Origin of the sequence: Streptomyces sp. NPDC050264 (assembly GCF_040655895.1) — a bacterium.
Classification (GTDB): domain Bacteria; phylum Actinomycetota; class Actinomycetes; order Streptomycetales; family Streptomycetaceae; genus Streptomyces.
In genome coordinates, this window is record NZ_JBFAKV010000006.1 from 186,243 (window position 1) to 298,716 (window position 112,474).

The 112,474-nt window shown below is 71.9% G+C and carries 107 protein-coding genes (1 of these 107 running past the window's edge); 57 read left to right on the plus strand and 50 right to left on the minus strand.

All coding sequences use genetic code 11. The annotated features are described in order from the left end of the window. The first annotated feature begins 179 nt into the window (after positions 1-179). The 5 genes from AB0J02_RS12790 to AB0J02_RS12810 all read left to right on the plus strand — a co-directional run bounded on the left by AB0J02_RS12790 (position 180) and on the right by AB0J02_RS12810 (position 4,851). Entirely contained in the window at positions 180-1,145 is a 966-nt protein-coding gene (locus tag AB0J02_RS12790) for an OB-fold domain-containing protein (RefSeq protein ID WP_363193639.1), read from the plus strand. Further along, positions 1,146-2,219, plus strand: coding sequence for a thiolase domain-containing protein (locus AB0J02_RS12795; protein ID WP_363193640.1), 1,074 nt, complete (start codon positions 1,146-1,148; stop codon positions 2,217-2,219). After that, a complete protein-coding gene (locus AB0J02_RS12800) occupies positions 2,216-3,391 on the plus strand; it encodes a thiolase domain-containing protein (RefSeq protein WP_363193641.1) in 1,176 nt (391 codons plus the stop codon). Before AB0J02_RS12795 ends, AB0J02_RS12800 begins: the two co-directional genes overlap by 4 nt. Positions 3,392-3,496: 105 nt before the next feature. Beyond that, the gene (locus tag AB0J02_RS12805) at positions 3,497-3,739 is read left to right on the plus strand and encodes a DUF397 domain-containing protein (RefSeq protein ID WP_363193642.1); all 243 of its coding nucleotides are present in this window, start codon (positions 3,497-3,499) and stop codon (positions 3,737-3,739) included. Between the two features lie 197 nt (positions 3,740-3,936). Further along, positions 3,937-4,851, plus strand: coding sequence for a universal stress protein (locus tag AB0J02_RS12810; protein WP_363193643.1), 915 nt, complete (start codon positions 3,937-3,939; stop codon positions 4,849-4,851). 23 nt (positions 4,852-4,874) lie between these two features. Here AB0J02_RS12810 and AB0J02_RS12815 read toward each other — a convergent pair whose 3' ends face one another. Beyond that, positions 4,875-5,615 carry a leucine-rich repeat domain-containing protein gene (locus AB0J02_RS12815; RefSeq protein WP_363193644.1) on the minus strand — a complete coding sequence of 247 codons (741 nt, stop codon included), beginning with the start codon at positions 5,613-5,615 and terminating at the stop codon, positions 4,875-4,877. 46 nt (positions 5,616-5,661) lie between these two features. Here AB0J02_RS12815 and AB0J02_RS12820 point away from each other — a divergent pair, with 46 nt between their 5' ends. From AB0J02_RS12820 to AB0J02_RS12830, 3 genes are all read left to right on the plus strand, one after another. Continuing rightward, positions 5,662-6,294: a CGNR zinc finger domain-containing protein gene (locus tag AB0J02_RS12820; RefSeq protein ID WP_363193645.1), complete on the plus strand. Its 633-nt coding sequence runs from the start codon at positions 5,662-5,664 to the stop codon at positions 6,292-6,294. A 100-nt stretch (positions 6,295-6,394) separates the two neighbouring features. Next, positions 6,395-9,277, plus strand: coding sequence for an AAA family ATPase (locus tag AB0J02_RS12825; protein ID WP_363193646.1), 2,883 nt, complete (start codon positions 6,395-6,397; stop codon positions 9,275-9,277). Between the two features lie 57 nt (positions 9,278-9,334). Beyond that, positions 9,335-9,832: a hypothetical protein gene (locus AB0J02_RS12830; protein ID WP_363193647.1), complete on the plus strand. Its 498-nt coding sequence runs from the start codon at positions 9,335-9,337 to the stop codon at positions 9,830-9,832. A gap of 75 nt (positions 9,833-9,907) precedes the next feature. Here the strand turns inward: AB0J02_RS12830 and AB0J02_RS12835 are convergent, their stop codons facing one another. Further along, positions 9,908-11,887 (minus strand): N-acetylmuramoyl-L-alanine amidase, encoded by a 1,980-nt coding sequence (locus AB0J02_RS12835; RefSeq protein WP_363193648.1) that lies wholly within the window; start codon positions 11,885-11,887, stop codon positions 9,908-9,910. 308 nt (positions 11,888-12,195) lie between these two features. Beyond that, on the minus strand, positions 12,196-13,347 hold the full coding sequence (locus AB0J02_RS12840) for an aminoglycoside phosphotransferase family protein (protein ID WP_363193649.1): 1,152 nt from the start codon (positions 13,345-13,347) through the stop codon (positions 12,196-12,198). Positions 13,348-13,579: 232 nt separating this feature from the next. On the opposite strand from AB0J02_RS12840, the gene AB0J02_RS12845 reads away from it, so the two are divergent. Then, positions 13,580-15,070 carry a hypothetical protein gene (locus AB0J02_RS12845; RefSeq protein ID WP_363193650.1) on the plus strand — a complete coding sequence of 497 codons (1,491 nt, stop codon included), beginning with the start codon at positions 13,580-13,582 and terminating at the stop codon, positions 15,068-15,070. 81 nt (positions 15,071-15,151) lie between these two features. Here AB0J02_RS12845 and AB0J02_RS12850 read toward each other — a convergent pair whose 3' ends face one another. The 9 genes from AB0J02_RS12850 to AB0J02_RS12890 form a co-directional block, all read right to left on the minus strand. Beyond that, on the minus strand, positions 15,152-16,594 hold the full coding sequence (locus tag AB0J02_RS12850; RefSeq protein WP_363193651.1) for a SpoIIE family protein phosphatase: 1,443 nt from the start codon (positions 16,592-16,594) through the stop codon (positions 15,152-15,154). Positions 16,595-16,833: 239 nt separating this feature from the next. After that, the gene (locus AB0J02_RS12855) at positions 16,834-18,432 is read right to left on the minus strand and encodes a glycoside hydrolase family 13 protein (RefSeq protein WP_363193652.1); all 1,599 of its coding nucleotides are present in this window, start codon (positions 18,430-18,432) and stop codon (positions 16,834-16,836) included. A gap of 89 nt (positions 18,433-18,521) precedes the next feature. After that, on the minus strand, positions 18,522-19,397 hold the full coding sequence (locus AB0J02_RS12860; protein ID WP_363193861.1) for a carbohydrate ABC transporter permease: 876 nt from the start codon (positions 19,395-19,397) through the stop codon (positions 18,522-18,524). Positions 19,398-19,439: 42 nt separating this feature from the next. Further along, complete coding sequence (locus tag AB0J02_RS12865; RefSeq protein ID WP_363193653.1) at positions 19,440-20,390, minus strand: sugar ABC transporter permease; 951 nt, start codon at positions 20,388-20,390, stop codon at positions 19,440-19,442. A 38-nt stretch (positions 20,391-20,428) separates the two neighbouring features. Further along, positions 20,429-21,847, minus strand: coding sequence for an extracellular solute-binding protein (locus AB0J02_RS12870; protein WP_363193654.1), 1,419 nt, complete (start codon positions 21,845-21,847; stop codon positions 20,429-20,431). Positions 21,848-22,090: 243 nt separating this feature from the next. Next, the gene (locus tag AB0J02_RS12875; protein WP_363193655.1) at positions 22,091-23,104 is read right to left on the minus strand and encodes a LacI family DNA-binding transcriptional regulator; all 1,014 of its coding nucleotides are present in this window, start codon (positions 23,102-23,104) and stop codon (positions 22,091-22,093) included. Positions 23,105-23,214: 110 nt separating this feature from the next. Continuing rightward, a complete protein-coding gene (locus AB0J02_RS12880; RefSeq protein ID WP_363193656.1) occupies positions 23,215-23,427 on the minus strand; it encodes a DUF5999 family protein in 213 nt (70 codons plus the stop codon). Positions 23,428-23,507: 80 nt separating this feature from the next. Next, positions 23,508-25,115, minus strand: a complete 1,608-nt coding sequence (locus tag AB0J02_RS12885) for an alpha-amylase family glycosyl hydrolase (protein WP_363193657.1) — start codon at positions 25,113-25,115, stop codon at positions 23,508-23,510. A gap of 7 nt (positions 25,116-25,122) precedes the next feature. Then, positions 25,123-25,986: a universal stress protein gene (locus AB0J02_RS12890; RefSeq protein ID WP_363193658.1), complete on the minus strand. Its 864-nt coding sequence runs from the start codon at positions 25,984-25,986 to the stop codon at positions 25,123-25,125. A 263-nt stretch (positions 25,987-26,249) separates the two neighbouring features. Between AB0J02_RS12890 and AB0J02_RS12895 the strand changes: the two genes are divergently transcribed. After that, a complete protein-coding gene (locus AB0J02_RS12895) occupies positions 26,250-26,837 on the plus strand; it encodes a hypothetical protein (RefSeq protein ID WP_363193659.1) in 588 nt (195 codons plus the stop codon). Here the strand turns inward: AB0J02_RS12895 and AB0J02_RS12900 are convergent. Beyond that, complete coding sequence (locus tag AB0J02_RS12900; RefSeq protein ID WP_363193660.1) at positions 26,834-27,718, minus strand: helix-turn-helix domain-containing protein; 885 nt, start codon at positions 27,716-27,718, stop codon at positions 26,834-26,836. The two genes, AB0J02_RS12895 and AB0J02_RS12900, sit on opposite strands and share 4 nt — an antisense overlap. Before the next feature lie 9 nt (positions 27,719-27,727). Beyond that, entirely contained in the window at positions 27,728-28,558 is an 831-nt protein-coding gene (locus tag AB0J02_RS12905) for an alpha/beta hydrolase (RefSeq protein WP_363193661.1), read from the minus strand. Positions 28,559-28,761: 203 nt separating this feature from the next. Here AB0J02_RS12905 and AB0J02_RS12910 point away from each other — a divergent pair, with 203 nt between their 5' ends. Both AB0J02_RS12910 and AB0J02_RS12915 read left to right on the plus strand, forming a co-directional pair. Continuing rightward, on the plus strand, positions 28,762-29,220 hold the full coding sequence (locus tag AB0J02_RS12910) for a cyclic nucleotide-binding domain-containing protein (protein WP_363193662.1): 459 nt from the start codon (positions 28,762-28,764) through the stop codon (positions 29,218-29,220). A 96-nt stretch (positions 29,221-29,316) separates the two neighbouring features. Then, on the plus strand, positions 29,317-30,021 hold the full coding sequence (locus AB0J02_RS12915; RefSeq protein ID WP_363193663.1) for a response regulator transcription factor: 705 nt from the start codon (positions 29,317-29,319) through the stop codon (positions 30,019-30,021). 50 nt (positions 30,022-30,071) lie between these two features. Here the strand turns inward: AB0J02_RS12915 and AB0J02_RS12920 are convergent, their stop codons facing one another. Both AB0J02_RS12920 and AB0J02_RS12925 read right to left on the minus strand, forming a co-directional pair. Continuing rightward, on the minus strand, positions 30,072-31,808 hold the full coding sequence (locus AB0J02_RS12920) for a GAF domain-containing protein (protein ID WP_363193664.1): 1,737 nt from the start codon (positions 31,806-31,808) through the stop codon (positions 30,072-30,074). 76 nt (positions 31,809-31,884) lie between these two features. Continuing rightward, the gene (locus tag AB0J02_RS12925) at positions 31,885-34,284 is read right to left on the minus strand and encodes a LuxR C-terminal-related transcriptional regulator (RefSeq protein ID WP_363193665.1); all 2,400 of its coding nucleotides are present in this window, start codon (positions 34,282-34,284) and stop codon (positions 31,885-31,887) included. Positions 34,285-34,590: 306 nt separating this feature from the next. Here AB0J02_RS12925 and AB0J02_RS12930 point away from each other — a divergent pair, with 306 nt between their 5' ends. Then, on the plus strand, positions 34,591-35,310 hold the full coding sequence (locus AB0J02_RS12930; RefSeq protein WP_363193666.1) for a PP2C family protein-serine/threonine phosphatase: 720 nt from the start codon (positions 34,591-34,593) through the stop codon (positions 35,308-35,310). Here the strand turns inward: AB0J02_RS12930 and AB0J02_RS12935 are convergent. Next, complete coding sequence (locus AB0J02_RS12935; protein WP_363193667.1) at positions 35,266-36,186, minus strand: LysR family transcriptional regulator; 921 nt, start codon at positions 36,184-36,186, stop codon at positions 35,266-35,268. The genes AB0J02_RS12930 and AB0J02_RS12935 overlap by 45 nt on opposite strands. Positions 36,187-36,266: 80 nt before the next feature. Between AB0J02_RS12935 and AB0J02_RS12940 the strand changes: the two genes are divergently transcribed. From AB0J02_RS12940 to AB0J02_RS12950, 3 genes are all read left to right on the plus strand, one after another. Continuing rightward, complete coding sequence (locus tag AB0J02_RS12940; RefSeq protein ID WP_363193668.1) at positions 36,267-37,475, plus strand: MFS transporter; 1,209 nt, start codon at positions 36,267-36,269, stop codon at positions 37,473-37,475. Positions 37,476-37,512: 37 nt separating this feature from the next. Continuing rightward, on the plus strand, positions 37,513-38,154 hold the full coding sequence (locus AB0J02_RS12945; protein ID WP_363193669.1) for an NAD(P)H-binding protein: 642 nt from the start codon (positions 37,513-37,515) through the stop codon (positions 38,152-38,154). A 75-nt stretch (positions 38,155-38,229) separates the two neighbouring features. Beyond that, a complete protein-coding gene (locus AB0J02_RS12950) occupies positions 38,230-38,490 on the plus strand; it encodes a DUF5133 domain-containing protein (protein WP_363193670.1) in 261 nt (86 codons plus the stop codon). Here the strand turns inward: AB0J02_RS12950 and AB0J02_RS12955 are convergent. Further along, entirely contained in the window at positions 38,479-40,248 is a 1,770-nt protein-coding gene (locus AB0J02_RS12955; protein ID WP_363193671.1) for a coagulation factor 5/8 type domain-containing protein, read from the minus strand. The two genes, AB0J02_RS12950 and AB0J02_RS12955, sit on opposite strands and share 12 nt — an antisense overlap. A 361-nt stretch (positions 40,249-40,609) precedes the next feature. Between AB0J02_RS12955 and AB0J02_RS12960 the strand changes: the two genes are divergently transcribed. Beyond that, complete coding sequence (locus AB0J02_RS12960; protein ID WP_363193672.1) at positions 40,610-42,496, plus strand: discoidin domain-containing protein; 1,887 nt, start codon at positions 40,610-40,612, stop codon at positions 42,494-42,496. Positions 42,497-42,503: 7 nt separating this feature from the next. On the opposite strand, the gene AB0J02_RS12965 is transcribed toward AB0J02_RS12960, so the two are convergent. Next, the gene (locus AB0J02_RS12965; protein WP_363193673.1) at positions 42,504-43,064 is read right to left on the minus strand and encodes a DUF4232 domain-containing protein; all 561 of its coding nucleotides are present in this window, start codon (positions 43,062-43,064) and stop codon (positions 42,504-42,506) included. Between the two features lie 153 nt (positions 43,065-43,217). Here AB0J02_RS12965 and AB0J02_RS12970 point away from each other — a divergent pair, with 153 nt between their 5' ends. Continuing rightward, positions 43,218-43,883: a TetR family transcriptional regulator gene (locus tag AB0J02_RS12970; RefSeq protein WP_363193674.1), complete on the plus strand. Its 666-nt coding sequence runs from the start codon at positions 43,218-43,220 to the stop codon at positions 43,881-43,883. Between the two features lie 155 nt (positions 43,884-44,038). Then, complete coding sequence (locus AB0J02_RS12975; protein WP_363193675.1) at positions 44,039-45,670, plus strand: MDR family MFS transporter; 1,632 nt, start codon at positions 44,039-44,041, stop codon at positions 45,668-45,670. Between the two features lie 57 nt (positions 45,671-45,727). On the opposite strand, the gene AB0J02_RS12980 is transcribed toward AB0J02_RS12975, so the two are convergent. The 3 genes from AB0J02_RS12980 to AB0J02_RS12990 all read right to left on the minus strand — a co-directional run bounded on the left by AB0J02_RS12980 (position 45,728) and on the right by AB0J02_RS12990 (position 48,180). Continuing rightward, entirely contained in the window at positions 45,728-46,195 is a 468-nt protein-coding gene (locus AB0J02_RS12980) for a pyridoxamine 5'-phosphate oxidase family protein (RefSeq protein WP_363193676.1), read from the minus strand. Next, on the minus strand, positions 46,192-46,779 hold the full coding sequence (locus AB0J02_RS12985) for a GNAT family N-acetyltransferase (protein WP_363193677.1): 588 nt from the start codon (positions 46,777-46,779) through the stop codon (positions 46,192-46,194). Before AB0J02_RS12985 ends, AB0J02_RS12980 begins: the two co-directional genes overlap by 4 nt. A gap of 63 nt (positions 46,780-46,842) precedes the next feature. Further along, positions 46,843-48,180 (minus strand): ROK family transcriptional regulator, encoded by a 1,338-nt coding sequence (locus AB0J02_RS12990; protein ID WP_363193678.1) that lies wholly within the window; start codon positions 48,178-48,180, stop codon positions 46,843-46,845. Positions 48,181-48,403: 223 nt separating this feature from the next. Between AB0J02_RS12990 and AB0J02_RS12995 the strand changes: the two genes are divergently transcribed. The 4 genes from AB0J02_RS12995 to AB0J02_RS13010 are packed head-to-tail and all read left to right on the plus strand — an operon-like array spanning position 48,404 to position 53,005. Further along, positions 48,404-49,720, plus strand: coding sequence for a sugar ABC transporter substrate-binding protein (locus AB0J02_RS12995; RefSeq protein WP_363193679.1), 1,317 nt, complete (start codon positions 48,404-48,406; stop codon positions 49,718-49,720). A gap of 14 nt (positions 49,721-49,734) precedes the next feature. Beyond that, positions 49,735-50,742: a sugar ABC transporter permease gene (locus AB0J02_RS13000; protein ID WP_363193680.1), complete on the plus strand. Its 1,008-nt coding sequence runs from the start codon at positions 49,735-49,737 to the stop codon at positions 50,740-50,742. Then, positions 50,735-51,616 (plus strand): carbohydrate ABC transporter permease, encoded by an 882-nt coding sequence (locus AB0J02_RS13005; protein WP_363193681.1) that lies wholly within the window; start codon positions 50,735-50,737, stop codon positions 51,614-51,616. The genes AB0J02_RS13000 and AB0J02_RS13005 overlap by 8 nt, the downstream gene beginning before the upstream one ends. Before the next feature lie 24 nt (positions 51,617-51,640). Beyond that, the gene (locus AB0J02_RS13010) at positions 51,641-53,005 is read left to right on the plus strand and encodes a GH1 family beta-glucosidase (protein ID WP_363193682.1); all 1,365 of its coding nucleotides are present in this window, start codon (positions 51,641-51,643) and stop codon (positions 53,003-53,005) included. Between the two features lie 20 nt (positions 53,006-53,025). On the opposite strand, the gene AB0J02_RS13015 is transcribed toward AB0J02_RS13010, so the two are convergent. Further along, positions 53,026-53,292: a metal-sensitive transcriptional regulator gene (locus AB0J02_RS13015; RefSeq protein WP_363193683.1), complete on the minus strand. Its 267-nt coding sequence runs from the start codon at positions 53,290-53,292 to the stop codon at positions 53,026-53,028. After that, complete coding sequence (locus AB0J02_RS13020) at positions 53,289-53,855, minus strand: rhodanese-like domain-containing protein (protein WP_363193684.1); 567 nt, start codon at positions 53,853-53,855, stop codon at positions 53,289-53,291. Before AB0J02_RS13020 ends, AB0J02_RS13015 begins: the two co-directional genes overlap by 4 nt. Positions 53,856-54,095: 240 nt before the next feature. On the opposite strand from AB0J02_RS13020, the gene AB0J02_RS13025 reads away from it, so the two are divergent. Next, on the plus strand, positions 54,096-55,055 hold the full coding sequence (locus AB0J02_RS13025) for an SDR family oxidoreductase (protein WP_363193685.1): 960 nt from the start codon (positions 54,096-54,098) through the stop codon (positions 55,053-55,055). A gap of 192 nt (positions 55,056-55,247) precedes the next feature. Here the strand turns inward: AB0J02_RS13025 and AB0J02_RS13030 are convergent, their stop codons facing one another. Continuing rightward, entirely contained in the window at positions 55,248-55,478 is a 231-nt protein-coding gene (locus AB0J02_RS13030; protein WP_363193862.1) for a hypothetical protein, read from the minus strand. 47 nt (positions 55,479-55,525) lie between these two features. Continuing rightward, on the minus strand, positions 55,526-55,675 hold the full coding sequence (locus tag AB0J02_RS13035; protein ID WP_363193686.1) for a hypothetical protein: 150 nt from the start codon (positions 55,673-55,675) through the stop codon (positions 55,526-55,528). 290 nt (positions 55,676-55,965) lie between these two features. Here AB0J02_RS13035 and AB0J02_RS13040 point away from each other — a divergent pair, with 290 nt between their 5' ends. Together AB0J02_RS13040 and AB0J02_RS13045 are read left to right on the plus strand one after the other, a co-directional pair. Further along, positions 55,966-56,358, plus strand: a complete 393-nt coding sequence (locus AB0J02_RS13040; protein WP_363193687.1) for a hypothetical protein — start codon at positions 55,966-55,968, stop codon at positions 56,356-56,358. A 76-nt stretch (positions 56,359-56,434) separates the two neighbouring features. Next, positions 56,435-57,640 (plus strand): hypothetical protein, encoded by a 1,206-nt coding sequence (locus AB0J02_RS13045; protein ID WP_363193688.1) that lies wholly within the window; start codon positions 56,435-56,437, stop codon positions 57,638-57,640. A gap of 12 nt (positions 57,641-57,652) precedes the next feature. Here the strand turns inward: AB0J02_RS13045 and AB0J02_RS13050 are convergent, their stop codons facing one another. Together AB0J02_RS13050 and AB0J02_RS13055 are read right to left on the minus strand one after the other, a co-directional pair. Next, a complete protein-coding gene (locus AB0J02_RS13050) occupies positions 57,653-58,432 on the minus strand; it encodes an endo alpha-1,4 polygalactosaminidase (protein ID WP_363193863.1) in 780 nt (259 codons plus the stop codon). A 345-nt stretch (positions 58,433-58,777) separates the two neighbouring features. Beyond that, entirely contained in the window at positions 58,778-60,148 is a 1,371-nt protein-coding gene (locus AB0J02_RS13055; RefSeq protein WP_363193689.1) for a S41 family peptidase, read from the minus strand. Between the two features lie 147 nt (positions 60,149-60,295). On the opposite strand from AB0J02_RS13055, the gene AB0J02_RS13060 reads away from it, so the two are divergent. From AB0J02_RS13060 to AB0J02_RS13075, 4 genes are all read left to right on the plus strand, one after another. Continuing rightward, on the plus strand, positions 60,296-60,691 hold the full coding sequence (locus AB0J02_RS13060; RefSeq protein ID WP_363193690.1) for a nitroreductase/quinone reductase family protein: 396 nt from the start codon (positions 60,296-60,298) through the stop codon (positions 60,689-60,691). Between the two features lie 73 nt (positions 60,692-60,764). Further along, the gene (locus AB0J02_RS13065; protein WP_363193691.1) at positions 60,765-61,388 is read left to right on the plus strand and encodes a TetR/AcrR family transcriptional regulator; all 624 of its coding nucleotides are present in this window, start codon (positions 60,765-60,767) and stop codon (positions 61,386-61,388) included. Further along, complete coding sequence (locus tag AB0J02_RS13070; protein ID WP_363193692.1) at positions 61,372-63,018, plus strand: acyl-CoA dehydrogenase family protein; 1,647 nt, start codon at positions 61,372-61,374, stop codon at positions 63,016-63,018. The genes AB0J02_RS13065 and AB0J02_RS13070 overlap by 17 nt, the downstream gene beginning before the upstream one ends. A gap of 7 nt (positions 63,019-63,025) precedes the next feature. Beyond that, entirely contained in the window at positions 63,026-63,748 is a 723-nt protein-coding gene (locus AB0J02_RS13075) for a ribonuclease H (RefSeq protein ID WP_363193693.1), read from the plus strand. 80 nt (positions 63,749-63,828) lie between these two features. Here the strand turns inward: AB0J02_RS13075 and AB0J02_RS13080 are convergent, their stop codons facing one another. After that, positions 63,829-64,686, minus strand: a complete 858-nt coding sequence (locus AB0J02_RS13080) for a glycoside hydrolase family 16 protein (protein ID WP_363193694.1) — start codon at positions 64,684-64,686, stop codon at positions 63,829-63,831. A gap of 260 nt (positions 64,687-64,946) precedes the next feature. Between AB0J02_RS13080 and AB0J02_RS13085 the strand changes: the two genes are divergently transcribed. After that, the gene (locus AB0J02_RS13085; RefSeq protein WP_363193695.1) at positions 64,947-65,909 is read left to right on the plus strand and encodes a D-2-hydroxyacid dehydrogenase family protein; all 963 of its coding nucleotides are present in this window, start codon (positions 64,947-64,949) and stop codon (positions 65,907-65,909) included. Between the two features lie 13 nt (positions 65,910-65,922). Here the strand turns inward: AB0J02_RS13085 and AB0J02_RS13090 are convergent, their stop codons facing one another. Both AB0J02_RS13090 and AB0J02_RS13095 read right to left on the minus strand, forming a co-directional pair. Continuing rightward, complete coding sequence (locus AB0J02_RS13090; RefSeq protein WP_363193696.1) at positions 65,923-66,387, minus strand: cupin domain-containing protein; 465 nt, start codon at positions 66,385-66,387, stop codon at positions 65,923-65,925. 53 nt (positions 66,388-66,440) lie between these two features. Beyond that, the gene (locus AB0J02_RS13095) at positions 66,441-67,253 is read right to left on the minus strand and encodes a nitroreductase/quinone reductase family protein (protein ID WP_363193697.1); all 813 of its coding nucleotides are present in this window, start codon (positions 67,251-67,253) and stop codon (positions 66,441-66,443) included. A 363-nt stretch (positions 67,254-67,616) separates the two neighbouring features. Between AB0J02_RS13095 and AB0J02_RS13100 the strand changes: the two genes are divergently transcribed. Both AB0J02_RS13100 and AB0J02_RS13105 read left to right on the plus strand, forming a co-directional pair. Next, entirely contained in the window at positions 67,617-68,402 is a 786-nt protein-coding gene (locus tag AB0J02_RS13100; RefSeq protein ID WP_363193698.1) for an SAM-dependent methyltransferase, read from the plus strand. A 204-nt stretch (positions 68,403-68,606) separates the two neighbouring features. Next, entirely contained in the window at positions 68,607-70,241 is a 1,635-nt protein-coding gene (locus tag AB0J02_RS13105) for a GMC oxidoreductase (protein WP_363193699.1), read from the plus strand. Positions 70,242-70,280: 39 nt separating this feature from the next. On the opposite strand, the gene AB0J02_RS13110 is transcribed toward AB0J02_RS13105, so the two are convergent. From AB0J02_RS13110 to AB0J02_RS13120, 3 genes are read right to left on the minus strand one after another with little or no spacing between them, the layout of a single operon-like run. Next, on the minus strand, positions 70,281-70,760 hold the full coding sequence (locus AB0J02_RS13110) for a carboxymuconolactone decarboxylase family protein (RefSeq protein WP_363193700.1): 480 nt from the start codon (positions 70,758-70,760) through the stop codon (positions 70,281-70,283). Then, positions 70,757-71,839 (minus strand): dihydrodipicolinate reductase, encoded by a 1,083-nt coding sequence (locus AB0J02_RS13115; protein WP_363193701.1) that lies wholly within the window; start codon positions 71,837-71,839, stop codon positions 70,757-70,759. Before AB0J02_RS13115 ends, AB0J02_RS13110 begins: the two co-directional genes overlap by 4 nt. A 39-nt stretch (positions 71,840-71,878) precedes the next feature. Next, positions 71,879-72,733 carry a fructosamine kinase family protein gene (locus AB0J02_RS13120; RefSeq protein ID WP_363193702.1) on the minus strand — a complete coding sequence of 285 codons (855 nt, stop codon included), beginning with the start codon at positions 72,731-72,733 and terminating at the stop codon, positions 71,879-71,881. A 118-nt stretch (positions 72,734-72,851) separates the two neighbouring features. On the opposite strand from AB0J02_RS13120, the gene AB0J02_RS13125 reads away from it, so the two are divergent. Further along, positions 72,852-73,577, plus strand: a complete 726-nt coding sequence (locus AB0J02_RS13125; RefSeq protein ID WP_363193703.1) for a type 1 glutamine amidotransferase — start codon at positions 72,852-72,854, stop codon at positions 73,575-73,577. 66 nt (positions 73,578-73,643) lie between these two features. Here the strand turns inward: AB0J02_RS13125 and AB0J02_RS13130 are convergent, their stop codons facing one another. Continuing rightward, positions 73,644-74,885 (minus strand): benzoate/H(+) symporter BenE family transporter, encoded by a 1,242-nt coding sequence (locus tag AB0J02_RS13130; RefSeq protein ID WP_363193704.1) that lies wholly within the window; start codon positions 74,883-74,885, stop codon positions 73,644-73,646. A 119-nt stretch (positions 74,886-75,004) separates the two neighbouring features. On the opposite strand from AB0J02_RS13130, the gene AB0J02_RS13135 reads away from it, so the two are divergent. Further along, on the plus strand, positions 75,005-75,547 hold the full coding sequence (locus AB0J02_RS13135) for an XRE family transcriptional regulator (protein ID WP_363193705.1): 543 nt from the start codon (positions 75,005-75,007) through the stop codon (positions 75,545-75,547). Positions 75,548-75,559: 12 nt separating this feature from the next. Here AB0J02_RS13135 and AB0J02_RS13140 read toward each other — a convergent pair whose 3' ends face one another. From AB0J02_RS13140 to AB0J02_RS13160, 5 genes are all read right to left on the minus strand, one after another. After that, on the minus strand, positions 75,560-77,107 hold the full coding sequence (locus AB0J02_RS13140) for a substrate-binding domain-containing protein (RefSeq protein WP_363193706.1): 1,548 nt from the start codon (positions 77,105-77,107) through the stop codon (positions 75,560-75,562). 91 nt (positions 77,108-77,198) lie between these two features. Further along, complete coding sequence (locus AB0J02_RS13145; RefSeq protein ID WP_363193707.1) at positions 77,199-77,471, minus strand: DUF3817 domain-containing protein; 273 nt, start codon at positions 77,469-77,471, stop codon at positions 77,199-77,201. Positions 77,472-77,473: 2 nt separating this feature from the next. Continuing rightward, positions 77,474-77,941, minus strand: a complete 468-nt coding sequence (locus AB0J02_RS13150) for a hypothetical protein (protein WP_363193708.1) — start codon at positions 77,939-77,941, stop codon at positions 77,474-77,476. A gap of 2 nt (positions 77,942-77,943) precedes the next feature. After that, positions 77,944-78,264, minus strand: coding sequence for a hypothetical protein (locus AB0J02_RS13155; RefSeq protein WP_363193709.1), 321 nt, complete (start codon positions 78,262-78,264; stop codon positions 77,944-77,946). A gap of 70 nt (positions 78,265-78,334) precedes the next feature. Next, positions 78,335-79,006, minus strand: coding sequence for a DJ-1/PfpI family protein (locus tag AB0J02_RS13160; protein ID WP_363193710.1), 672 nt, complete (start codon positions 79,004-79,006; stop codon positions 78,335-78,337). Positions 79,007-79,236: 230 nt separating this feature from the next. Here AB0J02_RS13160 and AB0J02_RS13165 point away from each other — a divergent pair, with 230 nt between their 5' ends. After that, complete coding sequence (locus AB0J02_RS13165) at positions 79,237-80,181, plus strand: helix-turn-helix domain-containing protein (RefSeq protein WP_363193711.1); 945 nt, start codon at positions 79,237-79,239, stop codon at positions 80,179-80,181. Between the two features lie 36 nt (positions 80,182-80,217). On the opposite strand, the gene AB0J02_RS13170 is transcribed toward AB0J02_RS13165, so the two are convergent. Beyond that, a complete protein-coding gene (locus tag AB0J02_RS13170; protein WP_363193712.1) occupies positions 80,218-80,991 on the minus strand; it encodes a FadR/GntR family transcriptional regulator in 774 nt (257 codons plus the stop codon). Positions 80,992-81,253: 262 nt separating this feature from the next. Here AB0J02_RS13170 and AB0J02_RS13175 point away from each other — a divergent pair, with 262 nt between their 5' ends. The 7 genes from AB0J02_RS13175 (at position 81,254) to AB0J02_RS13205 (ending at position 87,776) form a co-directional block, all read left to right on the plus strand. After that, positions 81,254-82,630, plus strand: a complete 1,377-nt coding sequence (locus AB0J02_RS13175) for an MFS transporter (protein WP_363193713.1) — start codon at positions 81,254-81,256, stop codon at positions 82,628-82,630. Continuing rightward, positions 82,627-84,357, plus strand: a complete 1,731-nt coding sequence (locus AB0J02_RS13180) for a dihydroxyacetone kinase family protein (protein ID WP_363193714.1) — start codon at positions 82,627-82,629, stop codon at positions 84,355-84,357. The genes AB0J02_RS13175 and AB0J02_RS13180 overlap by 4 nt, the downstream gene beginning before the upstream one ends. Before the next feature lie 21 nt (positions 84,358-84,378). Next, on the plus strand, positions 84,379-84,840 hold the full coding sequence (locus AB0J02_RS13185) for a ribose-5-phosphate isomerase (protein WP_363193715.1): 462 nt from the start codon (positions 84,379-84,381) through the stop codon (positions 84,838-84,840). Continuing rightward, a complete protein-coding gene (locus AB0J02_RS13190) occupies positions 84,840-85,610 on the plus strand; it encodes a triose-phosphate isomerase family protein (RefSeq protein WP_363193716.1) in 771 nt (256 codons plus the stop codon). The genes AB0J02_RS13185 and AB0J02_RS13190 overlap by 1 nt, the downstream gene beginning before the upstream one ends. After that, entirely contained in the window at positions 85,610-86,410 is an 801-nt protein-coding gene (locus AB0J02_RS13195) for a TIM barrel protein (protein WP_363193717.1), read from the plus strand. The genes AB0J02_RS13190 and AB0J02_RS13195 overlap by 1 nt, the downstream gene beginning before the upstream one ends. Further along, on the plus strand, positions 86,368-87,270 hold the full coding sequence (locus AB0J02_RS13200) for a phosphogluconate dehydrogenase C-terminal domain-containing protein (RefSeq protein WP_363193718.1): 903 nt from the start codon (positions 86,368-86,370) through the stop codon (positions 87,268-87,270). Before AB0J02_RS13195 ends, AB0J02_RS13200 begins: the two co-directional genes overlap by 43 nt. 119 nt (positions 87,271-87,389) lie before the next feature. Further along, positions 87,390-87,776 (plus strand): hypothetical protein, encoded by a 387-nt coding sequence (locus AB0J02_RS13205; protein ID WP_363193719.1) that lies wholly within the window; start codon positions 87,390-87,392, stop codon positions 87,774-87,776. 13 nt (positions 87,777-87,789) lie between these two features. Here the strand turns inward: AB0J02_RS13205 and AB0J02_RS13210 are convergent, their stop codons facing one another. From AB0J02_RS13210 to AB0J02_RS13230, 5 genes are all read right to left on the minus strand, one after another. Next, positions 87,790-88,749: an NAD-dependent epimerase/dehydratase family protein gene (locus tag AB0J02_RS13210; RefSeq protein ID WP_363193720.1), complete on the minus strand. Its 960-nt coding sequence runs from the start codon at positions 88,747-88,749 to the stop codon at positions 87,790-87,792. A gap of 125 nt (positions 88,750-88,874) precedes the next feature. After that, entirely contained in the window at positions 88,875-89,507 is a 633-nt protein-coding gene (locus AB0J02_RS13215) for a DUF6629 family protein (RefSeq protein ID WP_363193721.1), read from the minus strand. A 57-nt stretch (positions 89,508-89,564) separates the two neighbouring features. Continuing rightward, positions 89,565-90,980, minus strand: coding sequence for an FAD-binding oxidoreductase (locus AB0J02_RS13220; RefSeq protein WP_363193722.1), 1,416 nt, complete (start codon positions 90,978-90,980; stop codon positions 89,565-89,567). 100 nt (positions 90,981-91,080) lie between these two features. Further along, positions 91,081-93,699, minus strand: a complete 2,619-nt coding sequence (locus AB0J02_RS13225) for an AAA family ATPase (protein WP_363193723.1) — start codon at positions 93,697-93,699, stop codon at positions 91,081-91,083. A gap of 101 nt (positions 93,700-93,800) precedes the next feature. Then, the gene (locus tag AB0J02_RS13230) at positions 93,801-94,538 is read right to left on the minus strand and encodes an SDR family oxidoreductase (RefSeq protein ID WP_363193724.1); all 738 of its coding nucleotides are present in this window, start codon (positions 94,536-94,538) and stop codon (positions 93,801-93,803) included. Positions 94,539-94,649: 111 nt separating this feature from the next. On the opposite strand from AB0J02_RS13230, the gene AB0J02_RS13235 reads away from it, so the two are divergent. The 3 genes from AB0J02_RS13235 to AB0J02_RS13245 are packed head-to-tail and all read left to right on the plus strand — an operon-like array spanning position 94,650 to position 98,621. Then, complete coding sequence (locus AB0J02_RS13235) at positions 94,650-95,450, plus strand: helix-turn-helix transcriptional regulator (protein WP_363193725.1); 801 nt, start codon at positions 94,650-94,652, stop codon at positions 95,448-95,450. Positions 95,451-95,505: 55 nt separating this feature from the next. Next, positions 95,506-95,985: a MarR family transcriptional regulator gene (locus AB0J02_RS13240; protein WP_363193726.1), complete on the plus strand. Its 480-nt coding sequence runs from the start codon at positions 95,506-95,508 to the stop codon at positions 95,983-95,985. Then, positions 95,982-98,621, plus strand: coding sequence for an FUSC family protein (locus AB0J02_RS13245; RefSeq protein ID WP_363193727.1), 2,640 nt, complete (start codon positions 95,982-95,984; stop codon positions 98,619-98,621). The genes AB0J02_RS13240 and AB0J02_RS13245 overlap by 4 nt, the downstream gene beginning before the upstream one ends. Here the strand turns inward: AB0J02_RS13245 and AB0J02_RS13250 are convergent. Both AB0J02_RS13250 and AB0J02_RS13255 read right to left on the minus strand, forming a co-directional pair. Then, positions 98,618-99,022, minus strand: coding sequence for a Ser-Thr-rich GPI-anchored membrane family protein (locus AB0J02_RS13250; RefSeq protein WP_363193728.1), 405 nt, complete (start codon positions 99,020-99,022; stop codon positions 98,618-98,620). The genes AB0J02_RS13245 and AB0J02_RS13250 overlap by 4 nt on opposite strands. Before the next feature lie 240 nt (positions 99,023-99,262). Next, positions 99,263-100,594, minus strand: coding sequence for an SLC13 family permease (locus AB0J02_RS13255; protein ID WP_363193729.1), 1,332 nt, complete (start codon positions 100,592-100,594; stop codon positions 99,263-99,265). Between the two features lie 197 nt (positions 100,595-100,791). Between AB0J02_RS13255 and AB0J02_RS13260 the strand changes: the two genes are divergently transcribed. The 6 genes from AB0J02_RS13260 (at position 100,792) to AB0J02_RS13285 (ending at position 108,581) form a co-directional block, all read left to right on the plus strand. Continuing rightward, positions 100,792-101,799 (plus strand): LacI family DNA-binding transcriptional regulator, encoded by a 1,008-nt coding sequence (locus AB0J02_RS13260; RefSeq protein WP_363193730.1) that lies wholly within the window; start codon positions 100,792-100,794, stop codon positions 101,797-101,799. A gap of 160 nt (positions 101,800-101,959) precedes the next feature. After that, positions 101,960-103,315, plus strand: coding sequence for an extracellular solute-binding protein (locus tag AB0J02_RS13265; protein ID WP_363193731.1), 1,356 nt, complete (start codon positions 101,960-101,962; stop codon positions 103,313-103,315). Between the two features lies 1 nt (position 103,316). Further along, positions 103,317-104,264: a sugar ABC transporter permease gene (locus tag AB0J02_RS13270; protein ID WP_363193732.1), complete on the plus strand. Its 948-nt coding sequence runs from the start codon at positions 103,317-103,319 to the stop codon at positions 104,262-104,264. A 15-nt stretch (positions 104,265-104,279) separates the two neighbouring features. Then, a complete protein-coding gene (locus tag AB0J02_RS13275; RefSeq protein WP_363193733.1) occupies positions 104,280-105,164 on the plus strand; it encodes a carbohydrate ABC transporter permease in 885 nt (294 codons plus the stop codon). A gap of 44 nt (positions 105,165-105,208) precedes the next feature. Beyond that, positions 105,209-106,906 carry a glycosyl hydrolase family 28-related protein gene (locus AB0J02_RS13280; protein ID WP_363193734.1) on the plus strand — a complete coding sequence of 566 codons (1,698 nt, stop codon included), beginning with the start codon at positions 105,209-105,211 and terminating at the stop codon, positions 106,904-106,906. Between the two features lie 58 nt (positions 106,907-106,964). Further along, entirely contained in the window at positions 106,965-108,581 is a 1,617-nt protein-coding gene (locus tag AB0J02_RS13285; RefSeq protein ID WP_363193735.1) for a glycoside hydrolase family 13 protein, read from the plus strand. A gap of 12 nt (positions 108,582-108,593) precedes the next feature. Here the strand turns inward: AB0J02_RS13285 and AB0J02_RS13290 are convergent, their stop codons facing one another. Continuing rightward, complete coding sequence (locus tag AB0J02_RS13290) at positions 108,594-108,971, minus strand: MerR family transcriptional regulator (protein WP_363193736.1); 378 nt, start codon at positions 108,969-108,971, stop codon at positions 108,594-108,596. Positions 108,972-109,085: 114 nt separating this feature from the next. Between AB0J02_RS13290 and AB0J02_RS13295 the strand changes: the two genes are divergently transcribed. From AB0J02_RS13295 to AB0J02_RS13305, 3 genes are all read left to right on the plus strand, one after another. Next, complete coding sequence (locus AB0J02_RS13295; protein ID WP_363193737.1) at positions 109,086-110,159, plus strand: alkene reductase; 1,074 nt, start codon at positions 109,086-109,088, stop codon at positions 110,157-110,159. A 32-nt stretch (positions 110,160-110,191) separates the two neighbouring features. Continuing rightward, the gene (locus AB0J02_RS13300) at positions 110,192-110,611 is read left to right on the plus strand and encodes a hypothetical protein (protein WP_363193738.1); all 420 of its coding nucleotides are present in this window, start codon (positions 110,192-110,194) and stop codon (positions 110,609-110,611) included. A gap of 74 nt (positions 110,612-110,685) precedes the next feature. Further along, positions 110,686-111,192 (plus strand): DUF5709 domain-containing protein, encoded by a 507-nt coding sequence (locus AB0J02_RS13305; protein WP_363193739.1) that lies wholly within the window; start codon positions 110,686-110,688, stop codon positions 111,190-111,192. A gap of 15 nt (positions 111,193-111,207) precedes the next feature. On the opposite strand, the gene AB0J02_RS13310 is transcribed toward AB0J02_RS13305, so the two are convergent. Next, a complete protein-coding gene (locus tag AB0J02_RS13310; RefSeq protein WP_363193740.1) occupies positions 111,208-111,378 on the minus strand; it encodes a hypothetical protein in 171 nt (56 codons plus the stop codon). A gap of 172 nt (positions 111,379-111,550) precedes the next feature. On the opposite strand from AB0J02_RS13310, the gene AB0J02_RS13315 reads away from it, so the two are divergent. Both AB0J02_RS13315 and AB0J02_RS13320 read left to right on the plus strand, forming a co-directional pair. Then, positions 111,551-112,345, plus strand: a complete 795-nt coding sequence (locus AB0J02_RS13315) for an SDR family oxidoreductase (protein WP_363193741.1) — start codon at positions 111,551-111,553, stop codon at positions 112,343-112,345. Positions 112,346-112,387: 42 nt separating this feature from the next. Further along, positions 112,388-112,474 carry the 5' portion of a YkvA family protein gene (locus tag AB0J02_RS13320; protein WP_363193742.1) on the plus strand. It continues 270 nt past the right edge of the window, so 87 of the gene's 357 nt are visible here — the first part of the coding sequence; the start codon lies at positions 112,388-112,390; its stop codon lies beyond the right edge, outside the window.

Genomic DNA, 112,474 nt, shown 5'->3' on the forward strand with positions numbered 1-112,474 from the left:
ACGCATACCAGCCGCGTAGACCCAGCCCCCAGACCACGACGAACCCCGCACCCCGGCAACCCGCATCGGCGATGCAGGCCGGCGGGGCGGATGCCGCCCCGGCCCACTCTGATCCCCGCATCCGGCAACGCACCCCCCACAACGTGCCCCCAACACCCCCGCATCCCAAAGGAGCCCCGATGACACCCCCGCCCCAACCGGAGGTTCTCCGCGCGCCGTTGGTCGTGGAGTTTCCCTTCACCCGGTCCCTGGGACCCGTCCAGAGCGCCTTCCTGACCGGGCTGCGCGAGCGCACGGTTCTCGGTGTGCGCACCAGCGGCGGCAGCGTTCTCGTTCCGCCGGTCGAGTACGACCCCGTCACCGCCGACGAGATCCGTGACCTGGTCGAGGTGGGCGCCGGCGGCACCGTCACCACGTGGGCCTGGAACCCCGGACCCCGCCGGGGGCAGCCCCTCGACACCCCCTTCGCCTGGGTCCTGGTCAAGCTCGACGGCGCCGACACCGCCCTGCTGCACGCCCTCGACGCCCCAGGGCCGGAAGCCGTCCGCACCGGTCAGCGCGTCCGCATCCGCTGGGCCGCGGAACGGGTCGGCGCCATCACGGACATCGCCTGCTTCGAACCGGACGACGACACCGGGAGGGGGGAGGCCCAAGTCGCCCCACATACAGGGAAGTTCGCGGACCCCGTCACCGGCATCGTCGCGCCCGCCCGTCTCGACTACACCTACGGCCCCGGCGCCGCCCAGAGCCGCTACATCAACGCCCTCGCGGACAACCGCACCGTCGGCGAACGCTGCCCCTCCTGCCGCAAGGTGTACGTCCCGCCCCGCGGCGCCTGCCCCACCTGCGGCGTCGCCACCACCGACCAGGTCGAGGTCGGCCCGGCCGGCACCGTCACCACGTACTGCATCGTCAACATCAAGGCGAAGAACCTCGACATCGAAGTCCCGTACGTCTACGGCCACATCGCCCTCGACGGTGCCGATCTCGCCCTGCACGGCCGGATCGCCGGGATCCCCTACGACGAGGTGCGGATGGGCCTGCGGGTGGAGCCCGTGTGGAGCGAGGGCGGCCGCTACCCCGACCACTACCGGCCGACCGGCGAACCGGACGCCGACTACGACACGTACAAGGAGCTGATCTGAATGCGGCCGCCGATCCGGGACATCGCCGTCGTCGCCTTCGGGCAGACCGACCACCGGCGCACCACCGACGAGCAGTCGGAGGTCGAGATGCTGATGCCCGTGCTGCACGACGTGCTCGACGCGACGGGCCTGAAGACCAGCGACATCGGGTTCACCTGCTCGGGGTCCAGCGACTACCTCGCCGGGCGCGCCTTCTCGTTCACCATGGCGCTCGACGGCGTCGGCGCGTGGCCGCCGATCTCCGAGTCGCACGTCGAGATGGACGGCGCGTGGGCGCTGTACGAGGCGTGGACCAAACTGCTGACGGGCGAAGCCGACACCGCGCTCGTCTACGCGTACGGGAAGTCGTCGCCGGGTTCGGTGCGCGACGTGCTGACCCGGCAGCTCGACCCGTACTACGTCGCTCCGCTGTGGCCCGACTCCGTCGCGCTCGCCGCGCTGCAGGCACAAGCCCTGATCGACGCGGGCGACACCGACGAGCCCGCCCTGGCCGGCGTCGCCGCGCGCAGCCGCCGGGCCGCCGAGGGCAACCCGCACGCCCAGCTGCGCGGCGCGGGAGTGGCACACGGCGAGTACGTCGTCCATCCGCTGCGGACCGGGGACTGCCCGCCGATCGGGGACGGCGCCGCCGCCGTGATCCTCGCCGCCGGGGACCGGGCCCGGGACCTGTGCGAGCGGCCCGCCTGGATCCGCGGTATCGACCATCGCATCGAGGCGCACAGCCTCGGCGTCCGCGACCTGACCGACTCGCCCTCCGCGCGGCTCGCCGCGGAGAACGCCGGGGCCTTCGAACGGCCGGTGGACACGGCCGAGTTGCACGCCCCGTTCACCTCGCAGGAAGTCGTTCTGCGCAAGGCGCTGCGGCTCGGCGAGGACGTCGCCGTCAACCCGTCCGGCGGCGCCCTCGCCGCCAACCCGGTCATGGCCGCCGGCTTGATCCGCGTGGGCGAGGCCGCCGCCCGTATCCACCGTGGCGACTCCCACCGGGCGCTCGCGCACGCCACCTCCGGGCCCTGCCTCCAGCAGAACCTGGTCGCCGTACTCGAAGGACAACAAGGAGGGGACCAGCGATGAGCGGTACAGCCAAGGAGCCCGTGGCCGTCGTCGGGATCGGGCAGACCAAGCACGTCGCCGCCCGCCGTGACGTGTCCATCGCGGGGCTGGTGCGAGAGGCCGCCCGACAGGCGCTGGACGACGCCGAGTTGACCTGGGCCGACATCGACGCCGTCGTCATCGGCAAGGCGCCCGACTTCTTCGAGGGCGTCATGATGCCGGAGCTGTATCTCGCCGACGCGCTCGGTGCCGTGGGAAAGCCGATGCTGCGCGTCCACACCGCCGGGTCCGTGGGCGGCTCGACCGCGCTCGTCGCCTCCAACCTCGTCGCGGGCCGCGTCCACGGCACGGTCCTGACCCTCGCCTTCGAAAAGCAGTCGGAATCCAACGCCATGTGGGGGCTCTCGCTGCCCGTCCCGTTCCAGCAGCCGCTGCTGGCCGGGGCCGGCGGCTTCTTCGCGCCGCACGTACGGGCCTACATGCGGCGGACGGGCGCGCCCGACACCGTCGGCTCGCTCGTCGCGTACAAGGACCGGCGCAACGCGCTGAAGAACCCGTACGCGCACCTGCACGAGCACGACATCACCCTGGAGAAGGTCCAGGCCTCGCCCATGCTGTGGGACCCCATCCGCTACTCCGAGACCTGCCCCTCGTCCGACGGCGCCTGCGCGATGATCCTCACCGACCGTGCGGGAGCGGCCCGTTCACCGCGGCCGCCGGCCTGGATGCTCGGCGGCGCCATGCGCAGCGAGCCCACGCTCTTCGCCGGCAAGGACTTCGTGTCGCCGCAGGCCGGCAAGGACTGCGCCGCCGACGTGTACGGGCAGGCGGGCATCGCCGATCCGCGCCGCGAGATCGACGCCGTCGAGATGTACGTGCCGTTCTCCTGGTACGAGCCGATGTGGCTGGAGAACCTCGGCTTCGCCGACGAGGGCGAGGGCTGGAAACTCACCGAGGCGGGCGTGACGGAACTCGACGGCGACCTGCCCGTGAACATGTCCGGCGGCGTCCTGTCCACCAACCCCATCGGCGCCTCCGGCATGATCCGCTTCGCCGAAGCCGCCCTGCAAGTACGCGGCCGGGCCGGGGAGCATCAGGTCGACGGCGCCCGCAAAGTGCTCGGGCACGCCTACGGAGGCGGCTCGCAGTTCTTCTCCATGTGGCTCGTCGGCGCCGAACCGCCGACGCGGTGATCACCCGATGAGCGCCCGCCGGAGATCGCCGCCGTCGCGGCCTGTGCGGGGTACGAACCGATCGCTAGGCTGGCGCACGGACGACGAACCGGGAGGAGCACGGACGTGGGCGAAAGCACCATCGACCAGCACCCGCTCATGGGGTGGGACAAGCCGGACCTGGATCTGAGCAAGGCGGACTGGCACTCCAGCAGCAGGGGGGTGGGCGACGTCCAGATCGCCTTCGTGGAGGGATTCATCGCGATGCGCAACAGCGGCAGCCCCGAGAGCCCGTCCCTGATCTTCACGCCGGACGAGTGGGGGGCCTTCGTCCTCGGCGCACGCGAGGGCGAGTTCGATCTGACGTAGAGGTAGAGGTGGGCGCAGAGGTGGACCTGGACCCGTACCGGTACCTGGACGCGTTTGCGTAGACCGATTTGCCGCTCAGTTTCCGACACGTGACCTTCGGCCCTGTCCTGTGGCTCTTGCGTGCGCGAGCCTGGCCACAGGAACAGCCGGTCAATGAGGGCACCGTCAGCGTGCCCGGTGTCGGAGGCGAAGAAATCATGAGCACGCCGCACCCCCTGCCCGTCGTCGCCGCGGTCGACGGGTCCGACGACAGCAAGCGTGCCCTGGCCTGGGCGCTCACCGAGGCGGCCCGGCGCGGCACCGACCTCCGCGTCGTGCACGTACGGCAGTACGCGCCCCAGCTGCAGCCCGCCGTGCTCGTCGCCGGGCCCGACGAACCCGCCGACGACCCGGTGATCGGGGACGTACGCACGGCACTGGAGGGACGTGAGGGGCCGCCGCCGCTGGAGTTCATCAGCCGCACCGGGATGCCCGCCGCCGTGCTGCCCGAGATGAGCGCCGAGGCGCAGCTCCTGGTCCTCGGCTCGCGGGGGCGCGGCGGCTTCGCCAGCCTGCTGCTCGGCTCGAACGGGGTGGCCGCCGCCCGCGACGCCGTCAGCCCCGTCGTCGTGGTGCCGCCGCCGGGCCGCGAGGTGCACGGTGACGCACCCGTGCCGACCGGGCCGCGCGTCGTCGTCGGCCTGCAGACCGACGACCCGGACGAGACCGTGCTCGGCTTCGCCTTCGAGCATGCCGAGCGGACCGGCGCACGGCTGCAGGTCGTCGCCGCCTTCCCCTGGCCGGCGCTCGCCTGGACCGCGTTCGGCGACTTCACGCCGACCACGGTCGACCAGGAGGCCGCCGAGCGCGAGACGCTGAATCTGGCCAACGACGCCGTCGCCGCACAGCGGAAGTCTCACCCTAAAGTCGAGGTTGACCTTTACGTCGCGCCCGGCGACGCGGCGGGCCATCTCGTCGAGAACTCCCGCGCGGCCGACCTGGTCGTCGTGGGCCGGCACCGCCGCCGCTTCACCCGCCCCGCTCCGATGCTCGGCTCGGTCACCCAGGCCGTGCTGCTGCACGCGGCGAGCCCGGTCGCGGTCGTACCGCCCGCCGGGCAGGACGAGAGCTGAGGGCCCGCCCGCCGCTGGAGAGCTCAGCGCAGGACGACGCAGCCGCGCCCGGTCAGCTCGTCGAGCAGGCCGGGCGCGACGCGTACGTCGTTCCAGCGCAGATCGAGCTTCTCCAGAGCGGGCAACTCCGCGATCCAGGAGGGCAGTTCACGCAGCCGGTTGCCGCGCAGATCGAGCCGGCGCAGCAGGGGCAGTTCGCGCAGCGCCTCCGGGACGGCGGCGAGGGCGTTCTCGCGCAGCTCCAGTTCCCGCAGCTCGCGCAGGTTCCGTACGGATGCGGGCAGAGCCGTCAGCCGGTTGCCGCGCAGCCACAGTTCCCGCAGTGAGGTGAGCGCGCCGAGGGTGTCGGGCAGGGCGGTCAGCCGATTGTGCTGGGCGCGCAGTTCGACGAGGCCGGTCATCGAGCCCAGGGCCGAGGGCAGCGACGTCAGCCGGTTCTCGCCGACGTTGAGATAGGCGAGCCGGTCGAGCGCGCCGAGGGTGCCGGGCAGTTCGGTGAGCCGGTTGTCGTGCAGATAGAGGAACCGGGTCAGGCCGGTGAGGTCGCCGAGGCTCGACGGCACCGCGGACAGCCGGTTGTGACCCAGATCCAGGGTGTGCAGGCGGGCCAGAGTGCCGATGCGGTCGGGCAGATGCGTGAGGCGGTTGTCGGGCAGCAGCAGTACTTCCAGGGCGGGGTGCCGCCACACCTCGTCCGGTACCGAGTCCAGACCCGCACGCCAGTACGTGAGCGTGCCGTCGCCCATGATCCCCCCTGCGGACATGCCCCGACGACGGTTAATGGTTGACGAGGAACCTATCATTAGAGCCATGCGCGACATCAGCACGGCGGGACCCGACGGCACCCGGCTCGTCCTCGACCTCGCCCTCACCCTTCGCCACGACGGCAGCGGCGGCGTCGCCGACGACCTCCTCGCGCCCGAGGATCTCACCGCGTGGGTGCGCGAACACGCCACCGAGCTGCCCCTGGACGCCGGCTTCACCGGCGACGCGGAGAACCTGCGACAGGTCCGGGAGGTGCGGGCCGCCGTGCGCGCGCTGTTCGCGCGCGCCGTGCGCCCGGGGGAGCCCAGCCCCGCGGACGCGCGCCGCCTGCTGCCCGCCGCCGACGCCCTGGTCCGGCTGAACACCGCGGCCGCACGCGTGCCCACCGTCCCCGTCCTGCACTGGCCGGAGGGCGACGACGCCCCGGCCCTGCGGGAGACCAACACCCAGGACGCGCCCGAGACCGACCTGCTCACCGCGGCGCTGGCCCGCGCCGCGCTCGCCTTCCTCACGGGCGCCGACCGGCAGCGGCTGCGGGCCTGCCACGCGCCGCGCTGCGTGCGGTACTTCCTCAAGGAGCACCCGCGCCAGGAGTGGTGCAAGCCCTCCTGCGGGAACAGGGCCCGCGTGGCCCGTCACCACGAGCGGCACAACTCCCTTACCCAAAAGGCCACATGACGCTCCGGGCCGACCCGATCGGCGTAGGCTGAAGAACCTGGAACCCGCGGTGTGCACCGGCTCCCCGCGCCGGGCGCGCCGCCGCGGCTGGGGGTACGTCATGGTGCAGCGCGGAGGCCGGGGCAGGCGGACACTGCTCGAACGCGAGAGTGAACTCGCCGTCGTCGACGAGGCCCTCGGCGAGCTGACCGGACTGCGCCCCGTCGGCGTCGAACCGCCCGAACGGCCGCACGGCGCGCTGCTCGCCGTCGCCGCACCCGCCGGACTCGGCAAGACATCGATGCTCGCCGAGGTGCGCAGGCGGGCCGCCGCCAAGGGGTGCACCGTCCTGTACGCCCGCGGCGGCGACCAGGAGCAGGGCGTCGCCTTCCACGTCGCACGCCAGCTTGTCCAGCCCCAGCTCGCCGGGGTGCCCGAGGCCGAACTCCGTGCCAGGCTGGGCAGTTGGTACGCCATCGTCGGCCCCGCCCTCGGCCTGTGCGCCGCCACCGACGGGGCGCCGCCCGATCCGCAGGGCCTGCGCGACGGCCTCGACTGGGTGCTCACCCACCTCGCCGTGCAGCGCGCCCCCGTGGTCCTCGTCCTCGACGACGCTCATTGGGCCGACCCGGAGTCCCTGAGCTGGCTCGCCGCGTTCGCGCCGCGCGCCGAGGAACTCCCGCTGCTGCTCGTCGTCGCCTACCGGCCCGACGAACTCCCCGATCACGCCGAGTCGTTGCGCGGTCTGCCCGGCCGGTCGGGCCGCCGGCCCCTCGGCCTCGAACCGCTCAGCGCGTCCGCCATCGCCCTGATGGTCCGCGACTCCCTCGGCTCGTACGCCGACGACGCGTTCTGCCGCGAGTGCTGGGCCGTCACCGCCGGAAACCCCTTCGAGGCGGTCGAGTTGACCGCCAAGGTGCACGACCGGGGCCTCGTCCCGACCGAGAACGGCGCCCATCTGCTGCGCGATCTCGCCGCCGCCGTCAAGGGCAGCGGACTCATCGCCCGCCTCGAACGACTCGGCACCTCGACCGTCCGCTTCGCCTGGGCCTGCGCCGTACTCGGCACCGAGATCTCTCCCGAACTCGCCGCGGGTGTCGCCGGGGTGGGGGCCGAGGAGGCCGCGGACGCTGCCGACCGGCTGTGCACGGCCCGCATCCTCACCGGCGTGGACACCCTGGAGTTCGTCCACCCGCTGATCGCCACCGCCGTCTACCGCGCCATCCCGAGCGGGGTCCGCGTCGCCCTGCACGGCCAGGCCGCCTGGACCGTCGTCAACGCCGGACTCGGCGCGTCCGCCGCCGCCCGCCACCTCCTGGAGACCCACCCAGAGGGAGACCCCTGGGTCGTCCAGCAGCTGCGCTCCGCGGCCCGCGAGACCGTCCGCGCGGGCGCCCCCGACGCCGCCCGCCGCTATCTGGCCCGCGCGCTGCGCGAGCCCCCGCCCTTCGACGACCGCGCCGTCGTCCTCTACGAACTCGGCAGCGCCTCGCTGCTCACCGAACCCGCCACCACCGTCAACCATCTGCGCGCCGCGCTGGAGGAGCCCATCACGGACCCGGCGCTGCGCCAGGGCATCGTCTACCGGCTCTCCCAAGTCCTCGCGCACAGCGACCGGTTGGCCGAGGCGTCCGAGATCCTCAGCCGCGAGATGCGCCTCACCACGGACCCCCGCATCCGGCTGCGCATGCAGGCGGAACAGTTCATGTGGGACGCGTTCCGTGCCGATGAACCCGAGTCGCCGGCCCGCTCCCGGCGGCTCGCCAAACTCGCCGACCGGCTCACCGGCCGCGACCTCACCGAGCGGTACGTCATCGGGCTGCGCGCCTGGGACGCCACCCTGCGCGGCGAACCGGCGGCCACCGTGATCGGGCACGCCGACCGCGCCCTGGCCGGCGGGCTGCGCTGGGCCGCCGACGAGGACCGCGGCTTCGAGGTCCCCGCCCTCGTCGCCCTGTCCTTCCTCTACGCCGACCGCCCCGGCCGCACCGAGGAACTCTTCATCGAGGGCATCGCCGACTTCGAGCACGCGGGCTGGCGCGGCGGCCACCTCTCCTTCGCGTACACCCTGCTCGGTTACGTCCGCTACCGGCGTGGGCGCCTGGCGGATGCCGAGGACTTCGCGCGCGCGGGCCTGCGCCTCGCCGAGCGGGTCGGCCCCGGCACCCCCGCCCACTGGTACGCCGTCGGCACCCTCGTCGAGGTGCTCCTCGCCCGCGGCCGGGTCGCCGAGGCCGAGACCGTGGCGGGGACGTACGCCTTCGGGGCGCCCTTCCCCGCAGCCGTCGTCTTCCCCGACGCGCAGACCGTGTACGGAGAGCTGCTGCTCGCCCTCGGCCGGACCAAGGACGCCGCCGTCGAGCTCGCGGCGGCCGGGCGCCGCATCGACCCGCGCGGTATGCGCAACCCCTCCTGGTGTCCCTGGCAGCTGCACCTCGCCCGCGCCGAGGCCCACGACGCCCCCGAACGCGCGCTCGCCACCGCCCACGACGCCGTCGAACGCGCCCGCCTCTTCGGGGCACCGTCCGCGATCGGCCAGGCACTGCGCGCCGCCGCCGAGGTCTCCGACGGCGCGGCCCGCGGCAAACTCCTGGAGGAGTCCGTCGCCCACCTGGAACGCTCCCCTGCGGGGTACGAGCTGGCCTGCTCGCTCGTCGCCCTCGGCGCGGAGCTGCGCCGCACGGGCCGCGCCCAGGAAGCCGCCGACCAGCTGTACCGCGGCCTGGACGCGGCGGTCGCCTGCGGCGCGGACGGCCTCGTGGAGCGGGCCCGCGACGAGCTCGCCGCCGCGGGGCTGCGGCCCCGGCCGCTGCGCAGCGCGGTGACGGACACCCTGACCGCGCGGGAACGCGCGGCCGCCGGGTGCGCGGCGCGCGGCCTGTGCCCGACAGAGGTCGCGGCGGAGCTGCACCTCGACGAGCAGACGGCGGTCCGGCTCCTGTCGGCCGTCTACCGCAAGGTCGGCACGGACCAGACGGGCCTGGCGGCAGCCCTGGGGGAGTAGCCGCGTCAGCCAAACCCCGGAGCGGGCCGCCCCCGCCGGCGACGTACGATGGACGGCATGTCCTTCCTCCGCCGCCGCGCAGCGACCCCCGCGGGCCCCGACTTCGACGTCCTGGCCATGGACCCGGGCGACTGGCCGGGCAATCTCGGCGCGGGCCTGCTGCCCGCCCCCGACGGCAGCTGCCAGGGCGTGTTCCTGCGCTACGACCTGTTCGGCGGCCGCGGCCCCGCGATGATCATCGGCAATCTGCCGGAGGGCTCACCGGCCCGTGACATCGCCGAGGGCGAGATCCCCTTCGAGGTCGCCCAGCTGCTCATCGCGCTGGAGAACGACGAGGAGGTCACGGTCACCGGCGTCGAGGACGTCCCGGTGATGCAGGGCGACAACCTCCTCATCGTGCGCCGCCTGAAGCTCTCCGAGACACGCATCTCCTGCGTCCAGTTCGACCGCAGTGACAACGTGCTCGTGACCATCGCGTCCTGGGACCGCCCCATCACCGACGACCTGTACGCGCTGCTCAAGCCGCTCCCCGCGGAGCTGTTCCAGCAGGGCTGAGCCCGCTGGACGGACATCGGGCCCGGATCCGCTCCCGCGCGAACCCGGGCCCGACGGCTGAACCGGGAAGACCGGTCACGACACCGTGGACGGCACCACCCGGACGTCCGCGGCCCGCACGTAGGCGACCCGGTGCGCGAACTGGATCTCGTAGTACACGTCCTTGCCCTTGACCACCCGGTGCGTCGACGTGTCGAACGTGGGCGAGTAGAAGTACTCGCCCGTCGTCCGCCCGCCGATCACATAGCGCTGGCCGGCCAGGAGCTTGTACGGCAGCGGTGAGATCGCCTGCGGTGTCATGCCCGCCGGATAGGCCGAGGCCTCCGGGTAGGCCCGCCCGTACACCGGGACCTCGGTCGCGCCCGCCTTCGGCGTGACCACGACACCCTTGGCGCCGACGGCGGTCGGCTGCTTCTTCGGGTTCTTGAACCAGGCCTTCTGGCCGAGGTACCAGATCGCCGTCCAGTCGCCCTTGCGCTCGGCGACCGCGTACTGCTGGCCCGTCGAGACACGCGACGCCATGTCGTTCACGTCGATCGTGGAGTCCTGGCCGCCCGGCCGCAGACCGACGTCCTTGACGAGCGGGGCGTCCTCACTCGGCGCCGTGTACACGCGGACCGCGCTCGACCCGTGCGGCGCACACGCCTCGCCCGCCTTGGCGCACCCCGTGAACTCCGGCCGGTTCTCGGCGAATTCGGGGCTGATGGTGACGACACCGGCGCGCGCTCCCGCCGTGGGGTGGAACGGCCGGCCCATCAGAGAGAAGTAGTGCGACCAGTCCCAGTACGGGCCCGGGTCCGTGTGCATGGACGGGATCGTCGACGTCGTCGGCCCCGGCACCGTGTCATGGCCCAGGATGTGCTGCCGGTCGAGCGGGATGTCGTACTTCTTCGCGAGGTACGTCACCAGCCGCGCGGAGGACCGGTACATCTCCTCCGTGTACCAGGAGTCGGGCTGCGCGAGGAAGCCCTCGTGCTCCAGGCCGATCGACTTGGCGTTCGTGTACCAGTTGCCCGCGTGCCAGCCGACGTCCTTCGCCTTGATGGACTGCACGATGTGCCCGTCGGTCGAGCGCAGCGAGTAGTGCCAGGCCAGATACGTCTTGTCCTGGACCAGCTTCAGCGTCTGCTCCCACGTCGCCTCCGTGTCATGGACGACGATGTAGTCGATGCTCTGGTCCTTGGGGCGGTCCGCCAGGTCGTGGTTGCCGTAGTCCCCGTCGCCGAACTCCTCGTAGGGCGCCGGGATCCACTCGCACGACACCGTCTTCGGGCACTCCGTCTCGGACGCGTCCACCGTGCGCAGACCCATCTTCGTCAACTGCGCCGCCCGCGGCCTCGCGTCCGGCTCGGCCGCGAGGCTCACCTGCTGGCCGGCGTCCGTGGTCCGCTGTTCGCCGTCGCGGATCACCGCGAAGACATCATTGGCGTACGTCGCCGCGGTCGCCGTGTCGTCCGCACCGGAGAACGTCGCGACCGCGCCGTACCAGTCGGCCGGCGCGTCGCCGAGCGGCTTGCCGAGGCGCTTCTGCGCGGCCGCGAGCAGGGCCGCTCCGCCGCGCACATTGGCCGCGGGATCGCTGCGCAACTGCTCGGCGGGAATGCCGGTCAGGTCCGCCGCACGCGTCAACGTCCTGAGACGGGCCGGGAGTTGATTGTCGGCCGGCACGGATTCGGCGGCCCTGAGCGGGGCGCGTGAGTCGTCGCCGCGGGCGTCGCCCTCCGCGTGGCTGTGCGCCACGGTGTTCGCGATCGCCGTCCGCGCGTCGGTGAGGTGCATGGGGCCGTAGCCGCCGGTGACGCTCGGCGCGCCGTCGTGCGCGTCCCACCGCGACTGCAGGTACGAGACGCCGAGCAGCACACTCTGCGGCACCCGGTACTCGGTGGCGGCGGCGGCGAACGCGTCCTGCAGCCGCGCCGAGGGCGCCGCTCCCGCGTCCTGGGGCGGGGCCGCGCCGAGCAGCGGCAGCAGGAGAGCCGCTGTGGCGAGCGTGCCCGCCGCCCGCACTCCCGCACGGGCTCGTCTGCCGGGGATGGAACGGGTGGACCGATGCAACGGTGCCTCCTGGGAGCGCTGATGGCCGAAATGCTGATCGGGCGTGCGGGCCTGTTGTGCGTCAGTGGTATCGGCTCGCCGACCATCCGTCAATCATCCTGCGGGCAACGGACTTCCCCAGGATTTCCCATGTCAGCGGGCGTGTATATGAGTTTCCTGTGCGGTGGTGCGGCCGCCTGCGGCGCGTCAGTGGCGTAGACCAATGGGCCGCCGTGGAACGGGAGATGCCTCAACCGTGTCCGGCCGCGAACGACAGAGATCCGCGGCGCGCCGTGTCCCTCCCGGCGCACCGCGGATCGTCGTCCCCGTCAGCGAGTGCCGACCGCCGCCCGGACCGCCTTGCGGGCCATGTTGCAGTCGTCGTGCAAGCGGCGCAGCAACAACCGCTGCTCCTCGCCGGACGGCGCGGCACCGGGATGGGCCGGACCCGGTGCCGCCGGGGTCTGCTCGTGCAGCGAACGCTGCGCGGCCGTCTCGTACGTACGGATCTCCCTGGTCAGTACGAGCATCAGATTGACCAGGAACGCGTCACGCGAGGCCGGACCACCGGACTGCGCGAGCTGGCTGATCTGCCGGCGCACCACCGGGGCGTCGCCCAGGACGGCCCAGAGCGTCGCCAGGTCGTAGCCCGGCAGGTACCAGCCGGCGTGCTCCCAGTCCACGAGCACCGGGCCCGCGGGCGACAGCAGGATGTTCGACAGCAGCGCGTCGCCGTGACAGAACTGGCCCATGCCGCCGCGCCCCGAGGTGTGGGCGATGCCGCGCAGCAGCTTCTGCAGGTCACCCATGTCGCGGTCGGTCAACAGGCCCAGGTCGTGGAACCGGTTGATCCGCTCCGCGTAGTCCAGTGGCGCGTCGAAGGTGCCCGCCGGGGGCCGCCACTGGTTGAGCCGGCAGATCGCGCCGAGTGCGGCGCGTACGTCCGCCCGCGGCGGAGCCTCGGCCGGGTGGCGCTGCAGGGCCGCCACTCGGCCGGGCATCCGCTCGACCACCAGCGTGCCGTTGTCCGGGTCCGCCGCGATGAGACGCGGCACCCGCACCGGCGGCCGGTGTCGGACGAACGATCGGTATGCGGCTATCTCGTGCCGGATCCGCTCCATCCACACGGGGGAGTGGTCCAGCAAACACTTCGCGACGGCGGTGCTGCGCCCGGTCGTTCCGACGAGCAGCACGGAGCGCGGGCTGCGGCGCAGTACCTGCACCGGATGGAACTCCGGGCAGATCCGGTGCACCGACGCGATCGCCGTGCGCAGCTGGGCGCCCTGGGGGCCGGACAAGTCGAGTCTCCCGCTGAGCGGTTGAGTGCCGAGCCCCGGCGCACGACGCGGCCGGCCGGTGGCCCCGAGCGCCGTGGCAGCGGGTCGCGCGGGGTCGAGGTACGGGCCGCCGCCGGGGACCGCCGGGCGGGCGGAACGGGGCGGCCGGGGCGGTGCGGACACGGAGGACGATGCTGTGTACATGGGCGAACAGATCCCTTCGCGTGCCGACGAGTTGCCTGCGCCGCCCGGCCCGGCCGATTCGGTACACCCTGGGGAATGTCCTGCGGCGACCGGGTCGGGGTGGCGCATTCCTACCTGACACCCGAGGGGCAGAAGCACAACAGCTGGCGCACCCTGGCGAACCCTGGCGAATAGTCGCTCAGCAACTGACAGAGGGCTACTGTCGATTTCAGCCGAGAACCTGGGGGCTCACGTGAACGGACAACCCAACACCCGTCTGAACGACCTGTTCGGCCTGGCCGGATGGTCCAAGGGCGAACTCGCGCGACTCGTCAACCGGCAGGCGGCGGCCATGGGCCACCCCCAGCTGGCGACGGACACCTCGCGGGTGCGGCGGTGGATCGACATGGGAGAGATCCCGCGCGATCCCGTGCCGCGGGTGCTGGCGGCGCTGTTCACCGAGCGACTCGGCCGTGTCGTGACCATTGAGGATCTCGGTCTTGTCCGGCACGGGCGCGCGGGGAAACGGCAGGGCGGCGGGGGCCTGGAACAGCAGGGGCCCGACGGAGTGCCGTGGGCGCCCGAGCGGACAGCTGCGGTCCTCACCGAATTCACGGGAATGGACCTCATGCTCAACCGACGCGGCTTGGTGGGCGCGGGTGCCGCGCTCGCCGCAGGATCCGCACTCAGCAGCGCCATGCACGACTGGCTGCACACCGACCCGGCCCTCGCGGCCGACGCCCCCAGGACCGACGATCCCCTGCATGCCGACCTTGCTGGGTCCGACCGCTACGAGGCCGCCCCCATCGGGTCGCAGGAGATCGAGGAACTGGAGCGCTCGGTCGAGGTGTTCCGGGCCTGGGACGCCTCCCGCGGCGGCGGGTTGCAGCGCAAGGCAGTCGTCGGCCAACTCAACGAAGTCGGCGGAATGCTCTCCTACCGCCACCCCGACCATCTGCAGCGGCGCCTCTGGGGTGTCGCCGCCAACCTCGCCGTCCTCGCGGGCTGGATGTCCCACGACGTCGGCCTCGAACCCACGGCCCAGAAGTACTTCATCATCGCCGCGCACGCCGCGCGTGAGGGCGGCGACCGGCCGCGCGCCGGCGAAGCCCTCTCACGGGCCGCCCGCCAGAAGATCCACCTGGGTGCGCCCGACGAGGCGCTCGACCTGATGAAGCTCGCCAAGTCCGGTTCGGGCGACGAGGTGTTGCCCCGGACCAAGGCCATGCTCTACACCATCGAGGCCTGGGCACAGGCGTCGATGGGCAAGGGACAGGCGATGCGGCGCACCCTCGGTGAGGCGGAGGATCTCTTCGTCTCCGACCGGGGCGACGTGGCACCGCCGAGCTGGATGCAGATGTTCGACGAGGCGGATCTGCACGGCATGCAGGCCCTCGCCTACCGCACCCTCGCCGAGCACGAGCCGGGCGCCGCGGTCATCGCGCAGCGCCATGCCAAGGAGGCCCTTGCGCTGCGCGCGGGCGGCAGAGACCGTTCGAAGATCTTCGACCACCTGTCGATGGCGTCGGCCTGCTTCATCGCCGACGACCCCGAACAGGCGGACCGGTACGCGCGGTTGGCCCTGTCGTCGATGGGGTCGAACTCGTCCCATCGCACCTGGGACCGGCTGCGCGAGATGTACCGGCTCACCGGCCAGTTCGCCGGCTACCCGAAGATCGAGGACCTGCGCCGGGAGATCAAGCTCGCCCTGCCCAGGCCGACGGTGAAGCGCGTCAAGGTGTAGAGCCGGCCGGGGCCCGGACCCAGCCGCCGGTCGCACCATCCACCAACACACAACACACCAGTACGCAGTACCAGTACGTCGTCAGGTACCGATCCGGGCGACGAGCACACAGGCGTCGTCCTCGCGCTCTCCCGCGCCGATCTCGTCCACGACCACGCGCACGCACTCCTGTGCGTCACAGGCCGCGGCCAGCCGCGGGGCCAGAGCGAGCAGTCCGTCGGCGGTGGCACCCTTCGCGTGCCGTGGCACCAGGCCGTCGGTGTGCAGCAGCACGACGTCGCCGACGCGCAGGGTCTCTTCCGCCTGCCCATAGACGGCACCGGTGGCCGCTCCGAGGAGCACGCCTTCGGGCGGCGTGAGCGCACGCCCGGCCCCGTCGCGGAAGAGCAGCGGGGCGGGGTGTCCCGCCTGCGCCCACGCCAGTGTGCGGGCCGCCGGGTCGTACCGGCAGCACAGGGCGCTGGCGAGGGACGGTCCGGTGGAGGCGTCGAGGAGGTGGTTCAGCCGGGTGAGGAGTTCGTCCGGGGCGGTGTCGCAGAAGGCCATGCCGCGGACGGCGCCGAGCAGCGTCGCCATGCCCGCGGTGACGGTGACTCCGTGCCCGGTGAGGTCCCCGGCCGACAACATGAACTGGCCGTCGGGGAGTTCGAGCACGTCGTGCCAGGCGGCGCCGATCAGGCCGGCGGCCGAGGAAGGGAGGTGGCGGGCGGCGACATCGAGGCCGCTGGGGCCGCCCCGGCCGTCGGGTCCGCCGCGCGGGAGCCGCAGGGAGCCACGCCACGGCGGCAGCACGGCTTCCTGCAGCTCGACCGCGAGCCGGTGCTCTGTCTGCGCGATGTGCCGCTGGCGCTGGAGCGAGTCACGGGTCTCACTCACCGCGCGCTGGCTGCGGCGCAGTTCGCTGACGTCGCGTACGACCGCCCACATGGAGGCGGTTGCGCCGTCGGCGTCGAGCACGGGTTCGCCCATCATGTGCACCGTGCGCACGGACTCGTCCGGGCGTACGACGCGGAACTCCCCGTCGATCGGTTTGCCGTCGATCAGGCAGTCCGTGACCATCGCGGTCAGCTTCGGCTGGTCCTCGCAGTGCACCAGGGCCGGCAGTTCATCCAGGGTCAGGGCGGGCGCGGCCGGGTCGCGGCCCAGGATCCGGTACAGCTCCTCCGACCAGGTGGCCTCGTCGGTCAGCAGATTCCACTCGGCGCTGCCGACCCGGCTCAGCAGCGATCCCCGCGGCGGTTCGGTGGCGGCCCGCCGGGGTGCGGCCCCGGCGGGTGTCGCGGGGCCGTCCCGCAGCTGGGCCAAGTGCTTGTCCAGGTCGCTGAGCTGATGCACCGCCAGCTCGTACAGCGCGTGCTGCCACCGCGTCTCGGGGTCCGCCTCGTCACCCGTGGGTCCCGTGGTCTCCCGGCGCACCGCGTCGACGTCGCCCAGCAGCCGGCGCGTCTGCGAGATCAGTGCGTCGACCGTGCCGGACTCCGGCGGCTGACCGGCGGGGCGGTCCGCTGAGAGAGGGGAGGGCATGACGAACTCCGATGCTGGCGCAGGAGGCCACGGCGGATGGGAGGACCGGTTACGACTGTGGCACAGGCCGCCTGGCCTCGTAAGGGATTTCGCCATACACGCTGCGATGGTGCCTATGGCATATGCCCCAGTCCTCGGGAACGCGCTTACCGGCCGCCGCGGTCGAACGCACGGCCGAGTATGGCGTATGCCCGGCTCATCCCACCACCGTCACGGCCGGGCGTACGCCGTAGTTCTCTCTACGCCGCGGGGGCCGTCCGCAGCCACGCCGCCGTGTCGCGCGGCAGCCTGCCGTCGTCGTCGAGGGCGGCACTGGTGAGCAACACCAGTTCGTGCGGCGGTAGTTGAACGGCCTCGGCGGCGCCGAGGTTCACGACACAGACGAGGCCGTCCGCGCGAGCGAAGGCCAGCGCGCCTTCGGGTGCGGAGAGCCAGCTCAACTCCGCCCCCTCGAAACCCGGTTGGGAGCCGCGCTCCTGCAAGGCGCTGCGATAGAGCGACAGCATCGAGGCCGGGTCGGCCTCCTGCTCCTCGGCGGCGTACGTGCCCCAGTCCGCCGGCTGCGGCAGCCACGGCTCGCCCGAGTTTCCGAAGCCGTACGACACTCCGTGCGCGGACCACGGCAGCGGCACCCGGCAGCCGTCGCGGCCCGGGTCGACGCCGCCCGAGCGGAAGTGCATGGGGTCCTCGATGCGGTCGCGCGCCACCTCGACCTCGGGCAGCCCCAACTCCTCGCCCTGGTAGAGATATACGGCTCCGGGCAGGGCGAGCGACAGCAGGGCCGCGGCCCGGGCCCGGCGCAGGCCGAGCGGCAGGTCCGTCGGTGTGCCGAACCGCTTGGCCGCGAAGTCGAAGCGGGTGTCGGCGCGACCGTACCGGGTCACGGTGCGGGTCACGTCGTGATTGCAGAGCACCCAGGTCGCGGGCGCGCCCACCGGCGCGTGGTAGGCGAGGGTACGGTCGATCGACGCGCGCAGTTCGGCCGCGTCCCAGGGGCGGGTGAGGAAGTCGAAGTTGAAGGCGGTGTGCAGTTCGTCGGGGCGCAGATAGCGGGCGAAGCGCTCCGGGTCCGGCACCCACAGCTCGCCGATCAGGACGCCGTCGTACTCATCGGCGATGGCGCGCCAGGCACGGTAGATGTCGTGCAGTTCGTCGCGGTCGACGTAGCCGCTCTCATCACCGTCGACGGCGTCGGCGAGCCGCGGGTCCTTCGCGAGCAGCGCGGCGGAATCGATCCGGACGCCGGCCGCGCCCCGCTGGAACCAGAACCTCAGCACGTCCTCGTGCTCCTGACGCACCGCCGGATGCGCCCAGTTGAGGTCCGGCTGCTGCGCGGTGAACAGGTGCAGGTACCACTCGCCGTCGGGCACCCGCGTCCAGGTCGAGCCGGAGAACTGCGAGGGCCAGTTGTTCGGCGGCAGCGCGCCGTCGGGGCCGCGGCCGGGCCTGAAGTGGAACAGCTCCCGTTCGGGGCTGCCCGGGCCGGCCGCCAACGCGGCCTGGAACCAAGGGTGTTGATCGGACACGTGGTTCGGGACGACGTCGACGATCGTGCGGATGCCGAGGTCCCGGGCCTCCGCGATGAGCTTCTCGGCCTCGGCGAGCGTGCCGAACGCCGGATCGATCGCGCGGTAGTCGGCGACGTCGTAGCCGCCGTCCGCGAGCGGTGAGCGGTACCAGGGCGTGAACCAGATCGCGTCGACGCCGAGCTCCGCCAGATAGGACAGGCGCGCTCTGACCCCGGCGAGGTCTCCCGTCCCGTCGCCGTCGCCGTCGGCGAAGCTGCGGACGTACACCTGATAGATGGCTGCGGAACGCCACCAGTCGTCGGCCACCACGAAGGGTCCTTTCGGGCAGGGCGGGGCGCGCCGCGGCGGACCGCGGCGGCACACACAGAAGAAGAGCGGAGAGGGGAGGGGCCGGGGCGTCAGCCTTTGAGGCCGCCCGCGGTCAGGCCGCTCATGATGTTGCGCTGGAAGAGCAGGAAGAGCAGGAGCGTCGGCACCGACGCTATGGTGAGCGCGGCGATCAGCTGGTTCTGCGGGACGCCGTTGGACAGCGAGTAGATCCCGACGTTCAGGGTCTGCTTCGCCGGGTCCGGCAGGGTCAGCATCGGCCAGAGGAAGTCCTTCCAGACGCCGATGACCGCGAAGATGGAGACCACACCGAGGATGGGCCGGGAGATCGGCAGGACCACGGAGCGCAGGGTGCGCAGGGCCGAGGCGCCGTCGATGGAGGCCGCGTCGAGCAGTTCCTGCGGTATCGAGTCGAAGAACCGCTTGAGCAGGAAGATGTTGAACGCGTTCGTGACGGACGGCAGCCAGATCGCCCAGGGACTGTTGAGCAGGTTGCGTTCGAAGATCGGCACGTCGAGGACGGTCAGGTACTGCGGGACGACGAGGACGGTCGCGGGGATCATCAGCGTCGCCAGCATCATGCCGAGGATGACGTTGCCGAACAGTGGTCGCAGCTTGGACAGGGAGTACGCGGCGGCCACGTCGAGGACGAGCTGGAAGGCGAGCGCGCCGAACGCGTAGTAGAGCGTGTTGAACAGGAGCTTGGCGAGGTCCATCACGCGCCAGGCGTCCTGGTAGTTCTCGGGGTGTGTGCTGTGCGGCACGAGGGTCGGCGGGGACTGGACGATCTCCGCGGTGGTCTTGAGCCCGCCGGTGACCATCCAGTACAGCGGGCCGAGGAAGACCAGCGTGAACAGGGCCATGGTCACGCCGAAGACGGTCCAGTAGATGATTTTCCCGCGGCGCCGGCCGAGCTGGGCCGGGGAGATCAGGGTGCGGGGGCGCATCGTGTCGGTAGCCATGTCGGTGAATCCCAACTCCCTTGGCGGTCAGTCGTCCTGAGACCGGCTGAGGCGTACGTAGACCGCGGAGAAGGCCGCGAGCAGGACGAGCAGGACGAGACCGAGGGCCGCCGCGCCGCCGTAGTTGTTGAAGTTGAAGGCGTATTGGTAGATGAGGTAGACGACGGTCGTGGTGGAGCCCTCGGGGCCCGCTCCGTTCGTCAGCAGGAACGGCTCAGTGAAGACCTGCATCGTCGCGATGATCTGCATGAGGAACATCAGGGAGAGGATCAGCCGCGTCTGCGGGATCGTCACGTGCCAGATCTTGCGCCACAGGCCCGCGCCGTCCAGGTCGGCGGCCTCGTACAGCTCGCCGGGGATGCCCTGGAGCGACGCCAGGTAGATGAGGGTCGCCCCGCCCATGTTCATCCACGTCGCAGCGATGACGACGGACAGCATCGCGGTGTCGGTGGACTGCAACCACTGTTGTTCCGGGATGCCGAAGACGCCGAGGACCCGGTTGAACAGGCCGTACCCGGGGTCGTAGAAGTACTTGAACAGCAGGACGGAGGCGACCGGCGGGAGCATCACCGGAAGGTAGACGAGCATCCTCAAGTAGCCCTGGCCGTGCCGGAATTCGTTGAGCAGGACCGCCACGAGGAACGGGACGGCGAAACCGAGCACCAGGGCCAGGACGGTGAACAGGAGGGTGTTGCGCCAGGCCTGCCAGAAGGCCGGGTCGTTGAAGACGTAGGTGAGGTTGGACCAGCCGGCCCAGGTGGTACGGCCGTCCTTCGTCTTCTGGAAGGCCAGGATGAACTCCCTGACCATCGGATACCAGGAGAAGAAGGAGAAGCAGAGCACCGCGCCGATCAGAAAGCCGTGAGCGGAGAGGTTGCGTCTCACGACCCGCGCCAACGAGCCGTCGGATGTGCTGAGTTGGCGCTTGGCGGGCGGTGCGGCCTGCTGGGACTTCGCGGGCAGCGTCGGGGCCGACATGGTCACTCCTCGGATCACAGGTACCGGTGGGGCGCGTCCTACTGGTTGGCCAGCACCTGGTTGACCTGCTGCTCGGCGGTGGACAGGAGCTTGTCGACGTCGGCGTCCTTGTTGGTCAGGACACCCGACATGACGTTGTCGAGAACCTTGTAGATCTCCTGCGCCTTCGGCGGCTCCGCCTTGCCGGGCACCGGGTTGTCCATGAACGGCTTGAAGTTCGCGACGGGCATCGTGGCGTTGTCCGTACGGGACTTGAGGTCCTGCGCCTTGGTCTCACCGGTGAAGAAGTTCGGCTGCGGCAGTCCGACGGGCAGCTTGTCGGCCTTGGTGCGCTCCCACTGGAACTGGCCCTTGCCGGGCGTGAGCGTCTTGAAGTTCAGCCAGGCGATGGCCGCCTTGATCTTGTCGGGCGACGAGCCCTTCTTGATCATGTAGTCGTTGCCGCCGAACAGCGTCGCCTTGCCGCCGGGGATCGGCCCCATCCCGAAGTTGTCGTACTTCGCGCCCAGTTGCTGGACCATGTACGTCACGTCGTCGGGCGCGGCGAGGAACATGCCGAGCTTGTCGGACGAGATCTGCTTCTGCAGGTCGCCCCATTTCAGCAGCTGCGTCTTGCCCATGCTGTTGTCGGTCCAGCGCATGTCGTGCAGCTGCTGGACGACCTGCCTGCCGGTCGCGTCGTTGAACGCGGCCTTCTTGCCGTCGGCGGTGACCATGTCGCCGCCCAGGCCGTACAACGTGGCCGCGAAGTGCCAGCCGCCGGTGTTCTCCGCGCTGTACTCGCCGTACCCGGAGACGCCGTTGCCGAGCCCGGCGATCTTCTTCGCGGCGGTGCGCACCTCGTCCCAGGTGGCCGGCGGCTTGTCCGGGTCGAGCCCCGCCTGCTTGAACAGCTTGCGGTTGATGAGCAGGCCCATCGTGTAATTGCTGGTCGGCAGGCCGTAGAGCTTGCCGTCCTTCTTCAGGGCGTTCATCACGTTCGGGTCGATCGAGTCGATCGCCGGGACGGTCTTGGGCGTCACGTACGCCGATATGTCCTCGGCGCCGTTGTTGTCGAGGACCTGCTGGAGGTCGGTGAAGTACGTGTAGAAGACGTCGGGCTGCGACTTCGCCTTGAGCGCCGCGGTGAACCGGGCCGGCTCCTCGCACTGGCCCGCGGTCGACTTCCCGTCGATCGTGACGTTCGGGTACTTCTTGTTGAACTCCTTGACGTCCTCCTGCCACTCCTTCAGCTCGGCTGCCTTCGCCTTCGGCGGCATGCAGTCGATAGTCAGCGTGACCTTGGTCTTCGGGTCGAGCGGAGCGTTGATGTCGGCCTTCGACCCGGCGCCGCCCGATCCGCCGTCGTCGGAGCTGCTGCTGGTGCCGCAGGCCGCGAGCGAGCCCAGGGCGAGGGCGGTGGCGATGGCCACCGCGGACGTTCTGCGGGCAGTCCGTGACCAGGTGCTGCTTCTCATCGGTGGGTCCCCTTCGGGCCTGAGCCTGTGCAGGCAGGAGCGTGGAGGCCCGCGGCACTGGTTGCACGGGGAGGTGCGTGCCGGGGCGTGCCACACTCAAGCACCGTCGACGGATGTCCGCAAGATGTCGCGCGTACTCCGCAAAAAACGAACAGGTAAAGGTCGTGGGGGAGTCGGTGCCACGGGCCCGCCGGCGTTCGGCGGACCCGTGGCGTCCGTTTCCTGCTGTCCTGGCCGGGGTGCTTACGCGGCGGGCGGGGGCGGCGCCGTCGAGCCCCGCACCACCAGCTCCGGCTCGAAGAGCAGCTCGCCCGGCGGCACCGCGTTGCCCTGGATCTTCGCGACGAGCAGCTCGACCGCGGCCCGGCCCATCGCCTCGATCGGCTGGCGCACCGTGGTCAGGGGCGGCTCCGTGCAGTTCATGAACGCCGAGTCGTCGTAGCCGATCACCGAGACGTCGCGGGGCACCGAGAGCCCGGCCCGGCGGGCGGCGCGCACGGCGCCGAGCGCGAGCGGGTCGCTGGCGCAGATGATGCCGGTGATGCCGCGCTCCAGGAGCCGGGCCGCGGCCGCGTGCCCGCCCTCCAGCGAGAACATCGCGCGCTCGATCGCCTCGTCGGGCAGCTTCCCGCCTGCGGCCCGGGCGGCGGCGCGCGCCGCCGTGAGCTTGCGGCGCGAGGGCATGTGGTCGTCCGGGCCGAGGACCAGGCCGATGCGCTCGTGCCCGAGGGAGGCCAGGTGCCGCCACGCCTGCTCGACCGCCACCGCGTCGTCGCACGCCACACACGGGAAACCGAGCCGCTCGATCGACGCGTTGACGAGCACGACCGGTACTTTGCGTTCGGCGAGGAGCTGATAGTGCCCGTGCTCGGCGTCCGCCTGCGCGAAGAGGCCGCCGGCGAACACCACGCCGGACACCTGCTGCTGGAGCAGCAGCTCCACGTAGTCCGCCTCGGAGACGCCGCCCTTGGTCTGGGTGCACAGCACGGGCGTGAGGCCCTGCTGGGCGAGCGCGCCGCCGATCACTTCCGCGAACGCGGGGAAGATCGGATTCTGCAGCTCCGGCAGGACCAGGCCGACCAGGCGGGCCCGCTCGCCGCGCAACTGCGTCGGCCGCTCGTAGCCGAGCACGTCGAGCGCGGTGAGAACCGACTGTCGCGTGGCCTCCGAGACGCCGGGCTTGTTGTTGAGCACCCGGCTGACCGTGGCCTCGCTGACTCCGACCTTTTTCGCCACCTGAGCAAGTCTGCGCGTCATGGAACGCAAGAATAGCGCAAAGCTTGCGGTTCGTTTGCGTGACGGTGGCATCCGTAGGGGCGGCCCGCCCCGCGGTGCGCGGTCGCCCGGAGCGTGATCACTTTCAGGCGTCAGGCCGCGAGCGTCACCTTGGCCGAGCCGGTCCACAGCTGTCGGACCGGGGCACGGACATCGCCGCCCGGCAGCAGTTCGCCGGTGTCGTCGAAGACGATCGTGCCGTTGCACAGCAGATTCCAGCCCTGCTCGGGGTGGGCGGCGACGATCCGGGCGGCGTCGTGGTCGGGGCGGTCGGCGGTCGGGCACGGCGGCTGGTGGGAGCACATGGGGACCTCCTGGGCGGGCGGGTCGTTCCTTACCCCATAAGACTCCCGCCCGGGTGTGTACTCATCGTCGCGAAGATGTCTCAGTCTCTCGTCAGTGCGAAGACGCCGTACGCGAATCCGTCCGCCTCGACGGCCGTGCCGTCCGCCGCCACGCGCACCCCGCTCACCTGCACGGGGTGGGCCCCCGCGAGCCGCGGCGCGTCGGGTACCGCGCAACTCCGTGACCCTGAACCAGGGTTGATGACGACGAGAAACCGGTCTCCACGGATGTACACGAAAGGATGACCCTCGTGCAGCACCTCGACGGGGGAGCGGTGGCCCAGCGCCGGGGTGGACGTGCGCAGTGCGACGAGAGCGCGCACGACATGCAGCAGGGAGCGTTCGTCGGCGCGCTGCGCGGCGACCGAGGGGCGCCGCGGGTCGGGGTCGAGGGGCAGATAGAAGTGCTCCTCGGGCGCGGTCGAGAAGCCCGCGCCGGGGCCGTCGTCCCACTGCATCGGCGTACGGGAGCCCGCCCGGTTGTACCGCGGACCCAGGACGCTGCCCTCGGTGTCGGGCAGCCCCGGCACGTACCGCATGCCGATCTCGTCGCCGTAGTAGATCGCCGGGAGCGTCGGCCAGGTGAGCTGGAAGGCGAACGCGGCCGGGAGCTGATCGGCCGTGCGGGGGCCGCAGTTGAGGCGGGAGAAGTCGTGGTTGGAGGTGGGCAGCGACACGAATCCGGTGGAGCCGAGGGCGGTCGTCGCCGCGCGCCAGGCCTCGACGAACGGTCCGGGCGAGCCGAGGCCGGAGGCGTCGAAGAAGCAGTCGAGCGGGGCCCACGCCTCGTTCGTCGTGCCCGATCCGTTGTTCCACAGCGAGCGCATCGCCAGGCCGTCCGTGGGGCCGCCGAACTGGAGGAAGAAGTCGGCGTGGAAACCGGCCGGCACGGACACCTGCGGATCGCCCCACTCCGACAGCAGCACGGCCTCGGGGCGGGCACGGTCGAGCCAGTGCCGCAGCTCGGTCCAGAGCTCCGAGGTCGCCCGCTTGTCCGGGTCGTCCTTCACCAGCGACGCCGCCATGTCGACGCGGAACCCGGCCACGCCGAGCCGCAGCCAGTGGTCCATGACCTCGCGCAGTGCCGCCCGGTTGGCGCGCGGCCCCTCGGCGTCGACCGGCTGCCGCCACGGCTCGGCCGGACTCTCGCGCCCGTAACCGAAGTTGAGGGCGGGCTGCGAGTCGAAGAAGTTCGGCAGGTACGCGCCCGGGCGGCTGCCGGGTGAGCGCACGAAGCCGTCGGGGACGCCGTCCGCACTCCAGATGTAGCGGTGGTCGGCGGGGTCGTGCGCGGCCGCCCGGAACCACGGGTGCTGATCGGAGGTGTGCCCGGCGACCAGATCGAGAAGCACGCGGATGCCGCGCCGCCCGGCGAGGTCCACCAGCTCGCCGAGATCGTCGGCGGTGCCGTAGCGCGGTGCCACTGAGAGGTAGTCCGCGACGTCGTACCCCGCGTCGCGGAACGGCGACTCGAAGCAGGGGTTGATCCACACCGCGTTGACCCCGAGCCACGCCAGATGGTCGAGCCGCTCGGCGATGCCGCCCAGGTCCCCGATGCCGTCCCCGTTCGAATCGGCGAACGACTGCGGATAGATCTGGTAGAACACGGCGTCCGCGAGCCAGGACGGTGCGGGCCGGAACGCGGTCATGGAACCCTCACGTGTGCGGGACGACGGCCAGCGGGCTGGTCACATGATGCACCACCGAGTGCGCCGTGCAGCCCAGCCGCGTCGCGTCGACATCGCGCCCGATCACCGTCAGGCTCGCCGCCGTCGACGCCTTCAGGAGATGGTGCCCCGGCTGCCCGTACACCAGCCGCTCCACCACGGGAACCTCCGGGAACTTCGCCCGCCACACCTGCAGCGCGCCCGCCAGGGCCCGGCGGCGCAGCGTCTCGCGGTGCGCCGCGTCACCCGGCGGCGTCGCGCCGGGCGCGTCACCGCGCAGCGGCGGCACCGTCCAGGCGTGCAGGGCGTGCAGATCGGTGCCGCGCAGGGCCGCCGCCTCGAAGGCGTACGACAGTACTTCGTCGGCCGGGGCCGTCACGTCGAGGCCGACGACCACCGGCAGGAACCCGAGCCCGCCGTGCGCCAGTTCGTCCTGCGGAAGCCCGCCCGCCCGCACCAGGACGACCGGCCGGTCGGCCCGCGCCGTCACGGCGAGCGCCACCGAGCCGACGAGGAACCCGGAGTACCCGGTGAAGCCGCGCGAACCCAGGACCAGCGTCTCGGACTCGGTGGCCGCTTCCAGGAGCGCGGTGACCGGCGGCGCGGGCCGGCGGCGCACCAGGATCTTCAACGTGGGGTGTGCGTACGAGAGTTGGAGCGCGACCCGGTCGAGGACATCGCGCCCCGGCAGGTCGACGTCGGGCGGCGCCGGCGCGAGCCGCTCACCGCTGTCGGCGTGCAGCAGGCGCAGGGGAAGGCCGCGCCGCAGAGCCTCGCGAGCCGCCCAGTCGGCGGCGTCCATGCTCTCGCGTGAACCGTCCGTCCCGACAGTCAGGACACGCATGCTGGTCATGAAGGAACCTTTCGGTGACGTGGGATGTGTGCCCCATCGCGGGTTCCACGCAAGAGAGCGCTCACGCGTGTCCGTCCCAGGAACCGGGTGCACGGTGCGGGCCTGTGCGCCGGGCACGCCGTCACCTGCGGGGGCAGGCGTACTTCGGACCCTCCCACCCGGGACGCGCACGCCGGGAGAGGCGAACCGGCCCTGGGCCGAGGGTCGTTCGGCCCCTGTGCCGTGCCGGGCGGGCCGCGCGAGCGTGGGACGAGGAGGCCGCCATGGCGATGTGCAGGCCGAACCGGGCAGCGCGGGGCAACCCGCTGCGACGCAGGTCGGACGTGATCGAGGCCTGGGCGGCGCTGCTGCTCGGCGTACTCGCCTTCCTGGTGGCGCCTGCCGCGGGCGCGGTGAGCGGCTGGGCGGCCCACGAGGACGCCCGTGGCCGGGCCCACGCCCAGCAGGCGTCCCGGCACGCGGTGCGGGCCCGACTTCTCGACGACGCACCGGAGTTCGTCTCCTCGGAGGGCACCGTCCACGACAACCTGACCTATCCGGTGACGGTGCGCTGGACCGACCGGGCGGGCCGCACGATCACCGCGCTCGCTCCCGTCGAGGCCGGTCTCGACCGCGGCGACACCACCATCGTCTGGCTCGACGCCGACAGTGACGTCGCCGCGGCGCCCTGGAGCGACGGCGACATCTGGTCACATACCCTCGCCGCGGGCTGCCTCGTCACCGCGACCACGGCCGGCCTCGCCGTCACCAGCCTCCTCGTCCTGCGCCGCGTCCTGGACCGCCGCCGCCTCGCCGCCTGGGAACGCGAATGGAGCCGCGTCGGCCCCGACTGGGGCCACCGCCCGGCCTAGGGCCTTTCTGGTGGACCTCCGTGCGCGGAGCCGCGACCTCCCGGCCGGGTCGTGGCAGGCCACGCGACGTCGTCGATCGCGAGCCACGGCGCGACGGCCACGGCCGCGGGCGTGAGCCCGGCGAACGCCTTGACCTCGCGGTGGAGATGGGACTGGTCGACATAGCCGCTCTCGGCGGCGACGCCCGCCACCGGGTGACCCGCCGCGAGGAGGTGGGCGGCGTGGTCGAACCGCACCAGCCGGGCGGCACGTTTGGGGGTGATGCCGAGTTGGGAGCGGAAGCGGGCCGAGAGGCGCTTGCGGCTCCAGCCGACCTCGTGCGCCAGACCGTCGACCCGTACCCGCCCCTGGCTGGTGAGAGTCCGCCGCCAGCTGTGCGCGATCTCCGGGTCGACCGGTGGGCGGGAGCCCGGCCGGCGGTGCAGGAGGTCCACCGCGATCGTGAACCGTTCGTCCCACGACCCGGCGGAGCGCAGCCTGTCCTCGGCCCGTCCGGCGTCACGGCCCCACACATCCTCCAGCTCCACCACCGTCCCGCTGAGTTCGGTCGACACGCCGAGCATCGCGGCCGCCACGGCCGGTTCGAGGCGGATCTGGAGGCACTCGCCGACCCGGCCGCCGGTCCGCAGCTCGCCGGGGAGGAGCCCGACGACGACGCTGCCGCTCCCGTGCCACCCCGGGCCGTCGTGGACGAGACCGTCGTCCTCGCTCAGATCGAGGAGCAGGGTGACGGAAGGGTGCGCCACCATGGCGATGTCCGTGGGCACGGGGGCCTGTTGACGGAACCCGGCCATGCTGATGCCCGGCAGCCGGAGCGAGGGGCGCGGGACCGCGACGTCCACCGACGCCCAGTCCAGTGACGTCGCCCCGATCGGCAGCATGCGCGCAGCCTAGGCGTCGGGGGACGGGGTGTCAGCGCCCACCGCCGTGAAGTCCAGCAGCAGTTCACCGGCCGCGCCGGGTGCTTCGATCAGGGGCACGTGCCCGACGTCGGGCAGCAGTTCGATCCGCGCGTTCGGCACCGTGCCGTACCGGTGTGCCGACGCCGGGTCCCAGCGGGGGTCCGCGGCGCCGAAGAGCACCAGGAGCGGGGTGTCGAGGGCGGCGAGACGGTCGGGCACGTCCCGCTCGGCGACGTACGCCGTGTTCGCGCGCATCACCTTCCGGAAGGCGCGGTACGTGATGCCCCGCACCCCGGCCACCATCTCGTCCGGGGCATCGACCGGGCGGGCTGTCGTCGCGCCGATCCCGCGGCGGATCCACGCGTCCGAACGCAACGACCACAGGAGCCGGCCGAACGGCGGGCCCAGCAGGAACCGCAGGAGGAGCGGCTGCGGAAGAAGCGCGTCGAGGTCCGGTCCCGTACTGATCAGCACGAGCGATCTCACCAGGCCGGGACGGTGCTCGGCGAGCGCGGTGGCGACGTAGCCGCCACTGGAGTGCCCGACCACCGCGACGCGCCGCAGGCCGAGGTCGTCGAGGAGCGCCGCGAGCCGGCCCGCCACCACACGCACGTCGTACGAGGCCGCGGGCGGGGACTGGCCGCACCCCGGCAGGTCGACCCGGATGACATGGTGGCGGGCGGCGAGGGCCGGGACCATCGGGCTCCAGGAGCCGCCCGCGGCCCCCGATCCGTGGATGAGCAACAGAGGCGGCGCCTGCGAAGGGCCGTCGTGGACCACGTGCATGCCATGCGCGAGTTCAACGTCGTACGGACTCATGGCAGACAGGGTGCGAGGGCGGCGGCCCATCGGTCTTGTACAAATGTCGGGCCCCGGCCCGGATCCGACAGGCCCCCTGGCCAGAGCCGTTCGGCCCCTGGTCGCGGCGGCTCCGGAAGGCGATCGTCGAGGTGTCGCACGACGGCGGCCCGTACTCGGAGCCCGTCCTTGAACCCCGTATGTGCCCCCGAAGGAGGCCGCTCATGACCACCACGGCACCGCGCATGAGCCAGACCCTGCCCGAGGAGTACCGCGGCCGGCTGATGCGCATCGCCCGAGAGGTGGCCTTCCCGCAGGACAGCCGGCTTTTCGAGGAGGGCTCGCGCGCGGACCGCTTCTGGATCGTGCGCAGCGGCAGCGTCGCCCTGGACATACGGGTGCCGGGACGGCGGGCGCCCATCATCGAGTCGCTCGGGCGCGGTGAGCTGATCGGCTGGTCCTGGCTGTTCCCGCCCTATGTGTGGCAGCTCGGCGCGCAGGCCGAAACCCCGGTACGTGCCTACGAGTTCGACGCCTTCACCGTGCGCCTGATGTGTGCCTCCGACCCCGGCCTCGGCTCGTTCGTCGCGCAGTGGGTCGGCGGGGTCCTCGCCCACCGGCTGAGCGTCACCCGCTCCCGGCTCCTCAGTCTCTACGCCCCCTACGGGTACGACGCGGCCTGAGGGTCCCGCCCGCCCCGCCGATCGGTACCGTTCGGCCCTGGCGGATCACCTCCCACGGCCCCCAGGATGCAGGAACACCACATCCGAGGGGGACGTATGCGTCAGCCACCCAGCTTCTCCGCGGACCGTCCCATCCGCGTCATGCTCCTCGACGACCACGAAGTGGTCCGGCGCGGCTTGCGCGACCTCCTCGGCGCCGAGCCCGACATGGAGGTCGTCGGGGAAGCGGCCACCGCGGCACAGGCCCTCGCCAGGGGGCCTGCGCTGCGGCCGGACGTCGCGGTCCTCGATGTCCGGCTGCCCGACGGTGACGGCATCACGATCTGCCGCGAACTGCGTGTTCTGTTGCCCGGGTTGAGCTGTCTGATGCTCACCTCGTTCGACGACGACGACGCGCTCCTGGACGCCATCATGGCCGGTGCGGCCGGCTATGTGCTCAAGCAGATCAAGGGCTCCGACCTGGTCTCCGCCGTACGCACCGTCGCCTCCGGGCAGTCGATGCTCGACCCGGCGACGACGGCACGGCTGATGCGGAGCCTGCGCGGGCCCGAGGCCTGCGACGTCGTGCAGGACGACAGCGCCCCGTCGGCCGGCGGTCAGCTCGCCGAACTCACCGAGCGGGAGCGGGACATCCTCGCGCTCGTCGGGGAGGGGCTCACCAACCGGCAGATCGGTCTCCAGCTGTTCCTGTCCGAGAAGACGGTGAAGAACAACATCTCGCGGCTGCTGGCCAAGCTGGGCGTGGAGCGGCGGATCCAGGCGGCGGTGATGGCCAGCAGACTGCCGCCCAGGCCCCGGTAGGCGACGCTCTCAACTCCCCTGCTGCTGTACCCCCCCGGACCTCAACTCCCTTACTCCTGACTCCCGTTCTTCAGCGGGACATGCCACTCCACCCGGGTACCGCCGGGGTCCCGGGTCGTGGCGGTGAGCGTGCCGCCGCGGCCGCGGGCGCGCGCGGCCATGTTGGCCAGGCCGCTGCGGTGCGCGTCCGCCACGTCCGGGATGCCGACGCCGTTGTCCTCCACGGTCAGCGTCAGGGCGCGGCCGCGTACGACGAGAGCCACCTCGGCCGAGGACGCCCGCGCGTGCCGTGCCACGTTCGTCAGGGCCTCGCCGAGCACCGCCACGACATCGTCGGCGACGGGCGGCGGCACGTCGACATCGATCAGGCCCTCCATGCGCAGCGCCGGCGTGAAGCCGAGCACCCGCGCCGCGTCCTCCACCGCGCGTACCGTGCGCACCCGTAGCCCGGCGCCTGTCGGCGGTGCCTCCTGCTCGCGCAGTCCGAAGATCGTGGAGCGGATGATCTTGATGGTGGTGTCCAGGTCGTCCACGGCCCGCAGCAGCCGCTCGGCGGCCTCCGGGTGCTGCACGAACCGCTGCGCGCTCTGCAGTGTCATCCCGGTCGCGAACAGCCGCTGGATCGCCAGGTCGTGCAGGTCCCGGGCGATCCGGTCGCGGTCCTCCAGCAGACTCATCTGCTCCGCGTCGCGGCGCCGGTCGGCCAGCTCCAGGGCGAGTGCGGCCTGCCCGGCGAACCCGACCAGCGGCACCAACTCGGCGGCGGCGAAAGGCTGTCGCTCCGCCCGGCGCGCGAGCGTCAGCACCCCGCGCACGCTCTCGCTCGTGCCGATGGGCACGGCCACGGCGGGGCCGAGCCCCTCCCAGCGCTCGGGCTGGTAGGTGATCCTCGGGTCCTTGCGCACATCGTCGGACGTGACCAGCTCACCGGCGGCGAGCGCGGCGCCCGCGAAAGTGCCCTTGCGCGGCAGCGTCACATTGTGGTGCGCCTCGGCGTGCTGGCCGAGCGCCAGCGTCTCGTGCAATTCGTCGGTGCCCGGGACGACGAGCGTCACCATGCCGAGGTCCGCTGCGGCGATCTCCCGGGCGCGCTCCACCATCAGGTGCAGCACCGGCATCTCCTCGGTGCCGGACAACAGGCTGCCGGTGAACTCCGCGCTCAACCGGAGCCACCGCTCACGGAGTTGGACCTCCTCGTACAGACGCGCGTTCTCGATCGCGACGCCCGCCGCGGCGCCCAGTGTCTGCAGCACCGCGACGTCCTCGTCGTCGAAGTCCATGCCGCCGCGCTTCTGGGTGAGATACAGGTTCCCGAACACGTCGTCGCGCACCCGGATGGGGACTCCCACGAACGTGTGCATCGGCGGATGGTGCGCGGGAAACCCGGACGACGCCGGGTGGTCGGCCAGTTCGGGCAGCCGCAGCGGCTCGGGATGGCGGATCAACTCGCCGAGCAGGCCGTGCCCGGACGGCAGGTCGCCGATCCTGGCCCGCAGGTCGTTGCTGATGCCGACCGGCAGGAATTGCGACAGCTTGCGCCGGTCCTCGCCGATCACACCCAGGGCGCCGTACTCGGCGTCGACCAGGACCACCGCCGCCTCCACGATGCGGCGCAGCACCTGGGAGAGGTTCAGCTCCTGACCGACCGACAGCACCGCCTCCAGTAGACCCTGGAGGCGGTTGCGGGTGCCGCGCACGGCGTCGATGCGGACCTGGAGTTCCTCGAGCAGTTCGTCGAGCCGCAACCTCGGCAGCGGACCCGTTCCCCGTACAGCGTCGTCGCCCATCCGACCTCCGCGGGACCTCGGGTGCACGTTCCTGTACTCACGGTAGCGGCTGGGAGTGCCACCATGACCTGCTTCGTCATACTTCGGGCGGCGGAACGGCCGCGTCCGGCGTCGCCGCGCTGTGCAGCGCGGCGATCTGGGCACGCGAGGTGAAGCCGAGCTTGGTGAGGATGTGCTCCACATGGGAGTCGATCGTCCGCTTCGACACGACGAGCTCGGCCGCGACCTCCCGGTTCGTCAGTCCCTCGCTGACGAGCGCGGCGACCTGCCGCTCCCGTGGCGTGAGGCCGTCGGCGGGGCCCGAGCGCTGCGGCGGCACGTCGGGGGCGGCCGCCGATCCGTCGGCGAGGGCCAGGTCCACCGCCGTGTCCAGAGGCAGCAGGCCGCCCTCCGTGAACGCCTCGTGGTAGCCGTCGGCGCCCAGCGCGGACCGTGCCTGCGCCGCTGCCCCGGCGTGCAGCGCGTGCAGCACCGGAATCCCGAACCTCGCCTCCTTCGCGGACCGGCGCCACAGCGCGTCCGCCGCGCCCTGCAGCACAGCCACCCGTTCGAAGTGCCGCAGCTGGGCCGCGTACCAGGCGAGCCCCTCCATGAAGTGGGCGAGGCCCATCAGGTCGTGCAGCGTCGCCTTGCTGCGCAGGCCCTCCTGCGAGCACGCGACGGCGGCCTCGTGATCGCCCCGCAGCCACAGCCCGACGCTCTTGACCCACAGGGCCCAGCCTCGCGCCCACTGTTCGGCGGGGTGCGCGGCGCCGCGCACCAGCGAGTCGTCGCACCACGCGATGCCCTGCTCGTGGTCGCCGGACAGGATCAGCATGAACCCGCCGTAGAAGCCGAGCATCTGCAGACCCGTGTCGTCGCCGAGCGCTGTCATCCGGGCGCGGGCCTCCTGGAAGTCGGCGGCACAGCCTTCCATGAGGCCGAGGAAGTAGCGGCGGTGCGCCTGGAAGGCGAGGGTCCACGCGGCGCCGACCGGGTCGTCGATGCGGGTGGCGATCGCCTCGGCCTCCTTCAGCAACTCCGCGTTGTTGCCGCGCTCGCCCTGCAGGTCCATGTACCAGCTGGTCAGCCAGAGCGCCTTGACGCGTACGGGCGTCTCGTCGGGGCAGCCGTCGAGGGTGCGGCGCAGCCAGTAGCGGCCCTCGGTGAGCAGGCCCGTGGCGTGCCAGTACCCCCACAGGGCCGTCGCCATCCGCAGTCCCTGGCAGTGCAGCCGGGGCTGGGAGACGCAGTACTTCAGGGCGGACCGTACGTTCGCCCGGTCGCGCACCAGTGCCCGCAGCAGGGGGATCTGCGCGTCGCCCGTCCACTCCTTGTCGAAGGAGGCGGCCACTTCCAGGAAGTACGCGAGATGGCGGTGCCGGGTCGGTTCCTCGTCCTTGAGCGCGGCGAGTTGCTCCAGGCCGAACTCGCGGATCGTGTCCAGCATCCGGTAGCGCGTGCCCTCGGGGGTCTCCACCCTGATCACGACCGACTTCTCGACGAGGCCGATCAGCGAGGTCAGCACCTCCTCGGCCGGCAGTACCTCCGCGGCGGGCGGCGCGAGGCCGCCGGGCGGGCCCGCCGGCCGAGCCGGGTCCGCACACACCGCCTCCGCGGCCTCCAGACTCAACTCGCCCGCGAAAACCGCCAGTCGGGCCCACAACAGCCGCTCCGATTCGGTCGACAGATCGTGGCTCCAGCCGATCGCGGTCCGCAGCGTCTGATGGCGCGGCACCGAGGTGCGGCGCCCGCCCGTCAGGAGCCGGAACCGGTCGTCGAGCCGGGTCAGCATCTCGTCGAGGGACAGCACCCGCAGCCGGGGCACGGCGAGTTCGATGGCGAGCGGGATCCCGTCGAGGCGGCGGCACAGGGCCAGCACATCGGCCCGGTTGTCGTCACTCATCGTGAACCCGGGCGCCGCCGCGGACGCCCGGTCGGCGAACAGGTCCAGCGCGTCGCAGCCCTGCCGCGCGGCGGAGTCCGACGGATCGGGCACGCTCAGCGGCCCGATCGCCAGGACGTGCTCACCGGCCACGTCGAGCGGTTGCCGGCTCGTCGCCAGAATCCTCAACCCCGGCGCGGCGCGCAGCAGTTCGTCGCAGAGCACCGCGCACGCGTCGACCAGGTGCTCGCACGTGTCGAGCAGCAGGAGGAGGTTGCGGTCCGCGAGGAAGTCGGCGATCACCTCGAGCGCGGGGCGGGCCGTCTGCTCGGGCAGGTCCAGCGCGGCGGCGACGGTGTTCGCCAGCAGCTCGGGGTCGCTCAGGGCCGAGAGTTCCACCAGCTGCGCCCCGGCCGAAAAAGTACCCTTCAGTTCGTACGCGGCGCGCACCGCGGTGCGGCTCTTGCCCACGCCGCCGGGCCCGGTCAGCGTCACCAGGCGGGCCCGCGTCAGCACGTCGGCCACGTGCGCCAGCTCGTGCCGCCGTCCGACGAAACTGGTTGCCTCGGCGGGCAGTTCGCCCGACGTGCGACGGCCGGAACTGCGGTTCATGGGACTCCGTACGGGGGCGGGCTGCAACGGCGGGACGACGCGTCCTGTGCTGTCACGTTAGAAGTCCCCGGCCTCGATCCTGACGGCTTCGCCGGATCGCCCCGCACGCGGGTGGCGGAAATGGGACACTGCCTTTCCCGCGGCCCCGACCATGCCAGGATCAGGATGCCCGGGGCACATTCTGTGCACACTTCAAGGAAATCGTCACACAGCGCGTCCGGATGACTACACTTCGCGGGACATTGCAACGGCCGCGCCTCTCCGTCCGCCGGAGTCGTCCGGCCGACCCGCCCTTGGAAGGCTTCCATGACCACCCGCCCGCGCACGACCAACTCGCACCCGGAGACGGTCGGCACCCTGAGCGTCAGCGCTCGCCGCCTGACCGCGGGCGCCGGGCACGACGGCAGCGGTGGCGACGTGCACGGCGCTGTCGACACCCCGTTCGGCACCCGGCTGCTCATCGGCGACGTCATGGGGAAGGGCCCTCAGCTGTCCCGCACCGCCGACGCCGTGCTCCGTGCCTGGCATCAACTCGCCGGACGCCAGCGGTCGTTGGAGGTTCTGGCGGTGCGCCTGCACTCCTTGGTCGCCCACTCCGACGAGCCGGATCGGTTCGTCACCGCCACGCTCGTCTCCGTCGACCCGGACGGCTCGGCCGAGCTGGTCTGCTGCGGCCACCCGCCGCCCTTACTGCTGCGCGACGGCACGGCGGTGGCCGCCGCCGTGCCCGCACCGGCGCCCCCGCTCGGCCTGCTCGACCTCGCCCAGGGCTGGTGCGCGGCCCAGCCCATTCCGCACACCGCCTGGGACCGGATGCTGCTCCACACGGACGGGGCCTCCGAGGCGCGCGATGCCGCCGGCACGTTCTATCCCCTCGCCGAGAGGGCCGCCGAGCTGAGTGCCACCCCCCTCGCCGGGTTCACGGCCGCGCTCGCCGCCGACCTGCTCCACTACGCCCAGGGCAGCTTGCAGGACGACGCCTCACTCCTCGCCGTGGAGGCGGCTCCCGTCACCCCCGATGCCTAGCGGCACGGTCTCCAGGAAAGCCGCGGCCGCCGGTGAGCGTCGCGTCCGGCTCCACACCAGGCGCTCCTCACGCACCGGGCCGTCCCGCACCGGCACCACCGCGAGCCCGGGCAGCCGCGGTACGAGCCGCGAGGGAAGCAGCGCGACACCCAGGCCGCCGCGCACCAGGTCGGCAAGGAAATCAAGGCCCTTGGCCTCGAACGCCACCTCGCGCCGCAACCCCGCCGCCGCGAACGCCTCATCGGTCTGCGCCCGTGCCGCGAGCCCCGCGGGGAAGTCCACGAACGTCTCGTCCACCAGGCGCGACAGCGGCACGGGCGAGCCGCCCCCGGTGTCCGCCAGCGGGTGATCCGGCGCCGCCACGGCGACATGCGGATCCACCACGAGGGTGCGGCTCTCCACCCCCGGACCGTCCGTACGGAACGACGGCTGCACCCCCAGGAACGCCAGATCCAGCGTCCCCTCCCGCACCCCGGCCACCAGTGTCTCGCTCGCCCCGTCCATCAGACCCATCGTGACCTGCGGATACGTATCGTGGTACGCGCGCATGAGGCCCGGTACGTCGACCGCGGTCACCGAGGCGATCGCCCCGAGGGTCAGCCGGCCCCTGATCTCCCCGGTCGCCGCCGCGACCTCGGCCCGCGCCCGCTCCGTCGCCTCCAGCGCCTGCCGCGCCGCAGGCAGGAACGCCTCTCCCGCCGCGGTCAGCCGCACCCGCCTGCTGGTCCGCTCGAACAGCCGCGCCCCGAGCTCCTTCTCCAGCTTCCCGATCTGATGGCTCAGCGCCGACTGGACCACGAGACACCGCTCGGCGGCCCGGGTGAACCCGCCGGTCTCGGCGACGGCGACGACATAACGCAGTTGCTGCAACTCCATGACATCCATCGTGATCCGCGATCGTTCGGATGACAAGGATGTGTTGGACTCATCAATGGCGGCGACCGCAGGCTGACCCCATGACACAGCTGAACACCAGGCCACAGACGGCAGCCGGCCCACGCCGGGGCCTGCTGCTCCTGATGGCCGTCGCCACCGGCCTGTCCTGCGCCGGGAACTACGTCGCGCAGCCGCTGCTCGGCCTCATCTCCCGCGAACTGCACCTCGACAGCGTCCTGGCCGGGCTGATCGTCACCGCCGCGCAGGCCGGGTACGCGCTGGGCCTGATGCTGCTCATACCGCTCGGCGACGTCGTCGACCGCCGCCGTCTCACGGTCGCCCTGTTCTCGGCCACCGCCCTGTTCCTCACCGTCTCGGCCCTCGCCCCGAGCGGCCCGGTCCTCCTCGCGGGCACGATCCTCACGGCCCTCACCTCGGTCGGCGCCCAGGTGGTCGTGGCCCACACCGCCGCCCTGGCGACCGCCGAGAGCCGCGGCCGGGCCGTCGCCACCGTCGTGTCGGGCATCCTGCTCGGCGGCCTGCTGGCCCGCACCGCCGCGGGCGGACTGTCCGAACTCGGCGGCTGGCGCACCGCCTACTGGGTCCTCGCCGCCCTCATGGCCGCGGCCGCCGTGACACTGCACCGGGCGCTGCCCCGCCTCCCCGTCACCGCCGACCTGCGCTATCCGGCGCTGCTGCGCTCCACCCTCTCCCTGCTGCGCGAGGAACCGCTGCTGCGCCGCCGCGCCGTGCTCAGCGCCTTCTCACTCGCCTCGTACAGCGTCCAACTCACCGCGCTCACGTTCCTGTTGGCCGGAGAACCCTTCCACTGGTCGCCGCCCGCCATCGGCCTGTTCGGTCTCGTCGGCGCGGTGGGCGTGCTGACGATGACGTTCGCGGCCCGGCTCGGCGACCGCGGCCACGTGCGACAGGTCACCGGTGGGGCGACCGCCCTGCTGCTCGCCGGCTGGCTGATCCTGTTCGCGGGGGAGCGCTCCCTGGCCTGGCTCGCGGTCGGCGTGGTCGCTCTCAACATCGGGCAGCAAGCCGTTCTCAACAGCAGCCAGACCGTTCTGTACGCGCTGCGCCCCGAGGCGCGCAGCCGCATCAACTCGGCGTTCATGACGAGCTTCTTCCTCGGCGGCGCCCTCGGCTCGGCGCTCGCCTCCGTCGTCTGGGCGGCTGCGGGCTGGTCAGGTGTCTGTGTCCTCGGCTCGGCGCTGGCCGCGGGGTCCTTCGCCATCTGGGCGACGGATCACACCCGCCACATCCTCCGACTGCCTTCCTGACAACTCACCGGCAAGCGCTGTTGTTTAAGGAGAACTCATGCACATCACCGTCTTCGGGGCCGCGGGCAACGTCGGCCGTCGCGTCGTCACCGAGGCCCTGGACCGCGGCCACCGGGTCGCCGCGGTCGTCCGCGACCCGGCACGGGCCGGCGCACTGCCCGCCGCGGCGCGGCCGCGCACCGGCGACGCCGCCGACCCGCGCGCCGTCGCGGAACTCGCGGCGGGGCAGGACCTGGTGATCTCCGCGACCCGTCCCGCGCCCGGCCGTGAGCCCGAACTCGCCGCAACCACAAGGGCGTTGCTCACCGGGCTGGACGCCTCCGGAGTACGACTCCTGCTCGTCGGCGGCGCCGCGGGGCTGACCGTGCCCGGCACCGGCGGCACCACCGTCCTCGACGCCCCCGACTTCCCGGCGTCCTGGCGGCCGATCGCTCTGGCCTGCAACGAGCAGCTCGACGTCTGCCGCACCACCGGCCACGACGTCGACTGGGCCTACCTGAGCCCCGCGGCACTCCTCGAACCGGGGAAACGCACCGGCCGCTACCGACTCGGCACGGACGAACTCGTCGTCGACGCGGCAGGGGTTTCCGCGCTCTCCCTGGAGGACCTCGCGGTGGTTCTGCTCGACGAGGCCGAGCGGCCGAAGCACCACCGCGCCCGGTTCACCGCGGCGTACTGACCGGCGGCCGCTCGTTTGCGAGGGGGACGGCAGGGCACTGGGGCGGGGATCCCGCGACGACAAGGAGCCCCGACGATGCTGCTGGCCCACCCCGCACTGCTGGCCGATCTCGTCCGCGAGTACGAGACGCTCAGCGCGCTCGACGCCGACGAGGGCGGCGCCGAAGGGCGGCGCCGCCTGGACGACGTGTCGTACACGCTCTGCGTCGCCACGGGGACCCGCGACATCGGCACCGCCCTCGTCGCGGCCAGGCACCGGTTGCCCGGTGCCCGCGTCCACGACGACTCGCTCATCGGCGCGGCCCGCCCCAGGACGGCGCGGCTGTCAGGGGTATGACACCACCGTCGACGGCACCGTGTCGGTGCCCGACGTGGCGGCCCCGATGCCGTTGATCACGTGCTCGTACTGGCCCTGGCCGCCGAGCGACACCACCAGCAGCCCGTGGAACTTCACGCCGCTGTTGTCCGGTGCCTCGAAGCCGTGGTCCTGCCGGATCGTCGGATCCACATTGAAGTAGCAGTACGAGCCGAGGCCCCAGCCCTCGTGACTGGTCACCGAGTCGGCGACCTTGTACGCGGCGAAGCCCTTGATCGAGCCGTTCTGGACCGCCGCCTGGTTGGGCGCGTCGTACGCCTTCTCGTTCTGGAAGAAGATGGTGCGCCCGCGCTGGCCGTTCCACTGCACGTCGTACTTGTTGAAGTGCTCGACGAACAGGCCGGTGGCCAGCACGTCGTCGCCGTTGACAACGATGCCGTAGTCGGCGCGGTTGGTGTCCCAGCCGACGCCCTCGCCGTGATCGGCGCGCCACACCCAGGTGTGGTCGACGATGGTGTGCCGCGCGTTGATCACCATGCTGGTGGTGGCCTTGCCCGCGCCCGCGCCGCCGATCCGCACGAACACGTCCTGCACGGTGATCGGGTCGGCCGAGTGGTCCGCGGAGGCGCCCGTGGGGCCGACCTCCAGCAGGGTCTCGGAGTTGACGGTGCCCGCGTCGATGAGGAATCCGGCGAGCCGCACGCCGTTCACGTCGGCCACCTTCACCGCGGTGGCCCCGCCGTCCGGCACGAGCGTGGCGTAGCCGAGGCCGAGGACGACCGTGCCCGCGCGGTTCACCTGGATCGGCGCGTCCAGGTGGTAGACGCCGGGCGTCAGCAGGAGATGCAGGCCCTGGGTCAGGGCGGCGTTGAGGGTGCTCGCGCTGTCCCCGGGCTTCGCGACGTAGAACTCGGTCAGCGGGACCGACGTGCCCCGCGGTGTGCCGTTGCCCCAGCTCGTGCCGCGGGCGTTCGTCCGCTTCTCCGGCAGGAACACCTTGTAGTCGGCGCCGTCGAGGTACAGGAACGGCTTCTCGCGGGAGACCGGCGTCGTGTCGAGCGTGGTGTACGGGGGGTTGGGGAAGCCCTGCGGGGGCGCGCCCTCGACACCGGAGAACACCATGTTCCAGACCGCGTTGGCCCAGCCGCCGACGGACGAGTCGCGGGTGTACCACTGCTGCTGCGAGTACGGTGCCACGCTGCCGTCGATCCGGCTGTCGGCGATGTAGCCGCCGCTGGCCCAGCCGTATCCGTCGGGCGCCAGGTTGAGGCCGCCGCGCACGTGCATCCGGCGGAACGGCGCCGCCTGCGCGACCGCCCACCGGTTCGTGCCGTTCACCGGCACCAGCGCGAGATTCTCCGCACTGCGCCAGAAGTTCTGCGTGGCGTTTCCGTTGAACCAGCCCGCGTCGACGGTGACGTCACCGTTGATGGTGGTGTCGTCGGGGGACAGGCCCAGGCCCGCTATCGAGGTGTAGAAGCCCAGTTGGGCGTTGAGGCCGTTGTAGGTGCCGGGCTTGAACAGCAGTGCGTAGCGCCCGGTGGCGAACTGCGCCGACTCCTGCTGCTTGAAGATCTCGTCGAGCTTGGCCTGGATGCCGGATGTGGAGGGGTCGAACACGATCACGTTGGGCCCGAGGTCGCCGCCGCCGGCGAGTGCCTTGCGTGGGGTGGCCTCGGCCGCGGACGCGATGGTCGAGCCGAGCACGGGCAGCGCCGCGGTGGCGGCAGCCGCGCCGAGGACCGTGCGGCGGGACAGGGAGGGGGGGAGGTGGGGCACAGCGGCTCTCCTGGTTCATGAAGTGAACGAGTGGGGGTGGTGGGAGCGCTCTCCTGGCGACGCATGCTTCAGGTGTGTGAATCGGGCGTCAAGAGTTGTGACCGAAATTCGCAGGGATCTCGTGGGTGCAGTCTCAACAAAACACCCAGAATGGGCAGTTGGACCTTCAGGAAGTGACGGAAAGGGCTTTGTCCGTGCACTCTCCGCCCCTCTCCGCCCCTCTCTGCCCCCCTCTGCACCGCTCCGGGGCTCCCTCGCACCCGTCTCCGTCACCCCGCTTGACACCCGGGGAACGGCCTCATACCTTCCGCCGGGAGCGCTCTCCCTTCCGAGCCCGTGACGGTTCCCGCGAAGGAGAGACATGCGTCGCCCACTCCTGCTGCTCAGCACCACGGCGGTCCTGGCCGCCCTGACCGCCTGGTCCGCCTACGTCGCACCCCCGACCGCCGCCGCACCCCGCGCTGCCGCCGCCGCGGCCGCCGACTGGAACACCGACCTGGCCGCCGCCGCGTACGCCGCGAACCCCGCGTCCGTCACCGCGTCCGGCAGCGAGAACGCCGGGACCGCTCCCGGCGCCGCCGTCGACGCCGACACCAACTCCCGCTGGTCCAGCGACTTCTCCGACTCCGCGTGGTTACGCGTCGACCTCGGCGCGACCCTGCGCATCGACCGCGTGACCCTCGACTGGGAGGCCGCCTACGCCAAGCAGTACGTCCTGGAGGTCTCGAAGAACGGCACCGACTGGCAGCCCTTCTACACGGAGGACGCCGGCACCGGCGGCAGCGTCACCGCGCACACGTATCCGCAGGAGGTGACGGGCCGCTACGTCCGCATGCGCGGCATCGAGCGCGCCACGCCCTACGGATACTCCCTTTACGCGTTCAAGGTCTACGGAGGTGCTCCGGCCCCCGCCTCCACCACCCGCGCCAACCTCGCCCTGCACCACCCCGCGTACAGCAACTACTACCAACACGCAGGAAATTCACCGGCGTTCGTCACCGACGGCGGCAGACCCGCCGACCTCAAGGCCGACCAGAGCCGCTGGTCCAGCGACTGGAACGCGAACCGCTGGGTCTCGGTCGACCTGGGCGCCACCTCCACCGTCAGCAGCGTCGACCTGTACTGGGAAGCCGCGTACGCCGTCGACTACGAAGTGCAGGTCTCCGACGACAACAGGACCTGGCGCACGGTGTACCGGCCGAGCGCCGCCGACGTCGCGGCCCGCCGCGCCGACATCAAGTCGCCGGGAGACGCGACAGGCCGCCACGACACGGTCCAACTGCCCACACCCGCCACCGGCCGCTACGTCCGCATGCTCGGCAAGGAACGCCGCTCCTTCTACAACCCGGCCCCGGCCACCGCCCAATTCGGATACTCCCTCTACGAGTTCGAGGTCTGGGGCACCGGCGGCAGTGCGGCCGCCGCGTACCCGGCGCTGCCAGGTGAGCAGTCGGGCACGTACCGCACGACGTTCTTCGACGACTTCACCGGCGCCGCCCTCGACCGCTCCAAGTGGCGGGTGGTCAGGACCGGTCAGGAGATGGGCCCGGTCAACGGCGAGTCCCAGGCCTACGTCGACTCCACCGACACCATTCGCACGCAGGGCGGCAATCTGGTCCTCGCCGCCAAGTACTGCAAGGGCTGCACCCAGGCGGGCGGCGGCACGTACGACTTCACGTCGGGCCGCATCGACACGCACACCAAGCTCGACTTCACGTACGGCAAGGTCGGCGCGCGCATGAAGCTGCCGGTCGGAGACGGGTTCTGGCCCGCGTTCTGGCTGCTCGGCAGCGACGTGGACGACCCGTCGGTGTCCTGGCCCGCCTCGGGCGAGACCGACATCATGGAGAACATCGGGTACGGGGACTGGAGCAGTTCCGCGCTGCATGGCCCCGGCTACTCCGCCGACGGGAACATCGGCGCGCTCCAGCACTACCCGGGCGGCGGCCGCGCCGACCAGTGGCACACCTACGGCGTCGAGTGGACGCCGACCGAACTGCGCTTCACCGTCGACGACCGGCTCGTGCAGCGCACCACCCGCACCAAGCTGGAGTCGACCCGCGGCCAGTGGGTGTTCGGCCACAACCAGTACCTGATCCTCAACCTCGCGCTGGGCGGCGCCTACCCGGCCGGCTGGAACAAGGTCACCCAGCCCTACTGGGGGCTGCCGCAGTCCAGTGTCGACGCGATCGCGCGCGGCGGTGTCCAGGCGGAGGTGGACTGGGTGCGCGTGGAACAGAAGGGATGAGGCCCGGCTAGGCCGCGATGGTGCCCTTCCCCGTCGTCTCCTCCTGGAGCACCTGCGCGGCCCGGTCGGGGGACGACTGCCACAGGGTCGTCACCGGCTCCCAGACCCGCACCCCGACGGGCGCGCCCAGCTTCAGCGCCTGGAACGTACGCCCGTCGTGGTCGGGGACGGCGGCCACGTTCACGGACGGCACGGTGCGGGCCTCGTCGTCGGAGTCCTTCGGGTCCGACGACACCGAGAGGACGGCCGCGTACACGGTGGTGTGCGCGGCCAGTGCCCGCCCCGCGTGCGGCACGGTCGGCAGCGGGAGGGCGGCGCCGTCCAGATCGCCGTAGGTGACCGTCGGGACGCGGTCGACGAGGCAGGCCCGCGCCGCATCGTTGCGCACGCTCAGCTTGAGCACGTCGGCGTCGTCGCTGTCGTCGGACGGCTCGGCGCGCACCGTCAGGTTCTTCTCCGCGCAGCGCGGAAGCTCGGCCCCGGAGGCGCCCGACACGGCGGACGGAACGGCGAGGGCGGTCAGGGCGAGTGCGGCGACGGTGGCCGCCGTGACAGGACGTGCGCGCATCGGAATCCCCAGATCGTTGCCGCAATGCAGAGCAATACATGACAGACATGGCAATGCAGACATAAGAGGCTATCCCGGATGGCCGACTCTGTACATGTTCACGGGTGGGGGTGCAGTCACCGCAAGTTTGCACGGTGTGCAAGAATCCTTGACGTGATCACAGCCGACCCACAGCAGAGCGCCCCCGCCGAGGGGCTGCGCGCCCGCAGGCGCCGCCGCACGCGGGCCGAGCTGCACGCCGCCACGCTGCGGCTCGTCCGCGAACTGGGCTTCGCGCACGTCACGGTAGAGATGATCAGCAACGAGGTCGGCGTCTCACCCCGTACCTTCTTCAACTACTTCCCCAGCAAGGAAGCCGCGCTGTTCGCGCTCCCCGGCACCCTGCCGGCCGCGCTCGCGGACCGGTTCGCCGGGGGAGCGGGACAGGGCACGGACGCCGTGCTGCGCGACCTCGGCGACGTGCTCGCCGACCACCTCCAGGAGGCCACCCCCAGCCCCCAGGAGCTGGAGGACATGCTGCGCATCGCCGAAGGCGTGCCGTCCGTCCTCGCCACGTTCCTCGCCCAGTGCGAAGCGGTGGAGCGGGATCTCGCCGGCACCATCGCCCGGCGCACCGGCACCCCCGCGGAGGGGGAGAGCGCCGAACTGCTCGCGGGCATCGCCATGGCGACCGTACGCAGCGCGCTGAAGAAATGGGCCCGGACAGGCGACCACGCGGCCGGTGCGGCCGGCGCGGGCAACGCCGACGGCCTCGCCGCCTGCGTGCGCGACTCCTTCGCCGCGCTGCGCGCCCTGCTCGGGCAGGCCGCGGTGCAGTAGGCGCGCCACCCGAGCGGCCGACGTCCCCGACCGGTCGCCCGACGCGCTTCCCCCGAACCCCGCACACCCCGCAGTACCCGTACGCGGTGACCGCTCTCCCCGCGCCGCACGGTCCGCTGACCCATCCGCACACTCGTACATCGGAGAACCACGCAATGACGCACGCCCCCGCAGCCGAGGGCATCGACACCGGACCCGGCCCGCAGGACGGCGACGCCGCCGTGAACACCGTCAAGCCGGCCAACTTCGGGCTGATCTTCGCCGCGCTGATGCTGACCATGCTGCTCGGCGCCCTCGACCAGACCATCGTGTCCACCGCCCTGCCGACCATCGTCGGCGAGCTCAACGGCATCGAGCACATGGCGTGGATCACCACCGCGTACATCCTCGCCGCCACCATCGGCATGCCCGTGTACGGCAAGCTCGGCGACCTCATGGGCCGCAAGAACATCTTCCTGGCCGGCATAGCCCTGTTCCTGGTGGGCTCGGTGGTGTGCGGACTCGCCCAGAACATGGGCACGTTGATCGCCGGCCGCGCCCTCCAGGGCCTCGGCGGCGGCGGCCTCATGATCACCTCGCAGGCGATCATCGCCGACCTGGTGCCGCCGCGTGAGCGCGCCAAGTACATGGCCCCCATGGGCGCCGTCTTCGGACTGTCCTCCGTCGTCGGACCGCTGCTCGGCGGCTGGTTCACCGACGAGCACTCCTGGCGCTGGGCGTTCTGGGTCAACCTGCCCCTCGGCGTCCTCGCCTTCTTCGTCGCCGCCGTCGCGATCAAGCTGCCGCGCAAGGCGGTCAAGGTCACGCTCGACTACCTCGGCACCGCGCTGATGGCCGCCGCCGTCACCTGCACCGTCCTGTTCGCGAGCTGGGGCGGCACCCAGTACGACTGGTCCGACCCGCTGGTCATCGGCCTCGGCATCGGCGCGGTGGCCGCCTGGATCCTGTTCTTCGTCGTGGAGAAGCGCGTCGCGGAGCCGGTGATCCCGCCGCACCTGTTCCGCAGCCCGATCTTCAACGTCGCCACCCTGCTCGGCATGATCGTCATCGGCCTCGGCATGTTCGCGATCGTCGGCTACATGCCCACGTACCTGCAGATGGTCTACGGCAAGTCCGCCACCGAGTCCGGGCTGCTGCTGATCCCCATGGTCGTCGGCATCATGGGCACCGCCCTGCCGTCCGGCGCGATCATGTCCAGGACCGGCCGCTACAAGATCTATCCGATCGTCGGCACGGCCGTCATCATGCTCGTCGCCTACCTGATGTCGACGCTCGACGTGTCCGACCCGGTCTGGCTCGTGTGCGTGTACGTCGGTCTCGCGGGCGCCGGTGTCGGCCTGATGATGCAGACCCTGGTGCTCGCCGTGCAGAACGACTTCCCGGCCTCGGAGGTCGGCACCGCCACCTCCGCGAACAACTTCTTCCGGGAGATCGGCGCGACGCTCGGCGTCGCCGTCGTCGGCGCCGTGTTCGCCAGCCGCCTCACCGACAAGCTCGCCGCCGGCATTCCGGCGGAGGCCGCGGCCAAGGTCGGCGACAGCGACTCGCTCACGCCCGCACTGGTCCGCGCCCTCCCGGCCGACCTGCGCCAGACCGTCGTCACGTCCTACCAGGAAGCGCTCGTCCCGATCTTCCTGTACCTGCTGCCCGTGTTCGCGGTCGGTCTGGTTCTCGCCTTCGTCCTGAAGGAGAAGCCGCTCGCCGACAACGCCGACTGGCACGCCCGGAACGGGGAGCCCGGCGCCGCGGACGCCGTCGGGGAGAAGGAGCCGGCCCCGATCGGCTGACGCGTCCCCGCGTGCCTGTGCCCCTTGCCGCTTCGCGCGGCGAGGGGCACACGTGCGTCAGTCCTCGACGAGCCACTCGCCGTCGCGCATCAGGTCCCGGTCCGCGATCTCGTTCACCTCGCGCCAGGCCTGGATCCGGAGCGGACGGATCCGGAAGTACGGGTACGGGGCATCGGCGGCGCGCGGGTCGAACCCGGCCTTCTCCGCGAAGGCGTCGCCGAACGCGGCCGTCACCTCGGTGTCGGGCAGCACGTCGGCCTCGCCCTCGATCCGCACGACGTCCCGGGTGGCCCCGATGGTGAGCTGCGCCTTCCCGGTCGCCAGGAGGTTGCGGGCGAGCGGGTTCGTCGCGCGGGTCGACACGTACAGCAGCCCGTCCCGCCAGAGGAACGACAGCGGCATCAGATACGGCTGCCCGCCCTCCGCCCCGGCCGTCGCCACCCACGCGTCGACGTCCCGTTCCAGACGGGCGAGCGTGTCCTGCTTGCGCTGCTTCGCCGGACGGGCGGGCGCGACCTGCGTCATGAAGGCTCCTTCGACGTGGGGGTGCATCGATGCGGTGCGGGCATCGGCGGACCGGGGCGGCACCGTCGGACCGGCGGCGCCGCGTAACACCGTACGTCCACCAACTCGCCCGGCCCCCACTCCTGTTGACCCGTGGCGAGAAACTCCCACCCGAGCCGTTCGTACAGGGCGACGGCGGCCGTGTCGGTGGCGACGACGTCGAGCACGGCCCGCGCCGCCTTCCGGTAGGCCTCTTGCGCGGCGCGGTCGAGCAGCATCGCGCCGATCCGGTGCCCGCGGGCCGCGGGGTCGACGAACAGCCGGCCGACGACCGCCGCCTCGGGGCCCGCCGCGACCAGGGACGGCGCCACATCGCCCGCGCCCGGCGGCCCCAGCATCACGTGCCCGACGACCCGCCCGTCCCACTGCGCGACCCAGGCCGTCCCACCCGCGCCGGCGGCCAGCCAACGGGCGGGATCGGCAGGCCAGTTGGTGGGGTAGCCGTCCTTGGCGTGCACGGCGGCCAGGACGGCGACGCATGCCCCGAGGTCGTCGTCCTCGCGGGGCCTGACCCGCGGTTCGGAGGCAATGGTGATCTCTCGCACGGCCCCATGGAAACATGCCCTGCCCGGCGACACGCTCCCTTTGCGGCGCGCGTCACTCGCGGGTCACTGGCCCGGGCCCTGACCGGCCGCCGGGACCCGGCCGCCCCGCACGCCCCGCCGCGCCACCATCGCCCGCCGCCAGCCCGGAAGTTCCTGGGCCGGCGCCGGCTCGGCCCGGCGGCCGCCCCGCGCGAAGAACCCCGCCAGCGGCAGCGTGGCCGCCCCGACCGTCACCGCGTCGGGGCCGAGACGGCCCAGCTCCACGCCGACCCGCCCCACCGGATAGTCGAGCGCGTACGTCCCGATGTGCCGGCGCACCGACTCCAGGAAACGCGGCCCGAGCCGCAGGCCCGCCCAGCCGCCGATCAGGATCCGCTCCGGCTGGAAGAGGTTGATCAGGTCGGACAGGCCCGCCCCCAGGTACTCGGCGGTCTCCTCCAGGACCGAGAGCGCCAGCGCCCGTTCGAGCTCGGGTCCCTCGCTTCCGTACGCCGTCCCCAACAGCTCGGCCAGCGCCGCCTCTTCGCCGCCGTCGCCGCTCGGCGAGCCGCCCGCCTCCCGCCACCGCTCGACGAGCGCCTGCGCCCCCGCGTACGCCTCCAGGCAGCCGAGCGCCCCGCACCGGCAGCGCCGTCCCCGCACCCGTACCGTCAGATGTCCCCACTCGACGGCCCGTCCCTCGGCGCCGTCCTCGGCGACCACGCAGGCCCCGACGCCCGAGCCGAACAGCACCACCACCGCGCTGCCGGCCCCCCGCCCGGCCCCGAACCACATCTCCGCCTGCCCGAGCGTCTTGGCTCCGTTGTCGATGAAGTACGGTATCTCGGCGGGGAGTTGGGAGCCCTCGCGGAGCAGCTGTTCCAGCGGCACCTCCGGCCAGCCGATCGTCTGGCCGTGCACCACCGCCCCGCGCTCCGGGTCCCGCGCCACGATGCCGGGAACTCCGACGCCCACCCCGAGCAGCTGCCCGGGGTCCGCATCCGCCGCCGCGAGGACGTCGGCGACGCCGTCGCGGATGTGCCGCACGACCAGATCGACGTCGTACCGGTCCCGTACCGCCAACGGGCGCTCCACGCGCGCCAGTTCGGTCAGGACCAGGTCGAACAGCTCGACGCGGACCAGGTTCTCGCCGACGTCCACCCCGATCAGCAGTCCGCACTCCGGCGCGATCCGCAGCAGTGTGCGCGGCCGGCCGCCGTCGGACTCGACGCTGCCCGCCTCCTCCACCAGCCCCTCGGCGGCCAGCTCGGCCACCACATTGCTGACGGAACCTGAACTCAGTCCCGTCGCCGGGCCCAGCTCGTACCGACTCAACGGCCCATCGAAATACAACTGTTGCAATAGGGCCGCGCGATTCTCGCGCCGCAGGTCGTGCACCGTACGCCCGTTCCGCCCGGCCATGATCTCCCTCTCCCTGCGCCGACAAGACGCCAACAACCCCCGCCCCGCGCAAGATACCCGTGTGCGATCCCTTGACGCCCTCTTCTTGTGCGGCTTAACTCACAGCCTAAATTAAGCCCTGAGGGCGTTCACTACTTGAACCCGTACATCTCGCAGCGCTGAGCTCTGGTGTACGTGGACGGAACGCGATCGGGGTTCCTCCGGATAAGGGACACCTGGAGCCATGAGCAGAATCCGAGCCGCAGCCGTCGGCGCTGCCACCCTCTCGCTCGCCCTCGCCGCGACCGCCTGCGGCGGTGGCTCGTCCTCGGGGGGCGGGTCCAACGACTCCCCGAAGACCCTGACCTACTGGGCGTCGAACCAGGGCGCCAGCATCTCGGTCGACAAGAAGGTCCTCCAGCCCGAACTCGACAAGTTCGAGAAGCAGACCGGGATCAAGGTCAAGCTCGAGGTCGTCCCGTGGTCCGACCTGCTCAACCGGATCCTCACCGCGACCACGTCGGGCCAGGGCCCGGACGTCCTCAACATCGGCAACACCTGGAGCGCCTCGCTCCAGGCCAGCGGCGCGCTGCTGCCGTGGGACGCGAAGAACTTCGACAAGATCGGCGGCAAGGACCGGTTCGTCGAGTCCGCGATCGGCTCGGCCGGCGCCGAGGGCAAGGACCCCGCCGCGGTGCCGCTGTACTCGATGTCGTACGCGCTCTACTACAACAAGAAGATGTTCAAGGACGCCGGGATTTCCAAGCCCCCGACGACCTGGGACGAGATCGTCGCCGACGGCAAGAAGATCTCCAAGGACGGCAAGTGGGGCCTTGCCGCCGAGGGGTCGAACCTGTCCAACAACATCCACCAGGTCTTCGTCCTGGCCAAGCAGCACGGCGCCGACTGGTTCACCGCCGACGGCAAGCCGGACTTCACCTCCGACGGCGCGGTCGCGGCCGTGAAGCAGTACGTCGACCTGATGGCCAAGGACAAGATCATCGCGCCGGGCAACGCCGAGTACGCGCAGAACCAGTCCCTGAGCGACTTCTCCAAGAACAAGACCGCGATGGTGCTGTGGCAGGCCGCCGCGTCCACCTTCAAGTCGCAGGGCATGAAGGACGACGAGTGGGGCGTCGTGCCCGCGCCCGTCCAGTCCGGCACCCCCGGCCAGGGCGAGTCCACCAACTCCATGGTCGCCGGCATCAACATCGCCGTCTTCAAGAACACCAAGAACCTCGACGGCGCCGCGAAGTTCGTGAAGTTCATGACCAGCGACGAGGAGTCCAAGCTCCTCAACAAGACCTACGGCTCGATCCCGCCGGTCAAGGCCGCGCAGGAGGACCCGGCGTTCAACGCGCAGTCCACGGGCGTCCTCAAGGACACCCTCGGCAAGAGCGCGGCCCCGCTGCCCCAGGTCGCGGACGAGTCGCAGTTCGAGACCGCCGTCGGCACGGCCGTGAAGGAGCTGTTCGCGGACGCCGCCGCCGGTAAGCCGGTCACCACGGAGTCCGTGAAGGCGGCGCTGACCAAGGCCCAGCAGTCGATGCCGACGAAGTGAGTGCGGAGACCCACATGACCACGACCGCCACCACCCCCGCAGAGGCGGGGGAGGGGCGGGCCGTCGGCGAGAAGACCCCCGGGGCGGCGCGCGGCAAGGGCCGCCGCCCCGGGCGGATCCGCCGCATCGGCCTGCCGTACCTGCTGCTTCTGCCGGCCCTGGCCCTCGAACTCCTCGTGCATCTGATCCCGATGGTCATCGGCATCGTGATGAGCTTCCGCGAGCTCACCCAGTTCTACATCCGCGACTGGGGCACCGCCCCGTGGTCCGGCTTCGACAACTTCAAGATCGCCGTCGACTTCGACGCCCCCGTCGGCCAGGCCCTGCTCCACTCCTTCTTCGTCACCTGCCTGTTCACGGTCCTCTCCGTCGGCCTGTGCTGGGCCATCGGCACGGCGGCCGCGATCTACATGCAGGAGACGTTCAAGGGACGCGGCATCCTGCGCGCCCTGTTCCTGATCCCCTACGCGCTGCCCGTCTACGCCGCCGTGATCACCTGGGTGTTCATGTTCCAGCACGACAACGGCCTGGTGAACCACGTCCTGCACGACCAGCTCGGCGTCACCGACAAGCCGTCGTTCTGGCTCATCGGCGACAACAGCTTCTACGCGCTGCTCACCGTCTCCGTGTGGAAGGGCTGGCCGTTCGCCTTCCTCATCGTCATGGCCGGACTGCAGAACATCCCGAAGGAGATGTACGAGGCCGCCGCCCTCGACGGCGCCGGCCTGTGGCAGCAGCTGCGCCGCATCACGCTGCCGTCGCTGCGCCCCGTCAACCAGGTCCTCGTGCTCGTCCTGTTCCTGTGGACGTTCAACGACTTCAACACGCCGTACGTGATGTTCGGCAAGGCGGCCCCCAAGGCCGCGGACCTGGTCTCGGTCCACATCTACCAATCGTCGTTCGTCACCTGGAACTTCGGCACCGGCTCCGCCATGTCCGTGCTGCTCCTGCTGTTCCTGCTCGTCGTGACGGGCGTGTACCTGGCGCTCACCTCACGGGGAAGGAAGGCCGCAGATGTCTGACACGGAGATTGCCGCCGTGCGGCACAGATCGCCGATGGCCGCGCCCCGCTCGTTCCTGTGGAGCAGGCGGATCTTCCTGACGCTGCTCACCGGCTTCGTCCTGCTGCCCGTGTTCGTCATGGTGTCCAGCTCGCTCAAGCCGCTTCAGGACGTCCAGGGCGAGTTCCGCTGGATCCCCAGCGGGCTGACCATCCGGCCCTACATCGACATCTGGTCGACCGTCCCGCTCGCCAGGTACTTCATGAACTCGGTGATCGTGGCGGGCACGGCGACGGTCTGTTCGGTCGTCATCGCCGTCTTCGCCGCCTACGCGGTCAGCCGCTACCGCTTCCGCGGCAAGCGCGTCTTCACGGTGACCGTCCTGTCGACGCAGATGCTGCCCGGCATCCTCTTCCTGCTGCCGCTGTTCCTCATCTACGTCAACATCGGCAACGCCACCGGTATTGCCCTGTTCGGCTCGCGCGGCGGACTGATCCTCACCTACATGACCTTCACGCTGCCGTTCTCGATCTGGATGCTGATCGGGTACTTCGAGTCGGTGCCGCGCGATCTCGACGAGGCCGCACTCGTCGACGGCTGCGGCCCGCTCGGTGCCCTGTTCCGGATCATCGTGCCGGCCGCCATCCCCGGCATCGTCGCGGTCGCCGTCTACTCGTTCATGACGGCCTGGGGAGAAGTGCTCTTCGCCTCCGTCATGACGAACGAAACGACCCGCACGCTCTCGGTCGGCCTCGGCGCCTACGCCAACCTCAACGACGTGTACTGGAACCAGATCATGGCCGCCTCCCTGGTGGTCAGCGTGCCCGTCGTCGCCGGCTTCCTGCTGCTGCAGCGCTACCTCGTCACCGGTCTGACCGCCGGTGCCGTCAAGTGACCACCCTTTTGTGAAAGGAACCCTGTGTCCGACCCCCTTGACCTCGCAGCCTTCCCGCACGACTTCCTGTGGGGCACGGCCACGTCCGCGTACCAGATCGAGGGCGCCGTCTCCGAGGACGGCCGCTCGCCCTCGATCTGGGACACCTTCTCGCACACCCCCGGCAAGATCGACAACGACGACCACGGCGACATCGCCTGCGACCACTACCACCGGTGGCGCGAGGACATCGGCCTGATGCGCCAACTGGGCACGAACGCCTACCGGTTGTCCGTCGCCTGGCCGCGTGTCGTGCCCGGCGGCGACGGCCCGGTCAACGCCAAGGGCCTCGACTTCTACGACGAGGTGATCGACGCGCTGCTCGCCGAGGGCATCACCCCGTCGGTCACCCTCTACCACTGGGACCTGCCGCAGGTGCTCCAGGACCGGGGTGGCTGGCCGGCCCGCGAGACCGCCGAGCACTTCGCCGAGTACGCCGCCGTCGTCGCGGAGCGGCTCGGTGACCGCGTGAAGCACTGGACGCCGCTCAACGAACCGTTGTGCTCCGCGTGGATCGGTCACCTCGAAGGCCGGATGGCGCCCGGCTGGACCGACCTGACCGCCGCCGTCCAGGCCTCCTACCACCTGCTGCTCGGTCACGGACTGGCCACGCAGGCGATCCGCGCGGCCGTGCCCGGCGCCGAGGTCGGCATCGTCAACAACCTCGCGCAGGTCGAGCCCGCCACCGACCGCCCGGAGGACATCGCCGCGGCCCGCCGGATGGACGGCCACGCCAACCGCTGGTGGCTCGACCCGGTGCACGGCCGCGGTTTCCCCGCCGACATGGTCGAGGTCTACGGCGTCGAACTCCCGGAGAAGCCGGGCGACTTGGCGACCATCGCCGAACCGCTCGACTGGCTGGGCCTCAACTACTACTTCCCGTCCGCCATCGCCGACCACCCGGCGGGCCCCGCCCCGTACGCGCAGGCCGTGCGCCGCCTCGGAGTTCCGCGCACCGGCATGGACTGGGAGGTCGACGCCAACGGCATCGAGACGCTGCTGCTCCGCCTCACCCACGAGTACGGCGCCCGCCAGCTGTACGTCACCGAGAACGGCTCGGCGTTCCCGGACGTGGTCCGCCCCGACGGCACCGTGGACGACCCCGAGCGGGAGGAGTACCTCGTGAACCACATCGCGGCCTGCGCCCGCGCGGCCCGCAAGGGCGCCCCGCTCGCCGGGTACTTCGCGTGGTCGCTGCTCGACAACTTCGAGTGGGCGTACGGCTACGACAAGCGGTTCGGCCTCGTGCACGTCGACTACGCGACGCAGCAGCGCACCATCAAGGGCAGTGGCCACCGGTACGCGGACCTCGTGCGCCGCCACGGGTCACGGGTCCGGCGCGCCGCCTGAGACGGACGGTCGCGGGCAGCTCACGCCAGCGAGAGGAACAGCTTCTCCAGCTCCTCCTCGCTGAGCGGGGGCTGCTCGCCGTCCGCGGCGTTCAGGCAGTCCCGCATGCCGGAGGCGATGATCTTGAAGCCGGCCCGGTCCAACGCTCGTGACACAGCGGCGAGCTGGGTGACCACGTCCTTGCAGTCGCGGCCCGCCTCGATCATCGCTATGACGCCGGCCAGCTGTCCCTGCGCGCGGCGCAGCCGTTTGAGGACGGCGTCCGTCGCCGCGGGGTTCCCGCTCATCCGCGCAACGCCGCGCGGGCCTCGTCCAGCACGCCCGGCTCGGGCCGGTTGAACGGCAGCCTGCCCAGCATCGCCGCCATGCCGCACGTGTTGCTCAGCCCGGAGTACACCAGGCCCGACGCGATCCCGGCGGCCAGCAGGCGGCCCTTCGGCGCGCGCCGGCCGAGGGCGAGACCGAGCAGGACGAGGGAACCGGCGGTGAACCGCACCTGGCGGTCCATGGCCCAGACGGAGCGGTTCGGTCGCGTGGCGGTGTCGACGGGCAGTCCGTCGGCGGCCCAGGCCCGCGTGCCGCCCGCCAGGCCGACGGAGTCGACGCCCGCGTCGGCGAGCTTCGCGCAGGCGGCGGCCGACCGCTGACCGGCCGCGCACACCAGGACGAGATCCTGCCGCTCGGCGGCGGCCTGCAGGTCGGGCAGGAGCGTGTCGAGAAGATCCGCGGGCACGTTGACCGCGCCGGGCACGTGTCCGGCGGCGTACTCGCCGGGAGCGCGCACGTCCACGACGAGGGTGCCGTCGGCGGGCAGGGCGTGCAGTTCGGCGGGGGCGAGGGTGGTGCTCATGGTTCTCCCAGGTGAAGCGGCTTGTTGAAACGGCTTGCGGGGGCGACGGGAATCCCTGACGACACAGGCGACCCTATGTCCCCGAGGGTAACGAATACCCCGGGGGGTATCTCGGCCGCGAGGCGCGGTGCGAAATCAGTGCGGACACGGGCGGAAGCCGGACAGAAGATGTCGGGATTCCCGGGGATGCTCGTCGAAGGAACGCGGCGGACGGCGCGGCAATCACCACGGGAGACGGACGTGACGCACTCGCAGCAGCAGAACCCGCAGGAGAGCCCCCAGGAGCGGCGGGCGCCCCTCAGCGGCAAGGTCGCGCTCGTCGCGGGCGCCACCCGCGGAGCCGGCCGGGGCATCGCCGTGGAACTCGGCGCGGCCGGCGCCACGGTCTACGTCACCGGCCGCACGACCCGTACCCGGCGCTCCGAGTACGACCGTGCCGAGACCATCGAGGACACCGCCGACCTGGTCACGGCGGCGGGCGGCCAGGGCGTCGCGGTCCCCACCGACCACCTGGAGAAGGACCAGGTCCGCGCCCTCGTCGAGCGCATCGACACCGCACAGGGCCGCCTCGACGTCCTCGTCAACGACATCTGGGGCGGCGAACAGCTCTTCGCCTGGGAAGCCCCCGTCTGGGAGCACGACCTCGACAAGGGCCTCAGGCTGCTCCGCCTCGCCGTCGAGACGCACGCGATCACCAGTCATTTCGCGCTGCCGCTCCTGCTGCGCGACCCGGGCGGCCTGGTCGTAGAGATGACGGACGGCACGGCCGAGTACAACGCGGCGAACTACCGCAACTCCTTCTTCTACGACCTCGCCAAGAGCTCCGTGCTGCGGATGGCGTTCTCCCTCGGCCACGAACTCGGCTCGCGCGGTGCCACCGCCGTGGCCCTGACGCCCGGCTGGATGCGTTCGGAGATCATGCTCGACGCCTTCGGCGTCACCGAGGACACCTGGCGCGACGCCCTCAAGGACCAGGCACACTTCGCCATCTCCGAGACCCCCCGCTACGTCGGCCGCGCGGTCGCCGCCCTCGCCGCCGACCCGGACGTCTCCCGCTACAACGGGACCTCGCTCTCCAGCGGCGGCCTCGCCCAGGTCTACGGCTTCACCGACGTCGACGGCAGCAGGCCCGACGCGTGGCGCTACCTCGTGGAGGTCCAGGACACGGGCAAGCCCGCCGACGTCACCGGTTACCGGTAGAAACCGGCGTGTACACGGCCTAGGGTCAATGCCGTTGCGTTACGGGCGATCCTGCCCTTCGTCGCCCCAGGCTCATGAACCGCCGTGACACGGTGGACTCCTGCGGTTCTTGAGAATGTCACCAGGATGCGCGCCGCGCCTGCGCTCGGGGGTGCACGCACCAAGATCGCGGCTAAGGCAACGGCATCGGGCCTAGATCCCGTCGTCCGGATCGTTGATCCCGGCGGGCCACATCGCACTGCCGCCGCCGCGCCACTCGATGAAGTCCGGGTCGTCGAGCGGCGCGTCGTCGAGGCCGGCGCGGCGCAGGAACTCCACCACGTCCGCGAGCGAGGTCGCCAGGCCCGCGTCCTCGCCGCGGATGGCGACCCGCCGCCCGCCGGGCTGCGCCGCGTGTACGACCACTGAGGGGTATCCGTCCAGTCCGTCCATGCCCCTCAGCTTCGCGGCACGGGGGAGAGTCCGCACCCTCAGCCGGCCGGGGGTGCGGCGGGCGGCACCCGCTCTCCCTCGTCCGCGACGGCCCGCACCAGCACCTTCGCCACGTCGTGCGGAGCGCAGAGCATCGGCCAGTGCCCGGCCGCCGGCTCGAACGCCGCTTCGGGGACGACGCCCCCCAACAGCTGCGCACGATCCGGGCGTTGCGCGCTCTGGACGAACCGGTGCCCGACATCGAGCGCGCGCTCAAGAAGGACGGCGCGCTGCGCGACGCGGTCGCCCGTCGCCTCGCCGACGTCCAGGGCGAACTCGCCGCGCTGCGCCGGCGCGAGAGTGCGCTGCGGCTCGTCGACGAGTCCGGCTCCCCGGCCGAGCGCGCCACCCGCCTCGCCGTGCTCGCCGCCGCGCCGCTGCCGCCCGACACCACCGAACTCGCCCGGTCTGGCGCCGCCGCCTGCTCGCCTACGCCCGGTTGCACGCCCTGGCCCGCACCGCCCCGGCGCCCGCGCTGCCCGCCAGGGACGCGGGTTGTGACCCGGTCGCCCCGTACGGGGGGCTGGGTGTGGCCCACGAGTTGCCCGCGGCCGCCGTGGCCGCGGGCCGCGCACCCGCGCCGGGCCCCGCGCTCGACGCGCTCGTCGCCGCGCACGCCGAAGCGCAACACGCACGGGATTCGGGCGAGTTCAGGCGGCGCCCGCGCACCGTCCTCGCCCGCACCACGGACCGGGTCGTGGACCGCTACTGGCAGCTCGCCGCGGCCGTCGCCCCGGCCGCGCCCCCGACGACGGGCGAGGCCCACGACTGGCTGTGCGCCGCGCTGCGCACCGGCTCCGAGGGCGCCGCCCCGCGTGTGAAAAACGGGTGAAATCAGACCGTAGCGGGACCAGTTGGGGTGTTGGTCCGGGGCGCGCACCGCGACGGATTGCGGTTACGGTGCTGGGGTGATCAACGCGCAAGGCACATACGAGGCACACTCCACCGAGCCGGGAACGGCGCTGCTCCTCGCGGCGGCCCCCGCGGGCAAGGGGTGCCTCATCGACGCGGCCGCGGTGCTGCCGACGCTCGCGGCGGTCCCGCCGAGCGCGCTCACCGGCACGGCGGCGGCCACCGTCGTCGAACTCGCCGACCCGCTGGACCCGCAGGTCGTCCTCACCCGTATCCGCACGGCCGCCGCTCTCCCCGGACCGCTCCACCTGTACGTCACCGGCCAGCTGCACCTCGACCACCGTCAGCACCTGCTCCACCTGGCGCTGGCCCGCACCACCCCCTCGACGCTGCGCTACACGGCCCTGCCCTGGCACTGGCTCACCGGTGAACTGGCCCTGCGCCGCCCCCACACCACCACCGTCGTCCTCGACCTGGTCGCCGACCCGGCCGCCTGGGAGCACGTGCGTGCCGGCGGCCTCGGACTCGGCCACGGAGTGCGCCTGTACGGGCGGGTGTCCCCGCCCCCGCCGCGCCGCACCGTCCTGACCCCCGCCTACCTCAAGGCGTACGCCGACATCTGGCGCGGCGGCGAACGGCCCGCGTGGGCCCACCTGCACGAGGCGGCGGCCGCCGCCGCCGGGCCCGCGAACGCGCTGTTCCTGGCGCAGGACACGCGGTTCCCGGCGGCGCCGCCGACGCAGGTGACGGTGGTGCCCGTCCCCGCCGTGCCCGCCCAGGCGGTACCCGCTCCGGCCGCGCCGGTCCCCGCGCCCCGCCCCGCGGACGGCGGCGACCCGCACCCCGCACTGCTCGCGGCGGCCCAGGCCGGACGGCACAGCGAGGCCTCCGCCATCGCGGCGACCTGGGAGAGCGAGGCGCTGCGCACGCACGGCGCCGGTTCACCGCAGGCCATCCACTGGCTGGAGGTGCGGGCGGATCTCGCGCGGCTCGCCCAGGACCCGCCCCGCAGCTGCGCGTTGTGGACCGCGGTCGCGCGGGCCCGGCTCGCCCGCGGTGAGGCCGGTACCGACGAGGACGTCGAGGCCGCCGTCGACCGCGCCCACCACCAGTGGGAGCAGGTCGCCGACCCGGCCCGTGCGCGGGCCCAGGCCACGGCCCTCACGGCGTTGCGGCATCAGGTCCCGGGCCGGCGCCCCGGGGCGCTCGAGGCGATCCAGCGCCGGCTGGACGCGCTCGGCACGGCGTCCCGCACGCCGTGAGGCCTTGCGCGATCAACAGGCCTTGCGCACATACCCCTTCGCCTTCGCGGGCAGCACGTCCAGGTCCCGCAGCACGATCGACAGCTCCTTGCCCCAGGCGCGGCAGGCGCGGGTGAAGTCGGCGGCGCGGTACTCGATGACGAAGACCCGGTCGCCGTACGCGGACGCGTAGTCCCCGCACTCGTCGTAGCGGGCGCACTCCTCCGCCACCGCGAAGTCGAAGCCCATGGCCGCGTGCTTCGGCAGCAGCTCGGCGGTGTTCTTCTGGCCGACGGCGAGCCCCGCCGCGTGCGCGCGGTCGGCGAGCAGCTTCGCGAAGGCGACCGCGTCCGCGGGCTTCAGCAGGTCGTCGGAGCGTTCGTAGGAGTCGAGGTTGTCGGGTTCGACAGCCTGGTAGCCGTCGTCGGCGCAGCCGTCGATCCACGGCCCGACGATCTTCACGAGCCGCGCCCGCTTGGCCGCCGTCGAGAGGTCGAGGAGCGCCTCGTCCCAGTCCTCGTCGATCACCAGGTCGCCGTCCCCGTCGCGCAGCAGCAGGTCGGGATGGTTCTTCTTCCACCAGCCCAGCGCCTGGGGCTGCGCCTGGAACGCGTTGACGTAGCAGACGTTGTAGAGCCCGCGCTCCGGCGCCGCGCTCCGGTCGCGGGAGACGGCCCGTACCCCGGACGGCGGCTTGTAGGCGCCTCCGATCTGGTAGTCGAAGTCCATGTCGGCCGTGGGCCGCACGACGTCCGGCGGACGGTCCTCGGAGGACGGGGTCGACGAGCAGGCGGACAGCAGGGCGGCGGCCAGGACGAGGCCCAGGGCGGACAGCCGACGAGAAACCGGGACGAAGATCACTACGGCACCCTACGGCCACCTGTACCGCCGCAGCGCACAGCAATAACGGTCATTACATGACAGCTGGGCGCGATGCCTTACGGACCGTGATGTACCTCACGCGCCGCTGCGGCGCGGCCGGGAACACCCCTGCCCCTTTGCCCGTTGAACCCACCGTGGACGCGGATGGAACAGTGTCCCCGGGCCTCACCCATTGCCCGCAGGGAAGATCGTTCGGCTGAAGCCCTGCGGAGCCCCCCGCCGAGAGGCGACCGCCATCCGTGTCCACCTCTCAGCCGCCCCGGCCGTGGTCCCCCGTCACGGTCGGGGCTTCCTCTTGCCCTCCCCCTTGCTCTCCCGCGCGAGCACCGCGACCGCGGTGTCGAAGGCCGAGTCCCGGTTCTTCGCGAACTCCTCCTCGGTGAAGACCGGCGTGCGCAGGTGCGGCGGGATGCCCGTGCCGTCGAAGGTCGTCCCCGAGCGGGTCAGGAACTTCTCGTTGGGGAGCCAGACCTCCATGCCGTTGGGCAGCTTGCGGGCCATCGTGTCGGAGAAGACGCCCTGGGTGGCCTCCCCGACACGGACCGTTCCGCCGGGCCGGTCGATGAGGGCCTGGGTGAACGTCTCGCCCGCACTGACCGTCGAGCCGCCCGTCAGCAGGGCGACCGGGCCCGAGTAGCGGGGTGCGCCGCGCGTGGGCTCCACGGTGATGGGCTGCGGGCGGGTGTACTGCGTGCGTTTGCGGTAGGCGATGTACGGGGTGTCCGTGAGGCGTTCGGCGATGTGCAGACCGAGGGAGTCGTAGCCCCCGCCGTTGATCCGCAGATCGATGATCAGCCCCTTGAGGGAGGCGGTCCGCTCGCTGGTGAGGACGGCGTCCAGCGCCTTGTCGAGCTCCGCCTGATGGACGGCGTACGAGCGCTCCTGCCCGGCATAGCCCGCGAACCCGGAGATCCGCAGATAGCCCTGTCCGCCGGGCAGGTCCGCGTAACCGATCCGGCCGCCCGCGAACTCCCGCGGTGCCTTGCCGCCGAGGTCGCGGCGTGCGACGAACTCCCTGACCTCGGTGTCCAGTTCCTCGCTCGGCATCGTGGTGCCCGGCCGGACCTCGGCGAAGTGCCGGTCGCCGTCGACCACCGCCACATGGGCGTCGTACAGCGGCGTCACCATCTCGCTGAAGATCGTGAAGAGTTCGTCCCGGGTCGTCCCGGCGTGAACCCTGGGCCGGTACGCGTCCCGTACGGCGTGCCAGTCGATGTCCTTGGCGGCGAAGAACGGGTAGTTCTCCTCGAAGGACTGCCAGAAGACGTCGAACGCCGCCACCGGGGTCGCGGGCATCGGGCGGCCGCAACTCGCCGGCAGCTCCGCGATCCGGCGCAGTTCCCGATGGCCCGGTGAACCGTCGAACTGCAGCGTCCCCTGCGGACGAACGGTGTACACCGCTCCTTCGTCGCTCGTGTACCTGCCCGGCGCCGTCCGGCGCGCGGAGTCGCCCCGCACGCAGCCGGCCTTGGTCGTCTGGTACTCCTGCAGCCGCCCGTCCGTGACGGACAGGACCGTGCCGTAGCCGTTCACCCGCCAGAGCCCCTCGACGCCCGGCCGCGCGGCCACCGCCGTGGGCGCCACGGCCCCGCCGACGAGTGCCAGTGCCACGACCGCCGTCGCCACCTTGAGATTTCTGTGTCGCATCGTCATTTTCTCCCCGTGAGTGTCCTGTTGCGTTGCCGCATCGCCGCGTTTCGTGCGAGGGGACCGACGATCGTCGACCGGGCCGCCCGGCACCATCCGGGGAGCCGGTCCATCGGCAGGGGGATATCCCCCCACTACAGTGCGGACATGTCGCGCGCCCAGGAGATCAAGCACCGCATCGTCACGACGTTCCAGCGCCGGGTCGCCAACCCGCTGTCGACCCGGATGCCCGGTCAGGTGCTCATCGAGACCACGGGCCGCGCCTCGGGTCTGGCCCGCCGTACCCCGGTCGGTGGGCGACGGGCCGGCGACGCCTTCTGGTTCGTCTCCGAGTTCGGCCTGAAGTCGCAGTACGTGCGCAACATCCAGGCCGACCCGGAGGTCCGCGTCCGGCTCCGCGGCCGCTGGCACACCGGCACCGCGCACCTGCTCCCGGACGACGACGCCCGCGCCCGCCTCACGTCCCTGCCCCGCTACAACAGTGCGGCTGTCCGCGCCTTCGGTACGCAACTGCTCACCATCCGGGTCGACTTGACCGACTGAGCCGGTCGGCGGCTCGGACCGGACGTCCGGCACGCCCCTTGTTGAAGCACTGAATCAGTGCTTCACTTCTTGCGTGCCCTACCGACGAACACCTGCCGTGCAGGCCCGCCTCGACGCTCAGCGCACCGCAGTCCTCGACGCGGCCACGCTGCTGCTCGCCGAGCACGGGTACGCCGGCTGCTCCATGTCCGCCGTCGCCGCACGCGCCGGCATCGCCACCGGCAGCGTGTACCGGCACTTCCCCAGCAAGGCCGAGCTGTCCGTCGAACTGTTCCGGCGCGTCGTCACCCGCGAGGTGGCCGCCGTGCGGGAGGCGGCGGCCCGGCCCGCCGCGGCATCGGCGGAGCGGGTCGTCGCCGTCGTCGAGACGTTCGCGCGCCGCGCCCTGAAGTCGCCCCGCCTGGCGTACGCGCTGCTCGCCGAGCCGGTCGACCCGGCGGTGGACGCCGAGCGCCTCGTCTTCCGGCGGGCCTTCCGTGACGTGTTCGCCGAGCACATCGCCGACGGCGTACGCAAGGGACAACTACCGCCGCAAGACGCGCAGTTGACCGCCGCCGCACTGGTCGGCGCGGGCGCGGAGGCGCTCATCGGCCCCCTGTCGGACCCGGACCGGGGGCCCGACGCCGTCCCCGCCCTCCTCACCTTCACCCTGCGAGCCCTCGGAACCTTGGGAGCCGTCGATGCCGACCACGCATGAAGTCACCAACCAAGTACCGCCGTTGACCGGACACGACGTCGCCGCCGACCCCGCCCTCCTGGAGAGCCTGCGCCGCGAGGGCGCCGCCTGGGCCGAACCCGAGCTGCACGACCTCGGCCTCCTCGCCGGGTCCGAGAAGGTCCAGGAGTGGGGGAGGCTGGCCGAGCAGAACCACCCTGTTCTGCACACCCACGACCGCTACGGCCACCGGATCGACGAGGTCGAGTTCCACCCGTACTGGCACGAACTGATGACCGTCGCCGTGGAGCGCGGCCTGCACGCCGCGCCCTGGGCCGACGACCGGCCCGGCGCGCACGTCGCCCGCGCCGCCAAGATCTACGTCTGGGGGCAGGCCGACCCCGGCCACCTCTGCCCGGTCTCCATGACCTACGCGGCCGTGCCCGCCCTGCGCACCTCTCCGCGACTGGCCGCCGTCTACGAGCCGTTGCTCACCTCAGGCGTCTACGATTTCGGACTGCGCGAGCCCACCGGCAAGCGCGGCCTCATCGCCGGGATGTCGATGACGGAGAAGCAGGGCGGCTCCGACGTCCGCGCGGGCACCACGCGCGCCGTCCCGACGGGCGAAGAAGGCCGGTACGCGCTGACCGGGCACAAGTGGTTCACGTCCGCGCCCATGTCCGACGTCTTCCTCACCCTCGCCCAGGCGCCCGGCGGCCTGTCCTGCTTCCTGGTGCCGCGCGTCCTGCCGGACGGGACCCGCAACGCGATCCGCCTCCAGCGCCTCAAGGACAAGCTGGGCAACCGGTCCAACGCCTCCTCCGAGATCGAGTACGAGGGAGCGATCGGCACTCTCGTCGGCGAGGAGGGCCGGGGCGTCGCCACCATCATCAAGATGGTCAACATGACCCGCCTCGACTGCGCCGTCAGCTCCGCCTCCGGCATGCGCCAGGGCCTCGTCCAGGCCGTCCACCACGCCACCCACCGCAGCGCCTTCGGCGCCCGCCTCATCGACCAGCCGCTGATGACCAACGTCCTCGCCGACCTGGCCGTCGAGGCGGAGGCCGCCACCGTCGCGGCCCTGCGCCTCGCGGGAGCCGTCGACCGGTCCGCGCGCGGCGACGACTCCGAGGACCTGCTGCGCCGCATCGGGCTCGCCGTCACCAAGTACTGGGTCTGCAAGCGGGCCCCCGCGCACGCCGCCGAAGCCCTCGAATGCCTCGGCGGCAACGGCTACGTCGAGGAATCCGGCATGCCGCGTCTGTACCGGGAGGCGCCCCTGCCCTCGATCTGGGAGGGTTCCGGCAACGTGGCCGCGCTCGACGTGCTGCGCGCCATGGCCCGCCAGTCCGCGACCGTGGATGCCTACTTCGAGGAGGTCGAGCGGGCGGCCGGCGCCGACCGGCGGCTCGACGAGGCCGCGGCCCGGCTGCGCAAGGACCTCGCCGGTCTCGGCACCGATCCCGACGCCCTCCAGTTCCGCGCCCGCCGTCTCGTCGAGACGATGGCGCTCGTACTGCAGGGCTCGCTCCTCGTGCGGCACGGGAACCCGGCCGTCGCCGACGCCTTCTGCGCCTCCCGGCTCGACCGTGACGGGGGCGTCGCCTTCGGCACCCTTCCGGTGGGCGTGGACACGTCAGCAATCATCGATCGGGCGCGGACCCTGGCATGATCGGGGCATGGCAGAACGTGTGATCGCCGCGTGTGACGGCGCGTCCAAAGGAAACCCCGGACCCGCGGCATGGGCATGGGTCGTCGCCGACAGCGACGAGCAGCCCGTCCAGTGGGAAGCCGGCGCCCTGGGCACGGCGACGAACAATGTCGCCGAACTCACCGCCCTGGAAAGGCTGTTGAGCACCATCGGCCCCGAAGTGGCACTGGAGGTCCGGATGGACTCCCAGTACGCGATGAAGGCGGTCACGACCTGGCTGCCCGGCTGGAAGCGCAAGGGCTGGAAGACCGCCTCCGGCAAGCCCGTCGCCAACCAGGAGCTGGTCGCCCGCATCGACTCGCTGCTGGAGGGCCGCAAGGTCGAGTTCAAGTACGTCCCCGCGCACCAGGTCGACGGCGACCCGCTCAACGACTTCGCCGACCGTGCCGCCAGCCGGGCCGCGATCCAGCAGGAGGACGCGGGCAGCGCCCTCGGCTCGCCCGTGCCGCCGCCGTCGTCCCCGTCGTCGAAGTCGCCGAAGGCGGTGAAGTCATCGGGCGGCTCGACGCGGGCCGGAGCCGCCAAGCGTGCGTCGGCCTCGTCCGGGTCCGCGTCGTCGGGGACCTCGTCGCGCACGCTCAAGGCGAAGTTCCCCGGCCGCTGCCGCTGCGGCCGCTCGTACGCCGCGGGCGAGGACATCGCCAAGAACCCCGACGGCTGGGGCCACCCGGAGTGCCGCGCGTCGGCCTGAGGCGCTGTCGTCCAGCGAGGTGAGGCCCTGCCCGACCGCCCGTGATCCAGGGCCGGCCGGGCAGGGCCTCGCGCCATCCGCTAGTTGGACACCTTCACGTAGTCCACGACCAGCTGCTGCGGGAACTGCGTGCTGCCGTCCGGGTCGCCCGGCCAGTAACCGCCGACCGCCAGATTCAGGATCACGAAGAACGGCTTCTCGAAGACCCACTGGTTGCCGCCGACGTCGGCGGGTGTGCGCGTCTGGTAGACCGTGCCGTCCACCGACCACTTGATGGAGTTCTGCGACCAGTCGATCGCGAACGTGTGGAAGTCGTCGGCGAACGCCTGACCGCCCGGCAGCGAGTAGCCCGCGCCGATCCCGGCCGAGCCGGAGTAGCCCGGCCCGTGGATCGTGCCGTGCACGGTCGAGGGCTCGAAGCCGACGTTCTCCATGATGTCGATCTCGCCCGAGTTCGGCCAGCCGACCGACCCGATGTCGGAGCCGAGCATCCAGAACGCCGGCCAGATGCCCTGGCCGCGCGGGATCTTCATCCGTGCCTCGACGTGCCCGTGCGTCGTCGTGAACTTGCCCGAGGTGTTCAGACGCGCCGAGGTGTACTCACACGTGCCGTACCAGCACTGGTAGTTGCCGGGGTTCTCCTTGCGGGCGGTGATCACCAGGTGGCCCTGGCCGTCGAGCGCCGCGTTGTTCGCGCCCGACGTGTAGTACTGCCGCTCGTGGTTGTTGACGTTGTCGCCGGTCTCGGTCTGCCACTTCGACCCGTCGACCGGCGAGCCCGCGGCCCCGTCGAAATCGTCGGAGAAGGTGACCGCGGCGGCCTTGGCGGAGCCGTCGGCGCCGGCGTCGGCGGCGTGCGCCGCGGGCATCAGGCCGGCACCCAGACACAGGAGCGCGGCCGTGGCCAGGGGCAGCCTGCGGCGGAGGGGTATACGCATGGAGCATCACATCACTTCGGGTAGGGGGACCGCGCCTGTCTCGGGCACGCCAGAAAGTGAAGACATGGGGGGGTGTGCGTGGTGCGTTAACTTCAAGAGTTGATTTAAGAGACGGGCGGAAGTCGCGTCAAGGCATTCGTCCGTACCAAGTCGTCGAGCGGCAGAGGAAGTTCCGGCGAGCGGCCTCGTCCCACGGCGTCCCGGGGCCACCGCAAGGCCCGTACTAGGGTGTTCGTACATGATCGACCCGGGGAGTCTTGGTGACCACGCTGCGCTGTGCCGTACTCGACGATTTTCAGGACGTCGCCCGTGAGCGGGGGGACTGGGCGCGGCTCGCGGACCGGGTCGACGTCCGCTTCCTCAACCGTCACATCACCGCGCACGACGACCTCGTCAAGGAGGTCGGCGACTGCGAGATCCTCGTCGTGATGCGGGAACGCACCCCGTTCCCGGCCGAGCTGTTCGGGCGCCTGCCCGAGCTGCGGCTGCTGATCACCTCGGGCCTGCGCAACGCCTCGATCGACCTGGGCGCCGCGGCCGCCCACGGCGTCACCGTCTGCGGCACCGCCAGCAGCTCCGAGCCGCCCGCCGAGCTGACCTGGGCGCTCATCCTCGGGCTCGCCCGCGGTGTCGTCACCGAGAACGGCAACCTGCGCTCCGGCGGCCCCTGGCAGACCACCCTCGGCGCCGACCTGCACGGCCGCCGCCTCGGCCTGCTCGGACTCGGCAAGATCGGCGCCCGGGTCGCCCGCGTCGGCGCCGCCTTCGGCATGGACGTCGCCGCCTGGAGCCAGAACCTGACCGCGGAACGCGCCGCCGAGGCCGGGGCCACCCTCGCCGCCTCCAAGGAGGAACTCCTCGAAACCAGCGACTTCGTCTCCGTGCACCTCGTGCTGAGCGAACGCACCCGCGGCCTGGTCGGCGCCGACGAACTGCGGAGGATGCGCGACACCGCCTATCTCGTCAACACCTCGCGCGCCGCGATCGTCGACCAGGAGGCGCTGCTGCGGGCCCTGCGCGAGGGCTGGATCGCCGGCGCCGGCAGCGACGTCTTCGAGACCGAGCCCCTGCCCCTGGACGACCCGCTGCGCACGGCCCCGAACTTCCTCGGCCTGCCCCACCTCGGCTATGTCACCCGCCACAACTACGACGGCTACTTCCAGGGCGCCGTCGAGGACATCGAGGCCTACCTGTCGGGCAGCCCGATCCGCACCCTGGGCTGATCCGCCGGACCGGCTACGCGCGCACGAACTCCCGCAACTCCTCGGCGAGGTGCGGGAATTCGTCCAGTACGGCACGCGGGGCGAACTCGTGGTCCGCGTAGTCGAACCCGGGCGTGACGACCTCCGCCACCAGACCGTGGCCGGCGCCGCCGACCAGCCGCGAGGCCTTCCACCACCCCCCGGGCACGAGCAGAAACCGCTCGGCGTCCGCGCCCAGCACGGTGCGCGCGAGCGTGCCCGCGGGATCGACCGTGACGTACTCCAGCGGGCCACCGTCGATGAGGAAGTGCAGGATGTCGCTGCGATTGCGGTGCAGCAGACCGCTCGGCTGCGCCGCGTCGAGCAGATAGTGGATCGACGAGGCCGAGGGGCGCGGGCCGTGCGCGGTCGTCAGCTCGTGCGGGCTGGTGTAGATCCGCCGGAAGTAGCCGCCCTCGCCGTGCCGTTCGAGGCCCAGCTCGCTCTGCCAGTCGCGCACGACGGTTCCTTCCAGCGGGGCTGCGGGTTCGCGGGGGTTGCCCGCAAGCCACCCTACGGGCGCACCGGTGGCCACGGCACGTCGGCGAGCACGGGCAGCAGGTGTTCCTCCTCGTAGTCGAGATGCGCCGTGAGTCGCTTCGTCATGTCCTCGAGTTCGGCGCGGAACACCTCCGGGTCGGCCGTCGCCACGTCGTCGAGCAGGGCCACCAGGGCGTCCTGGATCCGGCCCACCTCGACGTGCTCGGCCCGCAGCCGCTCGAACACGTCGGCCAGCTCCGGGTGCCACCGGGCGATCCCGGGGAACAGGTGTCCGTCCTCGCTCTCGTGATGGAAGGCGAGGGACTGGCAGAACGCGAGGCAGTGCTGCCGGATCTGCAGGCCGAGGCCCGGCCCCGCCGCGGCCGACGCGGCGAAGTGGGCCTCGGTCTCGTCCCGTACGTGCCGCAGCCGGCCGCGCAGCGACACGTGCACCTGCAGCAGCTTCCCGGCGAGTGTCGTCACGGTCTGCGGGGCGTCCGTCTCGGGCCGGTCGAGGACCACGACGGGCAGGGTGCGGGCGGTCCGCGCCTGATGGTCGGCGTATCCGGGCGCGGCCCGGACGACGGCCGCGAACAGCTCGTCGCGGCGCGCACCCTGCGCGGGCACCGCCACGGCCTGGAACGTGTCGGCGCCGAGCGTGACCGTCACGACGGGCCGGGCCAGCAGGTTGTGGTACCAGCCGGGGTGCCGGTCGGCGCCGAGGTGCGAGGCGACGACGAGCAGCTCACCCGCGTACTGGACGTACCCGAGCGGCACGGTGTGCGGGCGGCCCGAGCGGGCCCCGGTGGTGGTGAGCCGAAGGAGGGCGGAAGTGGAGGGAGGCATGGGAAAGCGATCTCCTCAGGAGCGATGCGCGGGAGCGTTGCGGAACGCTGAGCGGCGACGGCGCGCCGGACGTCAGCGGAGAACAGGGGGAGGTGCGCCGAAAGGCGCATGCGCATCAGGTCGCGGAGTGGCTCATGGCGTGATCCCTGAGTGAAGGGCGCTCGCCCGGCGTCCGGCCGGCCCACTGCTCAGTGGCCGGCGCCACGCGGCACCGCGGTCATGGGACCAGACGCCACCGTCCGCTGTCAAAGCCGCACCCGCCGTGAACCCCCAACACCCTGATCAACCCGGGTAGTTGAACATGGCACACTAAGACCAAGGTCATCCGCCTTGCCCCGCCCCTCGCGACGATGGAGCCCGCCCATGACGGCATCCGCCCCCAGGCCCCGGATCGACACCAGCCAGGCGCACCCCGCGCGGGTCTACGACTGGCTGCTCGGCGGCAAGGACAACTACCCCGTCGACGAGGCCGTCGGCGCGCAGCTGCCGCCCGAGGCGCGCGACGCGGCGCGGCAGAACCGGGAGTTCATGCACCGGGCGGCCGCCTGGCTCGCGACGCAGGGCATGGACCAGTTCCTCGACGTCGGCACCGGCATCCCGACCGCGCCGAACCTGCACCAGATCGTGCAGCGCACCGTCCCCTCCGCGAAGGTCGTCTACACCGACAACGACCCCATCGTGCTGCGGCACGCGGAGGCCCTCCTCGTCAGCACCCCCGAGGGTGCCACCGACTACATCCAGGCCGATGTCCGCGACCCGAAGGCGATCCTGGAACACGCCCGTACCATCCTCGACTTCGACCGGCCGATCGCGCTGTCGCTGATCGCGCTCATGCACTTCATCTCGGACGAGCAGGACCCGTACGACATCGTCTCCACGCTGGTCGACGCACTGCCCTCCGGCAGCCACCTCGTGCTCTCGCACGCCTCCTCCGACATCTTCCCGGAGCTGTCGGACCAGGTCACCGCCGAGTACGCGAAGGGTGGCATCAAGCTCGGTTTCCGCACCCGCGACGGTGTGGCCCGTTTCCTGGAGGGGCTGGAGCCCGTGGAACCCGGTCTGGTCACGGCGCCCGAGTGGTTCCGCGACGAGGACGCGCCCGAGCCCGAGGCCAGCGGGATCTACGCCGTGGTGGCGCGGAAGCCCTGACCCGGCCGGGGGCGGGGCCGGCCCCGGACAGAGAGCGGCGTGGCGACGTGGTCGCCACGCCGCTCTGTCGTTGGTACGGGCCCGCGTACAAGATCGGGAGAAGTTGGCGGGAAATGCGCGCACGTTACCTATCGGTATGCATCGACTTGGTAGGCAATCAACAGTAGAACTCGTTCCCATTCCGTCGAGAGTGAGGGACATGCAATGAGTGACTCGACCCGCCCTGAAGTGGCCCGTAACGGAATCTCCCGTCGTGGCTTCCTCGCAGGAACAGGTTCTCTTCTCGGTGCGGTGGCTCTGAGCGGTCACGCCGTCGCCGCCGAGCGGGCCAGGACTTCGGCCGTCGCCGACGGCGCGCACCTCCCGGCCCTCGTCATCGGCACCGGCTACGGCGGCTCCGTCGCCGCGCTCCGGCTCGCCGAGGCGGGCGTCGACGTGCAGATGGTGGAGATGGGCATGGCCTGGGACACGCCGGGGTCCGACGGCAAGATCTTCGCCAACACCACGAGCCCCGACAACAGATCCTTCTGGCTCAGAACCAGAACGAAGCAGCCTCTGAGCAACTTCCTCGGCTTCCCCATCGACAAGGACATCCCGAAGTACACCGGCATCCTCGACGCCGAGGACTTCGCCGGCATCACCGTCTACCAGGGCCGTGGCGTCGGCGGCGGCTCCCTGGTCAACGGCGGCATGGCCGTCACGCCGAAGCGGGAGAACTTCGGCGCCATCCTGCCCTCCGTCGACGCGAACGAGATGTACGGCACGTACTACCCGCGCGCCAACGCCGGACTGGGTGTCGCCACCATCGACCCGAACTGGTTCGAGAGCGCCGAGTGTTACCAGTACGCGCGCGTCGGCCGTAAGCACGCCCAGCGCTCGGGCTTCCCGTTCGTGTTCGTGCCGGACGTGTACGACTGGGACTACATGAAGCAGGAACAGGCCAACACGGTGCCCAGGTCCGCGCTGGCCGGCGAGATCCTCTACGGCAACAACTACGGCAAGAAGTCACTGCAGAAGACCTACCTCCCGCGGGCCAGGGCCACCGGCCGGGTCACCATCTCGCCGCTGCACAAGGTGACGTCCGTCGCCCCGGCCGCGGGCGGCGGGTACACCGTGCGCATCGACCAGCTCAGCACCACGGGCGCTGTCACCGCCACCAAGGAGATCACCGCGGACCGCGTCTTCTTCGCCGCGGGCAGTGTCGGTACGAGCAAGCTGCTCACCAAGCTCAAGGCGACCGGTGCGCTGCCCGCGCTCAACGGCGAGATCGGCAAGAACTGGGGCGACAACGGCAACGTGATGTGCGGGCGGGCCAACCACCTGTGGGACCCCACCGGTTCGCTCCAGGCGTCGATCCCCACCGGCGGCATCGACAACTGGGCCGCGGGCGGCGCGTTCGCCGAGGTGGCGCCGCTGCCGACCGGCATCGAGACGTTCGCGTCGTTCTACCTGTCCATCACGAAGAACCCGAACCGCGCGCAGTTCACGTACAACCCCACGTCGGGCGGGGTCGACCTGAACTGGCAGACCGCGTGGAAGCAGCCGGGGATCGACGCGGCCAAGACCATCTTCGACAAGATCAACGCGAAGGAGGGCACGATCTACCGCACCGATCTGTTCGGCACGTACAAGATCTGGGGCGACCACCTCACATACCACCCGCTGGGCGGCGCCGTGCTGAACAAGGCGACCGACAACTACGGCCGCCTGCACGGGTATCCGGGGCTCTACGTCATCGACGGCGCACTGATCCCGGGCAACACCAGCGTCAACCCGTTCGTGACGATCACGGCGCTCGCCGAGCGCAACATCGACCGGATCGTCGCCACTGACCTGTGACGGCCGCCCCTGCCCAAGTCGCGGCCGCCACCCGGTGGTTCACGGCTTGGGCAGGGCGCACACCGTATCGAGTCCGAGTACGTGGTTGAGGCGGCCGAAGGCCAGCCACGAGCCGATGGCCATGCTCAGCTCCACGATCTCGGCCTGGCTGTAATGGGCGGTCATCCGCTCCCAGAACGCCTCGTCGAGGCCGTGGTGGTCGACGGCGTACCGTTCCGCGTACTCGGCGGCGAGGCGGGTCCGTTCGTCGAACGCGGTCGTGTCGCGCCAGTCCTCCACCGCTTCGATGAACGACGTCTCGACCTTCTCGCCGTCCCGCTCGGTGCGCCAGTCCAGGCAGAACAGGCAGCCGTTGATCTGCGCGACACGCAGCCGCGCCGCCTCGAACTCCCGCAGCCCCAGCGTCGAATGGTCGTACACCGCCATCGAGAACTGGGCCGCCACGGGCCCGATCCCGGGCACCATCTCGCCCCACACGTACGGGATGGGCTCCTCGCCGTCCGGTATGTCGATCCTCAAGGCTGCTTCCTTCCGAGTCGGCCGACGGCGGGGAGCACGGGCACGTCGAGCGCGTCGTAGAGTCCGGGTGGCGCGGCCAGCAGCCAGTCGACGGCGCCGACGAGCCGGCCCACGGCGGTCGCGTTGCCGCCCGCCGCGTGGTTGCCGCCCTCGTCGGTGGCCTGGACGGTGACCTCGATGCGCGGGCTGCCCTCCACGACGACGCGGTGCGCGCCGGCCCCACCGCCGGGCGGCACCGGCCAGTCGGGCGCGCACGAGGGGTGGATCCGGGTCACGTGCTCGACGACGATGCGCACCTCGCCGTCCACGACGCCCTGTACCTCGAACCTGACCGCGCCCTGGGTGCCCGCCGCGAAGTCGCCCATGGCCGCCGTCGTCACATCGCTCTCCAGGGCCCGGCGCTCCAACGTCTCGCGAATATCGTCGAGTTCGACCCCGAGCGCGCGGGCGATCAGGCGCAGCTGCCCGCCCCACACCATCGTGGGGATGGACTCGGCGAGCATCAGCGGCTGGTACTCCATGGGATGGCCCATGCCGACGAGATGGCGGACCGACTCCTCCTGGTCGTACGTCGAGTAGTCGAAGATCTCCTGGCAGCGCAGGACGTCGACGCGGGTGCCGAGGCCGCTGACCAGGAGCGGCAGCACGTCGTTGGCCCAGCCGGGGTCGACGCCCGACACGAACAACGAGCCGCCGCCCTCGTCGATCGCCGCGCGCACCGGATCGGTGAACTCCGGTGGCGCGCCGCGATGGTCGTAGAGCGGGTACAGGGCCGGGCTGACGACGACGGCGCCGGCGCGCAGGGCGCGGCAGATGTCGGCGAGGGCGTCGTCGGGGCGGAGTTCGCCGGAGGCCGCGTAGAAGACGGCACCGGGACGGGCCGCGAGCACCGCGTCGACGTCGGTCGTCGCGGTGACACCGAGGGCGTGGTCGAGCCCGGCCAGGTCGCCCGCGTCGCGGCCGTCCTTGGCGGGGTCGTGCACGAGCACGCCGGAGAGTTCGAGCCCGGGGTGGGCGTCGACGGCTCTGATCGCCGCGCGGCCCACGTTCCCGGTGCCCCAGACCACCGTGGAAGTCATGCGCGGGAGCGTAACCTGACGTGCCGTCAGTTCATAGACCTACCGCGCCAGTTGGGCCCTGGCGGCGGCCAAAGCCTGCTCGGCGTAGCCGCGGCCGAAGAGCGCCGTGTGCACCAGGAGCGGGAACAGCTGGTGCAGCGTGACGCGGTCCCGCCAGCCGTCCGCGAGCGGCGCCGTCTCCTGGTAGCCGTCGAGGATCCGGTCGAGGCGCGGGGCGCCGAACAGGTGCAGCATCGCGAGGTCGGTCTCGCGGTGGCCGCCGTGCGCGGCCGGGTCGATCAGCCACGCGGCGCCGTCCGGGCCCCACAGCACGTTGCCGGTCCACAGGTCGCCGTGGAGCCGGGCGGGCGGCTCGGCGGGTCCCGCGAGACCGGGCAGCCGGTCGAGCGCCTTCTCCACGATCCCGGCCTCGGCGGCGCTCACGGTCCCGTCGTCCACGGCGAGCCGGACGTAGGGGAGCACCCGATGCTCGGCATACCAGCGGGGCCACTCCGTGCCGGGGACGTTGCGCAGGGGGGCGAGGCCGATGAACGCCTCCGTCGGCCCACCGGGCGGCGGGGCGCCGAACGCGGGGGCACCCGTGGCGTGCAGCGCGGCCAGGTCCCGGCCGAACCGCGCCGCGCTCTCGGTACTCGCCCGCCCCTCCGGCACGCGAGCCGTCACCAGCCACCGCGTGTCGTGTCCGTGCACCTCCGGGACGGCGACGGTGCCCGCGTCGGCCAGCCAGCGCAGCCCCGCCGCCTCCGCGCGCACCGCGTCGGGAACGTCGGCGTGCTTGACCATCACCGCGCGTCCGTCGTCGAGGACGACCTCGCTCAGCAGACCGCCCCGCGGGCGCTCCTCGACGGCCCGCCGTCCCGTGAAGCGTGCCGCGGCGGACGACGCGCGGGACATACCTTGCGGACCTTGAGGCATGGCTCCCAGCGTAGGGGGCCGCGGGGCCGTTGACGCGGTGTGCCCCTCCCTGATCTCCTGCCGTGATCCACGAGGCGGACGAGCAAGGGAGTCGAGCATGCCGGCGGACGAGCGGGGCCCCGGCCCGGTCCTGGTCGTGCAGCACACACGGCGCGGCGGGCCCGGTCGGGTCGGCACATGGCTGCGCGAGGCGGGCCTCGACCTGAGCGTGCTGCGCCCCTACGACGGTGAGGATCTGCCCGACGCTCTCGAAGGCCGCCCGCTGGTGGTTCTCGGCGGCGGCTTCCTCCCGGACGACGACGAGCGCGCCCCCTGGCTCCCGGCGACCCGGCGCCTGGTGGCACAGGCCCTCACCGACGCCACCCCGTTCCTCGGTGTCTGTCTCGGCGGGCAGATGCTGGCGCAGGTGGCGGGCGGCGCCGTACGGGCCGAACACGGGCGGCCCGAGTACGGCAGCACCGGGATACGGCTGCGCCCCGAGGCGGCCCGGGACCCGCTCCTGCGCGGCCTGGGGACGGAGGTGCCCGCGATCGAGCGACACGTCGACGCGATCACCGAACTCCCGCCGGGAGCAGCCTGGTTGGCATCCAGCGCGGACTGCCCGCACCAGGCGTTCCGGGTGGGCGCGCGTGCGTGGGGCGTCCAGTTCCACCCCGAGGCGGACGCCGCCCGCACAGCCACGTGGGACCGGGCTCAGCTCGCGGCGCGCGGTGTGGACCGGGACGTCATCCATGCGCGGGCGTTGGCCGACGAGGCCGCGGCGGTGACAGCGTGGTCGGAGTTCACGCGGCGGTTCGCGCGGGTGTGCGGGGCGGGGGTGTGACGGGGGAGTGGTCGAGTCGAGCGGGGCGGCGACGCTCGTGATGGAGGCGGAACCATGCGCCCGCCACTACGCGCCCGCCCGCGCGGCCCTGTCGGGTTCGGGAGCCGCCGGGCTCTCCTGGCCCCGGCTCCGGCGGCGACCGAATGAGGCGACGATGCTCGTGAGCGCCCCCGCCAACAAGCCCCAGAACGCCGAACCGATGCCGAGCAGCGTCACGCCGGACGCCGTGGCGAGGAACGTGACGACCGCGGCCTCGCGGGCGGACGGGTCGGACAGGGCCGAGGCCAGGGACGCCTCGATCGTGGCGAGCAGGCCGATGCCCGCGACGGCCAGCACCAGTGCGTGCGGCATCGCCACCAGCAGCGAGGCCACGGTGGCGCCGAGCAGTCCCACGCACAGGTAGAAGACGCCGGCCCAGACCGCCGCGAGGAAGCGCCGCTCGCGATCCGGGTGGGCCTCCTCACCGGTGCAGATCGCGGCGGTGATCGCGGCCAGGTTGATGCCGAACGCACCGAACGGGGCGAGCACCGCCTGCACGGCGCCGGTCCAGGTCAGCAGCGGCGAGACCGGCACCTGGTACCCGGAGCCGCGCAGGACGGCGACGCCGGGCAGATTCTGCGAGGCCATGGTGACCACGAACAGGGGCACGCCGACACTGACGAGCACCTTCCAGTCGAACTCCGGAGCCGTGAACACCGGCTGCGCCAGCGAGAGTCGCACCTTCTCCAGGTGCCAGCCGCCGGTCAGGACGGAGGCGACGACGCCACCGGCGAGGGCGAGCAGGACCGCGTACCGGGGGAGCAGTCTGCGCCCCAGGAGGTAGAGGACGAACATCGGGAACGCGATGGCGAAGCTGCCGTCCATCTCGGCGAAGAGCCCCGTGCCGAACTGCAGCAGCACCCCCGCGAGGAGCGCCGCGGCGAGGGGCACCGGGATGCGGTCCATCACGCGGGCGAACCAGCCGGTGAGCCCGCTCACCAGGATCAGTACGGCGCTGAAGACGAACGCCCCCACGGCCTTGCCCATCGACACCCCGCTGAGACCGGTGGCCAGCAGCGCCGCGCCCGGCGTCGACCAGGCGGTCACCACGGGGGCCCGGAAACGAAGCGACAGGCCCGCGCACGTCACGGCGAGACCGATGCCCAGGGCGAGCATCCACGACGAGATCTCGCGCGCGTCCGCCCCCGCGGCCCGTGCCGCCGTGAAGACCAGGGCCGCCGAACTGGTCACGCCGACGGTGACGGCGATGAGCCCGGCGGCCACGGCCGAGGGCGGTGCGAGGGCGCGGATGCGGGCGAGCGGGGACATGCGGACATCACTTCCGGAGGTGCGGCAGGGGGTGTTCCATAAACGGAACGTTCCGTTTATGGAACACTAGAGAGGTCGGCGGTGAACCGTCAACAAAGGGACGGACGGGAGTGGGGGCGATGGGCCTCAACGACGAAGTGGGGCGCAGGCTCAAAGGACTGCGCGGCGAACGCGGCCTGTCCCTGTCGGAGCTCGCCCGCCGCTCGGGCGTCGGCAAGGGCACCCTCTCGGAGCTGGAGAGTGGCCTGCGCAACCCCACGCTGGAGACCCTGTACGCACTGACCACCGCACTCGGCACCCCCCTGAGCGCCGTACTCGACGATCCGCCCGCGGGAGTGAGCGAGGGCGCGGGCGGCGTCTCCGGCAGCGCCGTCACCGCCGTGCTCCTGGAACGGCACGAGGACGCCGAGGCCGCCACCGACGTCTTCCGCGTCACCATCGCCGACGGCGCCACCCAGGACTCGACCGCGCACGTCCCGCACACCACCGAAAGCCTCATGGTGCTCTCCGGCACCGCGGTCGTCGGCCTGCCCGGCGCGCCGCAGACAGTGGGCCCGGGCGGCCACGCCCACTGGCGGGCCGACGCCCCGCACCGCTACGGCGCCCCACACGGCGAGGTCCACGGGATCCTCTTCGTGCGGTACCCCAACAACAGGCCCTAGACGTACGTGGCTTCAGTCGCCCTCGCCGCACACCTGGAGCCCGACCGCCGTACCGCAGGGCAGATGGCCGTGGGTGGCGACCACGCCCTTGCCGGTCCCGTTGTCGACGGTGTACGAGAGGAAGCTCGACGCCAGTGAGTCGGCGGGCGGGCGGCCGTAGGTGTACGCGTACTCGATCGCCCGGTACGGGTAGCCGCTGTTCTTGAGCCGGTCGGGGTCGGGCGCCTGCCCGTCGAGGGTGAGCCGGTGCAGTCCGCGCGGCGCCTCCGGCGGGGACGCGGCACGCAGCTCGCTGTACCCGATGGCGCCGGGAGTGCGGGCCACGGTGTCGAGGACCTGCTCCGTCGAGTCGAGCTCGCAGCGCAGTACGGCGGCGGTGCGCACCGTGCGGTTGACGCAGTCGTCGGAGGAGGCGGGCGGTTCGTCGGCGCCCGCCAGGACCCGGCTGCCGAGCGCGCTGCGAGTGCCGGAGCCGGAGGTGCGGCTGACCAGGACGACGGGCAGGTCCGGGCCGCCGAGCCGGCTCCAGTTGCGGATGTCGCCCCGGTAGATACGGCGCACGTCGGCGACGGACAGGTTCGTCAGGCGCACGTCGTCGTGGACGACGAGGGTGAACAGGGAGACCGCGACGCGGCTCTCGCTGAGCCGGGTGTAGCCCGCCGGGCGCGGCCCGTCCGAGAACGCGATCACCGTCGCCCCCTGCTCGGGCCGGCCGTCGGACAGGGCGAGTTCCCGCACCCCGGTACGGCTGCCGTGGGCGGCCACCGTGATGTCCGGACGGCCGCCGCAGTGGGCCCGGTACTTCTTCGCCAGCTCGGACATCACCGGCGCGAACGCGGTCGACCCCGTCAGCCGCAGCGTGCCGCTTTCGCAGTCGTCCGGCAGCGCCGGCGGCAGGAGCAGGGGCAGTGTGGCGGCGGCGATCAGCGCGAGCCCGAGCGCGACGGTCGTCCACCGGGCCTGCTTGCTGAACACCGGCGGCTTCTCGTCCGGGGTGAGACTGTGGTTCTCGTGGAGCGTGCCGTCCTTGAGGTCACCGGTGACGGTCACCCGGTCGCCCTCCTGACCACCCGTCAGAAGCACCAGGATCTTGTAGTGCGCGCCTGGCTTCAGCGGGACGCGCGGTACGCGCAGAGTGCTCGGACCGGCAACGAGCAGACCGGGCTGATTCTCGAAGTAGCCCATCAGGTTGGCGTGTTCGTCGGGCAGCGTGACGTCCTGGGCCTCGATGCGCCGCCCGGGAAATTCGGCGGTGAGCCCGTACTGCGACGACGGGTCGATGTAGTCCGACTCCTCGACGTGCCGCGACCCGTCGTTCTCGATGCGCAGCAGCACCAGGGTGGCGTCCCGCATCGCGGGCAGGTCGTTGAACAGGCCGAGCCGCGGATCGGCCCCGGACAGGGAAGCCGCGCCGTTGTGCCCTATGGCGATGTCCATCTGCTTGCGGAAACCGATGCGCCTGCTGCGCCGCGCCCGCCGGTCCGCGACGAACGGAGTGATGATGGAGACGGCGCCGAGCAGCAGCCCCGCGGCCGTGAAGGCGATCTCGAGCCATCCCATGGGAGCGACGGTACGGACCCGCCGAGTCCTGCGGCGGGTCCGTCACCGAGCTTCGCCGACTGTTCGTCAGGTGTTCAACCGCAGCCGGATTTCAGTGGCCGGCGAGCGCGGCGGCGGGGGGACGGCCGAGCCGCCGGACCGCGAGGAGCCCGCCGATCCCGGGCAGCAGCGCGACGGCTTTTGTGGCGCCGTCCGCCCGTCGCTGCCGCCACGTCGCGCCGATGACGCACAGGTACGCGCAGCCGTGCGCGGGTCCCATGAGGGAGGAGACGGCTTGGAGGTGCATGGTCGCGACGTTCCCCAACAGGAGGGCCAGGGAAAGGAGTTCGGTGTTCGCGGCGATGCGCAGGGGGCGTGTATGCACGGTCACGCTCCTGTGGTGGAGCCCGGACGGACGATCATCAGGACGGTGACCGTGGCCCACAGCAGGTTGAACACACCGGTGAGCGCTGCCAGTTGGCGGGCGGCGCGGGGGTGGGGCGAGGCGGCGGGCTGCCGTACCGCGTCGAGGGCGGTCTCCTGCGCGGGCAGGATCCACAGCGCCAGCACCGCCGCGGCACCGGCGGTCAGCAGGATCGAGACGATCAGCCAGACGTCGCCGAGGACTCCCAGGCTGCTCGCCGTCGCGAACCCGAAGAGCGGCACGGCGACCCCGATGGCCGCGTAGACCCGGCAGATGCGGTGCAGCGTTCCCAGGGTCGACACCGGCTCCGCGTCCCCCGGCGAACCGAGCGCCTGCCGCAGCGACCTGGGGAACATGCCGGCGGCGACGGTGACCGGCCCCACGGTCAGGACGGCGGCCAGGACGTGCAGGCTGAGCAGGAACTTCGTCATGGTCAGCGCTCCGTACCCGGGTCCGCGGGGCGGCGGGCGCCGCTGACCTTCGAGGCCGGCAGGCGCCCGGCGCGGGACGTGCCGCTCAGGGAGTCGCCGTCGACCGTCACGGCGAACGCCAGATTCAGCCGCAGGGGCTTGGTGACGGCCTGCTTCCAGGTGAGGAGGTCGCCGGTCAACCGCACTTCCTTGAGCGGTACTTCTTCGCCCGCCCCGTGTGCGACGCCGGTGAGGGCGGTGCCGTTCTCATGGAGTTCCACGACGGCCTTGACCGTACCGATGGGGGTGGCGACGGACAGGTCCCAGATGCCTTCGACGGACATGCGAATGCTTCTTCTCTCTTCTTGTTTCTTCTCGCCCGCGGTTCCCGGGCGGGGCGGGAGCCGGTCGCGGTCAGAAACCGGCGGGCACCGGGCCGGCGGCACGCCAGACGGTGCCGCGCCGCTCGTACGCGAACAACTCCTCGACGGCGTGGGCGACTTGGGGACCCACCTCGCGCTCCAGCAGATACAGGGCAAGGTCGAGCCCCGAGGTGACACCGGCGCCGGTGACGAGGTCGCCGTCGTCGACGACCCGGGCCCGCACCGCGTGCGCGCCGGTGGCGTCCAGCAGGTCGAGGCCCAGGTGATGTGTGGTGGCACGGCGGCCCTCCAGGAGGCCGGCGAGGGCCAGGACGAGTGAACCGCCGCAGACGGTGGCGACCGTCAGTTCGGGGTTGTCCATCGCGGCGCCGAGCAGTCCGGGCAGTCCGGTGGCGAGGGTGCGGCCGAGCAGCATGGGGATGGTGGCCTCGGCCGCGTCGTCGGCGGGCACGTCGCCGGGTTCCCCGACGGGCCCCGAGGCGCCGGGCACCACCATCAGGCCCGCGCGCGACGGGTCGAGGGCGGCGGTGGCCCGCAGGGTGAGTCCGCCGGTCCCGCCGACCACGTCGCGCGCCCCCTCGGCGGAGACCAGCTCCACCCCGACCGCCCCGCCGGACGCGGCGCCGCCCGCGTGCAGCACCTCGAACGGGGCGATGGCATCGAGGGGATCGAAGCCGTCGAAAAGGACGATCTGGACGTGCATGGGGGAGGTTCCTTCACGTGCGCCGGGTCCGGTCCGCGCCGGGTTCGCCGTCGACGCTAGTCAGCCGGACCCCTGACTCCCAGTGGCATTAATGACGACAGTCAACGGAATAACGCCAAGCGCCAACATCAGCGCGCAAGCGGGTCATCTGCGGGTCGCCCGAGCGATGAAGCACGTACAGGCGTCCGGAAGACAGTGGCGGTATCCAGCGGGAGGAGTATGTTCTGGCCATGCACATCGTCGCCGTCCTGGCGCTGGACCAGGTGATCCCCTTCGACCTGGCCACGCCGATCGAGGTCTTCGCCCGTACCCGCCTGCCGGACGGCCGCCCCGGCTACCAGGTCCGGGTCTGCGCCGAGCGGACCGAGGTGGACGCGGGCACGTTCACGATCCGCGCGCGCCGGGGTCTGGACGGGCTCAAGGGCGCGGACACGATCATCGTCCCCGGCACCGCCACGCCCACCGCCCCCCTCGCGCCCGCCGTCCGTGACGCCCTGCGGACGGCCGCCGCGCAGGGCACGCGCATCGCGTCCATCTGCGCGGGCACCTTCCCGCTGGCGGCGACCGGCCTCCTCGACGGGCTGCGCGCCACGACCCACTGGATCGCGGCGGACCTGCTCGCCGCCGCGTACCCGGCGGTCGAGGTCGACGCCGACGTCCTGTACGTCGACAACGGGCAGATCCTCACCTCGGCCGGCGCGGCCGCGGGGCTCGACCTGTGCCTGCACATGATCCGCCGCGACTACGGCTCGGCGGTGGCAGCGGACGCGGCCCGGCTCTCGGTCATGCCGCTCGAACGGGAGGGCGGGCAGGCGCAGTTCATCGTCCACGACCACACGCCCACGCCCACGCCTCAGGGATCGTCCTTCGAACCGCTCCTCGGCTGGCTCCGGGACCACCTCGACAGCGAACTCACCCTCGCCGACATCGCGGCTCGCGCCGGCGTCAGCACGCGCACGCTCATGCGGCGCTTTCGCGAGCAGACCGGCACCACGCCGCTGCAGTGGCTCCATCGCGCCCGCATCCGGCAGGCCCAGCACCTGCTGGAGACCACCGGGCACCCGGTGGAACGGATCGCGGCCCAGGTCGGCTTCGGCTCGCCCACCGCGTTCCGCGACCGCTTCAAGCGCACGACGGGCGTCAGCCCGCAGGCGTACCGCCGTACCTTCAGCTGAGAGCCTGTGTCGTGGCCGGAGTGCGGGACGGACGGCTCAGGCCGGCCGGTCGCCCTCGCCGCCCGGGTCCACCGACTCCCGCAGCCGCGCGCTCGCCATCCGCATGTGCTCGGCCATCGCCCGGTCCGCCGCCTCCGGGTCCCGGGCGCGGATCGCGTCGAGCACGGCGTCGTGCTCGCACAGGGTGCCGCTGACGGTGCCCTCGATGTCGCTGACCCGCTCCATCCACACCTGGAGCAGCGCCCGGATGCTGTGCAGGATGTCGCTGAGGACCGTGTTGCGGGCGATGCTCGCGCACTCCAGGTGGAAGGCGATGTCGGCGTCGATGAACGCCTTGACGTCGCTGCCCGCCTCCCGCATGTGCCGCAGGTGTTCCTCCAGGCGGGCCACGTCCTCGTCCGTCGCGCGCTCCGCGGCGAGCCGCGCCGAGACGCCCTCCATGTAGGTGCGCACCTCGACGAGGTCCCGGGTGCGTCGCTGGCCCAGCATCAGGCCCCAGTTGATGGCGCGCGGCAGGAACTCCGAGGTGCCCTCGCGCACATACGAGCCCGAGCCCGGCCGGATCTCGATGATGCCCAGCACGTCGAGCGCGGACAGCGCGCCACGGACGCTGGAGCGCGCCACCCCGAGCGCCTCGGCGAGCTGGCGCTCGGCGGGCAGCCGCGTCCCGGGCCTGATGTTGCCCGCGGAGAGGTGGTCGAGAAGTCGCTTGGCGACCTCGCTCACCGAGGACTCCCGCACCACCGGGCGCAGGAGTTGGGCGAGGTCGGGCTGGTCGCCGGGCGCGGCGTTGGCGGGCTGACTGGTCACGGTCACCAGTAGACCAGACCGCCGCTCGGGGCCCCTCGCCGGTCGCGCGCGACATCTCTTCACAGGCGCTTTGTCAAGGGTTCAACCAGAGGCGACAAGTGCGACGCTCGCCACATTGGTAAATTGGTGACCAATTTGAAGATCGGGCATAGCGTGAAACGCAGATCGGCCCCCACCGGCGTGGACAGTCCCGCTGCCCGCCTCCCGGCGCCGAGAGTGACCCAAGTCCGGACAGAGCTGTCCGGCGAGCCGAGGAGTCGCCATGCCTGCCAGCACCGCGCCGCCCGTGACAGAGGCGCGATCAGCCGTCGAAGCGTCGGCGATCAAGAAGATCTCGATCCGCCTCGTCCCGTTCGTGGCCCTGATGTTCTTCGTGAACTATCTGGACCGCACGGCGGTCTCGTTCGCCGAACCCAACGGGATGGGCCAGGACCTGGCCCTGACCGCCGCCCAGTTCGGCTTCGCCTCCGGGATCTTCTTCCTCGGCTACATCGTGCTCGAAGTCCCCAGCAACATGGCCCTGCACCGCTTCGGTGCCCGCCGCTGGCTGGCCCGGATCATGGTCACCTGGGGCATCGTCTCGCTCCTCTTCACCTGGGTGAACAGCAGCGGCGGCCTCTACACGCTGCGCTTCCTGCTCGGCGTCGCCGAAGCCGGGTTCTTCCCCGGCGCGATCCTCTTCCTGAGCCAGTGGGTGCCGAGCCGGCACCGCACCAAGATCCTCGGACTCTTCTACCTCGCCCAGCCGCTGACCACGGTCTTCGGCGCCCCGCTCGCGGGCTGGCTGATCGGCCACCACGGCCTGTTCGGCCTGGAGGGCTGGCGCGTGATGTTCCTGTTCGTGTCCATCCCGGCGATCCTGCTCGGCGTCATCGCCTGGTTCTACCTGATCGATCGCCCGGCGGACGCGAAGTGGCTGACCCCGTCCGAACGGGACTGGCTCACCAAGGAGCTGGACGCCGAGAACGCCGAGAAGGCCGGCCACGACGGCGCGCACGCCAAGGGCGACCTGAAGACGGCGTTCACCAACAGCCGCGTCTGGATCCTTGCCGTCGTCTACTTCGGATTCGTCTACGGGCTCTACGCGCTCGCGTTCTTCCTGCCGACCATCATCAACGGCTTCCAGGAGCAGTACGACACCACGTTCACCGTGATGGACAAGGCGTGGATCACCGCGATCCCCTATCTTCCCGCGGCCTTCGTCCTCTTCTTCTGGAGCCGGCACGCCACCCGGCACGGCACCAGCACCTGGCACGTCGCCGGACCCGCGATCGTCGGCGGCATCTCGATCCCGCTCGCCCTCTACATGGGCTCGCCCGCCGCCACCGTCGCCGTCATCACGGTCACCGCCTGCGCCATCTTCGCCGCGCTCCCGGTCTTCTGGGCCGTGCCCTCCCGCTTCCTCACCGGAGCGGCAGCCGCGGCCGGTATCGCCCTCATCAACACGGCGGGCAACATCGCCGGATTCGCCTCCAGTTACATCACGGGCTGGCTCAAGGACTGGACCGGCGCCTACTACGTACCGCTCTATCTCGTCGGCGTCTTCATGCTCGTGTCGGCCGCACTGATGATCTGGCTCGCCGCCCGCAACCCCCAGTCTCTGTCAGCCACTTCAGCCCCCGCGGAGAACCAGCGATGACCCGCCTCTACAACGACCCCGCCGCCTTCGCCGACGAAGCGCTCGAAGGATTCGCAGCCGCCCACCGCCGCTGGGTGCGCCCCGTACCGGGCGGGGTGGTGCGGGCCACCGCGAAGACGCCCGGCCAGGTGGCCGTCGTCATCGGCGGCGGTTCCGGCCACTACCCGGCCTTCTCGGGCCTGGTCGGCCAGGGCCTCGCGCACGGCGCCGCCGTCGGCAACGTCTTCGCCTCACCCTCCGCCCAGCAGATACGTAACGTGGCCCGCGCCGCCGAGGCCGGCGGCGGTGTCCTGCTCCTCTACGGCAACTACGCCGGCGACGTCCTGCACTTCGGGCAGGCGGCGCAGCGGCTCACCGCCGAGGGCATCCCCGCCCGCACCTTCGCCGTCACCGACGACCTCTCCAGCGCCGCCCCCGACGAGACCCACAAGCGCCGCGGCATCGCGGGCGACCTGCCCGTCTTCAAGGCCGCCGCGGCCGCCGCCGAGCAGGGGCTGACGCTCGACGAAGTGGCGGCCGTCGCCGCGCACGCAGGCGCCCGCACCCGCTCCTTCGGCATCGCCTTCTCCGGCTGCACCCTGCCCGGCGCCGACCACCCGCTGTTCTCCGTCCCCGAGGACCGGATGGCCCTCGGCCTCGGCATCCACGGCGAACCCGGCATCGGTGAGGCGGCCGTGCCCACCGCCGACGAGGCCGCCGAACTCCTCGTCTCGGCCCTCCTGGAGGAACTCCCCGACGGCGTCACCGGCCCGGACGGGCAGCGCGCCGCCGTCATCCTCAACGGCCTCGGCTCCGTCAAGTACGAGGAACTCTTCGTCGTCTACCGGCGCGTGGCCCGGCTCCTCGCCGACGCGGGCGTACAGGCCGTCGACCCCGAGGTCGGCGAGCTCGTCACCAGCTTCGACATGGCGGGTGTCTCCCTCACCCTGACCTGGCTCGACGACAGTCTCGAAGCGCTGTGGACCGCGCCCGCCGACACTCCCGCCTACCGCAAGGGCGCCGTGCCCGCCACGGCCGTCGTCACCGAGGAGCCGGTTCAGGAGGACGAGCGCGGCGCCGACACCTATGAGGCGAGCGAGGACTCCCGCAGGGCCGCCGCCACCGCCCTCGACGCGTTGCGGCTGCTCAACGAGACCGTCGAGGCGCACGCCGACGAACTCGGACGCATCGACGCCGTCGCGGGAGACGGCGACCACGGCATCGGCATGCGGCGCGGCGCGGGAGCCGCCTACGAAGCCGCCCAGCACGCACGCGAGTCGGGCGCGGGAGCGGGCTCCCTGCTGACCGCCGCCGGTGACGCCTGGGCGGACAGGGCCGGCGGCACCTCGGGCGCCCTGTGGGGCATCATCCTGCGCGCCCTCGCCGACGCCCTCGGCGACACCGAACGGCCGACCCCGGCGTCCGTCGCCCACGGAGTCCGGCAGGCGTCCGACGACGTCCGCAGGACCGGCGGCGCCGAGGTCGGCGACAAGACGATGGTGGACGTCCTCGTCCCCTTCGCCGAGACGCTCGGCCACCAGGTCGCCACGGGAGCCGGGCTGGCCACGGCCTGGGCCGCGGCGGCGGACGCCGCCGAGCGGTCGGCCCGCGCCACCGCGGACCTCCTGCCCCGCATGGGCCGCGCCCGCCCGCACGCCGAGAAGTCGCTCGGCACACCCGACGCGGGGGCGCACTCCCTCGCCCTGATCGTCCGCGCCGTCCACGGCGCGCTCGCCACCTGCCAGTAACTCCCTTTAAGGACACGTGACATGAGTGAGAAGCTGCGGATCGTCGTCGGCAGCGACGACGCCGGCCACCAGTACAAGGAGGCCCTGAAGAAGGACCTCCTGGCGAGCGAGCTCGTCGCCGAGGTCACCGATGTCGGCGTGGACGCCGACGGGCACACCGCTTACCCCGAGATCGCCATCGCCGCCGCCGAGATGGTGGCCCGCGGCGAAGCCGACCGGGCGCTGCTCGTGTGCGGCACCGGCCTCGGCGTCGCGATCGCCGCCAACAAGGTCAAGGGGATCCGCGCGGTCACCGCCCACGACTCCTTCTCCGTGGAGCGCGCGGTGCTCTCCAACAACGCGCAGGTCCTCACCTTCGGGCAGCGCGTCGTCGGCCTGGAACTGGCCCGCCGCCTCGCCGCCGAGTGGCTGACCTACCGCTTCGACGACTCCTCGCCGTCCGCGGCCAAGGTCCAGCTGATGAGCGACTACGAGGCGGCCTGATGACTGCCCCGCTCCTGCTCGGGGTGAGCCTGAAGATGTACTTCGGGCACCACGAGACCCTCAACTGGTCGCGGAAGGTAGTCCAGTTGGCCGACGAGCACCCGGCCGTCACCGGCGGCGCGGCCCGCCTGTTCGTGCTGCCCGCCTTCCCGGCGATCGTGCCGGTGGCCGGGATCCTCGCGCGCAGCGGCGTCGACGTCGGCGCGCAGGACATCGCGACGGAGGACGTCGGCGCGTACACCGGCGAGGTCTCCGGCCCGTATCTGAAGGAGATCGGCTGCCGTTACGCCGAGGTCGGCCACGCCGAGCGGCGCCGCCTCTACGGCGAGGGCGACACGGTCGTCGCCGCGAAGACCGCGGCCGCCCTGCGCAACGGGCTCGTCCCCGTCCTGTGCGTCGGCGAGCTCGACCCGGTCGAGCCCGAGGAGGCCGCGCGCCGCACCGTCGCCGAGGCCGCCCGCCTGCTGTACGGCATGCGCGGCAAGGTCGTCCTCGCCTACGAGCCGCAGTGGGCCATCGGAGCCCCCGAGCCTGCCTCGCCGGAGCACATCACCACGGTGTGCGCGGCGCTGGGGGAGTGGCTGAACTCCCGCCCCCAGCACGCCGGTTCGACCGTCATCTACGGCGGCAGCGCCGGCCCCGGACTGCTCAGCCGCCTCGGCGGGTCCGTCGGCGGCCTCTTCCTGGGCCGCTTCGCGCACGACCCGGCCGCCGTCGGCCGGATCCTCGACGAGGTCGAGGCCATGAACGCACCGACGGCGGTGGCGTGATGGCGTACGGCATCAGCACCTACGCGTACTTCTGGCGGATCTCGGAGCGGGCGACCAAGCGCCTCTCCCTGCTCGACATGCTCGTCGACACCAAGGAGCTGGGCGGTCAGGTCTTCCAGATCTGCGACTTCCCCGAGATCGAGTCGTACGACGCCACGCGCCTCGCCGATGTCCGGGACGCCGCACGGGACCTGGGCCTCCGCCTGGAACTCGGCACCCGGGGCGTGCGCCCCGAACACCTCGCCAAGTACCTGGACATGGCAGGGCAGTTGGACGTCACGCTGGTCCGCTCGATGATGAACACCGTCGACCACCGGCCCGGCGTCGACGAGGCCGTCACACTGCTGCGGCAGGCACTGCCCGCCTACGCACAGGCCGGGGTGACCCTCGGCCTGGAGACCTACGAACAGGTCTCCACCGACGACCTCCTCGCCGTGGTCAAGGGCGTCGACGACCCGCACCTGGGTGTCGTCCTCGACCCCGGCAACAGCGTGGCCCGCCTGGAGCGCCCGTGCGACGTCGTCGAGGCGACCGCCCCGTACGTGGTGAACATCCACGTCAAGGACTTCGCCTTCACCCGCCGTGACGGCTGGGTCGGCTTCACCTATGCCGGCTGCCCACTGGGCACCGGCCTGCTCGACCACGCCGCGATGATCGCCGCGGTCCGCCCGCACGAGCGCGGCATCAACCAGATCGTGGAGCACTGGCTCCCGTGGCAGGACGACGGCTTCGACGCCACCGCCAGGCTCGAACACCAGTGGACGAAGACCAGCATCACCACCCTCTTGAGGAGCGAATGACCATGGCCACCGAGAACAAGACAGTCGCCGTCATCGGGGCCGCCGGCAAGATGGGCCAGCGCGTCTCCAACAACCTGGTCGAGAGCGACTTCCGGGTCCTCTACAGCGAGGCCTCCCCGAAGGGCCAGGAGCTGATCCGCTCCCTCGGCCGCGACCTCACCGACTCCGACGCCGCCGCCAAGGAGGCCGACGTCGTGATCCTGGCGGTGCCGGACATCGTCCTCGGCACCGTCTCGGAGCAGCTGGTCCCGCTGATGAAGCCGGGCGCCGTCGTCCTCACGCTCGACCCGGCCGCCGCGTACGCGGGCCTGCTGTTCGCCCGCGACGACGTGCACTACGCCTGCGCGCACCCCTGCCACCCGTCCGTCTTCCTGGAGCGCACCACGAAGGAGGAGTGGCAGGACACCTTCGGCGGCATCGCCGCGCCGCAGGAGGTCGTCGCCGCGTACGAGGGCGGCGACGCCGACAAGCAGGCCCTCGCCGACGCCGTCATCCGCGTCATGTACGCCCCCGTGGTCGACGTCCACTGGGTCACCGTCAAGCAGCTGGCCGTCCTGGAGCCGACGCTCGTCGAGACCATCGCCTGCATGGTCGGCGCGCTGCTCACCGAGGCGCTGCACGAGACCGTGCACACCGTCGGCGTCCCGGAGAAGGCCGCCCGCGCGATGCTGCTCGGCCACACGCAGGTCGCCCTCGCCAACACCCTCAAGGGCTCCAACCCGTTCTCCGACGCCTGCCTCATCGCGATGGACTACGGCCGCGAGTCGATCGTCCGCGACGACTGGAAGAAGGTCTTCGACGACGCCGAGCTCGACAAGGTCATCACGCGCATGCTGAAGATCAAGGAGATCAAGCGCTGACCGGCGTCGCACGGGCGGGCGCACCCTCGTAACCCCTGATCCCGGCCCGGCGTTGGTCTGCCGGAGCCGGGTCCCGGCTCCGCGGAACCCATCGGCGCAGAGCACTCAGGGAGTCACCCATGCGGGCCGTCCTCAAGAAGATCGTCTCCGGTATCGGCGCCGCGGCGGCCGCGCTCGGCTGTGTCGTCGCGGCCGGGGCGCCCGCCGCCGCCGACGGCAAGTGGTGCAACAACGCCGTGTGCATCGAGACGTACGACTCCGGCACCTACCTCGGCCGGGTCGAGGTGTCGGTCATCAACACCAACCAGCCGCACACGATCAGCGCCCGGGTCTGGACCACCGACGGGTGGAGCGCCCGTACGAAGACGGAGGACGTCGCCGCGTTCCGCACCTACCGCGACCAGGCCTACCCCCAGCGGCACTTCGCCGCCGGTACGCGCCTGTGTGCCGAGGGCTTCCGTGGTGGCGAGAGCGTGGGCCTGCCGTGTGTGACGATCACCAACTGACGCCTGCTGGCGTCTAGTTGGCCGCGGCCTGGGCGCCGAGCCACGCGCTGTACCAGGCGAGCGTGGCGTCCAGGGCCTCGGCGAGGGGCGTCGGGGAGACCCCGAAGTGCCGCTCGAAGGCGGTCGAGGCCATGATCTGCGGCTCGGTGTGCTGGTAGAACATCTCGGCGTACTCGGCCATGAACTCGTCGTCGAACGGCCCGAACGGCCGGGGCTCGGTCACGGCGGTCAGTCGCATCGGCCGCCCCGTGCGCTGCTCGATCATCGCCAGGACGGAGCGGGTGGACCGGGCCGGAGCGGTCGGCAGGTGCCAGACGCGGCCGTCGCCTTCGGGGCGTTCGCCGAGCGTGGTGAGGCCGGACGCGACATCGCGTATGTACGTGTAACTGTGCGGCTGGTCGATGTCGCCGAAAGCCGGGACCTCGCCGCCGGTCAGCGCCGCGGGGAAGACGGCGCCGCCGAGCGTCGAGTTCAGGACGGCGGGCCCGAAGAAGTCGGCGGACCGGGCGAGCACCACCCGGGCCCGCCCCGCACGGTGCGCCGTCAGATACTTCTCGTCCAGGTCGGCCCGCATCCGTCCCTTGCGCGTCGTGGCCTGCCACGGGGAGTCCTCCGTCATCACCGCACCGCCCGTCTCGCCGTACGGGTACAGCGTGTCGAGCACGACGAGGCGCGCCCCGCTCTTCTCCACCGCGCCGAGCACGGCCTCCTGGATGCCCGGCATCACGGCGACCTGGAGGTGATAGGCCACATTGACGCAGTGGTACACGACGGCCGCGCCGGCGACGGCGGCGCGCGCGCCCTCGGCGGTGCCGACATCCGCGGCGAGGCGCTCGACGCCGGGGAGGGCCGGGCCCCGGCCCTTGCGGTCGACGAGCCGCACGGGGTGGCCGCGGCGTACGAGCTCCTCGGCGAGGGCGGTCCCGGCGGGGCCGGAGCCGAGGACGGCGTGCGGGGGCTGGGGGCTGGTCATGGCGGATCCCTTCGACAGCCGCCCACGGCGGCATCGGCGTAATGACTCATCGCTTCTGTTAGAGACTCTAACGCTCGCGTATGGCTCTAGCAAGGAGTCGACCAGAGGGTGGGAAGGCGGCTGCCTCAGCCGTCGGCGGGCCGGGGCGCGCTCCGGCGCACCCAGACGTACAGGACCGCCGAGCCCAGCGCGGCGCAGGCGCACCAGGTCGAGATGAACTCCCAGCGCCACAGCGCCGCGCACCCGGCGGCGGCCACCGTGACCAGGGCCCCCAGCAGGATCAGGCCCGCCTCGCCGGACAGGAGCAGTGAACCGATGGTCGCCACGAGGTACCCGGCGATCAGCCATCCGGCGTGCGGCAGGCCGATCTCGTAGGCCATGGTGTGGCCGCGCACGGTGGCCGTGACGCTCTTCGTCGCCAGCACGTACGCGAGGCAGCCGGACGTCACGACGCCGCACACGAGCGGGAGCGCCAAGCGCAGGCGGGCCCGGGGCGGTGCCACCAACAGCACACCCGCCGGTACCCAGAGCGGCAGCAACGGCAGCGCGATCACCGCCCAGGCGACGACGGCGGGGCCGCGGCCGCCGCCGTCGTTCCAGATCACCGCCTCGATGATCTGGTGCGCGCCGAGCAGCAGCGGCAGCGCCGCCAGCGGCACGGCGCGCGGCCGGGTGCGGGCCGCCCGCGTCACACAGGCGATCCCCACCGCGGCGATCGCGCTGCCCGCCACGAGGTCGGCCGTCGCGCTCCAGCACATGCGGGCAACGCTACGTTCCCGGAGCCAGTCCGGCGCGTCGATGGCGCATCCGGCCGGTCAGGGCCGGGCCTCGTAGCGGGAGGCCGGGTCGGGCTCGATGTTCTGGTTGAGGCGGAAGACGTTCTCCGGGTCCAGGGCCGCCTTGACGCGGGCGAGGCGCGCGTAGTTGCCGCGGTAGCTCGCCCGTACGCGCTCCTGTCCCTCGTCCATCATCATGTTCACGTAGGCGCCGCCCGCCGAGAACGGGTGGAGTGCCTCGAAGTAGTCGACGGTCCAGCGCTTGACGAGCCCGGCGTTGGCCGGGTCCGGGTCGACGCCCGCGTAGACGCTCGCCCACCGCGAGTCCCGGTAGTGGAACGCGGTGTCGGTCGCGCCGAGATCGTGCACGGCGCCGTCGATCGGGTACAGGTGCATCGTGGACTGCGGGGTCGGCGCCTCGGGCCCGAACTCGGCGTGCAGCGCCACGGCCTCGTCCGGGATGTCCCGCACGAAGTCGGCCCGCCAGTACCACTGGTCGCCGGGCGGGTAGAGCTCGTCGAACATCGACTGCAGGGCCGGGTGCGGCAGTGGCGCGACGGCGTGCAGCAGGGGCGCCGGGAGCGCGTCGAGGAACGGGGCCATCGCCCGGCCGGCCGCGTCGGGGTCGTCCTTCGTGTGGCACCACACGACGGCGCACACCTTGCGGTGATGCAGCTCCTCCGGGAACGGGGGCACCGGCGGGACGGTCGCGTACATGAAGAAGCCGTTCACGTCGCGAGGCGCGGAAGGGATGAACTCCCGGTAGGCGGCGAGGACTTCAGCGCTCTGCTCGGCCGCCCAGAAGGTGGGTCCCGCCACCACCGTGTCCACCTCGTGCAGCCGGAACGTGAACGCGGTGACGACGCCGAAGTTGCCGCCGCCGCCCCGGATCGCCCAGTACAGGTCCGTGTTCCCGTCGGCATCCGCGCGTACCCGGGTGCCGTCGGCCAGGACGACCTCCGCCGCCACGATGTTGTCGACCGTCAGGCCGTGACGCCGGGTGAGGTGGCCGAGCCCGCCGCCGAGCGCGAGCCCGCCGACGCCCGTGGTGGAGATGATGCCGCTGGGTGTGGCCAGCCCGTGCTCGTGGGTGGCCGTGTCGACCAGCCCCCAGGTGGCGCCGCCGCCGACGCGTACGGTGCGGGCGGCGGCGTCGACCTCGACGGAGTTCAGCGGCGCCAGGTCCGCCACGACGCCGTCGTCGCAGGTGCCGAGGCCCGCCCCGTGATGGCCCCCGCCCCGCACCGCGAGCGGCAGCGCGTGCCGGCGCGCGAAGCCGATGACCCGAGCGACGTCGTCGGCGTCGGCACAGCGCGCCACGAGCGCGGGGTGCCGGTCGATCATTGCGTTGTAGACGGCGCGCGCCTCGCCGTACCCCGTGTCCTGCGGTCCGATCAACGCGCCGTGGAAGTCGGTGAGTTCGCTGCGTGCCGCCTGTGCGGGCGTGGTGGTCATGCGGTCCCCCGGGGAGCGATGGGTGTGGTCCGCCTGTTGTACGGTCACGGGCCCCGCCCCGGCATGCGTGCCGGCCACCCACCTCTGGCCCCGCACCTGCCTACGTTTCGCCCTCGGGGAGCAGCCCGAGTGCACGGGCCCGCGCGGCAGCCCGGCGCCGGGTGGGCGCGTCGAGCTTCTCCAGGACCGCGCGGACGTGGTTGTCGACCGTGCGCACGGAGAGGACCAGCCGGTCGGCGATCTCCGGATTGGTCAGGCCTTCCACCAGGAGCCTCACGACTTGGAGTTGACGGCCTGTCAGTCCCGCCGGATTGCGCCGGGTCGCCGCGTGCGGGCCGCGCGGGACGTGCCGCACACCGAGAGCGTGCAGTTCGGCACGGACCAGGCGGGCCAGCGGCCGCGCCCCCAAGGCGTCCAGGGTCCGCAGCGCGCTCATCTTGTCCGCCGGGTCCGGGCTCTCCGCGAGGGCGGCCGCGTACTCGTACGGGCAGCCCGCCTCCTGCCACACCCGGGCCGCCTTGTCCCACTGGCCCGCCGCTTGGAGCGCGTAGGGGTGGCACGACTCGTACGGCGGCACGGTCCTGCCCGCCTTGGCGAGCCAGTAGCCGAGTTCGGCGCGGTGGGGCGGGGCCGACAGTCGCCGGGCCTGCGTGTGCACCGGTTCGGCCGCCGCGACGACGCCCGCCGGGTCGCCGCGCAGCCAGGCGGCCTCGGCGCGGGCCGCCGCCACCGGTCCGGTGCGCTGCAGTTCGCGCGTCCCCAGGGCGATCCGCCAGGCCCGGTCGAGGAGTTCGTCGCCGCCCGCGGTGCCGCGCCTGATCCGGACCCGGGCGAGAACGGTGAGCGCGGGACAGCGGGCGGGCGGGAACACGTCGGCGCCGAGCAGCGCGCACCGCTCGGCCGCCGCCCAGTCGCCCGATGCGAACCGGTGCAGGGCCCGCTCGATACGGAGATAGGTGAGAAAACCCAGGTGTTCGGCGCGGTCGGCGAGCTCCATGGCGGGCGTGAGCAAGCGGTCCGCCTCGGTCAGGCGCAGGTCGTCGAGGAGGAACCAGACGATGTTGGCGTACGCGCGGCAGGCGTGCTCCACCTCGCCCGCGGCCAGCGCCACCCGCAGACTCTCCTCCAACTGCCGTTGCCCCGCCGGGTCCCCGGACCGCCAGCGGGCGCTGCCGACGTTGTTGAGGGCGTGCGCGAGGATCGCGGCGTCGCCGGCCGAGCGGGCCAGCGCCATGGCCCGCTCGCCGTAGTCGGCGGCCGCCGCGTCCTCGCCGGACAGCATCCGCAGTTGCGCCGTGTTGCTCAGGGCGAGAGCCAACAGCCTTTCGTCACCGGCCTGTTCGAGGACGGCGAGGGCCTCGCGCGCGGCGGCCTGCGCGGCGTCCGCGTCACCGGCCCACCAGTGGATGCGGGACAGCCAGCGCAGATCGGCTCCCAGCGCCCGCAGATCGGCCAGCTCCCGGCGCAGTCCTACGGCGTCGCGCTGCGCCCCGACAGCGGCCCCGGCGTCCCCGATGGTGTAGCTCTCGACCGCGAACTGCTCCAGCAGATCGGCCCGTTCGGCGGGGCCGAACCGGTGCCGGTGCCGGAGCACGAGCCGCAGATGGGCGGCGGCCTCCCGGTGTGCCCCCGCACGCGCAGCGTCCCGCGCGGCCCCCGGCCCGAACCGGGTGACAGCCTCGGCGTCGCCTGCCGCCGCCGCGTGGTGCACGATCCGCGACCGGTCGGCGTCGGGGTCCTTCACCAGGGCCGACAGCACGGCCCGGTCGAGCGCGATGCGCCGGGCCGCGGGCAGCGAGTCGACGACCACCCGGCGGATGATCTCGTGCCGGAACGCCACCCGGTCCACGGCCACGACCAGCAGCCCGCCCTGTTCGGCGGCCGCGAGCGCGCCGTCGCGCTCACCGTCGCCCAGCAGGGCGTCGACGAGGGAGCGCTCCACCGCGGAGGGCACCACGGCCAGCTGTTCGAGGGCGTCCCTGGTCGTGTCGGAGAGTCCGCGCAGCCGGGCCAGCACGGCGTCGACCACGGTCGGCGGCACCGCCCCGCTGTCGCCAAAGGCGGTGCCCGCCGCGACCACCTCGGCGACGAAGAACGGATTGCCCGACGTCACGGTGTACACCTGCGCCGGATCGAGGTCCGCCGCCGCACTCAGGGCACGTACCGCCTCGGGCGACAGTGGGGCCAGGGGGAGCCGGTGGACCCTGGCCGCACCCGACACCAGTCCGAGCAACTGCCGCAGCGGATGGCCGCGGCCCAGCTCGTCGTCCCGGTAGGTGAGGACAAGGACGGCCGGCAACCCCTCGACCCGGCGCACCAGGTACCGCAGCGCGTCCAGGGAGGCCTCGTCGGCCCAGTGCACGTCCTCCACGACCAGCACCGCGGGGTGCGGGCCGCCGGCCAGCTCGGCATGGAGCGCCTCGTGGACCCGGTGCCGGTCGCCCGCGTCGCGCAGCGCCCGCGCCAGCTCGGCGCCCACGCTCCCGACCAGGTCCCGCAGCGGTCCCAGCGGGCGGCCGGTAGCCAGGTCGTCGCAGTGTCCGACCAGGAGCCGGGCGCCGCGGGGCAGTACCCGCGGCAGGGCCCGCACCAGCGACGACTTGCCGATCCCGGCCTCGCCCAGGACGAGCACGACGGAACCGGCGCCGTCCGTGGCGTCCCGCACGGCGGCGGCCAGCCGCTCCAGTTCGAGATCCCGCTCGAGGATCCCCCCGTTCACGTCCGGAGTGTCCCACCGGGACCCTGCCCACGGGCAGGTCGGACGGGACGGATACGCCGATCGGCCCGGGCGCCGCCCTACCGACGGCAGAGGCGTGCCGGTCAGCTCTGCGCGGTCGGCCGGACGACGATCTCGTTGACGTCCACGTCGGCCGGCTGCTCGATCGCGAACGCGATGGCCCGGGCGATCGCCGCGGGCGGGATCGCGATCCGGTCCCGCATCCCGGCGATCTCGGCGCGGACTCTCTCGTTCGTCGAGCCCTCGGCGAAAGGCGTGGCGGTCATCCCGGGCGAGACGGTGGTCACCCGCACCGTCGGCCCGGCCTCCTGGCGCAGCCCTTCGCAGATGGCCCGCACCGCGATCTTCGTGCCGGCGTAGACGGCCATCGCCGGTGCGACGCGGTACGCGGCGGTGGACGCCGTCGTCACGAAGTGGCCGCCGCCCTGGGTCCGGAAGACGGGCAGGGCAGCGCCGATGCCGTGCAGCACACCCTTGATGTTGACGTCGACCATGTGGTCCCACTCGTCGGTGCGCAGATCGTCCAGCGGCGAGATGGTGCCCGCCCCCGCATTGCCGACCAGTACGTCGAGCCGCCCGAACCGCTCGCCCGCGAGTCCGACCAGGGCGCGTACGTCGTCGACGCGGGTCACGTCCGTACGGATCGCGACGGCCTCGCCGCCGGCCTTCTCGATGCGGGCGACCAGCTCCTCCAGCCGCTCCGAGCGCCGCGCGCCCAGAACCAGACGTGCGCCGCGCTCGGCGAGCAACAACGCGGTCGCCTCGCCGATGCCGCTGCTCGCCCCGGTGATGGCCACGACCTTGCCCGTGATCCCTGACATGGGTTTCTCCCTGCTCTTTCCAGATCCGTTCTGTGTCTCGGTGTCAGTCTGATCCGCGGCTAACCTGGTATCCAGAGCCCATTTATTCTGGAACCAAAGGTGGCAGGCGGCATGGACCGGACGTCCGAGCAGCGGCGTGAACTCGGGGCGTTCCTGCGCAGCCGCCGGGCGCGGATCACCCCGGCCGAGGCGGGGCTGCCGTCGACCGGGCGGCGCAGGACCCCGGGGCTGCGGCGGGAGGAGCTGGCCCTGCTCGCCGGGATGAGCGCCACTTGGTACACGTACCTGGAGCAGGGCCGCGACATCCGCGCCTCCGACCAGGTCCTCGACGCGCTCGCCACCGCGCTGCGGCTCTCACCGAACGAGCGCGACCACCTGTTCCAGCTCGCCGGGCGCGCCCCGGCCGCCGACCCCCCCGACGCGGAGCCGCTCGCCGCGGAGGTCGCCGCGGTTCCTCTGCTGCTCCAGCCGCATCCCGCGTATGTCATCGACGGCACGTACGACGTGCTCAGTCGCAACCAGGCTGCCGAGGAGACGTTCCCGCGTCTGGTCACCGACGACGGCCGGCGGCCCAATCTCGTGCGCTGGACCTTCCTGGAGCCGCTGGCGCGGGATGTCGTGGTCGACTGGGAGCCCGAGGCGCGGGGTCTGCTGGCCCGGGTGCGCACCCTGGCCGGCGAGCATGCGGGCGACCCCCGGTACGCGCGGCTCGTCGAGGAGCTCCACGAGGGCAGTCCCGAGGTGCGGGAGTGGTGGCCCCGGTTCGAGGTGGGGACGCGCCGGGGCGGGCGCAAGCGGCTGCGATCGCCGGGCAGGGGCGTGGTCACGTACGACTACACGGCGTTCCACGTGGCCGGGCAGCCGGAGCGGACGCTGGTGATCTACGCGGAGTCGGGTGGGGCGGGGCAGTAGGGCCCCGCGCCGACCCCGGTCAGATGTTTGTATGTGGCATGTATATAATTTCGGTATGCATCTACCCTCGGGGTCCGTCGAACCCCTCGAGGCCCGGCGGATCGAAGGCGCCGCCCGCGGCCTGCTGCGGGGGATCGGGCAACTGACCCAAGCCCTGTTCAAGGCAGGGGAGTTCGGGCTCACACGCAGCCAGGTCGCCCTGCTGGACGCGCTCGAAGCGGCGCCGCGCCGGGTGACCGAACTCGCCGCCGCGACCGGGATGGCCCAGCCGCGGGTCACCGTGATCCTGCAGAAGCTCGAAGAAGTCGGACTCGTCGAGCGGCAGCGCTGCGCGGCCGACCGGCGCGTGGTGCGGACGGAGCTGACGCCTGCCGGACGCGACCTGCTCGAACGCGGCCGCCGCCGGATGGCCGGGGCCCTGCTCGCCGCCCTCGACGGCAGCATCGACGACCCTGAGCACGCGGTGCGCGCGGTCGGATCCGCGCGGGACGCCATCGCCGTACTCGTACACGCCATGGAATCGGAGACCACTTGACCACCCCGGACACACTGCCGGACACCTCCACCCCGCACGCGGCCGCCGCAACGGACCTCGCGCCCCACCGGGTCGCCGGCCCGCGCAGATGGTGGGACTGGGTGCTCGCGGCCGACCCGGGGCTCGGTCAACTCCAGTCGGGCTGGCGGTCGTTGGTCGCCATGGTCACCTCCCTCGCCGTCGGCTACGGGATGGCCGAGGCGCTGAAGATCCCGCCCATGATCGGCATGATGGTCGCCGGGATGATGGGCCTGATGAGCGCGTTCGCGGTCGCCGAGAACACCTGGGACCGGCTCGCCCGCGCCATCCTGTGGATGCCGTTCCCGTACACCGCCGTGCTGTGGCTGTGCGCGAGCCTGAACGGGCAGCGCGTCCCGCAGATGGTCCTGATGATCGCCGCGCTCGCGCTGACGTTCTTCCTCGCCAGGTTCGGGCCGATGGCCCTGCTCACCGGCATGATGCTCTTCAACGGCCTGATGGTCGGCATGCTCGCGGGCATCCCGGCCGCCCTCGTCGGCAAGGCCTTCGCCGTCGCCCTCGTCTCCGCCGCGGCGGTCCTCGTGACCCGGCTGCTGCTCTGCTACCCCATGCCCCGCGAAGACCTGCTGCGCACCCAGCGCGCCTTCGTCGTGGAGGCCCGGCGGGTGGCCGACGCCGCCGTCGACGCCCTCGACCCCGACGCCGACCGGGAGCGGGTCGTGCGCCGCATGAACCGCTCCCTGCGCCGCCTGAACATCACCACCGTCACCATCGACGGGCGCCTCGCCCAGCCCGAGGTCGCCGCCGACCCGACCTCGGCCGAACTGCTGCACCGCCACCTGTTCGACGCCGAACTCGCCTTGCGCGGCATCGGCCAGGCCGCCACCGACCTGACCCTGCGGCCCGTCCCCGAGCCGCTGCGCGAAGCCCTCGCGGTCGGCCTCGTGCTGGCCCGCGACACCCCGCTCGGCAAGGCCGAGGGGCTCCACCCGGCGGCGGCCCACATCCAGGAACGCGCCGAGACGGTCCTGCGCGACCCGGCCGCACCGGCCGACGACGTCGAGGCCGCCGTGCTCGCCCGCCGCATCGGCCACCTCCTGGACTCGCTCGCCGCGTCCCTGCACAACTGGCTCGCCCTCGGCCACACCACCTCGACCAGCCCGGCCGACGTCCCGTTCCAGCCCACCGTCGCCCTGGAGAACAACCGGCTGCCCGGCTCCGCGGGCCCCGCGCGGCGCGTCCTCGCCGCGGGCTCCGAGTCCGGCTGGCGCCGCGTCATCCCGTTCATCCGGGTCCCCGCGCACGCCGCCGTCGCCGCCGCGATCGTCTGCCCGATCTCCGACGCCATCGACCCGCACCGCTTCTACTGGGGTCTCGTCGGCGTGATGATCACGCTGTTCGGCACCAACACCACCCACGAACGCCTGCGCAAGTTCGGCCACCGCATGGTCGGCACCGCGATCGGGGCGGTGCTCGGCATCGTCATCCTGCACCTCATCGGCCGCGACCACGTCTACGCGACACTCGCCGTCATCGTCGCGGGCCTCACCCTCGGCGCCTGGGGCATGCAGCGCGCCTACGCCTGCTGGGTGGTCGGGCTCGTCGTCGCCCTCGTCCAGCTCTACGCCCTGACCACCCCCGACAGCGGCATGAACCACCTGCTGGGGGAGCGCCTCCTCGACAACGGCATCGGCGTCCTCGTCGCCACCGCCTGCGCCGCGCTGATCTTCCCGCTCTCCCGCCGCACCGTCGTCAAGGAGGCCGAGCGCGGTTACGTCGACGCGCTCGCCCAGGTCGTCATGCAGGTCGAGCAGCGCTGGTCCCGGCCGGACGAGCCCGTACGGCTGCGCGGCGCGGCCCGCGCGGTGGACGCCGCGCTGAGCCAGGTGCAGAGCGTCGTACGGCCCCTGGTGCGGATGCCCGTCGGCGTGCGCGGACCCGCCGCCGAGCACCGGGTGGCGCTCCTCGCCACGGCGACGGGCCACGCCCGCGCGCTGGCCGTGGCCGCCGACATCGACGTGGACCTCTCCCCGCGCCTGGCCGAACGCGCCCGGCTGGTCACCACGACTCTCACCGCGTCCCTCAAGGAACTCGACCGGTTCTTCGCCGGCGGCGAGCCGGAGGGGGCCGGCGCCTGGCGCCGCGTGGGCCCGCTCGTGCGCGAGCTGGAGGCGGAACTCGCCCCGGCCCCGCCCGGCCCGCGCGCCCGGCGCCTCGGCACCGCGCTGCGTGAACTCGACGCCCTCGACGAGACCCTCGCCGCGTACGCCGAGCAGGCCGGCCTCCCGGTCGCAGCCGAAGGCCGCACCGCGCAGGCGCCCGCCACACCCATGCAGCGGCGCACCCGCTCCGTGATGGCGGCCTGGAACGAACCGCAGCACCGCGTTCCCGCGCCCGTCGGAACGGCCCGCCTCGAAGGCGACGTGCGCTGCACCACACACCCCGAAGGGTGCCCCGCCTGGGTGACGGTGATCAGCGGCCGCGGCAAGCGACTCGCCAAGTCGCCGGTGACAGCGGGGAGTTACACCGTGGAGTCGCTGCCGCTCGGCACGCACACCCTGGTGATCTCCGCCTCCCGGCACGCGCCGCGCGCCGAACTGGTCACCGTGGAGCGCCCGTCGGAGACGGTCCGGCACGACGTCGAGCTGCGCTCCTAGCGGGAGCCGAGCCCGGGGGCCCGCCGCGCCGGCGGCCCCTGGGCGGCCTGGCGGCCCACGGTGAAGGACGGGCTGTAGCCGTGCTCGCCGCCGTCGCGGGCGACGACCTCGATGGCGTAGCCCCTGCCCTCCGGCACATCGGGCAGGACGGTCGCCGACTCGCCCGACGGCGCGGCACTGAGCTTCGCGGCGAGCAGCGCCACGCGGGCCGCGCCGCCGCGCACGAGCCACATGTCCACGGCCCGTCCGGTGCCGTTGTGCCAGGTCACGAACAGGCTGCCGCCCGTCCGGTGCACGGAGCCCGCGGCCGGCGCGGTCACGGTGACGGCCGGGTCGGCCGCGGGGGTGAAACCGAACAGCAGCGGGACGGCGGCCAGGATCAGGAATCCGGTACGGCGCATGCGACGACCTCGTTCCGGTGGATCGACAGATCGATAGATGGATACATCGACAGGAAGTCCATCGATGGGAAGTGCGGCGAGCAGTCGGCGCGGAGCCGACATGTTCAGCCCTCCCACCCGCGCAAGATCACGTAAGGGATCGGCGGGCAGCACCACCCCATGAGGTACGCCCGTGCCCCCGAAGCGGGCCACCCGACTGGACAGGGCGACGGACAGCACGCACCCTCGCGCGCCCGCGCCTCACCCGAGGCCCGTCACCACAAAGGCCAGCCACACCGCGGCGGGGGCGACGACCACGACCGCCGCTCCGTACAGCATCAACTGACGGAAGAACACGTCCCGGTCGACGTCCTCCGCGTTCGCGAGCACCAGCGCCCCGTTGGTGGAGAACGGGCTGACATCGACCACGGTCGCCGACACGGCGAGCGCCGCCACCATGCCCACCGCGCCGACCTCGCCCGCCGCGAGAAACGGCACGGCCAGCGGGATCAGCGCGCCGATGATGCCGACGGACGAGGCGAACGCCGAGACGATCGCGCCGATGTAGCAGAGCAGCAGGGCGGCGAGCAGCGGGACGCCGATGTCGCCGACGGCGTTCCCGGCCCACTTGATGGTGCCCATCTCGTCCAGCACGCTCACATACGTGAGCACGCCGCAGATGAGGAAGACCGTCGACCAGGAGATCTCGGCTACCGCGGTCTTGCTCGTCGCGGGCCACACGACACTGAGCAGTACCGCGATCGTGATCGCCGTGAGGCCGACGTCGAGGTCGAAGGCGAGCGCCCCGACGACGAGGGCGACGAGCCCCGTGAGGGTGGCGATGCGCGGGCCGTCCAGGCGCTCCGCGACGGGGGCCGGGGCCGCGGGCACACCCCGCTGTTGTTCCGCCGGCGGTTCCTGTGACGGGTCCGACGCCTGCGTGGAGCCGCCGCCGATTGTCACCGCGGCATGCTGGGGCACGCGCTCGGGGACGCCGCCGCGCCGCATCAACACGGTGTAGACGATGCCCGCGATGACCGTGTTCACGACGAGGCTCGCGAGGAAGAGGGCGCCCTCGTTCCCGGGCAGGTGCTCACGGTCGACGATGCTGTTCACCGTCGAGCCGTAGACGCTGGTCGGGGAGAAGCCGCCGGCCTGCGCGCCGTGGACCACCATGATCCCCATCAGCAGCGGGCTGATGCCGTACTGCGCGGCGAATCCGAGCGCCAGCGGCGCTACGATCGCCACCGCCCCCGGGCTGACGGCGCCGATCGCGGTGAGCGCGGCGGTGACGGCGAACATCATCCAGGGGATCAGCGCGACCCGGCCGCCCACCAGCCGGACCGAGGCATGCACCAGCCAGTCGGTCGTGCCGTTGGCGCGGGCGATGGCGAACAGGTATGTGACCCCGGCGAGGACCACGAAGAGATCCCCGGGGAAGCCCGCGAACACGGCGTCGGCGTCGAGATCGGCGGCCAGGCCGCCGACCGCGAAGGCCGCGGCGAAGGCGAGGGCTCCCATGTTGACGGAGCGGGTGGTGGCGATCACGAAGATGACCGCCAGGACGAGGATGGAGAGCAGCTCAGCGGACATGGGCGAACTCCAATTGGAAGAGTGGCTCAGCCAATTTCCCGTTGCGACATGAGCCTGTCAAGATCCGCGGCACGGTCGAAACGTCGGCTCGAAGGATCGCGGGACGCCTTTGACCCCCCTGTTCCACGCTGTCTTCTACTGTCTTTGACTTGCGTGAATCTGTTCAAAATTTGCTGTACTGCAGTACCGTGCCGGACGTGAAGAACCGAATCTCCCAGGTGGCCGCCTTCGCCGATGTGAGCGAAGTGACGGTCCGCCGCGTGCTGAACGGCAGTCCCGTCGTCGCCCCCGCCACCCGGGACCGCGTGCTCAGGGCGCTCGACGTCCTCGGGTTCGACCGGCCCGCGAGTGGCCGGACCGGTCGCGCCCCGCTGATCGGCATCGTCGTGCCCGACCTGCAGAATCCCGTGTTCCCCGCGTTCGCCGAGGCGCTGGCGGGGCGGCTGAACAAGCGCGGCCTGGTGCCGGTGCTGTGCACCCGCACGGCGGACGGCGTCTCCGAGGCGAACTATGTGGAGATGCTGCTGTCGCAGAACGTCGGCGGCATCGTCTTCATCGGCTCCAGCTACGCGGATGCGGGGGAGGCGCAGGGTAAGGCGCTGCGTGATCAGGGCGTGCCGATCGTCCTGATCAACGCCGCCGACGAGATGCCCGGCGCGGTCCAGGTGCGGGCCGACGACGCCCGCGCCGTCGAGCGGGCGCTGAGCCATCTCGCCGCGCTCGGGCATGAGCGGATCGGGCTGCTCATCGGGCCGGTCGGGCATGTGCCGTCGGCGTACAAGCTGTCGGGGTTCGCGGCGTTCTGGCAGGCCAGGGGCGTGCCGTCGGAGGTGTGGCGGCCGCTGGTCGTGCCCTCGCTCTTCTCGGTCGCCGGCGGCGCCGGGGCGGTGCCGGGGCTGTTGCGGGCGGGCGCCACGGCCGTCGTCTGTGCCAGTGACGCGCTGGCGCTCGGTGTGATCCGCGGGGTGCGGCGGGCAGGTCTCGACGTGCCGAAGGACCTGTCCGTCGTGGGTTTCGACGACTCCGCGTTCATGGGTGCCGTCGACCCGCCGCTGACGACCGCGCGCCAGCCCGTCGCGGCCATGGCCGAGGCCGCGGTCGACGCGCTGATGATGCAGGTCAGAGGGCATGTCGTGGCCGACGCTCCGATGTACTTCGAGACCGAGCTGATCGTGCGGGGCTCCACGGCGGCCCGCTCCCGCTGAGCGGAGCGGCCGACCCCGTGGCGTCGTCCATTGAGCAGAAATTTGCGTGAAATTATTGACCGCTTGCAGTCTCGCCTTCTAACTTCTGCGTATTCGCTGACGCCCACCGCTCGGATTCCGGGGCGCAGCTCGTTCCCGTATGCAGGAAGGCTGATCAGTGATGACTGGTGCGCTGAGCCGTCGTGGGTTCATCGGTGCGGGCATGGCCTGCACGCTGACGTGGGGGCTCGCCGCCTGCGGCGGTTCGCCGTCCGAGGGCGGCAAGGACGGCGTGGTCACGATCTCGGTGAACGGGATGCCGCCGAAGACGCAGCCGGTGGACCGCACGTACTTCGAGCAGGACGTCAAGGCTTTCGAGAAGGCCCACCCCAAGATCCGGATCGACGCCCGTGAGGGGCAGATGGACCCGAAGACGTTCTCCGCGAAGCTGGCCGGGGGGCAGCTGGAGGACGTCTACTACGTCTACTTCACCGATCCGGCGGGCCTGATCGCCCGCCGTCAGGCCGCGGACATCACCCCGTACGTGAAGGACCTGCCGTACGTCGCCGACCTCAAGCCCGCGTACAAGAAGGTCTTCACGGGTCCGGACGGCAAGCTGTACGGCCTGCCCAACGGGCAGTACTCCCTGGGTCTGATCTACAACCGCGACCTGTTCGAGAAGGCGGGCCTCGACCCGGACGAGCCCCCGACCACCTGGGACGGTGTCCGTGCCGCCGCGAAGAAGATCAGCGCGCTCGGCGACGGCACGGTCGGCTACGCCGACTACAGCAAGAACAACCAGGGCGGCTGGCACTTCACGTCGTGGGTGTACTCCATGGGCGGCGACATAGCCGTCCGGGACAGCGGCAGATGGCACGCCGCCTTCGACAGCGACGCCGGACGGCAGGCGCTGCGGATGCTCCACGCCATGCGCTGGACCGACGACTCCATGGGCTCGCGGCAGCTGCTCCAGATCGAGGACGTCCAGAAGATGATGGGCGCCGGCAAGCTCGGGATGTACATGGCCGGACCCGACAACATCCCCACCATCGTCAAGCAGTTCGAGCGCAAGTACAGCGAGTTCGGCGTCGCCGCGATGCCCGGCACCGCCACCCTGGGCGGCGGCAACGGCTTCATGGTCAACCCCAAGGCGTCCCCGGAGAAGATCAGGGCCGGGCTGCAGTGGATCCAGTGGAAGTACCTCAACCCCGACCGCACCGCCTACGAGGACAAGCGGGCCTCCGGCAACGACGTACCGATCGGGCTGCCCCTGGACCAGCTCTTCGACGGCACCGCGTCCGACAAGCAGGAGGCGAGCCACGCCAAGTACGCCAACGTCCCGCGCGACAACTACAAGCCGTTCGTCGAGGGCAACGCCGAGCTGGAGCAGAAGGTCGAACCGCCCGCCGCCCAGCAGATCTACACCGTCCTCGACAGTGTGATGCAGGCCGTCCTCACCAAGAAGGACGCCGATCTCGACCAGCTCCTGAAGGATGCGTCGAAGAAGGCCGACGGCATCCTCGCGACGGTCAAGTGACATGACAGCACCGACCGTCGCCCCCGCACGCGAGACCTCCGCGCCCTCCCGGCACGCCACCTCCAAGACACCGCCGTCCCGCAGGGCACGCCGCCTGCGCGACCACCTGATCGCCTACGCCTTCCTCGCCGCGGGCGTGATCTGCTTCGCGTTCTTCTCCTGGTACCCGATCGTGCGCGGCTGGCTCCTCGGCTTCCAGCAGGTCACCTTCGCCCAGCCAGCCCAGTGGGTCGGCCTCGACAACTTCCGCCGCCTCTTCGCCGACCCGCTCTTCCTCACCGCGTGGCGCAACACCGGCTACTTCACGCTGCTCGCCCTCGTCCTCGGCTTCGCCGCGCCCTTCGTGATCGCCGTCGTCCTCAACGAGTTCCGGCACGCCCGCGGTTACCTGCGGATGACCGTCTATCTGCCGGTGATGCTGCCGCCGATCGTCACGATGCTGCTGTGGCGCTGGTTCTACGATCCCGGACCGGGCCTCTTCAACAACGCCCTGGACATCCTGCACCTGCCGGCCCAGCAGTGGCTGGAGTCCGAGCACCTCGCCATGGTCTCCCTGGTTCTCGTCTCCACCTGGGCCAACATGGGCACCACCACGCTCATCTACCTCGCGGCACTCGGCTCGATCCCCGGCGACCTGTACGAGGCCGCCGAGCTGGACGGCGCGTCGATCCGGCAGCGGCTGTGGCACATCACGCTCCCGCAGACGCGGTTCATCCTGATGATCACGCTGCTGCTGCAGATCATCGGCACCATGCAGGTCTTCATCGAGCCGTTCGTGCTCACCGGCGGCGGACCCGACGACGCCACCGTCACCGTGCTGCTCCTGCTCTACCGCTACGCGTTCGTCTACAACGACTTCGGCATGGCCAGCGCCATGAGCACCCTCCTCTTCGTCGTCCTCGGACTGTTCGCCGCCGGATATCTGCGGCTGACCCGCGGCAAGAGCTGAAAGGACTCCGCGACCATGCCCGCCTCCGCCGAGCGCACCCTCATCGCGCCCACCGAACTGGACCGCCGCACCGGCCGCGTCCTCTACCGCGTCGTCCTCGGCGCCACCGTCACCGGCTTCACGCTCGCCTTCGTCTTCCCGCTCTACTGGATGGCGTCCGGCGCCCTCAAATCGTCGACCGAACTGGCCGCTCCCACACCGACGTTGCTGCCCGGGAGCTGGCACCCCGAGTCGTACGGCCACGCCTGGACCAACGTCGGACTCGGCCAGTACTTCCTCAACACCCTGCTGCTGGCCCTCGGCGCCTGGCTGCTGCAGCTCGTCGTCGACGTGTCCGCCGCCTACGCCCTGTCCAAGCTCCGCCCGGCCCTGGGCAACGTCGTCCTCGGCATGATGCTCGCCACACTGATGCTGCCGGTGTCCGCCCTGCTCGTCCCCACCTATCTGACCGTCACGGACGTGCCCCTGCTGCACGTCAACCTCATCAACACGCCCTGGGCGATCTGGCTTCCGGCCTGCGCCAACGCGTTCAACATCTTCATCCTGAAGCGCTTCTTCGACCAGATCCCGGCCGAACTCCTCGACGCCGCCCGCATCGACGGCGCGGGCCCCGTCCGCGTGCTCGTCTCCGTCGTGCTGCCCCTGTCGCGGCCGGTGCTCGCCGTCGTGTCGATCTTCGCCGTGGTCGGCGTGTGGAAGGACTTCCTCTGGCCGCTGCTCGTCCTGCCGGACCCGGCCCGCCAGCCCGTCACCGTCGCCCTGAACCGGCTCGCGGAGTTCATGCCCGCCAACCAGCTCCTCGCCGGAATGGTCATGGCGTCCGTGCCCCTGCTCGCCCTCTTCCTGATCTTCCAACGCCACATCATCTCCGGCCTCACCGCCGGCAGCCTCAAGGGCTGAACCACAGTCCCCCCACGACTCACCCCCTCATGGAAGGAACCGCTGTGAGCCGCATCAAGCACCGGACCCCACGAACCGCTGCCACCGCACTGACCGGCGCACTCGCCCTGACCGCCGCCCTGACCGCGGGACACCCCGCGGTGGCCGCCCAAGCGCGCGGCGCCTCCCTCCCGTACACGACGTACGAAGCGGAGAACGGCACCACCGACGCCCCGGCCATCGGCCCCGACCGCACTTACCTCACGCCCGCCTCCGAGGCGTCGGGCCGCACGGCCGTCAAGCTCCAAGAGACCGGCTCCTACGTCGAGTTCAAGCTCACGCAGGCCGCCAACGCGCTCAACCTGCGCTACTCGATCCCCGACAGCGCCGACGGCCGGGGCCAGGACGCCACCCTCAGCGTCTACGCCGACGGCACCGCACTCACCGACCTTCACCTCACCTCGCGCCACAGCTGGGTGTACGGCCAGTACCCCTACACCAACAACCCGTCCGACGGCTCGGGACACCGCTTCTTCGACGAGACCAGAGCGCTGCTCGGCAGGACCCTGCCCGCCGGGACCGTCCTGCGGCTCCAGAAGGACGCCGCCGACACGGCCGCCTCGTACACCGTCGACCTGCTGGAGACCGAAGAGGCGCCCGCGGCGGCCACCATGCCGAGCGGCTACGTCTCCGCCACGGACCTCGGCGTCACGCCGGACGACGGCCAGGACGACACCGCCGCCCTCAACGACGCCCTCGCCCGCGCCAAGAACGACGGCGACGGGCTGTGGCTCCCGGCCGGCACCTACCACCTCTCCGACCATGTGAACCTGAGCGGCGTCGCCCTGCGCGGCGCGGGCGAGTGGCACACCGTGCTGCGCGGCACCGGCCTCAAGGGCGGCCTGTACGGGCAGGGCGGCACGAGCAGCGTCCAGGACCTCATGATCGACGGCGACAACACCGTCCGCGACGACGCCGGGGGACAGGCCGCGATCGAAGGGGACTTCGGCACCGGCTCCGTCATCAAGAACGTGTGGATCCAGCACACCAAGGTCGGCCTGTGGATCAACGCCCCGACCACCGGACTGCGCGCGAGCGACCTGCGCATCCGCGACACCTACGCCGACGGCGTCAACCTGCACGGCGCCGTCCGGGACACCGTCGTCTCCAACAGCAGCATCCGCGGCACCGGCGACGACGCCCTGGCCATGTGGTCCGACGGCGGGACAGCGACCGGCAACGCCTTCCGCGGCAACACGGTGCAACTGCCCCTGCTGGCGAACGGCGCGGCCGTCTACGGCGGCAGCGACAACAGCGTCGAGGACAACACGATCACCGACACCGTGACGTCGGCCGCCGGCATAGCCGTCAGCACGCGCTTCGGCGAACCCTTCAGCGGCACCACCACCGTAGCCCGCAACACCCTTGCGCGCACCGGGAGTTATGAGCCCAACTGGAATGCGAAGCTCGGCGCGCTGTGGGTCTACGCCGACACTTCCGACATCACCGCGCCCGTCGTCCTGACGGACAACGACGTCCTCGACTCCACCTACAGCGGTCTGCTCGTCTCCTACCAGAAGCGGGTCGCCGACCTCCGCGTCGACAACCTGCGCATCGAGAGGGCCGGGCACTACGGCATCGAGATCAACGCCGCCGGCGCGGGCACCTTCTCCGGCGCCACCGTCACCGGCGCCGCCACGGGCGGACTCGACCTCGCCGGCGGCTTCACCGCCACCCGCGGCGCCGGCAACTCCGGCTGGTAGACGGCGGCTTCAGCCGACAGCACCCACCGCGCCGTCGCACCTCACGAAAGCAGGAAGCATGAACCAGAGCAGCACCGGATGGTGGCGGCACGCCGCCATCTACCAGCTCTACCCGCGCAGCTTCGCCGACGGGAACGGTGACGGCACCGGTGACCTGGCCGGCGTGCGCTCCCGCCTCGACCACCTCCGGGACCTGGGCGTGGAGGCGATCTGGTTCAGCCCCTGGTATCTGACACCGATGGCCGACGCCGGGTACGACGTCACCGACTTCCGCGCGATCGACCCGCGTTTCGGCACCCTCGACGAGGCGGAGAAACTGATCGCCGAGGCGCACGAGCACGGAATCCGGGTCATCGTGGACGTCGTCCCCAACCACGTGTCGAACGAACACCGTTGGTTCCGTGAGGCGCTCGGCGCGGCGCCCGGCTCCGCCGAGCGCGAGCGGTTCTGGTTCCGTGACGGGCGTGGCGCCGACGGCGAACTCCCCCCGAACGGCTGGGAGTCCGTCTTCGGCGGCCCCGCCTGGACCCGGCTGCCCGACGGACAGTGGTACCTCCACCTGTTCGCCCCCGAACAGCCCGACCTCAACTGGCGCGACGCCGGTGTCCGCGCCGAGTACGAGGACGTGCTCCGCTTCTGGTTCGACCGCGGCGTCGACGGCATCCGGGTCGACTCCGCCGCGATGTGCAGCAAGGACCCCGAGCTGCCCGACTTCGACCAGCACGGCGCCCTCCCCGTCCCGCACCCCTACGTCGACCGCGACGAGAACCACGCCATCTACCGCGGCTGGCGCGCCGTCGCCGACTCCTACCCCGAGCCGCGCGCCCTCATCGGTGAGGTGTGGCTCGCCGACACCGACCGGTTCGCCGCGTATCTGCGCGCCGACGAACTGCACACCGCCTTCAACTTCGACTTCCTCGGCTGCGGTTGGGACGCCGATGCGCTGCGCGCCTGCGTCGACGCCACACTCGCCGCGCACGCCGCCGTCGGCGCCCCCAGCACCTGGGTCCTCTCCAACCACGACGTCACCCGGCACGTCACCCGCTACGGCCGCCCCGACACCAGCACCGCCGGCGGCATCCGCCAGTTCAACCCCGTCGTCGACGAGGAGCTCGGCCGCCGCCGGGCCCGCGCCGCCGCGCTGCTGACCACGGCCCTGCCCGGGGCGGTCTACATCTACCAGGGCGAGGAACTCGGCCTGCCCGAGGTCGAGGACATCCCCGCCGACCGCCGGGACGATCCCATCTACCACCGCACCGGCGGTGCCGACCCCGGCCGCGACGGCTGCCGCGTACCGCTGCCCTGGCACGGCACCGAGGAGCCCTACGGATTCTCGCCCGACGGCGCGGACCGCCCCTGGCTTCCGCAGCCATCCTCCTGGGCCGGGCTCAGCGTCGCCGCGCAGGACCGCGACCCGGACTCCACGCTGAACCTCTACCGTGCTGCCCTTGCCCTGCGCCGCGCCGAACCTGCTCTGGGAGACGGTGAGTTGAGTTGGAGGGACGCTCCCGACGGAGTCCTCGCCTTCACCCGCGGCGCCGGCTTCACCTGCCTGGTCAACCTTTCCGGCCGCCCGGTGGACCTGCCCCCGCACACCGCCGTCCTGCTGACCTCGCAACCACTGGCCGACGGGCAGGTGCCGCCCGACACGGGGGTGTGGCTGCGCACCCCCTGACGCCCGGGCGCCTCAGCTCGCCACGGCGGGCCGCAGCGTCGCGCGATGCGCCCGGGCCGTGCTCATCAGGCCGTCCAGTGCGTCCCGGGTCCGTACGAGATCGTCGAGGTGCTCCGAGAGCCGGTCGCGCTCCTGCGCCATCCGCACCAGGGCCGCGTCGGAATTGCGCTCGCTCGGCGCGTCCACGCAGGGCAGCAGCTCGGCGACGGTGCGGCTCGACAGGCCCCCCGCGTACAGGCGCTGGATCAGCCGCACCCGCTCGACCTCGTCGTCGGTGTAGTGCCGCTGCCCACTGGCGCTGCGGCTGCTGGTGAGCAGCCCCTGCTCCTCGTAGTACCGAAGCGACCGAACGCTGACGCCGGCCCGCGCCGCGAGCTCCCCGATCCGCACGACGACCTCCTGAGAACGAACTCCGCCACAACACTTGCCTCTGACGTCAATGTCAGGTTCTAGCGTAACTCCGTCGCCCGGACCAGGGCGACGGAACATACGAAGGAGCCCGACGTGACGACCTTGTTCAGCAGCTACCGGCTCGGCGACCTGGCCCTGCCCAACCGCACCGTGATGGCCCCGATGACCCGGGTCAGGGCCGGTGCCGGAGGACTCGCGACGCCCTCGATGGCGACGTACTACGCACAGCGCGCGACGGCCGGGCTCATCGTGTCCGAGGGCGTGCAGCCCAGCCTCGTCGGACAGTCCAACCCCGGCACACCCGGCCTGCACACCGACGAGCAGACCGCGTCGTGGCGGGCGGTCACCGACGCCGTGCACGTCAACGGCGGCCGGATCTTCGCCCAGATCATGCACGGCGGCCGGGTCTCGCACCGGGACACCACCGGCCTGCGGCCCGTCGGCCCCTCGGCCGTGCCCGCCGTCGGCGACGTCTTCACGCCGACCGGCCCCAAGCCCGCGCCCCTGCCGCGCGCCCTGGAGACCGCCGAGGTGCCCGAGCACGCCCAGGCGTACGCGGACGCGGCCCGCCGCGCGGTCGACGCAGGATTCGACGGGGTCGAACTGCACGGTGCCAACGGCTACTTGATCTCCCAGTTCCTCTCGTCCAACGCCAACCTGCGCACGGACGGCTACGGCGGCACGGTCGCCGGCCGGATCCGGTTCGCCGTGGAGGCCGCCACCGCCACCGTCGAGGCCGTCGGCGCCGCCAGGACCGGCATCCGGCTCTCCCCGGGCGGCGGCTTCTGGGGCGTCGAGGAGACCGATGTGCCCGAGCTCTACACCGGGCTGCTGACCGAACTCGCCCGCCTCGACCTCGCCTACGTGCATGTGGAAGCGACCGCAGAGGAGCCGGTGCTCACCGCCCTGCGCCGTACCTGGCCAGGCACGCTGATCATGAACCCGGTCCTCCCCATGGGCCCGAAGCAGACAGGACCGGCCGAGGCCGCGCACTGGCTCGGCCTGGGAGCGGACCTGATCAGCTTCGGCCGCGGCTTCATCGCCAACCCCGACCTGGTAGAACGCATGCGCACCGGCCTGCCCCTCGCTCCCGTGGACGAAGCCACGTACTACCAGGGCGGCGACTCGGGATATCTCACGTATCCGGCGTACCAGCACGCGGCCTGAGCTCTCGGGGGCACGCGTGAAAAGATCGCCCGATGGCGATCGAGTATGTGCGGTTCCAAGCAGCCGCGTCGGATGCAAGCGGTCACTTCAAGGGCGTGTTCGGGCTGGTGAACAACCTCGGCCGCGAGGGGCGGCTCAGCACCGAACAGGAGCGCTTCCGGCGGGAGAACAACTCTTGGTACGACGCCGCGTACACCGACCCGTCCACCGTCGACCCGTCGGTCTACGACCCCGCGGTCAATCCGGGTGCCACTGCCTGGTTCAAGCCGTCCGCCACCCACCTCGTCGAGCGGATGGACGGCTATCTGGAGATCCTCGACGCGCACGGCGTCCCGTGGGGAAAGGTGACCTCGACCGACCCCGGGCGCGTCGTCTACGAGGACGACGTGCAGATCGTGGTGGTGCCCCGCGAGAGCGTCCCCGCGGCATTTACAAGGGGCCGATATGCGTGACCTGGCGCAGGCTGGTTACGTGTCGGGGAGGGGGACGAACAGGCACGGGGGACGAGGAAACGAGGTGACGCGGGATGACCGACGGGAACGACGAGACGCTCATGGGCGACGAGGTGTACCAGCCGGGCGAACCGGAGGCGCGTGACGACGAGGGGGCCCTGGAGGCGGAGGACACCCTGAGCGACCGCGGTGTCGACCCGCACGACGAGGGGTGGTCGCCCCCCGAGCGCCCGCTCGGTGTCGAGCACACCGGCACCACCGCGGCGGAGCAGCGGGAGGGCGAGAGCCTCGACGAGCGGCTGGCCGAGGAGCGCGCGGATCCCGTGGTCGACGAGTACGAGGCGCTGGAGTCGGGGGAGGAGGACGGCGACGGCGTCGGCGACCTGCGCGACGGCGAGGGCGAACCGCTCGACGACGAGGTCGGCACCGCTCGCTCGGGCCGGCTCGTGGCGCCGGACGAGGGCGCCCATGAGGACGCCGAGAAGGACATGCTGGCCGAGGACATCGGCATCGACGGAGGTGCGGCGTCGGCCGAGGAGGCCGCCGTTCACGTCGTCGACGAGGACGGCCGGCCGGGCTGATGCCCGTCCGGGGCGTCAGTGTCCGTAGGCGGTGGCCGTCAGCATCAGCGCCACCGAGGTGAACGCCGTCAGGAGGGCGACGATCGGCGGGCCGATCGTGATGTCGTCCGTCGTGCACTGGCGGGCGGTGACGCCGATGCAGACCACGCTGACCGTTCCCAGGACCATCGCGACGATGATGAGCACGACGTCGATCTCCTCATGTCGAGTTCCGCCCCGAGCCGTCTACATCCTCGCGTGACGTGCGGTGCGCCGCACGCGGACACCGCACGGACGCATGACAGCGTCAGCGCTCGGAGAAGACGCTGACGAGACCCCGGCCGGACCCGACGAGCCTCTACGAGAATGGATACGGAACATGCGGATCGATCTGAAGGGGCGGACGGCGCTGGTCACCGGCTCCACCCAGGGCATCGGCGCGGCGATCGCCACGGGCCTGGCCCGGGCCGGTGCCCGTGTCGGGGTCAACGGGCGTTCGGCCGAGCGGGTGCAGGAGAGCATCGAGCGGCTGACGGCGCAGTCGCCCGGGGCGGACCTGGTGCCGGTCGTCGCGGACGTCGCCACCGAGGAGGGCGCGCGGCAGGTGGCCGAGGCGCTGCCCGAGACCGACATCCTGGTCAACAACCTCGGGATCTTCGGCTCGGCCGAACCGCTGGAGATCACCGATGACGAGTGGCGGCGCTACTTCGAGGTCAACGTCCTCGCGGGCGTCCGGCTCACCCGTCTGTTCCTGCCGGGGATGATGGAGCGCGGCTGGGGGCGGGTGCAGTTCATCGCGAGCGACTCGGCCGTCGTGGTGCCCGCGGAGATGATCCATTACGGCATGTCGAAGACGGCCCTGCTGTCCGTGAGCCGTGGCTTCGCCAAGCGGGCCGCGGGCACGGGCGTCACCGTGAACTCGGTGATCGCCGGACCCACCCACACCGGCGGGGTCGAGGACTTCGTGTACGAGCTCGTCGACCGGAACCTGCCGTGGGACGAGGCGCAGCGCGCCTTCATGCGGGAGCACCGGCCGCAGTCGCTGTTGCAGCGCCTGATCGAGCCGGAGGAGATCGCCAACATGGTCGTCTATCTCGGTTCCGACCAGGCTTCGGCGACCACGGGAGGTGCGGTACGGGTCGACGGTGGGTACGTGGACTCCATCCTGCCGTGAGCGCGGGCGACCGAACCGGTACCGGACAGGGGTGGGCGACTTATGGATGAAGGCACATGGTTCGTCCTGGCGGCGGTGGCGGCCGTCGTCATGCTGGTGGCCGCCGTGTACCTCCTGGTGCGCGTCTTC

Excerpts from the sequence above, each read along its gene's own strand:
- AB0J02_RS12930 (WP_363193666.1), top strand. The coding sequence starts at position 34,591 with ATGACCACCCGCCCGCGCACGACCAACTCGCACCCGGAGACGGTCGGC.
- AB0J02_RS12885 (WP_363193657.1), bottom strand. The coding sequence starts at position 25,115 with ATGACCGCGTTCCGGCCCGCACCGTCCTGGCTCGCGGACGCCGTGTTC.
- AB0J02_RS12975 (WP_363193675.1), top strand. The coding sequence starts at position 44,039 with ATGACGCACGCCCCCGCAGCCGAGGGCATCGACACCGGACCCGGCCCG.
- AB0J02_RS12880 (WP_363193656.1), bottom strand. The coding sequence starts at position 23,427 with ATGTGCTCCCACCAGCCGCCGTGCCCGACCGCCGACCGCCCCGACCAC.
- AB0J02_RS12925 (WP_363193665.1), bottom strand. The coding sequence starts at position 34,284 with ATGAACCGCAGTTCCGGCCGTCGCACGTCGGGCGAACTGCCCGCCGAG.
- AB0J02_RS12875 (WP_363193655.1), bottom strand. The coding sequence starts at position 23,104 with ATGACGCGCAGACTTGCTCAGGTGGCGAAAAAGGTCGGAGTCAGCGAG.
- AB0J02_RS13250 (WP_363193728.1), bottom strand. The coding sequence starts at position 99,022 with ATGCGCCGTACCGGATTCCTGATCCTGGCCGCCGTCCCGCTGCTGTTC.
- AB0J02_RS13115 (WP_363193701.1), bottom strand. The coding sequence starts at position 71,839 with ATGACTTCCACGGTGGTCTGGGGCACCGGGAACGTGGGCCGCGCGGCG.
- AB0J02_RS13125 (WP_363193703.1), top strand. The coding sequence starts at position 72,852 with ATGCCGGCGGACGAGCGGGGCCCCGGCCCGGTCCTGGTCGTGCAGCAC.
- AB0J02_RS12830 (WP_363193647.1), top strand. The coding sequence starts at position 9,335 with ATGTCCTTCCTCCGCCGCCGCGCAGCGACCCCCGCGGGCCCCGACTTC.
- AB0J02_RS13220 (WP_363193722.1), bottom strand. The coding sequence starts at position 90,980 with ATGACCACCACGCCCGCACAGGCGGCACGCAGCGAACTCACCGACTTC.
- AB0J02_RS13265 (WP_363193731.1), top strand. The coding sequence starts at position 101,960 with ATGACTGGTGCGCTGAGCCGTCGTGGGTTCATCGGTGCGGGCATGGCC.
- AB0J02_RS12945 (WP_363193669.1), top strand. The coding sequence starts at position 37,513 with ATGCACATCACCGTCTTCGGGGCCGCGGGCAACGTCGGCCGTCGCGTC.
- AB0J02_RS12990 (WP_363193678.1), bottom strand. The coding sequence starts at position 48,180 with ATGGCCGGGCGGAACGGGCGTACGGTGCACGACCTGCGGCGCGAGAAT.
- AB0J02_RS13060 (WP_363193690.1), top strand. The coding sequence starts at position 60,296 with ATGTCGCGCGCCCAGGAGATCAAGCACCGCATCGTCACGACGTTCCAG.
- AB0J02_RS12910 (WP_363193662.1), top strand. The coding sequence starts at position 28,762 with ATGACCACCACGGCACCGCGCATGAGCCAGACCCTGCCCGAGGAGTAC.
- AB0J02_RS12800 (WP_363193641.1), top strand. The coding sequence starts at position 2,216 with ATGAGCGGTACAGCCAAGGAGCCCGTGGCCGTCGTCGGGATCGGGCAG.
- AB0J02_RS13095 (WP_363193697.1), bottom strand. The coding sequence starts at position 67,253 with ATGCCTCCCTCCACTTCCGCCCTCCTTCGGCTCACCACCACCGGGGCC.
- AB0J02_RS13230 (WP_363193724.1), bottom strand. The coding sequence starts at position 94,538 with ATGTCAGGGATCACGGGCAAGGTCGTGGCCATCACCGGGGCGAGCAGC.
- AB0J02_RS13300 (WP_363193738.1), top strand. The coding sequence starts at position 110,192 with ATGGCGATCGAGTATGTGCGGTTCCAAGCAGCCGCGTCGGATGCAAGC.
- AB0J02_RS13270 (WP_363193732.1), top strand. The coding sequence starts at position 103,317 with ATGACAGCACCGACCGTCGCCCCCGCACGCGAGACCTCCGCGCCCTCC.
- AB0J02_RS13080 (WP_363193694.1), bottom strand. The coding sequence starts at position 64,686 with ATGCGTATACCCCTCCGCCGCAGGCTGCCCCTGGCCACGGCCGCGCTC.
- AB0J02_RS13195 (WP_363193717.1), top strand. The coding sequence starts at position 85,610 with ATGGCGTACGGCATCAGCACCTACGCGTACTTCTGGCGGATCTCGGAG.
- AB0J02_RS13105 (WP_363193699.1), top strand. The coding sequence starts at position 68,607 with ATGAGTGACTCGACCCGCCCTGAAGTGGCCCGTAACGGAATCTCCCGT.
- AB0J02_RS12865 (WP_363193653.1), bottom strand. The coding sequence starts at position 20,390 with ATGTCGGCCCCGACGCTGCCCGCGAAGTCCCAGCAGGCCGCACCGCCC.
- AB0J02_RS13255 (WP_363193729.1), bottom strand. The coding sequence starts at position 100,594 with ATGTCCGCTGAGCTGCTCTCCATCCTCGTCCTGGCGGTCATCTTCGTG.
- AB0J02_RS12815 (WP_363193644.1), bottom strand. The coding sequence starts at position 5,615 with ATGTCCGCAGGGGGGATCATGGGCGACGGCACGCTCACGTACTGGCGT.
- AB0J02_RS12960 (WP_363193672.1), top strand. The coding sequence starts at position 40,610 with ATGCGTCGCCCACTCCTGCTGCTCAGCACCACGGCGGTCCTGGCCGCC.
- AB0J02_RS12850 (WP_363193651.1), bottom strand. The coding sequence starts at position 16,594 with ATGCCCTCCCCTCTCTCAGCGGACCGCCCCGCCGGTCAGCCGCCGGAG.
- AB0J02_RS13285 (WP_363193735.1), top strand. The coding sequence starts at position 106,965 with ATGAACCAGAGCAGCACCGGATGGTGGCGGCACGCCGCCATCTACCAG.
- AB0J02_RS13275 (WP_363193733.1), top strand. The coding sequence starts at position 104,280 with ATGCCCGCCTCCGCCGAGCGCACCCTCATCGCGCCCACCGAACTGGAC.
- AB0J02_RS13140 (WP_363193706.1), bottom strand. The coding sequence starts at position 77,107 with ATGGGATGGCTCGAGATCGCCTTCACGGCCGCGGGGCTGCTGCTCGGC.
- AB0J02_RS12895 (WP_363193659.1), top strand. The coding sequence starts at position 26,250 with ATGGCGATGTGCAGGCCGAACCGGGCAGCGCGGGGCAACCCGCTGCGA.
- AB0J02_RS13130 (WP_363193704.1), bottom strand. The coding sequence starts at position 74,885 with ATGTCCCCGCTCGCCCGCATCCGCGCCCTCGCACCGCCCTCGGCCGTG.
- AB0J02_RS13070 (WP_363193692.1), top strand. The coding sequence starts at position 61,372 with ATGCCGACCACGCATGAAGTCACCAACCAAGTACCGCCGTTGACCGGA.
- AB0J02_RS13205 (WP_363193719.1), top strand. The coding sequence starts at position 87,390 with ATGCGGGCCGTCCTCAAGAAGATCGTCTCCGGTATCGGCGCCGCGGCG.
- AB0J02_RS13165 (WP_363193711.1), top strand. The coding sequence starts at position 79,237 with ATGCACATCGTCGCCGTCCTGGCGCTGGACCAGGTGATCCCCTTCGAC.
- AB0J02_RS12995 (WP_363193679.1), top strand. The coding sequence starts at position 48,404 with ATGAGCAGAATCCGAGCCGCAGCCGTCGGCGCTGCCACCCTCTCGCTC.
- AB0J02_RS12900 (WP_363193660.1), bottom strand. The coding sequence starts at position 27,718 with ATGCTGCCGATCGGGGCGACGTCACTGGACTGGGCGTCGGTGGACGTC.
- AB0J02_RS12840 (WP_363193649.1), bottom strand. The coding sequence starts at position 13,347 with ATGTACACAGCATCGTCCTCCGTGTCCGCACCGCCCCGGCCGCCCCGT.
- AB0J02_RS13155 (WP_363193709.1), bottom strand. The coding sequence starts at position 78,264 with ATGTCCGTCGAAGGCATCTGGGACCTGTCCGTCGCCACCCCCATCGGT.
- AB0J02_RS12890 (WP_363193658.1), bottom strand. The coding sequence starts at position 25,986 with ATGACCAGCATGCGTGTCCTGACTGTCGGGACGGACGGTTCACGCGAG.
- AB0J02_RS13175 (WP_363193713.1), top strand. The coding sequence starts at position 81,254 with ATGCCTGCCAGCACCGCGCCGCCCGTGACAGAGGCGCGATCAGCCGTC.
- AB0J02_RS13185 (WP_363193715.1), top strand. The coding sequence starts at position 84,379 with ATGAGTGAGAAGCTGCGGATCGTCGTCGGCAGCGACGACGCCGGCCAC.
- AB0J02_RS13210 (WP_363193720.1), bottom strand. The coding sequence starts at position 88,749 with ATGACCAGCCCCCAGCCCCCGCACGCCGTCCTCGGCTCCGGCCCCGCC.
- AB0J02_RS12935 (WP_363193667.1), bottom strand. The coding sequence starts at position 36,186 with ATGGAGTTGCAGCAACTGCGTTATGTCGTCGCCGTCGCCGAGACCGGC.
- AB0J02_RS12790 (WP_363193639.1), top strand. The coding sequence starts at position 180 with ATGACACCCCCGCCCCAACCGGAGGTTCTCCGCGCGCCGTTGGTCGTG.
- AB0J02_RS12860 (WP_363193861.1), bottom strand. The coding sequence starts at position 19,397 with ATGCGCCCCCGCACCCTGATCTCCCCGGCCCAGCTCGGCCGGCGCCGC.
- AB0J02_RS13075 (WP_363193693.1), top strand. The coding sequence starts at position 63,026 with ATGGCAGAACGTGTGATCGCCGCGTGTGACGGCGCGTCCAAAGGAAAC.
- AB0J02_RS13305 (WP_363193739.1), top strand. The coding sequence starts at position 110,686 with ATGACCGACGGGAACGACGAGACGCTCATGGGCGACGAGGTGTACCAG.
- AB0J02_RS12920 (WP_363193664.1), bottom strand. The coding sequence starts at position 31,808 with ATGGGCGACGACGCTGTACGGGGAACGGGTCCGCTGCCGAGGTTGCGG.
- AB0J02_RS13055 (WP_363193689.1), bottom strand. The coding sequence starts at position 60,148 with ATGCGACACAGAAATCTCAAGGTGGCGACGGCGGTCGTGGCACTGGCA.
- AB0J02_RS13000 (WP_363193680.1), top strand. The coding sequence starts at position 49,735 with ATGACCACGACCGCCACCACCCCCGCAGAGGCGGGGGAGGGGCGGGCC.
- AB0J02_RS13190 (WP_363193716.1), top strand. The coding sequence starts at position 84,840 with ATGACTGCCCCGCTCCTGCTCGGGGTGAGCCTGAAGATGTACTTCGGG.
- AB0J02_RS12820 (WP_363193645.1), top strand. The coding sequence starts at position 5,662 with ATGCGCGACATCAGCACGGCGGGACCCGACGGCACCCGGCTCGTCCTC.
- AB0J02_RS13315 (WP_363193741.1), top strand. The coding sequence starts at position 111,551 with ATGCGGATCGATCTGAAGGGGCGGACGGCGCTGGTCACCGGCTCCACC.
- AB0J02_RS13005 (WP_363193681.1), top strand. The coding sequence starts at position 50,735 with ATGTCTGACACGGAGATTGCCGCCGTGCGGCACAGATCGCCGATGGCC.
- AB0J02_RS13235 (WP_363193725.1), top strand. The coding sequence starts at position 94,650 with ATGGACCGGACGTCCGAGCAGCGGCGTGAACTCGGGGCGTTCCTGCGC.
- AB0J02_RS12825 (WP_363193646.1), top strand. The coding sequence starts at position 6,395 with ATGGTGCAGCGCGGAGGCCGGGGCAGGCGGACACTGCTCGAACGCGAG.
- AB0J02_RS12950 (WP_363193670.1), top strand. The coding sequence starts at position 38,230 with ATGCTGCTGGCCCACCCCGCACTGCTGGCCGATCTCGTCCGCGAGTAC.
- AB0J02_RS13180 (WP_363193714.1), top strand. The coding sequence starts at position 82,627 with ATGACCCGCCTCTACAACGACCCCGCCGCCTTCGCCGACGAAGCGCTC.
- AB0J02_RS13100 (WP_363193698.1), top strand. The coding sequence starts at position 67,617 with ATGACGGCATCCGCCCCCAGGCCCCGGATCGACACCAGCCAGGCGCAC.
- AB0J02_RS13240 (WP_363193726.1), top strand. The coding sequence starts at position 95,506 with ATGCATCTACCCTCGGGGTCCGTCGAACCCCTCGAGGCCCGGCGGATC.
- AB0J02_RS13020 (WP_363193684.1), bottom strand. The coding sequence starts at position 53,855 with ATGAGCACCACCCTCGCCCCCGCCGAACTGCACGCCCTGCCCGCCGAC.
- AB0J02_RS13120 (WP_363193702.1), bottom strand. The coding sequence starts at position 72,733 with ATGTCCCGCGCGTCGTCCGCCGCGGCACGCTTCACGGGACGGCGGGCC.
- AB0J02_RS12915 (WP_363193663.1), top strand. The coding sequence starts at position 29,317 with ATGCGTCAGCCACCCAGCTTCTCCGCGGACCGTCCCATCCGCGTCATG.
- AB0J02_RS12870 (WP_363193654.1), bottom strand. The coding sequence starts at position 21,847 with ATGAGAAGCAGCACCTGGTCACGGACTGCCCGCAGAACGTCCGCGGTG.
- AB0J02_RS12965 (WP_363193673.1), bottom strand. The coding sequence starts at position 43,064 with ATGCGCGCACGTCCTGTCACGGCGGCCACCGTCGCCGCACTCGCCCTG.
- AB0J02_RS13160 (WP_363193710.1), bottom strand. The coding sequence starts at position 79,006 with ATGCACGTCCAGATCGTCCTTTTCGACGGCTTCGATCCCCTCGATGCC.
- AB0J02_RS12905 (WP_363193661.1), bottom strand. The coding sequence starts at position 28,558 with ATGAGTCCGTACGACGTTGAACTCGCGCATGGCATGCACGTGGTCCAC.
- AB0J02_RS13215 (WP_363193721.1), bottom strand. The coding sequence starts at position 89,507 with ATGTGCTGGAGCGCGACGGCCGACCTCGTGGCGGGCAGCGCGATCGCC.
- AB0J02_RS12810 (WP_363193643.1), top strand. The coding sequence starts at position 3,937 with ATGAGCACGCCGCACCCCCTGCCCGTCGTCGCCGCGGTCGACGGGTCC.
- AB0J02_RS13135 (WP_363193705.1), top strand. The coding sequence starts at position 75,005 with ATGGGCCTCAACGACGAAGTGGGGCGCAGGCTCAAAGGACTGCGCGGC.
- AB0J02_RS12980 (WP_363193676.1), bottom strand. The coding sequence starts at position 46,195 with ATGACGCAGGTCGCGCCCGCCCGTCCGGCGAAGCAGCGCAAGCAGGAC.
- AB0J02_RS12940 (WP_363193668.1), top strand. The coding sequence starts at position 36,267 with ATGACACAGCTGAACACCAGGCCACAGACGGCAGCCGGCCCACGCCGG.
- AB0J02_RS13150 (WP_363193708.1), bottom strand. The coding sequence starts at position 77,941 with ATGACGAAGTTCCTGCTCAGCCTGCACGTCCTGGCCGCCGTCCTGACC.
- AB0J02_RS13015 (WP_363193683.1), bottom strand. The coding sequence starts at position 53,292 with ATGAGCGGGAACCCCGCGGCGACGGACGCCGTCCTCAAACGGCTGCGC.
- AB0J02_RS12795 (WP_363193640.1), top strand. The coding sequence starts at position 1,146 with ATGCGGCCGCCGATCCGGGACATCGCCGTCGTCGCCTTCGGGCAGACC.